General features: G+C 74.3%; 66 protein-coding genes and 1 riboswitch. Of the genes, 18 read left to right on the top strand and 48 right to left on the bottom strand.

Annotated elements, in window-relative coordinates:
- Positions 1-442, bottom strand: a 442-nt coding sequence (locus J7523_RS11750) for a tRNA-dihydrouridine synthase (RefSeq protein WP_291886543.1), incomplete at its 3' end; no start/stop codon positions are given.
- Between the two features lie 90 nt (positions 443-532).
- On the opposite strand from J7523_RS11750, the gene J7523_RS11745 reads away from it, so the two are divergent.
- Positions 533-1,195: a hypothetical protein gene (locus J7523_RS11745; RefSeq protein ID WP_291886542.1), complete on the top strand. Its 663-nt coding sequence runs from the start codon at positions 533-535 to the stop codon at positions 1,193-1,195.
- A 67-nt stretch (positions 1,196-1,262) separates the two neighbouring features.
- Here J7523_RS11745 and J7523_RS11740 read toward each other — a convergent pair whose 3' ends face one another.
- Positions 1,263-2,117, bottom strand: a complete 855-nt coding sequence (locus J7523_RS11740) for a nucleotidyltransferase domain-containing protein (RefSeq protein WP_291886540.1) — start codon at positions 2,115-2,117, stop codon at positions 1,263-1,265.
- A gap of 4 nt (positions 2,118-2,121) precedes the next feature.
- The gene (locus tag J7523_RS11735) at positions 2,122-3,507 is read right to left on the bottom strand and encodes a glycine--tRNA ligase (protein WP_291886538.1); all 1,386 of its coding nucleotides are present in this window, start codon (positions 3,505-3,507) and stop codon (positions 2,122-2,124) included.
- A 161-nt stretch (positions 3,508-3,668) separates the two neighbouring features.
- Between J7523_RS11735 and J7523_RS11730 the strand changes: the two genes are divergently transcribed.
- From J7523_RS11730 to J7523_RS11715, 4 genes are all read left to right on the top strand, one after another.
- Positions 3,669-4,616 (top strand): metal ABC transporter substrate-binding protein, encoded by a 948-nt coding sequence (locus J7523_RS11730; protein WP_291886535.1) that lies wholly within the window; start codon positions 3,669-3,671, stop codon positions 4,614-4,616.
- A gap of 8 nt (positions 4,617-4,624) precedes the next feature.
- Entirely contained in the window at positions 4,625-5,416 is a 792-nt protein-coding gene (locus tag J7523_RS11725) for an ATP-binding cassette domain-containing protein (RefSeq protein ID WP_291886553.1), read from the top strand.
- Positions 5,413-6,372: a metal ABC transporter permease gene (locus J7523_RS11720; RefSeq protein WP_291886534.1), complete on the top strand. Its 960-nt coding sequence runs from the start codon at positions 5,413-5,415 to the stop codon at positions 6,370-6,372. The genes J7523_RS11725 and J7523_RS11720 overlap by 4 nt, the downstream gene beginning before the upstream one ends.
- A gap of 85 nt (positions 6,373-6,457) precedes the next feature.
- Positions 6,458-7,024: a VTT domain-containing protein gene (locus J7523_RS11715; RefSeq protein ID WP_291886532.1), complete on the top strand. Its 567-nt coding sequence runs from the start codon at positions 6,458-6,460 to the stop codon at positions 7,022-7,024.
- A 79-nt stretch (positions 7,025-7,103) separates the two neighbouring features.
- Here J7523_RS11715 and J7523_RS11710 read toward each other — a convergent pair whose 3' ends face one another.
- The 3 genes from J7523_RS11710 to J7523_RS11700 are packed head-to-tail and all read right to left on the bottom strand — an operon-like array spanning position 7,104 to position 8,779.
- The gene (locus tag J7523_RS11710) at positions 7,104-7,478 is read right to left on the bottom strand and encodes a VOC family protein (protein ID WP_291886529.1); all 375 of its coding nucleotides are present in this window, start codon (positions 7,476-7,478) and stop codon (positions 7,104-7,106) included.
- 39 nt (positions 7,479-7,517) lie between these two features.
- Complete coding sequence (locus J7523_RS11705; protein ID WP_291886527.1) at positions 7,518-8,300, bottom strand: isoprenyl transferase; 783 nt, start codon at positions 8,298-8,300, stop codon at positions 7,518-7,520.
- 41 nt (positions 8,301-8,341) lie between these two features.
- Positions 8,342-8,779 (bottom strand): NUDIX hydrolase, encoded by a 438-nt coding sequence (locus J7523_RS11700; protein ID WP_291886525.1) that lies wholly within the window; start codon positions 8,777-8,779, stop codon positions 8,342-8,344.
- A 154-nt stretch (positions 8,780-8,933) separates the two neighbouring features.
- Here J7523_RS11700 and J7523_RS11695 point away from each other — a divergent pair, with 154 nt between their 5' ends.
- Positions 8,934-9,425, top strand: a complete 492-nt coding sequence (locus J7523_RS11695; protein ID WP_291886523.1) for an SRPBCC domain-containing protein — start codon at positions 8,934-8,936, stop codon at positions 9,423-9,425.
- 23 nt (positions 9,426-9,448) lie between these two features.
- Here J7523_RS11695 and recO read toward each other — a convergent pair whose 3' ends face one another.
- From recO to J7523_RS11610, 17 genes are all read right to left on the bottom strand, one after another.
- Complete coding sequence (gene recO / locus J7523_RS11690) at positions 9,449-10,180, bottom strand: DNA repair protein RecO (protein WP_291886521.1); 732 nt, start codon at positions 10,178-10,180, stop codon at positions 9,449-9,451.
- 233 nt (positions 10,181-10,413) lie between these two features.
- Positions 10,414-12,159, bottom strand: coding sequence for a 2-isopropylmalate synthase (gene leuA / locus J7523_RS11685; protein WP_291886519.1), 1,746 nt, complete (start codon positions 12,157-12,159; stop codon positions 10,414-10,416).
- A gap of 196 nt (positions 12,160-12,355) precedes the next feature.
- Positions 12,356-13,846: a PQQ-binding-like beta-propeller repeat protein gene (locus J7523_RS11680; RefSeq protein ID WP_291886517.1), complete on the bottom strand. Its 1,491-nt coding sequence runs from the start codon at positions 13,844-13,846 to the stop codon at positions 12,356-12,358.
- Positions 13,847-13,894: 48 nt separating this feature from the next.
- Positions 13,895-15,367 (bottom strand): PQQ-binding-like beta-propeller repeat protein, encoded by a 1,473-nt coding sequence (locus tag J7523_RS11675; protein ID WP_291886515.1) that lies wholly within the window; start codon positions 15,365-15,367, stop codon positions 13,895-13,897.
- 10 nt (positions 15,368-15,377) lie between these two features.
- A complete protein-coding gene (locus J7523_RS11670; RefSeq protein WP_291886513.1) occupies positions 15,378-16,586 on the bottom strand; it encodes an RDD family protein in 1,209 nt (402 codons plus the stop codon).
- A gap of 29 nt (positions 16,587-16,615) precedes the next feature.
- Positions 16,616-18,994: a transglutaminase domain-containing protein gene (locus J7523_RS11665; RefSeq protein ID WP_291886511.1), complete on the bottom strand. Its 2,379-nt coding sequence runs from the start codon at positions 18,992-18,994 to the stop codon at positions 16,616-16,618.
- Positions 18,991-20,139 carry a DUF58 domain-containing protein gene (locus J7523_RS11660; RefSeq protein ID WP_291886508.1) on the bottom strand — a complete coding sequence of 383 codons (1,149 nt, stop codon included), beginning with the start codon at positions 20,137-20,139 and terminating at the stop codon, positions 18,991-18,993. The genes J7523_RS11665 and J7523_RS11660 overlap by 4 nt, the downstream gene beginning before the upstream one ends.
- Before the next feature lie 2 nt (positions 20,140-20,141).
- Positions 20,142-21,101 carry a MoxR family ATPase gene (locus J7523_RS11655; protein ID WP_291886506.1) on the bottom strand — a complete coding sequence of 320 codons (960 nt, stop codon included), beginning with the start codon at positions 21,099-21,101 and terminating at the stop codon, positions 20,142-20,144.
- 39 nt (positions 21,102-21,140) lie between these two features.
- On the bottom strand, positions 21,141-27,185 hold the full coding sequence (locus J7523_RS11650) for a fibronectin type III domain-containing protein (RefSeq protein WP_291886503.1): 6,045 nt from the start codon (positions 27,183-27,185) through the stop codon (positions 21,141-21,143).
- Positions 27,182-28,777, bottom strand: coding sequence for a serine/threonine-protein kinase (locus J7523_RS11645; protein WP_291886500.1), 1,596 nt, complete (start codon positions 28,775-28,777; stop codon positions 27,182-27,184). Before J7523_RS11645 ends, J7523_RS11650 begins: the two co-directional genes overlap by 4 nt.
- Positions 28,774-30,273 carry an FHA domain-containing protein gene (locus J7523_RS11640; protein WP_291886497.1) on the bottom strand — a complete coding sequence of 500 codons (1,500 nt, stop codon included), beginning with the start codon at positions 30,271-30,273 and terminating at the stop codon, positions 28,774-28,776. The genes J7523_RS11645 and J7523_RS11640 overlap by 4 nt, the downstream gene beginning before the upstream one ends.
- Positions 30,270-31,226, bottom strand: a complete 957-nt coding sequence (locus tag J7523_RS11635; RefSeq protein WP_291886494.1) for a protein phosphatase 2C domain-containing protein — start codon at positions 31,224-31,226, stop codon at positions 30,270-30,272. The genes J7523_RS11640 and J7523_RS11635 overlap by 4 nt, the downstream gene beginning before the upstream one ends.
- A gap of 167 nt (positions 31,227-31,393) precedes the next feature.
- Complete coding sequence (locus tag J7523_RS11630; RefSeq protein ID WP_363266894.1) at positions 31,394-32,974, bottom strand: acyl-CoA thioester hydrolase/BAAT C-terminal domain-containing protein; 1,581 nt, start codon at positions 32,972-32,974, stop codon at positions 31,394-31,396.
- A 1-nt stretch (position 32,975) separates the two neighbouring features.
- Positions 32,976-33,890: a GTPase Era gene (era, locus tag J7523_RS11625; RefSeq protein ID WP_291886491.1), complete on the bottom strand. Its 915-nt coding sequence runs from the start codon at positions 33,888-33,890 to the stop codon at positions 32,976-32,978.
- Positions 33,887-35,188, bottom strand: coding sequence for a hemolysin family protein (locus J7523_RS11620; protein WP_291886487.1), 1,302 nt, complete (start codon positions 35,186-35,188; stop codon positions 33,887-33,889). Before J7523_RS11620 ends, era begins: the two co-directional genes overlap by 4 nt.
- Positions 35,185-35,637: an rRNA maturation RNase YbeY gene (gene ybeY, locus J7523_RS11615; protein ID WP_291886484.1), complete on the bottom strand. Its 453-nt coding sequence runs from the start codon at positions 35,635-35,637 to the stop codon at positions 35,185-35,187. The genes J7523_RS11620 and ybeY overlap by 4 nt, the downstream gene beginning before the upstream one ends.
- 4 nt (positions 35,638-35,641) lie before the next feature.
- Positions 35,642-36,640 (bottom strand): PhoH family protein, encoded by a 999-nt coding sequence (locus J7523_RS11610; RefSeq protein WP_291886481.1) that lies wholly within the window; start codon positions 36,638-36,640, stop codon positions 35,642-35,644.
- Between the two features lie 167 nt (positions 36,641-36,807).
- Between J7523_RS11610 and J7523_RS11605 the strand changes: the two genes are divergently transcribed.
- Positions 36,808-37,332 (top strand): Gmad2 immunoglobulin-like domain-containing protein, encoded by a 525-nt coding sequence (locus tag J7523_RS11605; protein WP_291886478.1) that lies wholly within the window; start codon positions 36,808-36,810, stop codon positions 37,330-37,332.
- A gap of 117 nt (positions 37,333-37,449) precedes the next feature.
- Positions 37,450-40,158, top strand: a complete 2,709-nt coding sequence (gene ppdK, locus J7523_RS11600; RefSeq protein WP_291886475.1) for a pyruvate, phosphate dikinase — start codon at positions 37,450-37,452, stop codon at positions 40,156-40,158.
- 5 nt (positions 40,159-40,163) lie between these two features.
- Here the strand turns inward: ppdK and J7523_RS11595 are convergent, their stop codons facing one another.
- The 3 genes from J7523_RS11595 to hrcA form a co-directional block, all read right to left on the bottom strand.
- Entirely contained in the window at positions 40,164-40,928 is a 765-nt protein-coding gene (locus J7523_RS11595; RefSeq protein ID WP_291886473.1) for a 16S rRNA (uracil(1498)-N(3))-methyltransferase, read from the bottom strand.
- A 2-nt stretch (positions 40,929-40,930) separates the two neighbouring features.
- A complete protein-coding gene (dnaJ, locus tag J7523_RS11590) occupies positions 40,931-42,058 on the bottom strand; it encodes a molecular chaperone DnaJ (RefSeq protein WP_291886470.1) in 1,128 nt (375 codons plus the stop codon).
- A 76-nt stretch (positions 42,059-42,134) separates the two neighbouring features.
- On the bottom strand, positions 42,135-43,160 hold the full coding sequence (gene hrcA / locus J7523_RS11585; RefSeq protein ID WP_291886467.1) for a heat-inducible transcriptional repressor HrcA: 1,026 nt from the start codon (positions 43,158-43,160) through the stop codon (positions 42,135-42,137).
- Positions 43,161-43,283: 123 nt separating this feature from the next.
- Here hrcA and J7523_RS11580 point away from each other — a divergent pair, with 123 nt between their 5' ends.
- Entirely contained in the window at positions 43,284-44,141 is an 858-nt protein-coding gene (locus J7523_RS11580) for a DUF3097 domain-containing protein (protein WP_291886464.1), read from the top strand.
- A gap of 49 nt (positions 44,142-44,190) precedes the next feature.
- Here the strand turns inward: J7523_RS11580 and J7523_RS11575 are convergent, their stop codons facing one another.
- Complete coding sequence (locus tag J7523_RS11575) at positions 44,191-45,300, bottom strand: hypothetical protein (RefSeq protein WP_291886462.1); 1,110 nt, start codon at positions 45,298-45,300, stop codon at positions 44,191-44,193.
- A 275-nt stretch (positions 45,301-45,575) separates the two neighbouring features.
- On the opposite strand from J7523_RS11575, the gene J7523_RS11570 reads away from it, so the two are divergent.
- Entirely contained in the window at positions 45,576-45,956 is a 381-nt protein-coding gene (locus tag J7523_RS11570) for a DUF4870 domain-containing protein (RefSeq protein WP_291886459.1), read from the top strand.
- 24 nt (positions 45,957-45,980) lie between these two features.
- Here J7523_RS11570 and hemW read toward each other — a convergent pair whose 3' ends face one another.
- Positions 45,981-47,219 (bottom strand): radical SAM family heme chaperone HemW, encoded by a 1,239-nt coding sequence (hemW, locus tag J7523_RS11565; RefSeq protein ID WP_291886456.1) that lies wholly within the window; start codon positions 47,217-47,219, stop codon positions 45,981-45,983.
- Positions 47,216-49,096: a translation elongation factor 4 gene (lepA, locus tag J7523_RS11560; RefSeq protein ID WP_291886453.1), complete on the bottom strand. Its 1,881-nt coding sequence runs from the start codon at positions 49,094-49,096 to the stop codon at positions 47,216-47,218. Before lepA ends, hemW begins: the two co-directional genes overlap by 4 nt.
- Before the next feature lie 107 nt (positions 49,097-49,203).
- Here lepA and J7523_RS11555 point away from each other — a divergent pair, with 107 nt between their 5' ends.
- Positions 49,204-49,914, top strand: a complete 711-nt coding sequence (locus J7523_RS11555; protein WP_291886450.1) for a maleylpyruvate isomerase family mycothiol-dependent enzyme — start codon at positions 49,204-49,206, stop codon at positions 49,912-49,914.
- Between the two features lie 9 nt (positions 49,915-49,923).
- On the opposite strand, the gene J7523_RS11550 is transcribed toward J7523_RS11555, so the two are convergent.
- Genes J7523_RS11550 through J7523_RS11540 form a run of 3 tightly spaced genes read right to left on the bottom strand, consistent with a single transcriptional unit; the run spans position 49,924 to position 53,319 of the window.
- The gene (locus J7523_RS11550; RefSeq protein ID WP_291886448.1) at positions 49,924-50,763 is read right to left on the bottom strand and encodes a transglutaminase family protein; all 840 of its coding nucleotides are present in this window, start codon (positions 50,761-50,763) and stop codon (positions 49,924-49,926) included.
- A 49-nt stretch (positions 50,764-50,812) separates the two neighbouring features.
- A complete protein-coding gene (locus J7523_RS11545; RefSeq protein WP_291886445.1) occupies positions 50,813-51,742 on the bottom strand; it encodes an alpha-E domain-containing protein in 930 nt (309 codons plus the stop codon).
- Positions 51,736-53,319 (bottom strand): circularly permuted type 2 ATP-grasp protein, encoded by a 1,584-nt coding sequence (locus tag J7523_RS11540; RefSeq protein WP_291886442.1) that lies wholly within the window; start codon positions 53,317-53,319, stop codon positions 51,736-51,738. Before J7523_RS11540 ends, J7523_RS11545 begins: the two co-directional genes overlap by 7 nt.
- Positions 53,320-53,399: 80 nt before the next feature.
- Here J7523_RS11540 and J7523_RS11535 point away from each other — a divergent pair, with 80 nt between their 5' ends.
- Positions 53,400-53,939: a type II toxin-antitoxin system PemK/MazF family toxin gene (locus J7523_RS11535; protein WP_363266887.1), complete on the top strand. Its 540-nt coding sequence runs from the start codon at positions 53,400-53,402 to the stop codon at positions 53,937-53,939.
- A gap of 161 nt (positions 53,940-54,100) precedes the next feature.
- The gene (rpsT, locus tag J7523_RS11530; protein ID WP_291886439.1) at positions 54,101-54,361 is read left to right on the top strand and encodes a 30S ribosomal protein S20; all 261 of its coding nucleotides are present in this window, start codon (positions 54,101-54,103) and stop codon (positions 54,359-54,361) included.
- Between the two features lie 118 nt (positions 54,362-54,479).
- On the opposite strand, the gene J7523_RS11525 is transcribed toward rpsT, so the two are convergent.
- Entirely contained in the window at positions 54,480-55,805 is a 1,326-nt protein-coding gene (locus J7523_RS11525) for a helix-turn-helix domain-containing protein (RefSeq protein WP_291886437.1), read from the bottom strand.
- A 156-nt stretch (positions 55,806-55,961) separates the two neighbouring features.
- Positions 55,962-56,102, bottom strand: coding sequence for a hypothetical protein (locus tag J7523_RS11520; RefSeq protein WP_291886435.1), 141 nt, complete (start codon positions 56,100-56,102; stop codon positions 55,962-55,964).
- Between the two features lie 212 nt (positions 56,103-56,314).
- Between J7523_RS11520 and J7523_RS11515 the strand changes: the two genes are divergently transcribed.
- On the top strand, positions 56,315-57,040 hold the full coding sequence (locus J7523_RS11515) for an EAL domain-containing protein (protein ID WP_291886433.1): 726 nt from the start codon (positions 56,315-56,317) through the stop codon (positions 57,038-57,040).
- Between the two features lie 95 nt (positions 57,041-57,135).
- Positions 57,136-57,759 (top strand): EAL domain-containing protein, encoded by a 624-nt coding sequence (locus J7523_RS11510; protein ID WP_291886430.1) that lies wholly within the window; start codon positions 57,136-57,138, stop codon positions 57,757-57,759.
- A gap of 136 nt (positions 57,760-57,895) precedes the next feature.
- Here the strand turns inward: J7523_RS11510 and holA are convergent, their stop codons facing one another.
- The 11 genes from holA to J7523_RS11455 all read right to left on the bottom strand — a co-directional run bounded on the left by holA (position 57,896) and on the right by J7523_RS11455 (position 74,327).
- Positions 57,896-58,915 (bottom strand): DNA polymerase III subunit delta, encoded by a 1,020-nt coding sequence (gene holA / locus J7523_RS11505; protein ID WP_291886428.1) that lies wholly within the window; start codon positions 58,913-58,915, stop codon positions 57,896-57,898.
- Between the two features lie 19 nt (positions 58,916-58,934).
- A complete protein-coding gene (locus tag J7523_RS11500; protein WP_291886425.1) occupies positions 58,935-60,359 on the bottom strand; it encodes a ComEC/Rec2 family competence protein in 1,425 nt (474 codons plus the stop codon).
- A gap of 452 nt (positions 60,360-60,811) precedes the next feature.
- Entirely contained in the window at positions 60,812-61,501 is a 690-nt protein-coding gene (locus tag J7523_RS11495) for a ComEA family DNA-binding protein (protein WP_291886422.1), read from the bottom strand.
- A gap of 773 nt (positions 61,502-62,274) precedes the next feature.
- Entirely contained in the window at positions 62,275-63,270 is a 996-nt protein-coding gene (locus tag J7523_RS11490) for a DegV family protein (protein WP_291886548.1), read from the bottom strand.
- The gene (leuS, locus tag J7523_RS11485; RefSeq protein ID WP_291886420.1) at positions 63,267-66,176 is read right to left on the bottom strand and encodes a leucine--tRNA ligase; all 2,910 of its coding nucleotides are present in this window, start codon (positions 66,174-66,176) and stop codon (positions 63,267-63,269) included. The genes J7523_RS11490 and leuS overlap by 4 nt, the downstream gene beginning before the upstream one ends.
- A gap of 82 nt (positions 66,177-66,258) precedes the next feature.
- A complete protein-coding gene (locus J7523_RS11480; protein ID WP_291886417.1) occupies positions 66,259-67,491 on the bottom strand; it encodes an MFS transporter in 1,233 nt (410 codons plus the stop codon).
- 76 nt (positions 67,492-67,567) lie between these two features.
- On the bottom strand, positions 67,568-68,260 hold the full coding sequence (locus J7523_RS11475; protein WP_291886414.1) for a metal-dependent transcriptional regulator: 693 nt from the start codon (positions 68,258-68,260) through the stop codon (positions 67,568-67,570).
- A gap of 50 nt (positions 68,261-68,310) precedes the next feature.
- Positions 68,311-69,906 (bottom strand): D-alanyl-D-alanine carboxypeptidase family protein, encoded by a 1,596-nt coding sequence (locus J7523_RS11470; protein ID WP_291886411.1) that lies wholly within the window; start codon positions 69,904-69,906, stop codon positions 68,311-68,313.
- Positions 69,907-69,979: 73 nt separating this feature from the next.
- The gene (locus tag J7523_RS11465; protein ID WP_291886409.1) at positions 69,980-71,644 is read right to left on the bottom strand and encodes a metallophosphoesterase; all 1,665 of its coding nucleotides are present in this window, start codon (positions 71,642-71,644) and stop codon (positions 69,980-69,982) included.
- 79 nt (positions 71,645-71,723) lie between these two features.
- Complete coding sequence (locus tag J7523_RS11460) at positions 71,724-72,500, bottom strand: LLM class F420-dependent oxidoreductase (protein WP_291886407.1); 777 nt, start codon at positions 72,498-72,500, stop codon at positions 71,724-71,726.
- A 108-nt stretch (positions 72,501-72,608) separates the two neighbouring features.
- Positions 72,609-74,327 (bottom strand): hypothetical protein, encoded by a 1,719-nt coding sequence (locus J7523_RS11455; RefSeq protein ID WP_291886405.1) that lies wholly within the window; start codon positions 74,325-74,327, stop codon positions 72,609-72,611.
- An 86-nt stretch (positions 74,328-74,413) separates the two neighbouring features.
- Positions 74,414-74,531, top strand: a riboswitch (TPP riboswitch).
- Between the two features lie 119 nt (positions 74,532-74,650).
- On the opposite strand from J7523_RS11455, the gene J7523_RS11450 reads away from it, so the two are divergent.
- Together J7523_RS11450 and J7523_RS11445 are read left to right on the top strand one after the other, a co-directional pair.
- On the top strand, positions 74,651-75,274 hold the full coding sequence (locus J7523_RS11450) for a YkoF family thiamine/hydroxymethylpyrimidine-binding protein (RefSeq protein ID WP_291886402.1): 624 nt from the start codon (positions 74,651-74,653) through the stop codon (positions 75,272-75,274).
- Positions 75,275-75,321: 47 nt separating this feature from the next.
- Entirely contained in the window at positions 75,322-76,848 is a 1,527-nt protein-coding gene (locus J7523_RS11445) for a CYTH and CHAD domain-containing protein (RefSeq protein WP_291886399.1), read from the top strand.
- A gap of 2 nt (positions 76,849-76,850) precedes the next feature.
- On the opposite strand, the gene J7523_RS11440 is transcribed toward J7523_RS11445, so the two are convergent.
- Genes J7523_RS11440 through J7523_RS11425 form a run of 3 tightly spaced genes read right to left on the bottom strand, consistent with a single transcriptional unit; the run spans position 76,851 to position 81,819 of the window.
- Positions 76,851-77,792, bottom strand: a complete 942-nt coding sequence (locus J7523_RS11440; protein WP_291886397.1) for a VOC family protein — start codon at positions 77,790-77,792, stop codon at positions 76,851-76,853.
- Between the two features lie 47 nt (positions 77,793-77,839).
- Positions 77,840-81,094 (bottom strand): FtsX-like permease family protein, encoded by a 3,255-nt coding sequence (locus J7523_RS11430; RefSeq protein WP_363266879.1) that lies wholly within the window; start codon positions 81,092-81,094, stop codon positions 77,840-77,842.
- Positions 81,091-81,819, bottom strand: a complete 729-nt coding sequence (locus J7523_RS11425) for an ABC transporter ATP-binding protein (protein ID WP_291886395.1) — start codon at positions 81,817-81,819, stop codon at positions 81,091-81,093. Before J7523_RS11425 ends, J7523_RS11430 begins: the two co-directional genes overlap by 4 nt.
- 191 nt (positions 81,820-82,010) lie before the next feature.
- Here J7523_RS11425 and J7523_RS11420 point away from each other — a divergent pair.
- Positions 82,011-83,248, top strand: a 1,238-nt coding sequence (locus tag J7523_RS11420; protein WP_291886392.1) for a DEAD/DEAH box helicase, incomplete at its 3' end; no start/stop codon positions are given.

Genomic DNA, 83,248 nt, shown 5'->3' with positions numbered 1-83,248 from the left:
GGACGATGGCCGCGAACAGGTCCCGCTTCCACGGGAGCACCGCGCCGCCGCCGCGGCGCGTCACCTTGGGCACGGGGCAGCCGAAGTTCAGGTCGACGTGGTCGGCGCGGTCCTCCTCGACCAGCAGCCGGACCGCCGCGCCGACCGTGGTCGGGTCGACGCCGTAGAGCTGCACCGAGCGCGGCACCTCGTCGGGCTCGAACGCGATGATCCGGAACGACTCGGGGCTGCGCTCGACGAGCGCGCGGCTCGTCAGCATCTCCGCGACGTACAGCCCGGCCCCCGACTCGCGGCACAGCCGCCGGAACGCCGCGTTCGTGACGCCGGCCATCGGTGCGAGCACGACGGGCGTGTCGACCGTGATCGGCCCGATGCGCAGCGGCGGGAGCGCCGGGCTCGCACCGGTCACGGGCGTGGCGGGGACGGGGGTGGACGCGGGCACCCGCCCATTGTCCCCCACGGCCCCGCCGCGGCCCACGCCCGCACCCCGCAGCGGTTGTGACGGCCCGTACGGCGCGGCTAACGTCCCGGCGTGACCGACCTGCCCCCGCCCCCGCCCGGCGCGACGCGCATCGACTTCCGCGGGGGTGCGACGCCGTTGCTGACCGTGAGCGTCGCGCTGGCCGCGCTGCTCGCGGTGGGCTGCGGCGTCATGCTCGCCGGCCCGCTGACGTCGGAGAACGACGACCCGACCACGATCGCCCTGGCGCGGGTCGTGCTGATCTGCGGCGTGCTGCTGTTCGGTGCGGTGGCCCTGGGCGGGGTCGTGACGCTACGGAACCTGCGGCGCCCGGCCGGCATGCTCGTCGACCACGACGGCCTGGACTGGTGGCAGGGGCACGACCGCGTACGGCTCGCGTCGTGGGACGAGGTCGGCGCGGTCGCGGTGTCCTACATGCGCAAGCCCGTCGCCCTGAGCGCGGGTGCCGCGATCGGCAACGCGCTGATCGGCGTGCAGGGCTGGTCGCTCGAGATCTGGACGCGCGAGGCGACGCTCGGCGGCCGGTCGCGGCGGCTCCTGCACGTGCCGGCCGATCCCGCCCCCGTCGACGGGCTCCCGCCCGTGCGCTACCGGCTGTTCCTCGCACCGTCGCCCGACGTCGCGCGGGCGACCGCCGAGGCCGTCGCCGCGGCCGCACCGCAGCGCTGGATCGGCACCGTCGAGCGGCCGTGGAACTCGGTTCCCGGCAGCTGACGACGCCGTGGGGCCTCCGCCCGCCGACCGGCGACGACACGCGGGTCCGCGCGCGGCGGCGCGCTCGTCAGCCGTCGGGCGCCCACCGCGCGAGCAGGTCGCGGAACCGGTCCGCGGCCTCGGCGCGGCGCGGCTCCTCGGGCGTGCCCCCCGCACCCCCGGCGAGCGCCGCCTCGGCGTCCGCGAACCGCGCCTCGACCCACGCGCGCAGCACGTCCGGCACGACGCCGTCGCCGAGCTCGCGCGTGACGGCCTTGGCCGCGACGAGGTCGTCGACGGCCGCGCGGACCTCGGCGGGCGGCGGCGCCTGGTCGAGCAGCTCGCCGAGGTTCATGGGTGGCGTGGGCGCGTCGTGCGCCGCGAGCCAGTGCAGGACGGCGGCGGGCCGGACCGCGTAGAACACCCGCTTGAGCGGCACGCGCGCGCCGTCGGCGGCGCCGCTGCGACGCCAGTGGTCCGTGCCGACGTGCAGGTGGTGACGCACCAGCCCGGCGCGGTCGCCGACCGCGTCGACGAGCGCCAGCAGCTCGTCGCGGAAGCCCGCCTCCCCGCCGTACACGAGCGGGGACCGCAGCCACTCGCCGACGGTGGCGTTGCCCTTGACCGCCAGCCGTACCGCCTTGAGCACGTCCCAGCCGCTGACGTCGAGGACCGCGTCGAGCGGCGTCTCGACCACGTCGCGCGGCGGCCACGGGTCCAGGTAGCGCGCGACCGGGCGGACGTACAGGAAGCGGCAGTCGTAGTCCGAGTCGGGCGACGGGAAGCCCCAGGCCCGGCTCCCGGACTCGACCGCCCAGGCGACGTGGACGCCCTCGGCCGCCGCGACTCCGGCCAGGCGCGCGTCGACCGCGGCCACGACCGCGGGGTCCAGGGACCCCGGCAGGTCGTGGCCGCGCGGCGCGACGCGCGGCGCGCCGGGCACGACGTCAGGCGCCGACGAGGCGCTGCGCGAGGTAGGCCGTGACCTGGTCGAGCGCGACCCGCTGCTGCGACATGTCGTCGCGGTGGCGGATCGTCACGGCCTGGTCCTCGAGCGTGTCGAAGTCGACCGTGATGCAGAACGGCGTGCCGATCTCGTCCTGCCGGCGGTACCGGCGGCCGATCGCGCCGGCGTCATCGAAGTCGACGTTCCAGCTGCGCCGCAGCTCGGCGGCGAGGTCGCGCGCCTTGGGGCTGAGCGCCTCGTTGCGCGACAGCGGCAGCACGGCGGCCTTGACCGGCGCGAGGCGCGGGTCGAGCTTGAGCACCGTGCGCTTGTCGACGCCGCCCTTGGTGTTGGGGGCCTCGTCCTCGTGGTACGACTCCACGAGGAACGCCATGAGCGAGCGGGTGAGGCCCGCGGCCGGCTCGATGACGTACGGCACGTAGCGCTCGTTCTTGGCCTGGTCGAAGAACGACAGGTCCTGGCCCGAGTGCTCGCTGTGCGTGCCGAGGTCGAAGTCGGTGCGGTTGGCGATGCCCTCGAGCTCGCCCCACTCGCTGCCGGTGAAGCCGAACCGGTACTCGATGTCGACCGTGCGCTTGGAGTAGTGCGAGAGCTTCTCGGCGGGGTGCTCGTAGTGGCGCAGGTTCTCGCGGTCGATGCCGAGGTCGACGTACCAGTCGGTGCGGGTGTCGATCCAGTACTGGTGCCACGTCTCGTCGGTGCCGGGCTCGACGAAGAACTCCATCTCCATCTGCTCGAACTCGCGCGTGCGGAAGATGAAGTTGCCGGGCGTGATCTCGTTGCGGAACGACTTGCCGATCTGGCCGATGCCGAACGGCGGGCGCATGCGCGCCGAGGTGTAGACGTTCTTGAAGTTCACGAAGATGCCCTGCGCGGTCTCGGGGCGCAGGTAGTACAGGCCCGACTCGTCCTCGATCGGGCCGAGGTACGTCTTGAGCATCATGTTGAAGTCGCGGGGCTCGGTCCACTGGCCGCGCGTGCCGCAGTTGGGGCAGGCGATCTCGGCGAGGCCGCCCTCGGGCGCACGGCCCTTCTTCTCCTCGAACTCCTCGATCATCTGGTCCTCGCGGAACCGCTTGTGACAGCTCAGGCACTCCGTCAGCGGGTCCGTGAAGACGCCGACGTGGCCCGAGGCGACCCACACCTGGCGGGGCAGGATGACGGACGAGTCCAGGCCGACGATGTCGTCGCGGCTGGTCACCATCGTGCGCCACCACTGGCGCTTGATGTTCTCCTTGAGCTCGACGCCGAGCGGGCCGTAGTCCCACGCCGACCGGGTACCTCCGTAGATCTCACCGCTCGGGAAGACGAAGCCCCGGCGCTTGGCCAGGGAGACGACGGAGTCCAGGCGGGACGGTGCAGCCACGAGCGATCACTCCAGAGTGGTGGCGCCCGCGGCTGGAGGTCGCGGGCTGGGGGGACCGTGGCCGGGTGCCACGGTCGGCGTCGTCGCACAGGCTACCGGGCGGCGCCGCGCCGCTGGTCAGCGTTTTGACAATGGTTCTCGTCTCGTTGAGAATCATTGTCATGTTCACCTCAGGTCGACGAGCGCTCCTGCGCCTCGCACCGCTCGCCGTCCTCCCCGTCGTCCTCACGGGCTGCGCACAGTCGGCCGGGTCCGACGACGACACCGTCCACGTGCTCGCGTCGTTCTACCCGCTGCAGATGATCGCCGAGCAGGTCGGCGGCGACCGCGTCACGGTCGACTCGCTCACGCCGCCCGGCGCCGAGCCGCACGACGTCGAGCTCTCCCCCGCCCAGGTCTCGCGGATCGACCGCGCCGACCTCGTCGTCTACCTGTCGGGCTTCCAGGCGGCGGTCGACGAGGCGATCGAGCAGACGTCGCCCGAGCGCGTGGTCGACGTGGCCGACGTCGAGGACCTGCTGACGCTCGAGCAGGAGGGCACGGAGAGCCACGCGGACGAGATCGACCACGCCGACGAGGACAGCCACGACCACGGGGCCCTCGACCCGCACTTCTGGCTCGACCCGAGCCGCATGCCCGCCGCGGTCGACGCCGTCACCGACGCGCTGAGCCAGGCGGACCCCGAGAACACCGACGAGTACCGGGCGAACGCCGACGCACTCAACGCCCGGTTCGACGACCTCGACCAGCGGTACACCGAGGGCCTGGCCTCGTGCGACACCCGCACGTTCGTCACCTCGCACGAGGCGTTCGGCTATCTCGCCCACCGGTACGACCTGCACCAGGTCGGCATCTCCGGGCTCGACCCCGACGCGGAGCCGTCGCCCAAGCGGCTCGCCGCGGTCGAGGACATCGTCCGCGAGGAAGGCGTGACGACGATCTTCTTCGAGCAGCTCGTCAGCCCCAAGGTCGCCCGGACGCTCGCGGCCGACCTGGGCATCGACGCCGCCGTCCTCGACCCGATCGAGGGCGTCACGGGCGACGCGGACTACTTCTCGATCGCCGACGACAACCTCGCCGCGCTGCGCGTGGCATTGTCCTGCTCGTGAGCACGGCCATGCCCCACGCCACCGCCGAAGCACCCGTCGTCCAGGCCCACGGCCTCGGGGTCGCGCTCGGCGGGCAGCACATCCTGTCCGGCGTCGACCTCAGCGTCGCGTCGGGCGAGGTCCTCGCGCTGCTCGGCGCGAACGGCTCCGGCAAGTCGACGCTCGTGCGCGCGCTGCTCGGCGTCGTCCCGACCACCACCGGCACCGTCCACCTGTTCGGCGCGCCGCTCGGCCCGTCGGCCCCCTGGTCCCGCATCGGGTACGTCCCGCAGCGCCTGCCCGCCGCGGCCGGCGTCCCGTCGACGGCCCTCGAGGTCGTCACGTCGGGCCTCCTGCACGGCCGCACGCTGCGCCTCCCGCACGGTGCCCGCCGCCGCGCGCTCGACGCGCTCGCCGAGGTCGACCTGTCCGACCGCGCGCACCAGCGCGTCCAGGACATGTCCGGCGGCCAGCAACAGCGCGTGCTCATCGCGCGCGCGCTCGTCCGCCGCCCCGACCTGCTCGTGCTCGACGAGCCGACGTCCGGCATCGACATCCCCACACAGGCGACGTTCGTCGACACGGTCGCCCGCCTGCGCGACGCCGGCACGACGATCGTCGTGATCCTGCACGAGCTCGGTCCGTTCGCCCCGCTCATCGACCGCGCGGTCGTGCTCCGGCACGGGCGCGTGGTGCACGACGGCGCACCGCCGCGGCCCCGCAGCGACCACGCGGACGACCACCACGACCACACGCACGCCCACCCGGACCCCGAGCCACCGCCGACCGGTCCGACGCTCTCCGTGGAGGTGGGGCCATGACGATGGACCAGGTCGTCGAGATGCTCACCTCGCCGCTCATGCAGCGGGCCCTCCTCGCCGCCGTGCTCGTCGGCGCCGCCGCCCCCGTGGTCGGCACGTTCCTCGTGCAGCGCCGCATGGCGCTCATGGGCGACGGCATCGGGCACGTCGCGCTCACCGGCGTCGCGCTCGGCTGGCTCGTCGGCTCGTGGGCGAACCTCGTGCCGCAGGACGCGCTCGCCGTGCCCGGCGCGGTCGTCGCGGCCGTCATCGGGTCGGTCGTCATCGAGCTCGTCCGCGAACGCGGCCGCACCAGCGGCGACCTCGCGCTCGCGCTCATGTTCTACGGCGGCATCGCGGGCGGTGTGCTGCTCATCAAGGTCGCGGGCGGCACCAACGCGAACCTCATCAGCTACCTGTTCGGCTCGATCTCGACCGTCTCGACGACCGACCTGTGGTGGACCGCCGCGCTCGCCGCCGTCGTGCTCGGTGTCGGTCTCGGACTGCGGACCGCGCTGTTCGCCGTGAGCCACGACGAGGAGTTCGCCCGGGCCAGCGGCCTGCCCGTCCGCGTGCTGTCGATGCTCGTCGCGACGATCGCCGCCCTCACCGTCACCATCGCGATGCGGGTCGTCGGCCTGCTGCTCGTGAGCGCGTTGATGATCGTGCCCGTCGCGATCGCCCAGCTCTACGCCCGCTCGTTCGGCCGGACCATGGCTGCCGCGAGCATCACGGGCGTCGTCGTGAGCGTCGTCGGGCTCGTGCTCACGTACTGGCAGGACATCCCGCCGGGCGCGACGATCGTCGTCCTCGCCGTGCTCGTCTACGCCGTCGCCGCGGCGCTGCGACCCGCGCTGAGACGGCCGCAACCCGTCCGCGACCCCCACCCCGACATGGTCGACGACGTGCTGCTGGCCGACGACGACGTCGACGAGATGTGCGTCGACGAGCCGGACCCCGCAGCGCCGAGCCGCTGACGCCCGGGCCACCCGCCCGGCGTTCCCCTGCCGGCGCGGCCGATCCGATTCGGCCCGGACGGGCCCTGCAGGGGAAGATCGGGACGTGACGGACGTCCGAGAGGCCTACGGGCTCGGTGGGGCACCCATCGGGATCGCGGTCATCGTGCTGTTCGCGATCGTGATGGCGCGCTCGCACGCCACGTACTGGGCCGGGCGCGCGGTCACGCGGGGCGCGCAGCAGGTCCACGGCGGCGACAGCGGGCCGGGCTGGTGGCGGTCCACGATCGAACGCCTCGAGCGCTGGACCAGCACCCGCGCGGCCCAGCGAGGGCTCGACCTCGTGCGCCGCTGGGGTGCCGTCGCCGTGACGCTCGCCTACCTCACGATCGGCCTGCAGACCGCGGTCTTCGCGTCGGCGGGCCTCGTCAAGATGCGCTACCTGCGGTTCTCGCTCGCGTCGATCCCCGGGGCGATCGTGTGGGCGATCGTGTGGGCGACCGTCGGGTTCGGGGCCTTCTGGGGTGCGCTCGCCTTGTTCGCGGCCTCTCCGTGGGCGCTGCTCGCCGTGGTCGTGGTGCTGCTCATGGTCGTCGTGTGGATCGTGCGGCACCGCCTGCTGCGCCACGCGGCCGACGTCGCCGACGACGAGCGGGCCGACGCGCTCGACTGAGCGTCGCCCACGCCACTGCCCTGCCGACCGGCAGCGCGCCGACCCTGCCACGCGCTCCCGGTCCGCACCTGGACCGGCGTCAGGAGCCGGCGGCGGTCTGCGGCTGGGACACGCAGAACTGGTTGCCGTCGGGGTCGGCGAGCACGGCCCACGAGAACGGGCCCTCGGTGTGCCGTGCGACGAACGTGGCCCCCGCCGCGACCAGCTCGTCGACAGCCGCGGCCGGGTCCGACGGGTGCAGGTCGAGGTGGACCCGGTTCTTGCCGGGGGTCGGGTCTGGCACCTTCTGGAAGCCGAGCCGCAGGCCCGCGCCGTCGGCCGGCTCGACCGCCACGAACCACCCCTCGGCCTCGTCGACCACGGTCCCGCCGGTCCTCGCGGCCCACCAGGCCGCCAACGCACGGGCGTCGAGCGTGTCGAACGTGACCATCTCCACCGTCATCGTCGTCGTCATGCCAGCGACCGTAGCGGCAGGGTCCGACATCGCCGCAGGTCAGGCGGAAGTGACACCCGGCCGGTCGACCGCCCCGCCGTACCGCCGGTCCCGCTGCGCGTAGATCTCGCACGCGCGCCACAGGTGCCGCCGGTCGACGTCGGGCCACGGCTCGTCGAGGAACACGAGCTCGGCGTACGCGGCCTGCCAGATCATGAAGTTCGACGTGCGCTGCTCACCCGACGACCGCAGGAACAGGTCGACGTCGGGCAGGTCGGGCTCGTCCAGGTACTTCGCGAACAGCTTCTCGTTGACGCGATCCGCCTTGACGCGGCCGGCGGCGACGTCCCGCGCGATCGCCTGCGCGGCGTCCGCGATCTCCGCCCGACCGCCGTAGTTCACGCACATGGTCAGGGTGCAGGTCGAGTTCCCCGCGGTCAGCCGCTCGGCCTCCTCGAGCTCGGCGATCACCGACCGCCACAGCCGCGGACGACGACCGGCCCATCGCACCCGCACGCCCCACGAGTTCATGATGTCGCGGCGGCGGCGCAGGACGTCCCGGTTGAAGCCCATGAGGAAGCGCACCTCCTCGGGCGAGCGCGACCAGTTCTCCGTCGAGAACGCGTACGCCGACACGTGCTGCACGCCGATCTCGATGGCCCCCGCGACGACGTCGAGCAGCGACGCCTCGCCCGCCCGATGGCCCTCGATCCGCGGCAGCCCGCGGGCGTTGGCCCACCGGCCGTTGCCGTCCATGACGATCGCGACGTGCTTCGGCACGAACTCGAGCGGGATCGCCGGTGGGCGCGCGCCGGACGGGTGCGGGAAGGGAGGCTGGGGCACGCGCCCATTCTGCCGGGTCCACGTGGGCGTCCAGGCGCTCGTCAGTCGACCGACGGCACCAGTCCGGCGAACCTGCGCGAGGCGTCCACGAGGTCGACACGGTGCAGCCCGTCGACCTCGGCGGACGTGAACCAGCGGGCGTCGTCGCTCGACCCGTCGACCTCCACGGTCAGCTCGCCGCCGACGACGTGCGCGCGGTACACGATCCGCAGCGCGTGCAGCGGCACGTCGGCGTACGGCTGCCGGTGCTCCGTCGGGATGACGATCGAGTCGACCCCCAGCAGCTCGTCGACGACCACGTCGTAGCCGGTCTCCTCACGGACCTCCCGGACGACCGCGTCGACCGGGTGCTCCCCCGGGTCGAGGCCACCGCCCGGCATCGACCAGGCGTTGCGCTGCGGCCCCTCGTTCCAGTGCGACAGCAGCAGCCGCCCCTCGTCGTCCAGCACCACGGCGTACGCGGCGACCCTCAGCTGCACGTCATCCCCTCCTGGTCGTCGTCCGCGGGCCGGCGGGCGCCCGGGACGAGGCATTCTGCCGCACGGTTCTCTGCAACCGCAGGGTTGCATCTCTGCGTCGGGCGCGCCTATCGTGAAATGCAACCGCACCGTTGCACACGAGGAGGAAGCCGACATGAGCACGAGCCTCACCCTGACCTTCACCACCGACCGGACACCCGAGGAGGCGTTCGCCGCGATCAACGACGTGCGCGCCTGGTGGTCCGGCCCGCCGGCCCCGACCCAGCCGCAGATCGAGGGCCGCACCGACCGCCTCGGCGAGGAGTTCACGTACCGCGTCACGGACCTGCACTGGACGAGGTTCCGGATCACCGAGCTCGTCGCGCCCCGCCGCGTCGCGTGGCTCACGCTCGACAGCGAGCTCACGTTCGTCCAGGACCGGCAGGAGTGGACCGGCACGACCGTGACGTTCGACGTCACGGAGCGCGACGGCCGCACGCAGGTCGTGTTCACGCACGTCGGGCTCGTGCCCGAGCACGAGTGCTACGACGTGTGCGACGACGCGTGGAGCTCGTACGTCCTGGGCAACCTGCGCACCCTCATCGACACCGGCTCGCCCGTCGCAGCCCCGGCCGGCCACCTCGCGGCGGCCGACGCCCTCCGCTGAACCTGCCGCCGATGGTCGGGCGGTCAGACCCGCTCGACCATCGGCAGCGACCGCAGCTGACGCTCCAGGTGGAACTGACAGAACGCAGCCACGAGCCCGTTCCCCTCGCCCCGGTGCCGCTCGGCGCTCGCGTCCGCGACCGCCCAGTCACCCGCCAGCAGCGCGGCCAGCAGGGCGAACGTCTCGGGCGCGGGTGCGGCGGACCCCGGAGGGCGGCACGCCCGGCACACGGCCCCGCCCGACGCCACGGCGAACGACGAGTGCGGGCCGGGCTCGCCGCAGCGGGCGCAGTCCGTGAAGCTCGGCGCCCACCCCGCGACCGCGAGGGCTCGCAGCAGGTACGAGTCGAGGACCAGACCCGGCGCGTGCTCGCGGCCGGCCAGCGCCCGCACGGCACCGACGAGCAGCCAGTACTGCTGCAGCGCCGGCTCGCGCTCCGCCTCGACGAGCCGCTCGGCCGTCTCGAGCATCACCGTGCCCGCCGTGTACAGCGTGTAGTCCTCGCACACCGGCCTGCCGTACGCGCCGATGGTCTCGGCCTGCGTGACGATGTCGAGGTTGCGGCCGGTGCTCAGCTGCAGGTCGACGTGCATGAACGGCTCGAGCCGGGACCCGAACCGGGACGACGTGCGGCGCACGCCCTTGCCCACCGCACGGACCTTGCCGTGCGTGCGGGTCAGCAGGGTGACGATCCGGTCGGCCTCGCCCAGCTTGTGGGTGCGCAGGACGATCGCCTCGTCGCGGTAGAGGCTCACCGGTTCATTGTCCCCTGCGCCGCCGACACCCTCCGCGGGACACGCTCGGCCCGGGGTGAGGGCGGCGTGCAGAACGGGTGCCGGCGGCGCGGGGCTCGCACGGTCGGGTCGGTCGCCGGGGTCGCCGACGGCCGGCCTGCCGCATCCGCCCGGCCGCGGTGGTGGGCAGCGGGACGGAAGTCAGGGCCGGCGTGCCGTGCGGGTCAGCGCACGGAAGGCACGCGTCGGCGGTCTCAGCGCTCGTGCCGGTTGACGGCCGAGATGATGGCCTTGAGCGAGGCCGTCGTGATGGACGGGTCGATGCCGACCCCCCACAGGATCTGGTCGCCGATCGCGCACTCCACGTACGCGGCAGCCGTGGCGTCGCCGCCCGACGAGAGGGCGTGCTCGGCGTAGTCGAGCACCGCGATGTCGACGCCGACGGACTTCACCGCGTCGACGAACGCCGCGACCGGGCCGTTGCCCGAGCCCTCGAGCGTGCGCGGCTCGCCGCGGTCGAGGAGGTCGACCGTGAGCGTGTCCGGCCCGTCCTCGACGCTGGTCGCACGGGTGGCGCGCAGCTTGAACCGCCCCCACGGGTCGAGCGGACCACCCGGCTCCACCGGCAGGTACTCGTCGTTGAAGATCCGCCACAGGTCGTCCGCGGTGACCTCCGAGCCATGCTCGTCGGTGTGCCGCTGCACCACCTGCGAGAACTCGATCTGGAGCCGACGCGGCAGGTCGAGGTCCTTCTCCGACTTCATCAGGTAGCTGATGCCACCCTTCCCGGACTGTGAGTTGACCCGGATGATCGCCTCGTACGAGCGACCCACGTCCTTCGGGTCGATCGGCAGGTACGGCACGGCCCACACCAGGTCGTCGACCGCCTTGTGCTGCCGGGCCGCGTTCGCCTCCATGGCGGTCAGGCCCTTCTTGATGGCGTCCTGGTGGGAGCCCGAGAAGGCCGTGAACACCAGGTCGCCGCCGTACGGGTGCCGCTCGTGCACGGGCAGCTGGTTGCAGCGCTCGACCGTCCGGCGGATGTGGTCGATGTCGGAGAAGTCCAGCTCAGGGTCGATGCCCTGGCTGAACAGGTTGAGGCCGAGCGTCACCAGGCAGACGTTGCCTGTGCGCTCACCGTTGCCGAACAGGCAGCCCTCGATGCGGTCCGCGCCGGCCAGGTAGCCCAGCTCGGCGGCCGCGACACCGGTGCCCCGGTCGTTGTGCGGGTGCAGCGACAGCACGACGTTCTCGCGGTGACGCAGGTTGCGGCTCATCCACTCGATCGAGTCGGCGTACACGTTCGGCGTCGCCATCTCGACCGTCGCCGGCAGGTTGATGATGACCTTCTTGTCCGACGTCGGGCCCAGCTCGTCGAGCACCGCGTTGCAGATCCGCAGCGCGAACTCGAGCTCCGTGCCCGTGTACGACTCCGGGGAGTACTCGTAGAACACGTCCGTGTCCGGGATGAGCTCCTCGTACTTCTTGCAGAACCGCGCCCCCGACACCGCGATGTCGACGATCCCGTCCTCGTCGGACCGGAACACGACCTCGCGCTGCAGCGTGGACGTCGAGTTGTACAGGTGGACGATCGCCTGCTTGGCGCCGGCGATCGCCTCGTACGTGCGCTCGATCAGGTGCTCACGGGCCTGCGTCAGCACCTGGATGACGACGTCGTCCGGGATCCGGTTCTCCTCGATGAGCATCCGGACGAAGTCGAAGTCCGTCTGCGACGCCGACGGGAAGCCGACCTCGATCTCCTTGAACCCCATCTGGACGAGCAGCTCGAACATCTCGAGCTTGCGGGCCGGGTTCATGGGCTCGATCAGCGCCTGGTTCCCGTCGCGCAGGTCGACCGCGCACCAGCGCGGGGCCTTCGTCATCTTCGCGTCGGGCCACCGGCGGTCCGGCAGGTCGACCCGGATCTGCTCGTGGAACGGGCGGTACTTGTGGATCGGCATCGTGGACGGCCGCTGGGGGCTCGTCTCGAGGTAGCTCATCGGGTTCTCGTCCTTCGTTGCGGTTTCGGCGGGCTCAGCCGGCGCACGGAACTCCGCGACGAGGATGCGGCCTAGAGGGCCTCGTCGCGGCAGCGAAGAAGGAGGGTGATCCGGAGCACGTCGTCACCATACCCCCGTGGACGCGCAGGTCTGCAAGCCGGTCCGCGCGGCAAGACACGCCGCGCACCGTCCGGCGTCAGCGGAGCGCGACGAGCCGGCCGTCACCCGTCGCGTACAGGTGGCCGCCGAGCTGCAGGACCCGGCTCGACCCGTCGGGCAACGGCGCCGTCCAGTCGATCCGCCCGGTCTCAAGGTCGAGCGCCACGAGCGTCGCCCCCTCTTCCGGCGTCGTCCGCTCGAGCAGCAGGTGCACGCCGTCCGTGAACGCCCGGCCGAGCCCCAGGCCGAACGTCCGGCGCCACATCTGCACGCCGGTGCGCTCGTCGATCCCGACGAGCGCGCCCGCGACCCGGAGCACGACGCGGTCGTCGACGACCGCGGCAATCTCCCGCGCAGGCGCGAACGCGCGCCACAAGGGTTCCTCGCGACCCGGCCGGTACGCACTCACCCGCCCCACGAGCGGGCCGCCCGCGAGGGCACCCGACGTGAAGACGAGCCCGGACAGGTGGTCGTCGACCTCGGGCTCGACGGGGACGCCCCGGGCCGTGAGCCACGGCTGCCCCTCACCCGTCGACAGCTCCGACATCACGTCGACCCCGACCGCCTCGAGCCGGTACCGCGTCCGCACGAGCGTCCCGTCCTCGAGCATGCGCGTCTCGTCGGTGCCCGCCGTGCGGTGCGCGGGCCGCACCTGCTCACCCGTCGCGGCGCGCAGCACCAGCGTGGACCCGCTCACGGTCGCGACGACGAGGCCGCCGCCCACCCGCAGCGTCACGTCACCCACGGCCGGCACCGTGATCGCGGCACCGTCGCGGCGCTCCCAGACGACCTCCGCGCTCATCGGGTCGATCCGGCGCACCGCGAACGCGCCCCACCAGTACGTCGCGACCACGACGTCGTCGCCCAGGGTGGTGGCCGCGACCACCCGGCCCTCGACGTGGTGCGACGCGAGCACGTCTCCGGTGCGTGCGTCCACCACGAGCAGCGCGGCGGGCGCCGGCGCGGGCGGCAGCTCACCCGGGGCGAGGTCGCGCTGGTCCGGAGGGGGGCCCTCACCCGCGAGGCACACCAGCCGGCCACCGAGCTCGTGGCACCGCACCTGCGTCGGTGACGGGTCGGCCGCGAGCGGGACCGTCCACCGCTGCGCCCCGGTGACGACGTCGACGCCGACGAGAGACCGGTGCTGCAGGTCCGGGCCGTCGACCACGACGACCGTGTCGCCGACGAGCAGCGGCGGCACCGTCTCGTCGAACGGCACCGACCAGCGGACGGCCGGCCCGGCGTCGAGCTCCTGCACCGCGCCGGGGAAGGCCGCGGCCGCCAGCACGTGCCGACGCTCCTGCGCCGTGACCATCGCGGGCGTGACCAGGCCGAACGCGACGACCAGACCGACGAGCGCGGCCAGCGTCAGCGCCGCGAGCAGCGGGCGGCGCAGCGCCCAGCCGCCGAGCCGGCGACCCTCGTCCTGCCAGCGCGACGGCGCCGGGCGCACGTCCGCGGCACCGTCGGCGTCGACCTCGTCCACGACGACGGACTGCATGGGGGCACCGAGGCTCGCGGGCCTCATGGGCCCACGGTAGACCGCATGCCCGACGACGCCGCCCCGGCCCGTGGCTCAGTGCAGGACGACGGTCTCCGTCGCGGTCTGGACGACGAGCCGACCGCCCACGCCGACGACCCGCTGGACGTGCGACGGCAGCGACACCGCCCAGAACCGGGTGCCGTCGTCCAGCCCGAGACCGACCAGCATCGGCGCACCCGCGTCGTCGATCGCCGGTCCCAGCACGAGGCTGCCGTCCGAGATCGGCAGCCACGGGACCTGCTGCCCCACGTCGAACGACCACTTCTGCTTACCGTCGCCCGCGTCGACGACGCCGTAGTGGGTGAGGCCGGACACGAGCAGCCGGTGCGCCACGACGGACTGCACGTCGAGCGCCTGCTCGACCGACCAGCGCGGCTCGCCGGTGCCGGCATCGATCGCGGACAGCGACTTGCCGTCGTCGAGCACCACGACGTCGTCGGTGCTCCCGTCGTCGACGAGCGCCCGCACGGGCAGGCCCGGCACGTCGTACAGGGTCTCGCCGTCGCGGTCGTACATGTGGCCACCCCCGACGGAGGCCCACGTCGCGAAGTGGTCGCCGACCGAGGCGACCTGCAGCCCGCGGAAACGGGGGCCCGTCAGCAGCACGTCGCCGTCCGCGCCGTCGAGCACCGCCGTCGACCCGTCGTCGACCACGACGACCGCGCCGTCCACCCGGACGCTCGCCGTCCCGCCCGAGCCGGCGACGGGCAGCAGGCTCGGACTCCGGTACCGCCACACTGCGTTGCCCGTGACCCCGTCGCGGCGCTCGACCATGACGCGGCCCTCGTCGACCCAGCCGACGACGAGGTCGTCGCCGACCCGGTCGGCACCCACCATGCTCTGCGGGACCTCCCAGGCGCCCAGCCGGGTGCCGTGCGACGCCGACAGCGCGACGACCCGTGTGCGCACCGGCGGCTCGCCGATCGCGGCGCGCGAGTACAGCACGCCCGGCCGGGTCACGAGGCACAGGATCGTCGGGCCGACGTCGCCGCCGTCCGACGGGCACCACGCCGCGCTGCTCTCGAACCCCGCCCGCTGCGGCGGTCCGAGCGTCGCCGACCACCGCGCCGCACCCGTGGCCGCGTCGTGCGACGTCGCGACCCAGCCCTCGAGGGTCTCGCTGACGAGCACGAGAGCGTCACCCGAGGCGACGACGCCGTCGGCGTCCGGGACGCCGGGAGCCCGCCACGCCACGGTCGGCGCACCGTCGAGCGGCCGGACCAGGCCCGGCACCGCACCGACACGCGCGACGTAGGCCCGGTCGCGGGCCGCGCTGACGAGCGCGGTGGCGGCCACGGCCAGGGCCAGGACTGCCGCGGCCACCCACCACCACCGGCGCCGACGCGTACGGACTGGCGACCGGGTGCCGTCGTCGGAACCGCCACGGTACGCGGCCCCGTGGTGGGGCCAGCCGTTGTCGTGCGGGTCGAGTGCCGGGGCGCCCTCGAGGTCGGGGTCGTCGACCTCGATCTGCTGCATCCTCGCAGCGGGACGCCTGCCCGTCATGGTGTCGAGCCTAGGACAAACCGGGCAGGCCAGGGGCCCTGACGAGCCGCAGCGAGCAGTCACCGAACGTCACGGTCGACCCCACGCGCAGCCGCACCTGCTGGTCCACCCCGCACACCACCTGGCCGCCGTCCGGCAGGGTCACCACCGTGCCGTTCGTCGAGCCGCGGTCGGCGATCCACACGCCGCCCGGCTCGACGCCGATCTGCAGGTGTGTCTTCGACACCGACCTGGCCGGGTCGACGACGCGGATCAGCTGCACGTCGACGTCGGCCGCAGGGTTGCGTCCCACCAGCGCCGTCCGGTCGATCGTGAGCAGACGGCCGTCGGACAGCTCGATCTCCGCGCTCGCCGGCGGGAGCGCACCGCTCGCGGGGCGGTCCGCGACGACGTCCCCGCGCGGTGCGGCACGGCGCGTCACCTCGACGTCGGGGTCGAGCCCGACGGGTTCGGCGAGCTGCCGGACGATCGGGACGGCGCGCGTGTCGAGGTCGGGCCCGCTGCGCTGCGGTGCGAGCGGGGCGAGCACGAGCGACGGCTGCGCGCCCTCGTCGAGCCACGCGTCGAGCTGCGCCGTGGCGGCTCCCGGCGTCGGGCCCGCCCACACCGGGACGGCGGCGGTGGTGACGCGGGGCTCGACGAGGTCGTTGCCGTCCGGCGGCCACGGCGCTGCCACCGGCACCGCGAGCGCCGCGGCACGCTCGGCGGCGACTCCTGCGCGCACGTCGAGCACCTCGTCGCGCGCGGCCAGGTCGAGCCAGCCACGGCGACGGCCGGTCCGGTCGAGCAGCGGCGACACGAGAACCAGCAGCAGGCCGACGCCGCACGCGAGCGACCCCGCGAGGAGCACCAGGCCGCGGCCCAGCACCCGCGACAGGCCGATCGGCAGGCGGGACTCGACGTCGAGCGTCCGGATGCCCGTGGCGAGCCGGCCGACCGTCCAGCCGCGACGTGCGAGGGTCACCCACTGGACCACGAGGACCGCGGCGACCAGGAGCGACCCGACGAGCAGCGCCGGGCCCGACGGAGCGACTAGCGCACCCGTGCCGGCGGCGGACGCGGCCCTCAGGTCGGCGACCCAGCTCAGCCACGCGCGCGCCACCACCCAGCCGCCGAGCAGCAGGACGACCGCCTGGTCGACGAGGTACGCGACGGCGCGGCGCCCGAGCGTGGCGAGGGCGGCGTCGTCGACGGACGGCGCGTGGAGGTGGTGCGGCACGGGTGCTCCGTCGGGTGGCGTGGTGGGGGTCATGACGTGCCTCGGCGGCCGCCCGGACCGCGCCCGCGGCGAGCGTCGCGGCGCTGACGGCGACGGTGCCGCAGCGACGCCGTCGAGACGCGGGAGCGCAGCCGCCGGCGCCAGCCGACCCCGCTGCGCATCGCCGAGACGGCGGCCTCGACCTGCGTCCAGTACGCCGCCGCGGTCCGGTCGTCGGGCGACCCCTGGCCGAACACGGCGTGGTCGGCCGAACGGGCCAGGTCCCGCACGGCGGTCCGCACGGTCGCCGCGTGGTCCGCGTCGCCGTCCGCGAACGAGGACGCGAGCGCGTGCGCGGACTCCAGACGGGTCGCGGTCGGCGGCGCCGGCCGTCGCAGGTCGCGCGCGGCGTCGAGGACCTCGTCCCAGCCGCCTGCGACCCGGACGACCGAGTCGGGCGCCCGCCGGCGCCGGCGGCGGCGCCGGGCCTTGAGCGCACCGACGACCACGAACGGCGCGGCGAGCAGCACGAGCGGGATCGAGACGACGCCCGCCACCTCGGCCACCCGGCGCCACAGCGGGTCACCGGTGCCCTGGTCGTCGTCGGTGTCGTTGTTCGGCTGCTCGGTGTCCTCGTCGGGCGGGTTCACGACGGCGGGCGGCGCCGGCGGCGGCTGCACGACCTGCGGATCCGGCTGCGTGGGCTTCTGCTCGACGTCCTCCTGCGGCGTCTGCGTGCGCGGCGGCGTCGGGTCGAACGGCACCCACCCCTCGCCGGCGAACGCGATCTCGACCCACGCCTGCACGTCCTTGCCGCGGACCTCGACCGGCCCCTCCTGCCCCGCAGACTCCGGGATGAAGCCCAGCACCACACGCGCGGGCAGGCCCATCTCGCGGGCGAGGAGCGCGAGCGCCGCGGCGTACTGCTCGCCGTCGCCAACCATGACGTCGCCGGCGAGCAACGACGTGATCCGGTCCGCGCCGTGCCCGGACAGCGAGGGGAAGTCGCCCGCCTCGACGTTGCCGTGGCTGAAGTACCCCTCCTCCGACAGCCACCGCGTCAGCGCGCGTGCGATTCCGACCGGGCTGCCGGCGTCCCGCGCGACGTCGGTCGCGGTCGTCTTGACGGCGTCGGGTGGGCCGACGACCGTCGGCTGGGGCACAGGCTCCGCCGGCGCACGGCCGATCTCCTCGTCGTCGGGCGTCCTCGGGACCACCACGTCGGCGGTGTAGCGCAGGCCCTTGTGCACGCCTCCGGTGAGGACCGCTCCCCCTGTCGCGTCGTTGTACCGGAGGCCGGCGGCCGCATCCGGGTCGTCGACCCTGATCGACCGGGCCTCGCCGACCGTCGGGAGCCACACGCCTCGCAGCCCCTCCACCGTGAACGACACGTGCGCCTCGTCGCCGCGCACCGACGGCTCGAGGTCCTCGCCGACCCGGCGGAACTCGCCCGACGCCTCGGCGCTCCCGTCACCGGCGACGTTCCACACGACACCGTCGTAGCGGTCCATCGTGGCGAGCCGGACGCGGCCCCCCGCGGGCAGGCCTTCGACCGTGAAGAGGGTCGTGTCCTCCTCCTGCTTCGTGAACTGGCGGAACGCCGCCAGCGGGCTCGGGTAGTCGCGGGGGTCGAACGGCGGCACGATCTCGTCGCGCACCACCAGACGCGGCGTGTCGCCCACGACGAACGGCGCACCCGCGACCGCGGCCGCGCCGGCGACCGTCAGCAGCAGGCCCGACGCGACGACCCGGCGGACGCGGAACGCCCCGGACCGGGCGGCCGCCCACGGCAGCAGGACGAGCGCGAGCACCGTCCCGGTGAGCACGGGCGGCACGGTCGGGTTCCGCGTACCGAGGACGATCACGACGACCATGACCACGACCGGCACGAGCGCCGCGGTCGTCGCCGCCGAGCGACGCTCGACGCGCAGGGTCAGCGCGAGCGCGGTCGCCGAGCCGACGAGCGCGAGCAGCAGGGCGGCGACGAGCAGCGAGCCCGTCGAGCCGACCGGGGGCTGGAGCGTCAGCACCTGCTTCCACGCGGCGGCGGGGCCGGTGACGAGCGCCGTCAGCGTCGCGCGCGTCGGGAGCACGCCGTCGAGCGTCGTGGGCGCGGCGAGCGGCCCGCCCGCCAGCGCGTAGACGGCGATCACGGCGGCGACCGTGGTGACCGCCGACCACCGCCAGGCCGCGGAGGCGACAGCGACAGCGGTCCCGAGCACCAGGCCGCCCGCCACCGCCGGGAGCGCCGACGTGCCGCCGTGCACGGCGAGCAGCGGGGTGAGGACGAGGGCCAGGCAGCCGACGAGGCACAGCACGTCGACGACCGACTGGGGGGTGGTGCGCGGGCGCGCGGTGCCGGCGCGCGACGCGGTCGCCGCGCGGGTCGCTGTCGCCTCGCGGGTGGCGGCGGTGGCCGTGGCGGTCACGCGACCACCCGGCGCATCAGCCGCGGCAGGTCGTCCAGGGTGCCGATCGTCGCGAGGCTCAGCGAGCCCTGCGTCCGGACCGCCACCTCGGCACCCCGCTCGCACCGCACCACGACGGTCCGCGTGCCCGTCGCGACGTGCCGTGCGCCGAGGCGCAGGTCGGACTCCGCCGGGACGGAGCCGGTCACGAGCATCGCGACCGACGCGTCGGGGGCCTCACGGGCCACCCGCCGACCGAGCAGCGCCGCACCCGCTCCGCTCGGTGCGACCGCGAGGCCCGAGCAGTCGTCGAGCAGGAGGGCGGGCGTCTGCACGCGCAGCGACCCCGGCCCGGCGAGGACGGCCAGGTCGCGCTCCTCCCGGATCGTCTGCACGCCCACCGACGCCAGCACCGACACGGCCAGCTCGAACTCGTCGTCGTCCGCGTAGTCCCGCGGGTCCGTGGCCAGCACGAGCGCCGTCTGCGTGCGGCGGGTGTCCTCGAACTGCTTCACCATGAGGCTGCCGCGACGGGCGGTCGTCCTCCAGTGGATGTACCGGCGGTCGTCGCCCGCCACGTAGTCCCGCAGCGCGTGGAACGACAGGTCGGAGTCCGACAGGTCGCGGGTCGACTGGCCCTCGAGGTCGCGCAGCAGGCCCGAGCTCGCGCCTGCGAGCGAGACGAGCAGCGGGTGCACGTACAGGTCGACGGGCTGCGTCCACACCACGCTGCGGCGGGCCAGCCCGAACGGGTCGCCACGGACCGAGCGGACGGGTCCCACCACGACCACGGCCCGCCGCGACGTCGGGATCGCGAACAGCTCGTCGTGCGTCGCGCCCGCGGCCAGCGCCGGCACACCGAGGTCGGCGACGGCCGCACCCACCGGCAGCTCGATGCGGGACGGCAGCGCGCGCCGGCGGCCGACGTTGCGCACCTCGACGCGACCGACGGCCCGCTCCCCGATCCGCACGCGCCGGTCCGCCATGTCGAGGCGCACCTCGTAGCGGCTGCGGCCCGTCGTGAGCAGGAGCGCCACGACCACCACCGCGGCCAGGGCAGCACCCAGCGCCGCGGCTTCCAGCCACCCGAAGCGACGGCCCAGCACGAGCGCGACCACGGCGACCGCGGCCACGCCCCAGCCGAGCGGGGAGATGCGCAGGCTCACGCTCAGACCGCCGCCCGCAGCACCGGCGGCGCGGTGTGCTCGAGGATCCGCTCGAGGACGTCGCCGGCCTTGACGCCCGCGAACTCCGCCTCGCTGTCGAGCACCAGACGGTGCGCGAGCACGGGCTGAGCCAGGTCCTTGACGTCGTCGGGGATCACGTAGTCGCGGCCCTGCGACGCGGCCCACACCTTGGCGCAGCGCACGAGCGCCAGACCGCCACGCACGCTCGCGCCGAGCGCGGTCTGCGGGTCGTCGCGCGTCGCCTCGGTGAGCCGTGCGACGTAGTCGAGCACCGTCGCGTCGACGTGCACCGTGAGCGCGATGTCGGCCATCGTGCCGACGGCCTGCGTGGTGATGCGCGGCTGCAGGTTCGTCGTGCGGTCCTTGGCGCCCGCGAGGATCTCGACCGCCGACGCGCGGTCCGGGTACCCGAGCGACGTCTTGATGAGGAACCGGTCGAGCTGCGCCTCCGGCAGCCGGTACGTGCCCGCCTGCTCGATGGGGTTCTGCGTCGCGATCACCATGAACGGACGGCCCACGGGGTGGGTCACGCCGTCGACCGTGACGTTGCCCTCCTCCATGACCTCGAGGAGCGCCGCCTGCGTCTTCGGCGACGCCCGGTTGATCTCGTCGGCCAGGACCACCGACGCGAAGATCGGCCCGGGGTGGAAGTCGAACCGGTGGGTGCTCTGGTCGTAGATCGTCACGCCCGTGACGTCCGAGGGCAGCAGGTCGGGCGTGAACTGGATCCGGTGCTGCGTGCCCTGCACGGTCGCGGCCAGCGCCTTCGCGAGCGACGTCTTGCCCGTCCCGGGAGCGTCCTCGAGCAGCAGGTGCCCCTCGGCGATCATCGCCGTGAGGGCGAGGCGGACGGTGCGCTCCTTGCCGAGCAGCGCCTGCCCGACGTTCGAGACGAGCGCGTCGAAGGTCTCCGCGAACCACGTGCTCTGCTCGGGGGTCATGACGGGGGTTCTCCTTGGTGCAGGGGGTGTGCGGGCTGGTCAGCTGACGGTGGCGCGGGCCTCGGCGGGAGGTCCGCTGCCGACGGAGTTGCGGGCGGTGACCCGGATGAGCACGTCACCGGCGTCGAGGTCCTCGACCGTGACCGGCGACGGCGTGCCGTTGGTGCGGCCGTCGGCGAGCGAGCGCCCGTCGACGGCCGAGACGACCTGCCAGTCGTACCGGCTGATCGAACGCCCGCCGTCGCTGTCGGGCGCGGTCCACGAGAACGTCACGGTGCCGGCCGGCGACCCCGCGGTGACGCTGATCGTCGGGGCGCCGGGGGCCGTCGGCTGGCCCGGCTGCGCGGACGCCGTGTCCGACCACTCGCTCCAGCCGATCGCGTTGCGCACGCGGAACCGCGCGTCGACCCGCGTGGACGACGTGTACGGCGAGTCGGGCCGCGTCGTCGTGACGGTCCCGTTGACGTCGTACTCGCGGGCCGTGATCGCCGAGCCGCCGTCGGCGCCGTCCGAGAACGCAAGGTTCACCTGGTCCACGCCGGCGCTCGAGGCGGACGCGACAGGCTTCTGCGGCGCGGTCCGGACCGCGATGGTGTTCGACGACGCCGGGTCGCTCGGCAGGTCGCGCGAGCTCACGGCCGTCACGGTGTACGGACCGGCGGTGCCCGCCGCGAGGCCCTCGATGCGCAGCGACCGGGCGGACCCGGGCACCTCGGTGCTGTACCCCGGACCCGTGACGACGTAGCGGGCGATCGTGATGCCCGCACCGCCGGTCTCCGCGGGCGCCTGCCACGTGAGGTCGACGCGCCCCTGGCCCCAGCCGGGCGCGTCGCCCGCGGGGACGGCGAGCGTGACGGCCTGGGGTGCGGTCGGCGCGCTCCAGCTCTCACCGGTCGTCGACCCGTACCCGGACCAGCCCGCCTTGTTCCTGGCGCGGACCGTGACCTGGTACTGGTGACCCCGCTGCGCCGGCGCGATCGCAAACGTCGTGACGTCGGCACCGAGCGCCACGGGCGCGCCGCCGTCGACGGACACCTCGTAACCTTGGATCGCGTCGCCGTTGTTCGCCGGCGGCGTCCACGCGACGTCGATGCGGGCGTCGCCGAACCAGCCGGTCGTGCTGCGGGTCGCGGTCACCGCCGGGGGGTCGGGCACCGCCGCGGGTGCCATGGGCTGCGAGAAGGGGCCCCACGAGCTCGGGTCGGGCGCCTTGTTGTGGGCACGTACCCGGACCGTGTACGCCGTGCCGTTGCGCAGGCCCGTGAACGTCGCGCGCGGCGACGCCACGGTCATCGAGCCCACCCCCGCGACAGGGAGCGGCGAGATCTCGACCGTGTAGCTGGTGACGGGCGACCCGGGCGACGTCGGCTGCGTCCACGTCGCGGTGATCGACTTGTCGCCGAACTCGAGCGTCGGTGCACCCGGCGCGTCCGGTACGGCGTCCGGGCGGGCCGGCGCGGACGGGCTGCTCGGGTCGGACAGGTCGACCGCGTTCTGCGCCGCGACGGTGAACGTGTACTCGACGTCGTTGGTGAGGTTGTCGATCGTGCACGTGGTGCTCGCGCACTGCCGGACGATGCCGCCCGGGCTCGCGACGACCTTGTACCCCGTGATCTCGGCGCCCCGGTTGTCGGGGGCGTCCCACTGGAGCACGACCGTCCGGTCCCGCACCTCGAGGACCCTCGGCGCGTTCGGCTGGGCCGGGCGCCCCCGGACCACGACGGTCATGCGCGCCTCGACCTCGCGGTCGGGGTCGCCCGTGACGTCGCGGACGCGCACCCGCGTGACCATGCGGCCGATGAACCCGACGGCCGGCCGGACGTTCACGGAGCCGCCGGACGTCGTCGCCGTGCCCGCCCCGGGCGTCTCCACGGTCGCGTTGATGACCGAGAGCGGCTCGGGGAACGGGTTCCAGGCGTGCGCGAGCACGTCGAACGTCGTCTCACGGCCTTCGACGCCCGTCTGCTCCTGGGCGTCGACGCGGGCCACCGCACGCGTGCTCGCGATGACGCGCAGCGCGACGGTCGCGTCGAGCGAGCCCGTGCGCCCGTAGCCGATCCGGAGCTTGAGCTCGTCGGTGCGGCCCTTCGGGGTGTGGACGTCCGCAGACACCTTGAGGACGCTCTTGTCGAGGTCGACCACGAAGCCGTCCGGGATCGCGGAGGCGACCTGGTACGTGTACCGGTCGTCGTTCGAGGTCTGGCCCTCGGGGCCGGTCGTGAACGAGCGCAGGTCCACCGAGATCGGCGCCTCGCCGGGAGCGACGTCGATCGTCGACGGCGTGAACGTGGGCGGGTGGTCGTCGACCGCGTACACCTCGATGGGCAGCGTGATGAACGACGAGTTCGCGCTCGTGTCGCCGGGCCCCGCGGCGTCGGTGACCTCGAGCGAGATCGACGCGGGACCCGCGTAGCCGGGCGCGGACGTGAACTGCAGCGTGTGGTCGTCCGCCACCAGGACCGTGCCGTCCGACTTCGTGGCCGTGACCCCGGCCGGGTCCTTGACCGATGCCTGCTTTCCGGGCGCGACCTTGACCTGCTCGTCGAGCGGGATGACGAGCTTCTCACCCGTGGCGACGCGCAGCTCGGGCGCGTTGCGCCGCACCGTCGGGGGGAAGAACCCGAGCGCCGGCACCGTGATGAACGCGTACGACGAGGCCGACGTCGCCTCCGGTGCGGTCGTGTTGGTCAGCAGGTAGGGCAGCGTCTGGGTGTGGTCGACGAGCGTGACGAGCACGTGGCCGTCGGGCGTGACCTGCGCGACGTCGGCGACCGCCTTCGGCACGGACACCTCGAGGTCGCTCAGCGGACCGCTGGGGTTCTGCGCGACGGCCAGCACGTCGACGGAGACGTCGGACCGTCCGATCGTGTCGGTCGCCGGGACCACGACGTCGCGCGCGATCGGTGGCAGCACCGGGGCGTCGTCCGTGACCGTGATCGTGAGGATGGCCGAGTCGCGACCGCCGCGGGCGTTCTGCGCGGTGTACGCGATCTGGATGACGGTCGGCTCGTCCGGCGCGTGCACGATGATCCGCCGGCTGTCGACCTTGGCGTCCGTGCCCTCCGGCATCTCGAGCTCCGACGCGAGCCCGAGCTCGGCACCGCTGGAGTCGACGTCGTTGGCCAGCACCCGGACCTCGATCGTCTGACCGGGCCGCACGGTGACCGCGTCGTCACGCGCGACCACGCTCGCCGCCCCCGTGGGCCGCTTGGCGATGCCGACGCGGATCGTCGCGACGGCGCGCTGACCTGCCCAGTCCTCGACCGCGTACGTGAACGTGTCGGTCCCGGACTCGCCCGGGAGCGACTCGTAGAGCAGGTAGTCGGCGCCGACTGTCGTGACGCGACCGTGCACGGGCGCCTGCGCGACGCCGAGCAGCGTGACCCCGTCGCCGTCGGGGTCGATCCCGACGAGGGGGACGTCGATGCGGACCGTGTCACCGGCGAACACGCGCCCCACGAGGTCGCGCGGCCGCGGCGGGGCCTTCGTCGCCGCGTCCGAGGCGTGCACGCGCACCGTGACCTGGGCGGCGGTCTGGTTGCCCGTCGCGTCCCGGACCGAGAACGTCGCGTGGGCGGTCAACGGGGAGTCCGGCGCCTGGTACCGCAGCACGTCGCCCGAGACGAAGAGCAGGCCCTCACCGGGACCGAGGGGCTCGGCGAGCTGGCGCTCGAGCGTGAGGTGGTCGCCGTCGGGGTCGTACGCCGAGTCCAGCACCGGGATGGTCACGACGCCCCCGGTGCGCACGCTCACCTCGACGTCCTTGACGACCGGGGGCTGCGACGTCGCGGCGGGCGGCACGGGGTGGACGACGATCTCGCCGACGGCCTCGGCGGCGCCGTTCGACACCACGTACCGCAGCGCGACCGGACCGTCGAGCGTGCGCTGGGCGCGGACCTGCACGAGGTGGTGGTCGAGGACGGCGACCTTCAGGCCCGCGGCGTCGCCGCCGTCGACCGAGAGCAGCACGAGCACCTTGCCCGCGGGGTCGCTGTCGTTGTCGAGGGGATCGACCGTCACCTCGCCGCCGGCGGGCAGGAGCGCCAGGTCGCGGACGGCGACGGGCGGCTCGGCCTGCTCGGGCCACTCGCGCACGTCGACGCGTGCCAGGCCCGTGGCCTGCTGGGGCGGCGCCGCGATGACGAACGGCACGTAGTAGGTGCCGGCGCGGGCCGCCTGGAACGTGAAGGTGCCCGCGGTGAGGTCCGCGTCGACCGTCGCGCCCACGACGTCGTCCACGCTCGCGAGCCGCGCGGGCTCGCGACCCGTGCTGCGGACGGCGCCGAGCGGGTTCACGGTGACCGGCTGGTTGACGTACGTCACGGCGTGCACGGGGTCGATCTGAGGCTTGAGCGAGCCGGTGGGACGCACCTGGACGTCGAGGGTGCCGTCGACGGTCTGCGTGCCGTCCGACACCTGCAGCGTCACGCGCGTGGTGCCGAGGTTCGTGCCGTCCGCCTTGAACGTCACGGCGCCGTCCTGGCGGAACTGCACCGAGCCCGCGGACGGGTCGGCCGTCGCGCCGACGAGCAGCAGGTCGTCGCCGTCGGGGTCGACGAAGTCGGCCAGCGCGTCGTGCTCGACCTGACCGCCCTGCTCGACCTCGACCGACCCGGTGCGGATCTGGACGGGAGCGCCCTGCTCTCCGTCACCGCGGACGGTGAGCCGCACGTGCGCGGTCGACGGCGGGCTCTGGCCACGCCCGTCGGTGATCGTGTAGGTGATGTCGACGGTGCCGGTGGCGCCCGACGCGACGACGACCTGCAGTGCGCGGCCGCCGTAGATCGACTCCAGGTGACCGAACTCCGCCGGCACCGGGTCGAACTGGGAGATCGCGAGGATGCCGCAGTCGGACGACGAGTCGTTGTCGATGACCGGCAGGATCGTGGTCCGGCCGGGCCGCACCCCGAAGTCGTCGTCCGCCGCGGTGGGCGGCGCCGACTGGTCGGTGCACTCGGTGACGAGCTCCTGGGTGGTGTCCGGGCTCTCGGACTCCTCGTCCGACTCCTCGGGCTCCTCCTCCGGGACGATGTCCTTCCAGTTGGGCACCCGCAGGTCCGTGTCCTGCAACGGCATCCAGAGGCGGCCACGCAGCGTGTCGTTGAGCACGACCATCTGCCGGTTGACGCGGAACTTCAGGACGTCGGACGACGACATGTCCTGGAGGTTCTCGACGCGCGGGTCCTTGCCGTCGCACAGCTCCGCGTAGGACCCCTGCGACGACGCCCACGCGCCGTGTGCGCACCGCCCCACGCGCACGGGGGCCGCCGGGGCGCCGTCGCCACCGGTCTCGTGCTCGACGACCTCGCCGCCCCCGAGGGGCACCTCGAGCAGCGCCGTCCGGCTCGCGACCAGCACGCTCGACGCCTCGGGGCCGGGCTGCTGCAGCGTGAGGCCCTCGCCGGTGAGCTCGACGGTGCCGTGCAGGGTGCGCAGCGTGCTGCCCGACAGGACGACGGGCTCGTCGCCGACGGCCGTCAGCTGGTCGACGTCCCCCGCGCCGACCGACCCGACCTCCTCGAGCTGCGGTTCGCCGGACGACACCTCGACCCGAGTGACGGCACCGTCCTTCGGCGCGACGCCGAACGCCGCACCGGAACGCGCGACCACGACGGCGCCGCCGTCGCCGAGCGCGAGGTCCGGCCGCTCCTGCGCCACGCTCAGGCCGCCGAAGCGCGCGAAGGGGCGGATCCACGCGTCGCCCGCGTCGTCGACGAGGGCCACGGTGCCGGCCGCCATCGACGGCACCATGCCCGGAGCGGCGACCGGCGTGGTCAGCTCGACGTTCGCCGGGTCCACGACCGAGACCGTGTCCTGCTCGGCGAGCAGCACGTCACCCTCGTCCTGCAGCACGTCGAACGCGGCACCGTCGGTCACGAGACCCGCGTTGAGCTCCTCGACCGGCACGTTGAACCGGCCGACCTTGAGCTGGCTCGTCGCGGTCAGCCAGACCGCGCCGTCGTTGAGGTCGAGGCGCGCGAGCGGGAAGCCCGGGTGCACGAGCGCCAGCACGGCGACGACCACGGGCACCGTCACCACGGCGGCGGTCTTCGTGGTCCGGGACCTCAGCGCCTGCCAGCTCACGGTGCGCACCCCTGGGCCGGGGTCGCCGACGCCTGCCGGTTGGCCCGGACGATCGACACCTCGATGCAGACCTCGCCCGACGCCGCCGGGACCGTCACGGTCGGCACGTCGACGATCTCCAGCGTGGGCTCGCCCGTGGCGCTCAGCACGCCCCACAGGTAGCGGTCGCCGTCCTGCGGCGCCGGGTTCTCCCACGTGAACACCACGGACCCGTCGGCCTGGCGGGTGCCCGCGAGCGAGTGCGGCGACGGGACCGGCGCGTCGGCGCCGTCGTCGTCCTGCGTGCCGTCCGTGAAGTCCTGCGTCGCGCCGGGCGGCGTCGAGGTCCCCGGGTCGTCGTCGGACGCGTTGAGCGCGATCGCGACGGCGGCGCCGGCCACGACGAGCGCGGAGACCGAGCCCACGACGAGGCGCGTGCGGCGAGCGCCGCGGGCACGCCGCGGGTCGCCGGGGTCGACGACGAGGGGCACGGCCTCGGGCGACGGGTTCGCCGTGCGTGTGTCGGTGACGGGGGCGACCGTGACGACCGGGCGCAGGCGGGTCGCGTCGTCGTCCCCCGGCGTCGTCGCGACCACGGGCGGCGCGACGCGCACGACGGGGGCAGGAGGCGGCGGCGTCGGGACGGTCGGCTGGACGGTCACGATCGAGCGCAGCCGCGTGGCGTCGTCACGTTCGGGCGCGTCCGGGGCGGTGATCGTCGCGGGTGGAGCGGTCTCGTCGAGGTCGTCGAGCAGGTCCAGCGGCGTCACCGGCAGGCGCAGGTCGGCCTCGATCTGCTGCAGCGCACGGCCGACGGCCGCGGCCGACGGGTGCCGGCGCGCGGGATGCTTCGACATCGCCCGCTCGAGGAGCGCCTGCAGGTCGTACGGCACGTCGTCGCGCCCCGTGGGCGGCAGCGGGCTGCGCTCGATGCGCGCGACCAGCTGCTGCGCCCCGTTCTGGCCGCCGGGGATCTCGAACGGGGTCCGGCCGGCGAGCAGCGAGTAGATCGTCGCCGCGAGCGAGTAGACGTCCGACCGCTCGTCACCCGTGGGGTGCTCGCCGAGCAGCTCGGGCGGCGACCACGGGATCGACATCCCGACGGTCGCGCCCACGCCTCCGGTCGTCGCCGCGATCCCGAAGTCGGTGAGCGCGGGCCAGCCGAAGTCGGTGGTGAGGACGTTCGCGGGCTTGATGTCGCGGTGCAGGATGCCCGCACGGTGCGCCGTCTCGATGGCCGCGGACAGCCGGATGCCGATGCGCAGCGACTCGGCGACCGAGATCCGCTCCTGGCGGTACCGCTCGGCCAGGCCGGGCCGCGAGCAGTACTCCATGACGAGGTACGGACGCCCGTCGGCCGCGATGTCGGCCTGATGGATCGTGACGATCGAGGGGTGGTGCGAGAGCCGGGCCATGAGGTTGGCCTCGGTCTGGAAACGGCTGCGCACGTCGTCGTCGAGGCTGCCCGCCAGGAGCACCTTGACCGCGACCTCCCGCCGCGGGAGCTCCTGCTCGTACAGGAAGACGTCCGCGAACCCCCCGAGTCCGAGCACGCGCACGTACTCGTACCCCGGGAGGCGGGGCGGCGTCGAGGCTTCGCGGCGTGCGGTCACGAACCCCGCTCCACGGTGAACGTCACGCCGTCGCCGAGGTCGACGACCTCGCCGGCGCCCACGACGCTCGCCTCGCCGGGGTGCAGCCGACGCGCGCCCTCGCCCGGGCGCGAGACGTGCACGCCGTTCGTCGAGTCCAGGTCGGTGACGAGCACGTGGTCACCCTCCGCGCGGACCTCGGCGTGCGTGCGGGAGATGTCCTGCTGCGGGCTGGGCACCGTGACGAGACGCGGCAGCTCGCGGTTCGTCACGCGGGCCACCTGCGGCGCACGACCGAGCAGCACGGCCCGGTCGAGGCTCACGACGAGGCCCGTGGACAGCACGATCCGCGCCGGCTCGACCGCTGCCGGCACGGCGAACGGGCCGGGGACCTCGTCCGACGCCCACGACGGGAGCTGGTCGCGGATCGCCGCGAGGTCGCTCGACAGGATCGTCAGGCCGTCGTGGTCGTCGGCGGAGGCCGCGCCCAGCGTCGGTTCCGCCGTGGGGGCGGCAGCGGTCGGTTCTGCGGCGCGCGGGACGTCGAGGGCGTCCGGGACGTCGATGACCCGGTGGGGTGCGGCGTGCCGCGGACCGGCGAGGAACGACTCCGCCGCCGCGACGACCTCCGCGAGGTCGGCCGCGCCCGGTCCGTCGTCGAGCAGCTCGTCGCCGGCAGCCGGGACGTCGTCGTCCCCGGTGGGGTCGGTCTCGCCGGACCAGCTGCTGACGGGCTCGGGCTCGTCGGCGACGTCGGGCTCCGGGTCCTGCACCGGCTCGGCGGGCTCGTCCGCGCGGAGGTCCTCGACCGGCGACTCCTCCTCGGCGGGCGCGGACGCGTCGACGAGAGCGACGCCCGCGGCTTCCTCGTCCTCGGGCACCGTCGGCCGGTCGGGCCCAGGCACGTCGAGCTCCGGTACGTCGAGCTGAGGCCCGTCGGGCACAGGCGCGTCGAGCACCGGCACGTCGAGCGCAGGCGCGTCGAGCACCGGCACGTCGATCACGGCGGGCGCGACGACCACCGCCGGCGCTGCGGGGACGGCCGGCAGTGCGGCGACGGGCGCGTCGTCCACGACGGGCGGCACCTCGACGTCCTCCAGCGCGACCCACACCTCGGCGGCCCGCACGACACCGTCCGTGACGGGCAGGGCGGAGCCGTCGGCCTCGACGCCGGAGACGCGCAGGCTGACCTCGGCGACGCCGTCGACGGTCCGCTCGCTCCACGTGCTGACCTCGCCCGCGTGCAGCACCTGGTCGGACTCGCCGGTCAGCACGACCTCGACGTCGCCCCGCAGCGCGACGTGCACGCGCCGGCCGGTCACGGCCACGAGCGCGAAGGACGGCAGGCCCGTCAGGCCGTCGCGTGCGAGCACGGCGAGCGCGCCGACGACACCGTCGCCGGCCGCGTCCCACAGCGCGCGGACCGCGTCGTCGTCGACCCCGGGCCCGACGAGCGCGACGAACCCGGGCCGGACGACGGCCGTGCGGTCGCCGGTGGTGTACTCGGGAACGGTCATGGCCGGGTCTCCTCGGGTGGTGTGCTCTCGTCGCGGGGCTCGTCGGGCGGCGTCGCCCGCTCGCCCCTCCGCAGCCGGTCGATGCCTCGGGCAGGGGTCGGGGTCGTCACGGGGAACACAGGTCCTCGGGGACGCGACGGCCGCGGCACGGTCGCGCCGTTGAGCATCTCGTCCCACTGGTGCGCGCCGAGCTCGGCGCCGGCGCGGGGCACGGTGATGTGCACGTCGTCGTGCGCGCCGGCCGACGTCGCGACGTCGACCACGACGACGCTGACGTTGTCGCGCGCGCCGCGGTCGAGCGCGAGGCCCACGAGGGCGGCCGCGGCGTCCTGCGCGTCCTCGTGCCCGGCCAGCGCGACCGCGATGTCGTCGTCCTGCACCTCGCGCGTGAGGCCGTCGGTGCAGATCAGGAGCCGGTCGTCGAGCCCCGCGGGCAGCAGCCAGTAGTCGGGCTCGGGCGCGTCACCCGTGCCGAGCGCGCGCGTGAGCACGTGCCGGTCGGGGTGCTGCGCGGCACCGGCCTCGTCGATCTCCCCGAGGTCGAGGAGCTCCTGCACGACCGAGTGGTCGACGCTCACCTGCTCGAGCGCGCCGTCCGACCAGCGGTACACGCGCGAGTCGCCGACGTTGAACACGAGCCAGTACGCACCGCCGTCGTGCTCGGTGACGGCCACGCCCGCGACGGTCGTGCCGCCCTGACGTCCCCCGGTGAACTCGCCGCGGATCCGCCCGGCCGTGCGCGTGAAGCACGCGTGCACGTCGTCGGCCGTCGCGGCGGGCTGCCCGGCCAGCTGCGCGAACTCCTCGACGGCGATCCGGCTCGCCAAGTCGCCCGCGTCGTGACCACCCATCCCGTCCGCGACGAGGAAGACAGGCGGGTAGGCGAGGAGCGCGTCCTCGTTGACCTCTCGCACGAGCCCGCGATCGGTCGCGGAGCCCCACGACGTGCGCACGCGACCCCCTCATCACTCACCACCGCGGACCCCGCCGTCGGGGCCCCGTGGAAAGCATCGGCGCACATCGTGCCCTACCTGAGCACCCAGGTCACACCCGCGCCCGTTTGGTGGGCACATGTCCGTCACGCGGGAGGTGCGAGCACCGTCGCGCGAGATACCCGAGGTCAGATGCCGAGCTGGAACACCCCCCAGTAGGCGAGCACGACGAGCAGGACCGTCGACCCGGCCGCGACCGCGCCGAACGCCAGCTTGCGGACGACGCCGCCGGCGGCGACGCGCTCGGCGACGTGGAGCTCGTGCACGCGCTGCATGAGGAGCACCGCGGCGACGACCGCCGCGACCCCGAGCACCCGCACGGCGACCCAGCCGCCCCGCACGATCCAGTCGTTCCGCTCGTAGTCGAGCGCGAGCCGCGCGATCGACACGAGGTACCAGGCGAGCCCGACGACAGTCGCGAGCGCACCCGCACCGAGCCCGGTCAGCCGCCACGGGACACCGGCGGCGAACCGGGGGCGCTGCTCGACCGGTCGCCGCCGCCCGGGGCCCACGAGCTCCGCGCCCCGGGCGAGCAGCACGAGCAGCGGGCCGAGGACCAGCAGCGCGACGGACCCGAGCACGGTGCCCACGACGATGTCGCCGTCGCCCAGCCAGCGCGGCTCCGGCACGGGCGCGGCGACGTACGTCTGCTCGGGTGTCGCTCCCGCGACGCGCGGGGCCGCGTTCGCGGTGGCCGGCAGCCCGAGCACCCACCCGGACAGGTCCCGCAGGAACGTCGCGGACACGACACCGTCGACGCGGATGCCGTGGTTCGCCCCCTCGTAGTAGCGGACCGTCACCTCGGTGTCGCCGTTGACCGCCGCGTCGCCGATGAGCTGCTCGGCACCCTGCAGCACCGGCATCGACGCGTCGCCCGTGCCGTAGACCATGAGGACAGGCTGCGTGAGCTGCCGCTGGTACGGCGTGACGTCGAAGTCGGCGTACTCGAACCCGCCGCCGGGCAGCGACATGCCGACGGCGCGCGGGATGGCCCGGAACACCTCCTGCGGCACGCCGGTGTTGCGCAGGTAGGAGTCGACCGCGAACGCGGCCTGCTCACGCGGCGGCACCACGGGCGACGACACGAGCACGACGAAGCCGATGCGCGGGTCGATCGTCGCCATGACCGGGGCGATCCAGCCGCCCTCGCTCTCGGCGTACACGCCGACCCGGTCGGGGTCGACGCCCTCGTGGCGGCGCAGCACGTCGACGGACGCGTCGTAGTCGTGCGCCATCTGCACGTAGTCGCGGTGCCGGGTCGTGTACGTGTCGAGCCGCTTGTTCGGCACCATCGCCACGACACCCGACTCGGCGAGGGCACGCGCCTGCGCGAGGAACGCGATCGTGTACTTGCCCGTGCCGGCGCCGTGCACGAACACGACCCCGGGGGCCGGCCCGTCCAGGCCGACGGGCTCGCTGATCTGCGCCTGGACCGTGGTGCCGTCGTCGAGCCGGACGTCGACGACCGACGTGCGCACGTCGTACTTCTTCAGCGCCGGCGCGTCGCCGATCGCGGTCGACGTCGAGGTCACGGGCAGCGGGTCCTCGAGCGGGACGGGGTCCCACTGCGGACCCATGACGGCGCCCAGCACCGCGAGCGCGACGACGCCGAGCGCGGTGCTCGCGACCAGGCGGTACGGGCCCGACGCGACGTGCGTGGCCCGTGCGAGCCTGCGCCGCACCCGGATGCTCCGCTCGCTGCGCAGCACGTCAGAACCCCAGCCGTCCGAGCTGCTTCGGATCGCGCTGCCAGTCCTTCGCGACCTTCACGTGCAGGTCGAGGTAGACGCGCGCGCCGAGCAGCGCCTCGATGCCGCGGCGGGCCTGGCTGCCGACGTCCCGCAGCCGGGAGCCGCCCTTGCCGATGATGATCGCCTTCTGGCTGTCGCGCTCCACGAACAGGTGCACCCGGACGTCGAGGAACGGGCGCCCGTCGCTCGACGGCTCGTCGCGCGGCACGATCTCGTCGACGACGACGGCCAGCGAGTGCGGCAGCTCGTCGTGCACGCCCTCGAGCGCGGCCTCCCGCACCAGCTCGGCGACCATGACGGCCTCCGGCTCGTCCGTGAGCTCGCCGTCGGGGTAGAGCGCCGGCCCCTCGGCCAGGTGGCCGACGAGCACGTCCTCGAGCACCTTCACCTGGTACCCGGAGGTCGCCGACACCGGCACGATGTCCGCCCACTCGCCCAGCTTCGAGACGGCCAGGAGATGCTCGGCGAGCCGTCCCTTGCCGACGAGGTCCGCCTTCGTGACGATCGCCACCACGGGCGTGCCCCGCCCGTCGCGCGCGAGCTCGGCGAGCTGGTCGGCGATGAACCGGTCGCCCGGGCCGACCTTCTGGTCGGCCGGCAGGCAGAACCCGACGACGTCGACCTCGGTGAGCGTGTCCTTGACGAGGTCGTTGAGCCGCTCGCCCAGCAGCGTGCGCGGGCGGTGCAGGCCGGGCGTGTCGACGAGCACGAGCTGCGCGTCGGGCCGGTGCACGATGCCGCGCACGGTGTGCCGCGTCGTCTGCGGGCGGCCGGACGTGATCGCGACCTTCTGCCCCACGAGGGCGTTCGTCAGCGTCGACTTGCCGGCGTTGGGCCGGCCGACGAAGCAGGCGAATCCTGAGCGGAAGGTCATCGTGCGGCTCCGTGGTTCTCGTTCGTGATGCGTGCCGGGTCGTCCTGCGCGGGCGGGTGCGGCTCGACCAGGTCGACCAGGACGGTCGCGAGCCTGCGGCGGCGCCCTTCCGCGCGGTCGGCGACGAGGTGCAGCCCGTGGATCTCGCCCTCCGACCCCGGCAGGGGAACCTTACCCAGCGCCTTGGCCAGCAGACCGCCGGCGGTGTCGACGTCCTCGTCGTCGACCTCGATCCCGAACAGCTCGCCCAGCTCGTCGCGACCGAACCGCGCGGGCACGCGGTACAGGCCGTCGGCGACCTGCTCGACCACGGGGGCGCTCGGGTCGTGCTCGTCGGTGAGCTCCCCGACGATCTCCTCGAGCGCGTCCTCGATGGTGACGAGCCCTGCGATCCCGCCGTACTCGTCGACCACGAGCGCGAGGTGCGACGCACCGGCCTGCAGCTCGCGCAGCAGGTCGTCGACGGGCTTCGACTCGGGCACGAACACCGCGGGCCGGGCGAGCGAGGAGGCGGGATCGTCGAGCCCGTCGTCGATGCCGCGGGTGAGGCGCTGCACGATGTCCTTGAGGTACAGCACGCCGCGCATGTCGTCGACGGACTCCCCGACCACCGGCACCCGGGAGAAGCCCGACCGCAGCAGCAGCGCGAGGGCCTTGCGCAGCGGCGTGTCCGCCGACGTCGTCACCATGTCGGTGCGCGGCACCATGACCTCGCGCGTGAGCGTGTCGCCGAGCTCGAGGACCGAGCGGAACATCTCGCGCTCCTCGTCCTCGATCGCCTCGGACTCGCTCACGCGCTGCACCATGTCGCGCAGCTCTTCCTCTTCCTCCTCGGCGGACCCGCCGGGGGTGCTCGCGGCCCGGCCCACGCGCCCCGCGACCGCGGTCGCCGCCGTGAGCGGACGGGACAGCAGCGTGAGCGTGCGCACCGGGTGCCGGCGGCCGAGGCTGCGCGGGCTGACCCGGACGAACACGAACGCGACGAGCCCGCAGAGGGCGACGGAGACGATCAGCACGACCCACCACTCCCACGACCCCGCCGCGACGGCGAGCACGATGCAGACGGTGGCCGTCATCTCGAGCAGCAGCCGCACGAACGACGCCGCGGCGGTGACCCGCACGGGGTGCTCGACGAGCGCCCGGACCCGGTTCGCGGCCGGGTGCCGCTCGGCCACGAGCTCGGTGACCGCGGCCCGCGAGACGCGGTTGACCGCGACCTCGCCGGCGGACAGCGCGGCCGCTCCCGCGATGCCGAGCACCGCGAGCAGGACCAGCAGCGCGACGGGCTCGTCGCTCATCGACCGGCCAGGAACGTCAGCAGCAGCCGTCGCTGCAGCGCGAACATCTCCTTCTCCTCGTCCGGCTCGACGTGGTCGTACCCGAGCAGGTGCAGGATGCCGTGGGTGGTGAGCAGCAGGAGCTCCTCGGCGGTCGAGTGCCCCGCCGTGCGGGCCTGCTGCGCGGCGACCTCGGGGCACAGCACGACGTCGCCGAGCAGGCCCGCGGGCGTCGGCTCGCCGTCACGGCCGGGCCGCAGCTCGTCCATCGGGAAGGACAGCACGTCCGTCGGGCCGGGCTCGTCCATCCACTTGACGTGCAGGTCCGTCATGACGTCCGTGCCGACCAGCAGGATCGACAGGTCGGTCTGCGGGTGCACGTGCATCTCGTCGAGCACGTAGCGCGCGAGCGCCGCGAACTCCGCCTCGTCGACGTCGAACCCCGACTCGTTGTTGACCTCGATGCTCACGGTGTCAGCTCCTGTCCCAGCGCGCGTACGCGTCGATGATGTCGCTGACCAGGCGGTGCCGGACCACGTCCGACGACGTCAGGCGGCAGAACTCGACGTCGTCGACACCGCTGAGGATCTGCTCCACGACGCGCAGGCCGGACGTGGTCCCCGACGGGAGGTCCACCTGCGTCACGTCGCCGGTCACGACGACCTTCGACCCGAAGCCCAGGCGCGTGAGGAACATCTTCATCTGCTCGACGGAGGTGTTCTGCGCCTCGTCGAGGATGATGAACGAGTCGTTGAGGGTGCGGCCGCGCATGTAGGCGAGCGGGGCGACCTCGATGGTGCCCGCCTCCATGAGCTTCGGGATCGACTCCGGGTCGACCATGTCGTGCAGCGCGTCGTACAACGGCCGCAGGTACGGGTCGATCTTCTCGGACAGCGAGCCGGGCAGGAACCCGAGCCGCTCCCCTGCCTCGACGGCCGGACGCGTCAGCACGATCCGGTTCACCCGCCGCTCCTGCAGCGCCTGCACGGCCTTCGCCATCGCGAGGTACGTCTTGCCGGTGCCGGCGGGCCCGATGCCGAACGTCACGGTGTGCCGGTCGATCGCGTCGACGTACTCCTTCTGCCCGGCAGTCTTCGGCCGGATCGTGCGGCCGCGCGACGACAGGATGTTGAACGTGAGGACGTCCGCGGGCCGCGTGGTCGACCCGGCGGCGAGCATCGCGACGGACCTGGTCACGACGTCGGGCGTCAGGGGCGTGCCGCCGGCGGCCATCTCGACGAGCTCGTCGACGAGGCGCGCGACGAGCGCGACGTCACCGACGGGTCCGGCGAGCGTGACCTCGTTGCCGCGGACGTGCACGTCGACCGTGGTGAAGCCTTCCTCGATGGCGCGGAGCACCTCGTCGCGCAGCCCGAGCAGCTCGACCATCGAGACGTCGGCGGGAACACTGATCCGGTGCTCGACGCGCGCGGGCGCACCGGTGTGCTGAGGGGCTGGTGTCGGCTGCGTCATGTGCTCGGCGTACGCCGTGCGCTCCTTCGGTCGAGCGGTGTGTGGTCCTGCCGCGTGGTGCCTGGGTCGACGTCGCCGACGCGTCCATGATGGACGGACGTCGCACGTCGACCACACCAGTCTACGAGCCGCCACCCCCGCGGTTCCGAGCGCATTGGAGGACGCCGATGGTCCGGCACCGTCCGACCACCATGACGCTGGTGCTCGCCGCCGCGACGGCGCTCGTGCTGACGAGCTGCGGCAACGGGCCGTCGACGCCCGACGACACCGCGTCCACCTCGCCGATGTCGGCACCGACGACGGCGGCGCCTTCGCCGGCACCGACCCCCACGGGAACCTCCACGGCCCTCGACACGTCCGGCGATGTCGCCCAGTCGGGCACGAGCACGCTCACCGCGCCGGTGTCGGGGTCGACCGTGCCTGGGCCGACCGTCACCGTCTCGGGCACGGCGACGGCGTTCGAGGGCACGTTGTCGTGGGACGTCCACCCGGCCGGGGACCTCACGTCCGCCGTGGTCTACCAGGGCTCGACGACGGCCGGGGCGAACGGCGAGGTCGGCCCGTTCTCGTTCACGGTCGACCTCCCCGCCGGGGCGTGGACGGTGCGTGTGTGGGAGCCCGACATGAAGGACGGCGCGACCGGGCCTGGCCCCTCGTCCCACCTGGTGAGCGCGACGTTCACGGTCGCCTGACCTGCCCCGCACCGGCGCGGGGCGGGCCGTTCGTCCCTGTGCGTCGCCCCGAGGGCAGGACGAGACTGCGGTGTGGAGGCCGTGCAGAGAGGCCCGGCCCCGCAGCGGAGGTGCGCCGTGGCCACGTACGTCTGGGACTTCACGCAGGGCGACAAGGACCGCAAGGACCTGCTCGGCGGCAAGGGAGCCAACCTCGCCGAGATGACCCGGCTCGGGCTGCCCGTCCCGCCGGGCTTCACCATCACGACGGAGGCGTGCCGCTACTTCATGCGCAGCGGCACGGTCCCGCCCGGCCTGGGCGTGGAGGTCACGACCGCGCTGCGCCGCGTCGAGGACATCCTCGGCCGGCGGTTCGGGGACACGACGGACCCCCTGCTCGTGTCCGTCAGGTCGGGAGCCAAGTTCTCGATGCCCGGCATGATGGAGACGGTGCTCGACGTCGGTCTCAACGACGAGACCGTGCACGGGCTCGCGGCGTTCAGCGGTGACGAACGGTTCGCGTGGGACTCCTACCGGCGGCTCGTGCAGATGTTCGGCCGGACGGTGCTCGACATCGACGGCGACCGGTTCTCCGACGCGCTCGACGCCGCCAAGAGCGCACGCGGCGTCGCGTCGGACGTCGACCTGGACGCCGCCGACCTGCGTGCGCTCGTCGGCACGTACAAGGAGATCGTGCGGGACGCCGTCGGCCGCGACTTCCCGCAGGACCCGCGCGAGCAGCTCGACCTCGCGATCGTCGCCGTGCTGCGCTCCTGGAACACCGAGCGGGCCCGTCTGTACCGCCGCAAGGAGCGGATCCCCGACGACCTCGGCACCGCCGTCAACGTCGTGCCCATGGTCTTCGGCAACCTGGGCCCGACGTCGGGCACGGGCGTCGCGTTCACGCGCGACCCGCTGACGGGTCAGCCCGGCGACTACGGCGACTACCTCGCGAACGCGCAGGGCGAGGACGTCGTCGCGGGCATCCGGAACACGTCCAGCCTCGCCGACCTCGGACGCACGGACCCCGCGGCGTACGCCGACCTGCGCCGTGCGATGCGGCAGCTGGAGACGCACTACCGCGACCTGTGCGACATCGAGTTCACGATCGAGCGCGGCCGGCTCTGGATGCTGCAGACGCGGGTCGGCAAGCGGACCGCCGCCGCGGCGTTCCGGATCGCCACCCAGCTCGTGGACGAGCACCTCATCACGCTCGACGAGGCACTCGCACGGGTGTCGGGCGAGCAGCTCACGCAGCTGTTGTTCCCGCAGTTCGACGCCACCGCCGAGCGGACGCTGCTCGCGCGCGGCATGGCGGCCTCACCGGGCGCGGCCGTCGGCGTCGCGGTGTTCGACTCCCGGACGGCGCAGGAGTGGGCGGCCGCCGGCAAGGACGTCGTGCTCGTGCGACGCGAGACGAACCCCGACGACCTGGGCGGCATGATCGCCGCGGTCGCCGTCCTCACGGCCCGGGGCGGCAAGACGTCCCATGCCGCCGTCGTCGCGCGCGGCATGGGCCGCACGTGCGTCGTGGGCGCGGAGGCGCTCGACATCGACGTCGTGACGCGCAGCTTCGGGGTCGACGGCCACGTGGTGCACGAGGGCGACACCGTCGCGGTCGACGGCTCGACCGGCGAGGTGTTCCTCGGCGACGTCGCGGTCGCGCCCTCCCCGGTGAGCCGGTACCTCGACGAAGGCCTGGACGCGGCGCTCGCGGCTGCGCCCGACGACGACACGCGCGACCTGGTCAAGGCCGTGGACCGCCTCCTGCGGCACGCGGACGCGACCCGCCGGCTGCACGTGCACGCGAACGCCGACACGGCGGACGACGCGGCGCGGGCCCGGCGCCTCGGCGCCCAGGGCGTCGGGCTGTGCCGGACCGAGCACATGTTCCTCGGGGAGCGGCGCGTGCTCGTCGAGCGCGTGGTCCTCGCGGAGGACGCCGACGAGCGGCAGCGGGCGCTCGACGCCCTGCTCCCCCTGCAGCGCGAGGATTTCGTCGGCCTGCTCACCGCCATGGACGGGCTCCCGACGACGATCCGGCTGCTCGACCCGCCGCTGCACGAGTTCCTGCCCGACCTCACGGAGCTGTCCGTGCGGGTCGCGCTCGCGGAGGCCCGTGGCGAGCCGTCGCCGCAGGACGAGCGCCTGCTCGCGGCCGTGCGGCGCATGCACGAGGCGAACCCGATGCTCGGCCTGCGCGGCGTGCGTCTCGGGCTCGTGGTCCCCGGGTTGTTCGCGCTGCAGATCCGGGCCGTGTGCGAGGCCGTCGCCCGGCGGCTCGCGGACGGCGGCGACCCGCGCGCCGAGATCATGGTCCCGCTCGTCGGCTCCGTGCAGGAGCTGCGCCTGGTGCGCGACGAGGCGGTCGCCATCATGGCCGAGGTCGGCGCCGCCGAGGGGGTCCGGCTCGACCTGCCCGTCGGCGTCATGATCGAGCTGCCGCGCGCCGCCCTGACCGCGGGCCGGATCGCCGAGCACGCCGCGTTCTTCTCGTTCGGCACGAACGACCTCACGCAGACGACGTGGGGGTTCTCGCGCGACGACGTCGAGGGCGCGTTCTTCGCGCAGTACACCGACAACGGCGTGCTCGTGGTGTCGCCGTTCGAGACGATCGACGAGCACGGCGTCGGCCGGCTCGTGCGGATCGCGGTCGAGGAGGGCCGCGCGACGCGGCCGGACCTGACGATCGGCGTGTGCGGCGAGCACGGGGGCGACCCGGAGTCGATCCGGTTCTTCCACGGCGTCGGCGTCGACTATGTGTCGTGCTCGCCGTTCCGGGTGCCGGTGGCCCGGCTGGAGGCCGGCCGGGCGGCCGTCGCGGAGGCGGGGGTCGAGACGCGCTGAGCCGGTCAGGACCAGCGGCCGAGCCGCTGCGCGAGGATCGCGAGCGCCACCGGACCGGCCGTGGACGTCCGCAGCACGTGCGGTCCGAGCCGCACCGCCTGCGCACCCGCGTCCGTCAGCCTCGCGAGCTCGGCGTCGCCGATCCCGCCCTCGGGACCGACCACCACGAGGCACTCGGTGCCGGCCGCCGAGGGGAGCGCCACGTCGGCGATCGGCGCGGCTGCCTCCTCGTGCATCACGAGCGCGACTCCCCCGGCGCCCACGACCGCGCGCACGCGTTCAGCGAGCGCGCGGGTGTCGAGCGCCGTGCCGACCTCGGGCACCCGCGCGCGGCGCGCCTGCTTCGCGGCCGCCTTCACGGTGCCGAGCCAGCGCGCGCGGCTCTTCGCAGCCCGGTCGCCGCGCCAGACGACGATCGACCTCTCGGCCTGCCAGGGCACGACGGCGTCCGCGCCGACCTCGGTCGCCGCCTCGATCGCCATCTCGTCCCGGTCGCCCTTCGCGAGCGCCTGCACGAGCACGAGCGCCACGTCGGGGGCGGGCTCGACGAGCACGTCCAGGACGTCGAGCACCACGCCGTCGGCGCCCACGGACGCCACCGTGCCGACGAGGCGCACGCCCCGGCCGTCGACCACGTCGACCCGCTCGCCCGGGCTGCGACGCTGCACCACGCCGGCGTGCCGCCCCTCGGCGCCGTCGAGCAGGTACGTGCCGCCCGCGACGACCGCGGCGAACGTGCCGGGTTCCGCGAGGAAGACCGGTGCGCTCACCCTCAGCGTCCGGCGAGCTTGTCGCGCAGCTTCGAGAACACCCCGGAGCTCGCGGTCGCGAGCCGCGACTCGGGTCGCTCCTCGCCCCGCAGCGACGCGAGCTTGCGCAGCAGCTCCGTCTGCTCGTCGTCGAGCGCGGTCGGCACCTGGACGTCGACGTGCACGTGCAGGTCGCCGCGGCCGGACGCGTGCAGGTGGCCGACGCCGAGCCCCTTGAGCGTGACGACCTGGGCGGGCTGCGTGCCGGGACGCAGGTCGACCTCGCGCTCACCGTCGAGGGTGTCCAGCGTGAGGAGCGTGCCGAGCGCGGCGGCCGTCATCGGCACCTCGATCGTGGCGTGCAGGTCGTCGCCGCGGCGCACGAACGTGTCGTGCTTGCGCTCGCGCACCTCGAGGTACACGTCACCCGCCGGGCCGCCCGCCGGGCCGACCTCGCCCTGCGCCGTGAGCTTGATGCGCGTGCCCGTGTCGACACCGGCCGGCACGTCGACGCTGAGCGTCCGGCGCGAGCGGACCCGGCCCTCGCCCGAGCACTCCGGGCACGGCTCGGGGATCACGGTGCCGAACCCGTGGCACGCGGCGCACGGCTGCGTCGTCATGACCTGGCCGAGGAACGAGCGGGCGACCCGCTGCACCGAGCCGCGCCCGTGGCACACCTCGCACGTGAGCGGCGCGGTCCCCGGACGGCAGCACGAGCCGCCGCACGTCGGGCAGAGCACGGCCGTGTCGACGGGCACCTCGCGGTGCGCCCCGAACGTCACCTCCGCGAGGTCCAGGTCGAGGCGGACGAGGGCGTCCTGCCCGCGGCGTGCCCGCGGGATCGGGCCGCGCTGCGCGGTCGCACCGGTCGCGGCGCCGAAGAACGTCTCGAAGATGTCCTGGAAGCCGAAGCCGCCGCCCATGCCGCCGCCGGGCGACGCCGGGTCGGCGCCCATGTCGTAGGCGCGCCGCTTCTCCGGGTTGCCGAGCACGTCGTACGCGCGCGACACGTCCTTGAAGCGGTCCTCCGAGGCGGCGTCCTCGCCCGCGACGTCCGGGTGGTGCTCCCGGGCGAGCTTGCGGTACGCCTTCTTGATCTGCTCGGGCGTGGCGTCGCGCGGGACCCCGAGGATCTCGTAGTAGTCGGTCACGTGAGGCTGTGCTCGCTTCCTGCGCTCAGGCGTGCGGTGAGGACGGGTGCGTCGGGGGGATGTCGGGCACGGGGAGCTACCCCGCGAGGATCCGGGTGAGGTACCGGGCGACCGCGCGGACCGCGGACATCGTGCCCGGGTAGTCCATGCGCAGCGGGCCGATCGAGCCGACCCGGGCGACGGACGTGCCGTTCTCGTCGCCGTAGCCGCTCGTGATGAAGCTCGTCTCGAGGAGGCCCTCGTGCTGCGTCTCGCGGCCGATGCGCACCGCGACGCTCGCGTTGTCCTCGGCCATCTCGGACAGCAGGCGCAGCAGCACGACCTGCTCCTCGAGCGCCTCGAGCACGGGCCCGATGCTGCCGGCGAAGTCGACGGCGCCGCCGCGCGCGAGGTGAGCGGTGCCGGCCAGGACCACGCGCTCCTCGCTCTCCTGCGCGAGCGTCTCCTCGACGACCCCGACCACGGCCTCGACGAGCGGCGCGTCCGCCGGACCGAACGCGTCCGCCAGCTCGGCGAGCGCGACGGGCAGCTCCGAGAGCCGACGGCCCGCGGCGCTCACGTTGAGCCGCGCACGCAGCTGGCCGACGACGACCTCGTCGAGGTCCGCGCCGAGCTCGAGCGTGCGCTGCTCGACGCGCCCGGTGTCGGTGATGAGCACGACCAGCAGGTGCCGCACACCGACGGGGACGAGCTCGACGTGGCGGAGCGCGGAACGTCGCAGCGACGGGTACTGCACGACGGCGACCTGCTGCGTGAGCTGTGCGATGAGACGCACGGCGCGGTCGACGACGTCGTCGAGGTCCTGCGCCTCCTCGAGGAACGCGCCGATCGCGCGCCGCTCCGGGACCGACATGGGCTTGACGGTCGTCAGGCGGTCCACGAACAGCCGGTAGCCCTTGTCGGTCGGCACGCGCCCGGCCGACGTGTGCGGCTGCGCGATGTACCCGGACTCCTCGAGCGCGGCCATGTCGTTGCGGATCGTCGCCGGCGAGACGCCGAGCGCGTGCCGTTCGACGAGCGCACGCGAGCCGACAGGCTCGCGGGTGGCGACGTAGTCCTCGACGATCGCCCGCAGCACGTCCAGCCGACGGTCCTCGCTCATCTCGCCTCCCTCACGCCGGGTCCTGCCCTCCGGGGTAGCACTCCCCCGGGACGAGTGCCAATCCTACGCCGGGCGCCGGGCGAGCCCGGAGCGGTCGGCCCCGCGTCCCTCTAGAGTGCCCGCGTGACTCAGGACCGCTACGGCTCGGACGTGCTCGGGGGCTCCGGCTCCTCCCACCACCGCCCTGCTCGCACCTCGCGCCCGCAGCCCGCGGAGACCGGGCTCGTGGTCGAGGAGGTCACGACCGGGTGGGTGGGCGCGGTCGTGCGCGTCGAGAAGTCGGGCGGCATGCACGTCGTCGTGCTCGAGGACCGACGCGGCCGCACCCGGACGTTCCCGCTCGGACCCGGGTTCTGGGTCGACGGCGAACCCGTCGCGCTCACGGCCCCCGTGCGTGCCACCGCACCGGCCCGGCCCACGCGGACCGCGTCCGGGTCCGTCGCGGTGCACGACGCGAAGGCCCGGGTCGCCCGCGGCAGCCGCATCTGGGTCGAGGGGCGCCACGACGCCGAGCTCGTCGAGAAGGTGTGGGGCGACGACCTGCGCCTCGAGGGCGTCGTCGTCGAGCTGCTCGACGGCGTCGACAACCTGCCCGACGCGATCCGTGAGTTCGCCCCCGGTCCGGGCCGGCGCGTCGGCGTGCTCGTCGACCACCTCGTCGCCGGGTCCAAGGAGAGCCGGATCGCCGCCGACGCCGTGCGCGCGGCGCCTGCCGGCTCCGTCCTGGTGCTCGGGCACCCCTACGTCGACGTGTGGCAGGCCGTCCGGCCCGAACGCGTCGGCCTCGCCGCGTGGCCGACGATCGAGCGCGGCACCGAGTGGAAGCACGGCATCCTGCGCGAGCTGGGCTGGCCCGCCGCGGACCAGGCCGACGTCGCGCACGCCTGGAAGCGGATCCTCGGCACCGTCCGCAGCTACGCCGACCTCGAGCCCAGCCTGCTGGGCCGCGTCGAGGAGCTCATCGACTTCGTCACCGCATGACGAGGCGGCCGCCGCGGGAACCCCGCGACGGCCGCCTCGGTCTGGCACGTCAGGGCGCGATCGGTTCGCCCAGCAGCCGCCGGTAGAAGTAGGCGCTCGCCAGGAGCACGACCGGGAGCGCGACGAACAGACCGACGAAGCACACCGCGAAGCCCGCGGCGATGATCAGGTACGAGACCAGCACGAACAGGACCGTGGCCGCGAGGTTCGCGCGGATCAGGTCGACGCTCGCCCGGATCGCGTCGGTCGGCTGGAGCTTCTTGTCGATCACGAAGAACAGCGTGAAGAACAGGAAGAAGTTCACCGCGACCGCGATGAGCCAGCCGATCAGCGGGATCCACGACACGAGCCCGACCACGAGGTTGATCGCGGCCAGCAGCAGCGCAGCGAGGACGACCGGGCCGAGGTCGGAGAAGTCGAAGAAGTCCCTCAGCGAGATCGGCCGCCCGTAGGTGACGCGCAGCGCCGCCCGGATGAACACGGCCTCCACGACGAACCCGAGCAGCGACCACAACGCCACGAGGACGATCCACCCGAGGTTGAAGCCCCCGTACCCGCGCCCGTTGTCGAACAGCGACGCGAACCCGCCGAAGATCAGCGACAGCAGGAAGCCGACGACACCGGCGCCGAGGATCCAGAGCAGGCCGGCCCCGATGAAGGTGCCGCCGTTCTGCGTGAACTTGTTCCAGCCGTACGACAGCGCCTCGCCCAGCGGGGTCGCGGCGCTCGGCGGCGGGTAGCCACCGGCCGGCGGCCCGTACTGGCCGGGAGGCGGCGGCGGGTACTGGCTGGTGCCCGGCCCCCCGTAGCCGGCGGCCGGGGGCGGCGGGTAGCCGCCTGCCGGAGGCGGTGGCGGGTAGCCGCCACCTGCGGGCGGCGGGTACGCGCCACCTGCGGGCGGGTACTGCGGGCCGCCTGCGGGCGGGTACTGCGGCCCACCTGCGGGCGGGTAGACGGGCGGCGCCTGCGCAGGAGGCGGCGGCGCGACCGGAGGCGTGGGCGGTGCGGGTGGCGGCGGGACGTCCGCGCCAGGAGGCACGGCGCCGGGGACCTCGGGCTCGTCCGGCACGGGGGGCCGGGGCGGCTCGGGCGGCGGCGGTGCGGCCGCCGCGTCGGGCTCGTCGTCGCGCGGCGGCGTGCCGCCGGGGTTCTCGGTCATGCGTCTCCTTCGAGGCCATGCCTGGTCGTGCCGGACGGGTCTGTGCTCGGAGGTCCCGACTGCCCCGCCCGGACGTTCCTGCGCACAACCGAACCGAAGCCGCGATGCCGTGTCAAGGAACCTCGCCGCCGGGGCATACCGGACACCGCCGCGGGGACCGGTGACGCAGGGCCGCAGGTCGCACGGTCGGAACGGGGCGCGGGCGCGACGAACCGTCGATAGGCTCCCAGGCCGCGGGCCACCGCGGCACGCGACGCACACCGAGGAGTCACCCGATGTCGAACGAGTACCCGCCGGTGCACCGCCCGTCCGAGGCGACCGACCAGCGCACGTGGGCGATGGTCGCCCACCTCGGCGGGATCCTCGCGTACTTCTGGGTCGGCTGGGTCGCGGCGCTCGTCGTCTGGCTGGTGTACCGCGAGCGCGGCGGGGTCGCCGCCGAGAACGGACGCGTCGCGCTGAACTTCCAGATCACCGTGCTGATCGGCCTGGTGGCCTGCAGGATCGTCCAGGCGCTGCCGGGCATCGGCATCATCGGCTGGATCGCGTTCATCGCGCTCTCCATCATCAGCCTCGTGCTGTCGATCCTCGCGGCGCTCGCCGTCCAGCGGGGCGGCTCGTACCGCTACCCGTTCTCGCTCGAGCTGGTGCGCTGACCCGCACGGGGCGGTGAGCCGGCGTCAGGCCGCGAGGGTCCGCACCACGGCGTCGGCGAGGAGCCGGCCGCGCCGGGTGAGGACGACGCGCCGACCGCCGTCGGCGGTGCGTCCCAGCGCGGCCGGGCCGTCGACGAGCCCGTCGGCGACGAGGCCGGCCACGGAGGTCCGTGCCGGTGCGGGCAGCTCGTCCAGCGGCATCCCCTCCGCGAGCCGCACACCGAGCATGAGCCGCTCGAGCGCAGCCGACTCGCCGTCCACGACCTCCCGCCCGGCGGCCGGGCTCAGCCCACGGGCGAGCCGGTCGGCGTACGCGCGCGGGTGCTTCACGTTCCACCACCGCACCCCGCCGACGTGGCTGTGCGCCCCGGGGCCGACGCCCCACCAGTCGTCCCCGCGCCAGTACGCGAGGTTGTGACGGCACTCGTCGGCCGGGGTCCGCGCCCAGTTGCTGACCTCGTACCAGTGCAGGCCGGCGGCGGCGAGCAGGTCGTCGGCGAGCTCGTACTTCGCGGCCTGGTCGTCCTGGTCGGGCAGCGTGAGCTCGCCGCGGCGCACCTGCACGGCCATCCGCGTGCCGGCCTCCACGACGAGTGCGTACGCGGAGACGTGGTCGACGCCCGTCGCGAGCGCGGTCTCGACCGACGTGCGCCAGTCGTCGAGCGACTCCCCCGGCGTGCCGTAGATGAGGTCCAGCGACACGGCGAGGCCGGCGTCGCGGGCCCAGCGCACGACGTCCGGGATGCGCCGCGGGTCGTGCGTGCGGTCGAGCGTCGCAAGCACGTGCGGGACGGCGGACTGCATGCCGAACGAGACGCGCGTGAAGCCGGCCTCCGCGAGCGCCGCGAGCGACTCGGGCGTCACCGAGTCGGGGTTGGCCTCCGTGGTCACCTCGACGCCGTCCGCGAGCCCCCACGCGTCGCGCACACCGCCGAGCATGCGGGCGAGGTCCGGCACCGGCAGCACGGTCGGCGTCCCGCCGCCGACGAACACCGTGCTGACGGGACGCGGCGGCAGGTCGGCGACCACGCCCGCGGCCAGCTCGATCTCCCGCAGCGCGGTGTCCGCGTACGCCGCCTGCGACGCGCCACCGCCGAGCTCGGTCGCGGTGTACGTGTTGAAGTCGCAGTACCCGCACCGGACCCTGCAGAACGGCACGTGCAGGTACACCCCGAACGCGCGCCCGGCGGCACCCACGGCGGCCGATGCCGGCAGCGCACCGTCGTCGGGTGCCACGTCCCCCTCGGGGAGCGCGGGGCTCACTTCTTCTTCGCGTCCTTGCCGCCGGCCGACCCCGCGGGCTCGCTCGAGAGCGCGGCGATGAAGGCCTCCTGCGGCACGTCGACCCGGCCGATCGTCTTCATGCGCTTCTTGCCCTCCTTCTGCTTCTCGAGGAGCTTGCGCTTGCGGGTGATGTCGCCGCCGTAGCACTTGGCGAGGACGTCCTTGCGGATCGCGCGGATGGTCTCGCGCGCGATGATCCGCGAGCCGATGGCGGCCTGGATCGGCACCTCGAACTGCTGGCGCGGGATGAGCTCCTTGAGCTTCGTCGCCATCATCACGCCGTAGGCGTACGCCTTGTCCTTGTGCACGATCGCGCTGAACGCGTCGACCGTCTCGCCCTGCAGCAGGATGTCGACCTTGACGAGGTCGGCGACCTGGTCGCCGATGGGCTCGTAGTCGAGGCTCGCGTAGCCGCGCGTCTTCGACTTCAGCTGGTCGAAGAAGTCGAACACGATCTCGGCGAGCGGCAGCGTGTAGCGCATCTCGACGCGGTCCTCGGACAGGTAGTCCATGCCCTGCAGGTCGCCGCGCTTGGTCTGGCAGAGCTCCATGATCGCGCCGATGAACTCGGACGGGGCCAGGATCGTCGCCTTGACGACGGGCTCGTGGACCGCGCCGATCTTGCCGCCGGGGAATTCGCTCGGGTTCGTGACGCGGACCGTCGTGCGGTCCTCGAGGTCGACGTCGTAGACGACGTTCGGGGCCGTCGAGATCAGCGCGAGGTCGAACTCGCGCTCGAGCCGCTCGCGGATGATCTCGAGGTGCAGCAGGCCGAGGAACCCGACGCGGAAGCCGAACCCGAGGGCGACCGAGGTCTCCGGCTCGTAGTTCAGGGCGGCGTCGTTGAGCTTCAGCTTGTCGAGGGCGTCGCGCAGGATCGGGTAGTCGGAGCCGTCGATCGGGTACAGGCCCGAGAACACCATCGGCTTGGGGTCGGAGTACCCGCCGAGCGGCTCGGCGGCCGGCTTCGCCGCGTTCGTGACGGTGTCGCCGACCTTCGACTGGCGCACGTCCTTCACGCCCGTGATGAGGTAGCCGACCTCGCCGACGCCCAGGCCCTTGGTCGGGACCGGCTCGGGGGAGATCACGCCGATCTCGAGCAGCTCGTGGGTGGCCTTCGTCGACATCATCGCGATGCGCTCGCGCGGGTTGAGGTTGCCGTCGACGACCCGGACGTACGTGACGACGCCGCGGTAGGTGTCGTACACGGAGTCGAAGATCATCGCCCGGGCCGGCGCGTCCGCGTCGCCGACGGGCGACGGCACGAGCTCGACGATCCGGTCGAGCAGCGCCTCGACGCCCTCGCCCGTCTTGCCGGACACCCGCAGGCAGTCCTCGGGCTCTCCGCCGATGAGCTTCGCGAGCTCCTCCGCGTACTTCTCGGGCTGCGCGGCCGGCAGGTCGATCTTGTTGAGCACCGGGATGATCGTCAGGTCGTTCTCGAGCGCCAGGTACAGGTTCGCGAGCGTCTGCGCCTCGATCCCCTGTGCGGCGTCGACGAGCAGCACGGCGCCCTCGCACGCGGCGAGCGACCGGGACACCTCGTACGTGAAGTCGACGTGCCCGGGCGTGTCAATCATGTTGAGCGCGTACGCGTTGCCGTCCACGCCCCACGGCATGCGCACGGCCTGCGACTTGATCGTGATGCCGCGCTCGCGCTCGATGTCCATCCGGTCGAGGTACTGGGCGCGCATGGCCCGCGCGTCGACGACGCCGGTGAGCTGGAGCATGCGGTCGGCCAGCGTCGACTTGCCGTGGTCGATGTGCGCGATGATGCAGAAGTTGCGCAGCAGCTCGGGCGCGGTGGCCGCAGGGCTGATGCGCGATGCGGCGGCGGCGCTCGGGATCGGGGACACGCGGAACTGCTCCCGGGTTCGTGGTGGGCGCACGTTGGCGCCGGATGGACGGTCGGCGACCGGTCCGCGCCTGTCGGCGTGCGGGCGGTCGACGTCACCATGGTCCCATGACGACGGACCTGGGCGACGCCCTCGACCACCTCACGATCCTCGGCGGCCTGCAGGACGAGTTCCTCGCGACGATCCCCGCGGTCGACCCGACGACGCCGGTGCCCTGGTGCGGGCGATGGCGGGTCCGGGACCTGGTCGTGCACCTGTCCCGCATCCACCACTGGGCCGCCGCCGAGGCCCGCCGCTCGCGCGAGACGCCGCTCGGCCGCGGACCGTTCGTGCTCGACGAGCTCTACGAGTCGTGCGCGGCGGAGCTGCGCGACACGCTCACCGCCCTCGGGCCCGACGCGCCGTCCCGGACGCTCCTGGGCACGGGGACCGCCGCCTTCTGGCGCCGCCGTCAGACGCACGAGACGCTCGTCCACCTGTGGGACCTGCGGACCGCCGGCGGCCTCGAGTTCGGCGCGCCGTCGTCCACCTGGGCGGACACCGTCGACGAGGTCGTCACCGTCATGCAGCCGCGGCAGGAGCGGATGGGCCGCATGGAGCCGCTCACCGCGCCGATCAGCCTCGTCGCCGAGGACGCCGGCCGCGGCTGGCTGCTCGGGGCGCGCACCGTCGCGGAGCCGTCCGTGACGGTCACGGGACCCGCGGAGGTGCTCGCGCTGCTCCTGTGGGGACGCGCGACGGCCACGGACCCGCGGCTGACGGTCGACGGCGACGCCGCGGCGCTCGACGACGCCCTGAGCCGCCGCCTCACCCCGTGACCGGCCCGGTCACGCCTCGCGCGTGATCCGGACCTGCACGTCGGCGTCCTGCGTCCCCGCACCCGCGTATATCCCGCGCAGCGGCGGCACGTCGTCGTACGACCGGCCCCGCGCGAGCACCACGTGGTGCTCGCCCGCGACGGTCCGGTTCGTCGGGTCGTACGCGAACCACTCCCCGACCCACCACTCGACCCACGCGTGCGACTCACCGAGGACGGTCGTGCCGACGTCCGCCCCCTGGTCCGGGTGGAGGTAACCCGACACGTACCGTGCGGGGATCCCGATGGCCCGCAGCGCCCCGGTGACGAGGTGCGCGATGTCCTGGCACACGCCCGCCCGCGCGGCCCAGGCCTCCGCGGCCGGGGTGTGCACCGTCGTCACGCCCGGGATGTACTCCAGGGCGTCGCGCAGCGCGGCACTCACCGCGAGCGCGGCCTCCGCCGGTTCCAGGTCCGCCGCGGCCGTCCGCGCGAGCTCGACGACCTCCTCGGGCGGCTCGGTCGTCGCCGTGTCGGCCAGGAACTCCGCGAGCCGGTCGCGCAGCTCCGGGCCGCGCAGCACGTCCCACCCGGCGGGCGACCGGACGGGCCCGCGGGGGGCGACCTCGACGACGTGCTCGGCAGTCACGACCATCGACTCGTGTGGCGTCAGCACCTCGAACGCCGTCACCGCCGTGCCCCAGTAGTCCCGGTACTCGTGCCACCACGTGTGCGGCTGCACGTCGATCCGCGACTCGACCACCGTCTGCCCGTGCTGGGACAGCGGCGTCATCCGCGCCTCGTTGTACGACGCGACGACGGCCCCGGCGTACCGGAACGTCGACGTGTGCACGACCCGCAACCTGGTCACAGCGTCTCCTCGTTCGCGAACCTGCGGGCGCGGGCGCCCTCCGGCGCGCTCACAGCGCCTCTCCCACCCAGTGCGTCGCCGACCCCGAGGGGAAGTACCGTCCGCGGATCGCGTCCGAGGCCGCGGAGCACGCGCGCTGCACCTGCTCCATCGCCTTCGGCAGGTCGTCGAGCACCTCGTCGAGCGGCCGGTACTCCAGGCTCGTGCGCACGAAGCCGATGTGCCGGCGCGCGTCGTCGACGGACGACCGGTCGGCCACCGGCTCCAGGAGCGACAGGCACGTCTCCGCCTGGTTGAGCGCGAAGACGATCGACCGCGGGAAGAGCCGGTCCAGGAGCAGGAACCCGGCGGCCCGCTGGTCGGACGCCGTCCCCCGGTAGGTCCGCAGGAACGCCTCGTGCGCGCCGCACGACCGCAGCAGCGTCGTCCAGCTCGGCCCCGCGGAGCCGGCGAGGGCCCGCGTGGTCAGCAGGCGGGCCGTCATGTCGGCCCGCTCGATGGAGCGGCCGAGCACCATGAACTGCCAGGTGTCGTCGCGCGACGTGGCCGAGTCCATGATCCCGGCGACGATCGCGGCGCGTTCGCGGACCCACGTGAAGTAGTCGTGCGGTCGGGCCGGGCGCATGTGCGACGGGAGCTGGTTCCAGGTGGTGTTGAGGCACTCCCACAGCTCGGTGGAGATGATCTCGCGGGCCCGGCGGGCGTTCTCGCGGGCTGACACGAGCGACCCGGCGATGGACGACGGCGCGAACCGGTCGTACGCGAGCATGTCGAGCACGTACTCGCGGCCGACCTCGAGGTGCGTCGGCGGCGCGGGCCGGTCCATGACGGACAGCAGCGACCGGCAGGCGAGGTCCTCCTCGGCCCACGGGTCCTCGAGCAGGATCTGCACGTGCACGTCGAGCAGGCGCGCCGTGTCGTCCGCCCGCTCCACGTACCGGCCGATCCAGAACAGCGACTCGGCGATGCGGCTCAGCACGGGCGGCCCCCGTCCTCGTGGGTGCGCCCTTGCTGCTGCTGCATGACCTGCGCGCGGACGTCGTTCGGGTTCGCGTCGATGGGCACCGCCGCGTCGACCGGGACGGGGTGCGGCAGGTCGGACGGCCGGGCCGCCCGCCTCGGGACGGCACCGCCGAGCACCCACGTGTCCTTGGACCCGCCGCCCTGCGACGAGTTCACGACGAGCTGGCCCTCGGGCAGCGCGACTCGCGTGAGGCCGCCGGGCAGCACCCAGACGTTCTCGCCGTCGTTGACCGCGAACGGCCGCAGGTCGGTGTGCCGGGGGCGCAGCCCGTCGTCGACGAGCGTCGGCACGGTCGACAGCTGGATCACCGGCTGCGCGATCCACCCGCGCGGGTCGTCGACGAGCCGGGTGCGCAGCGCGGCGAGCTCGGCACGCGACGCTGCCGGCCCGACGACGAGCCCCTTGCCGCCCGACCCGTCGACGGGCTTGACCACGAGCTCGTCGAGGCGGTCCAGCACCTCCTCGAGCGCACCCGGGTCCTCGAGGCGCCACGTGTCGACGTTCGGGAGGATCGGCTCCTCGCCGAGGTAGTACCGGACCAGGTCGGGCACGTACGTGTAGACGAGCTTGTCGTCGGCAACGCCGTTGCCGACCGCGTTCGCGATCGTGACCGTGCCGTTGCGCGCGCACGTCAGCAGGCCCGGGCTGCCGAGCAGCGAGTCGGACCGGAACGCGACGGGGTCGAGGTAGTCGTCGTCCACGCGCCGGTAGATCACGTCGACCCGGCGCCGCCCCTGCGTGGTCCGCATCCACACCCGCCCGCTCGCGCAGAACAGGTCGCGCCCCTCGACGAGCTCGACGCCCATCGACCGGGCCAGCAGCGAGTGCTCGAAGTACGCGGAGTTGAACACGCCGGGCGTGAGGACGACGACGGTCGGCTCGTCCACGCCGGCGGGCGCCGCGGCGGTGAGCGCCGCCAGCAGCCGCCGGGGGTAGTCCGCGACCGGGCGGATCCGCATCGACGCGAACACCTCGGGGAACGTCTGCGCCATGGCGCGGCGGTTCGACAGCACGTAGCTGACGCCGCTCGGCACCCTCACGTTGTCCTCGAGCACCCGCCAGTCGCCGTCGCCGTCGCGGACCAGGTCGATGCCGGACACGTGCACACGCACGCCGTTGGGCGGCTGGATCCCCCGGGCGGCCCGGTGGAAGTGCGTCGACGACACGATCACGGACCGCGGCACGACGCCGTCGGCGACCGCCCGCTGCGGCCCGTAGACGTCCGCGAGGAACGCCTCCAGGGCGCGCACCCGCTGGGCGACGCCGGGCGCCATCTGCTCCCACTCGCTGCCCGCGATGACGCGCGGCACGACGTCGAGCGGGAACGGCCGCTCCTCGCCCGCGAAGTCGAACGTCACGCCCTGGGCCATGTACGAGCGGGCGAGCGTGTCCGCCCGGCCCTGGAGCTCGCCGGCCGAGAGCTGCGCGAACGCCTCGTGGACGCGCTGGTAGGCGGGCCTCGGGTCGCCGCCCGGCCCGATCATCTCGTCCCAGGCCGGCCCCGCCGGGTAGTCGTCGAACAGGTCCGCCATGGCGTGACAGTAACCCTGGCGTGTCAACGGTGCGTTACGTCGGGACCCGGGCCGCACGACGTGCCGGTACCGTCGACGCCGTGGCCGTGACCAGCCGTGTGACCTCTGCCCTGCGACGCCTGGTCGGTGCCGTCCGATCGTCCCGCCGGACCGGCCCGACGACGCCCGCCACGCCGACGACACCGCGCGCGCTGCCCGACCACCACGGCCCCGTCCGCGTCGAGTACTCGCCGTCGCCCGACGGTGTCGCCGATCCCGGCGAGGTCGTGTGGACGTGGGTGCCGTACGAGGACGACCCGTCCCAGGGCAAGGACCGGCCGGTTCTCGTGGTGGGCCGCGACGGCGGGGTCCTGCTCGCACTCATGCTCACCAGCAAGGACCACACCCGGGACGCCGCCGACGAGGCGCGGTGGGGCCGGCGCTGGATGGACCTCGGACCCGGCGCGTGGGACCGGCAGGGCCGGCCGAGCGAGGTCCGGCTCGACCGGGTCCTGCGGGTCGACCCGCAGGCAGTGCGCCGCGAGGGCTCCGTGCTGGACCGCACGCTGTTCGACGAGGTCGCGCGGGCACTGTCGTTCGGGGATGACGGCCGGCGCCCACACGCACGCGGGTCTCGGTGAGGGCGCAGCGGCTGGTAGCATGGTGAATCGCGTGTCCGCCCGGGTCGGCGGGCACAAGCCCAGCTCCTCTCCGCGGGTGTCCCCACGCCCCAGTCCCGGAGCTGTGCGCGCCCTCTACGACCTGTCAGATCGCTTCGGCGAACGCACAAGAGAGTCCACACGTGGCCAACATCAAGTCCCAGATCAAGCGCATCAACACCAACGAGAAGGCGCGCCTGCGCAACAAGGCCGTCAAGTCGGAGCTCAAGACGCACGTCCGTCGCGTCCGCGAGTCCGTCTCCGCTGGTGACAAGGAGGCGGCCCAGGCCGCGCTCGTGACGGCGTCGAAGAAGCTCGACAAGGCCGTCTCGAAGGGTGTCATCCACTCCAACCAGGCCGCCAACAAGAAGTCGGCGCTGGCGAAGGCCGTCGCGGCCCTCTGAGTCGCTGCCCCTCCGGGGCACCTCGGTCGGCCCTCCGGCGGCACCACCCGCCCGAGACGACAACAGTGAAGGCGTCACCCCCCCTGCGGGGTGACGCCTTCACTGTTGTCCAGCCCGATCAGGTCAGCGACCAGGTCTCCCAGCTGCTGAGCGGGACCGACGGCCGGAAACCGGCCTCGCGCAGCGCCCTGTCGAACGCCTGCGCGGCGGCGGCCGTGTCGCCTTGACGGACGAACCGGTCGCCGAGATCACGCCACGCCGCCGCCGACTGGCGGGACGCGGACATCATGCCGAGCATGTCGGCAGCCCACTGGTACGCACGCGTCGCACCGTCGGCGTCACCCTGCGCGTGCCGCACGTCGCCGAGCGACAGCTGCGCGACCGCCGTCTCGAGACGCGGCGGCTCGCCGAGCCGCTCGAGCGCGGCGTTGACGAACGCGTCGGCCGCGTTGAGGTCGCCCAGCAGCAGGTGCGCACGCGAACGCTCGACGTCGAGCCGCGCGAGGTCGAGCTCGGAACCGAGCAGCGCCAGGTCGGGCGCCGCACGCTCGATCTGCTCGAGGGCCTCCCGAGGCTCGGCCGGCTCGGAGCGCAGCAGGAGCCACGCGTAGTTCAGACGCAGTCGCGGCAGGTCACGGTCGGGCTCTCCGCCCTCGGCCAGCAGAGCCAGCGCACGCTCGGTGTAGCGCTGTGCGAGCTCGTAGTCGCGACGCTGCTCTGCCACCAGGGCGGCGTTCCAGTAGACGCTCCCCCGACCCCGCGGGGTCCCCAGCGACTCCGCGAGCCGGATCAGCTCCGCGGCGCGGTGCGTGGCGTAGAGCAGGTCACCGCGCTCGACGTACGACCACAGGACCGTCGACGCGAGCCGCAGGTGCTCGTCCACCCCGGCGAGCTCCGCCTGCTCGAGCTCCGCGAGCACGCGCTCCCCGACCTCGACGCTGCGGTGCAGGTCGCCCGCGTCCATGTACGAGCCGACGAGGGCCGTCGCGAGACTGGCGGCCTCGAGGTGGTTGCCCCGCTCACGGGCGTCCGCGAGGAGCGGCTCGAGGATGGCGACGGCCTCCTCGAGCTCACCTACCGACTCGTGGGCGCGTGCCATCGCGGTGAGGGCGACGACGCGCAGCGCGGGCGTGATGACGTCCAGGTCGAGGCTCTGCAGCCGGCGCAGCGCCGCGGGCGCGTCGCCCTGCGACATGTCGAGCCGCGCGTAGTCGATCTCGAGCCGGGTCCGCGCCTCGTTCGGCCCGTCCTCGCCGTGACGGAGGTACTCGAGCGTCGTTCCGAGCCGACCGGCCAGCACGGCCAGCGCTGCGTCCGTGGGTTCGCGGTGCCCCGCCTCGATCAGGGAGATGTAGCTCGGGGAGAAGGCCGACCCCGCGAGGGCGGTCTGGGAGAGTCCTGCAGCGAGCCGGGCCTCGCGCACCCGGTCAGCAATGGTCGTCATGTCAAGTCATTGTATGTGTGACGCCGAATCTGTCCACCACCCACGCCCGCCCGGGTCGATCTCACAGCCGACGTCCAGGTCGCGGTCCGCGGACGGGTCGTTCCCGGGGGACGCCGGCTCCGTCGCCGCGCCCCGGGAACGACCCTGGTGCTCAGGTCACTCCGTGAGCTGACGGCAGCACCCGGAGGCGCCACCCGTCTGCGTGCTTGCGCCGTCCGCGAGGGCCGTTCCCCCGCCGAGGCCGAGGAAGATCAGGAACGCGAAGGCTACGGCGGTGTTCTTGAGAGGACGGGACATGGGCGAGGCTCCTGTCATGTGGGGCACGTAGAAGGTCAAGTACATGATGACGCCACCGGCTCCAGGTTGTCTCCGGATTCCGGGCGCCGTCACCCGTGGAGAGGACAGGGTGACACCTCTGCAGGGCTGTCGAGATCATCCTGCGCGAATCGAGCGAAATCCACCCGCGATCCGGCGGTTCACAACGCTGAAGTTGTGGTGTCATAGTTCCCATGACACCGGACGAGGCCGACGGGCGACTCGCACGACTGGCAGCAGCCGTCGAGGATGCGATCCCGAGCGCGCTCCGCCAGGAATGGGACCGGCACGTCGCCCACGAGCCCGTGCTCGTCGCGCGTCAGGGGATCTTCTCCTCCCACGGCCGCGCCTTCGCCTACCAGCTGTCCTTCCGGTCGCCGGACCTGCTGACGGTCTCCGCGGGCTCGTGGAGCGCCCACCAGCACGAACGCGCCACCGCCCACGTCCTCGGTGCCACCTTCGGACGAGCCGACCTCGAGCACGTCGCGCACGGACGGCTCCTGTTCGTGCGGTGCCCGCGCGCCTACCTCGTGGGCGAGCTGCCCGTCCCGCGCCGCCCCGACCGCCTCGTCATCGAGGTGACGGACATGAACGTCGACCCGGCCGTCCTCGCCGGCGTCCGGCGGCTGCGCGAGGAAGGTTTCCGCATCGCGGTCCCGTCGTTCGTGAACACCGCCGACCAGCGCCGCCTGCTCCCCCACGCCGACTTCGTGAAGATCGACGTGCGCGACCTGGACGTCGAGGGCCACCCGGTGGTGGACGTCGCACGCTCGTACGGCGCCCTGCTCGTGGCCGAGTACGTCGAGAACCCGGAGACCCTCCGTCACGCGCGGAGCCTCGGTTTCACCCTCTTCCAGGGCAACCTGCTGGAGCGTGCGGGCGTGCTCGACCGGGCCGGCGCCCGTCGCGTGAGCCTCTGACCTGCGGTCCGCTGCTCCGATGCCAGATCGTCGCGTCAGGCAACCAGTGAGCGGGAGTCGCGTCATGATCCGCGCACGGGTGCCTCTCATCTGATGTGACTGCACCACTTGCCGCGCCGCGGACACCCGCGCGGCTGCCGGTCGCCCGCCAGCCCATCTGGACGACGGGGAGCCAGCTGCACGGCTACGAGTACTTGTACCGCTCACGCCACGGGCGCCCCGCACAGGTCGACCTGTGGTCCGCGCCCGACCAGGACGTCGCGACAGCCTCGGTCCTGGAGACGCTCTACGACGCCGGCGAGCCGCCCGGCGAGACCCGGGCGTTCGTCAACGTCACCAGGTCGTTCATCGTCCGGGACCGTCCCTTGCCCGCGGTGCACGACAGGCTCGTGCTCGAGGTCGTCGAGTCGGTCGTCGTCGACGACGAGGTGCTCGACGGACTCGCCGCGCTGCGCTCGCTCGGACACCTCATCGCCATCGACGACTTCGAGGCGTCCGACGGGCAGGAGCGGATGCTTCCGTACGCCGACTACGTGAAGCTCGACTGCCGTGCCGTGGAGCAGCAGGGCACGCCGCTCGTGGACCTCGCCCGGAGCTGGGGTGGCCGCCTGGTCGCCGAGCGGGTGTCGAACCCCGACCGTCTTGCGGCCTGCAAGAGCCTCGGCTTCGACCTCTTCCAGGGTGACGTCCTCGGCCCGGCCGTCACCCTTCCGCTGTGACAGTCCTCGTGTGACGGGGTCCGCACCGGAGGCCGGATGATGACTGGAGCGCGCGGTTCACCCGATCGGGTGCGTGCGCCGTCCGCCGCGAGTCTGTGACTCACGGGCGTCGCCCCGTGACCGGCTCGATCCTCGCTCAGTGGCCGGCGGCCTGGGCGACGCGCAGCACCGCGCTCTCCACCGCGAACTGCGGGTCGCGCCCCTCCCCCTTGACCTCGGCATCCGCCTGCGCGACGGCCGCGAACGCGCTCGCCAGCCCCTCGGGCGTCCACCGGCGCAGGTCGGCGACCGCCCGGTCCGTCTGCCAGGGCGCCAGGCCCAGCTCACGGAGCGCACCGGCGCCACGACCTCGGACCGCCGCGACCTTGGCCATCGTGCGCAGCTTGAGCGCGAGCGCCGCGACGATCGGCACCGGATCGACACCCGTCGCGAGCGCGTGCCGCAGCAGCGCCACGGCCTGGCCGGACTGACCGGCCACCGCGGCATCGGCGACCCGGAAGCCGCTCGCCTCGATGCGGCCCCCGTAGTAGCGCTCGACGACGTCCGGCCCGATGAGGCCCGTCGTGTCCGCGACCAGCTGCGCGCACGCCGACGCGAGCTCACGCAGGTCGCTCCCGACGGCGTCCACGAGCGCCCTGACCGCCTGCGCGTCCGCGCGACGACCGGCGCGGCGCAGCTCCGCGGTCACGAACGCCGACTTGTCCGCGTCCGACTTCACGACATCGCACGTCACGACCGGGGCGCCGGAGGCGCGGATCGCGTCGAGCAGCTTCTTGCCACGCTGGCCGCCGCCGTGCCGCAGCACCAGCACCGTGTCGGCCGGGGGCGCGTCGAGGTACGCGAGCGCGTCGACGAGCAGCTCGTCACCTGCACGCTCGAGGCCGTCGACGACGACCACGCGATCCTCCGCGAACAAGGACGGGCTCGTCACGACGCCGAGCATGCCCGTCGTGTACTCGGCCGCGTCGAGCCGTGTGACCTCGACGGCCGCGTCCGCCGCACGCGCCAGGGACACCAGCCGGTCGACCGCGCGGTCGGCGAGCACACCCTCCGCCCCTGAGACCAGGACGACGGGGGCGAGCCCGACCTCCTCCCACGACAGGCCGGCGGGGCGGGCGGCGGCGCGGGACGGGGCTCGGCGGGCAGCGGGTGGCACGCGCCCAGCCTGCCAGACGTCACCGACAGCCTCCGTCCGGCGCGGCCGCTCCGACGTGACGCGCTGCCTCGGCGTCCGGCGCTGCCGCGGGCGGGCACGGGGCGGACGCACGTCGCACGGCCGCCCTGCGTGCCCGTGGGGGAAGGAGCAGACGTGCGACGCAGACGCCGCAGACGGCGAGGAGCGCGACGCCGAGCGGGCCGGACGCCCACGCCACCTGGGCGAGCGGCGCGCCGGCGGTGACGCGCGCCACGGCGCCGATCCACCAGCACGCCGCGCCAGCGCCTGTCGCGAGGAGGTGCGCGCCCGTCGGCCAGACGCCGTCGAGCAGCCCGGCCGCGAGGCCGAGGACGGTCGCTGGTCCGACCGCGGGCGCGACGAGGATGTTGGCGGGCACGGCGAGGGGCGCGACCGTCGGCGACACGAGCAGCAGCACGGGCGCGCAGACGAGCTGCGCCGCGACGGGCACCGCGAGCGCGGTCGCCAGCGGCCGGCCCGCTCGCGTCGACCAGCGTTCCGCGAGCGGGCCGCCGAGCAGGACCAGGCCGGCGGTCGCGAGGACCGACAGGACGAACCCGAGCTCCGACCCGAGCCACGGGTCGACGACGAGCAGCACGACGACGGTCGCCGCCAGCGCGGCCGGTGCCCGGGCCGGGCGGCCCACCACCAGGCCGAGCGCACCGACCGTCCCCATGAGTGCGGCACGCAGGACGCTCGGCGCAGGGTGGACCAGGACCACGAGCGCCACCGTGGACGCCACCACCGTGAGAGCGCGGACGCGGCGCGGCACCCCGATCCCCGTGCAGATCGCCAGGACGAGCCCCGCCACGAGGGCGAAGTGTGCACCGGACACGGCCATCACGTGCGTCAGGCCTGCGGTGCGCATCGCCGCGACGAGGTCGACGGGGACGCGCGTCGTGTCGCCGACGGTCACGCCGGGAAGCAGTGCGCCGGCGTCGCCCGGGAGGGTGCCGGCCAGGTCGACGACGTGCGCACGGACCCGGGCGGCCGCGGCGTGCCACGGCGCCGGTGGTGCGACGACGACCGGGTCCTGGGCCGTCGTCAGGAGGGCCACGTCGCGACCTCCCGAGGCGTCCGCGAGCCGCCCCGTCACCTCGACGCGCGCGCCGAACGGAGCGGCCGCCCACGACACGGGCCCGAGAACCGCGACCGGACCGGTCGCGGCGCCGCTGCGTCCGGCGCCCACGACCCGGGCGGCGGCGAGCGTCACGCAGGCCCGAGCTGCGGCGCCCGGCCACGCGGGCGGAAGGATCCGGGCGTCGCCGTCCACGACCCCGACCACCGTGCCGACCGCTCCGGCGTCCGCGAGCGACGGCAGCACGCCGGACAACCGTGCGTCGACCTGAGCCGCACCGGAGACGAGCACCGCCACGGCCGCGACGACGGCCAGCGCCACCGCTGCTCCGATGGAGGGCGGCGCCATCGACGGCACCCGTGCCGATGCGCGAGGTACGGGTGGTGCACCAAGAGCCGCCTCCGCGCGGTCGGCGACGCCCCGAGCGGAGGCCGCACGTCCGTGGGACCTCGGTACGGGGAGCTGCCGACGACGGGACGAGCGCCGTCTCACCGCGCGCCCGAACGCGATCACCGCCGTCGCGAGCAGCGCGCCCGCGACGACCCATGAGATGGGCGCGGGCAGCCGCGTGACGACGGCCGACGCGCACCACGCCGCGAGCCCGGCCGGCACGACCCGCAGGTCGACCGTCGTCACCGGCGTCGCGGACGTCGCGGGCGCCTGTCCGGCTGACGTGGGGCTCGTGACCCCTGGCGCATGAGGCGCGGGACGGCCGCCCGGCAGGGGCGGCCGAGCAGACACGGGGGGACGCGCGGGCGTGGGCGGTCGATCGGTGTCGGCGCGGCCTCTGCCGACGGCGCTCATACGCGGACCAGGGGGCGGAGGCGTTCGAGCAGCGTCGGGCCGATGCCGGCGACGTCGCCGAGCTCGTCGACGCTCGCGAACCGCCGTTCGTCTCGGTGCTCCACGATCCGCTGGGCGAGCACCGGACCGATCCCGGGGAGGGCGTCGAGGGCGACGGCGTCGGCGGTGTTGAGGTCGACCAGTCCTGAGCCGCCCGTCGACGGCGGCGGCAGCCCCGTCGACGTGCTCGCCTCTCCGGGTCGCGGGACGACGACCTGCTCGCCGTCGACGAGGACACGCGCAAGGTTGAGCGCCGCGAGGTCCGCGTCTGGCGTCGCGCCGCCCGCCGAGGCGAGCGCGTCGACCACGCGCGACCCGGCGGGCAGCCGGACGATGCCGGGCGCCCCGACCGCGCCGACGACGTGCACGACGACCTGGGGTGCCCCGGCGGCGGCGGACGCGTCCGCGCCTGACCCGCCCTCGGGATCCGCCGCGCCCGAGGAGGCGTCCGCGGTGCCCGCGCCGCCCGACGCGGCCGCGGCACCCACGGGACGCTCGCCCGCGGGACCCTTGGCCACTGGTCCGTCGGGCGCGGGAGTCGGCAGCGACACGGGCTCCCCCGGCGCGGTTGCCGTCGCCCGCAGTGCCACCGCTCCCGCGACCACGAGCAGCACCGCACCCGCCGCGCCCGCGAGTCGCCACGGCACCGCCCACCGCACCCGACGCCGGACCACGTGCGGCTCACGGTCGAGGGGGTGGCCGTGCGCCCGCGCGTACCCGGCCCGTGCCGCCTCGAGGGCACGTTCGGTCCGGACGCCGAACCGTGCGGTCGCCGGACCGGGACTGGTCTGCGGGTCGACGGAGGTCGCAGCCGCCCACGGTCGAACGTCGGGCTCCTGGCCAGACGGGGGATCAAGTGGCGTCGCATCCGCCCAGGGCGGCAGCTCGGGCTTCGAGTCAGCCCCGCGATCGACCGGCCCCGCGGCCGCCCAGGGCGGAAGGTCGGGGTTCCAGTCGGGCCCGGGATCGATCGGCACCGCATCCGCCCACGGCGGAGCGTCGGGCTTCCAGTCCGAGCCGGCATCGACCTGCGGCGCAGCGATCCTGGGCAGGTCGTCCGGCGACGGCGGCCCCGGCGGATCGTCGTGCGGACGCCACGACCCCACGTCGGGCGACGCATCGGGAACGGGCAAAGGCCCCGGTGCGTGCATCGGAGGGGCACTAACCGATGACGGCGTCCAACCTGGCCGCGGCGGTTCCGCGGCCCGGGACGGCGCCGTGAGGTCGCCGAGGCGTCGAAGAGTCGCGGACGCAGCGGTGTCGGGTCGAGGCACGACCGGACGCTAGGCGGCGACCACCCGGCCGCGACCGGACGGGACTGGCGGCCGACAACGACCGGCTCGCGCCGCGGGCTGTGGACGGCTCGCGCAGGAGCGGGCCGACGTCGGCGGGCAGTCCGACGGCCTGGGCGAGCGAGGCGTCAGGCGTCGGCGACGACGATCGCCAGCAGGCCCGGCCCGGCGTGCGCGGCGAGTACCGCGCTCGACTCGCACACCACGAGCTCGGACACCCGGTCCCCCGCCCAGGCGGCGACCTGCGAGGCGATCGACGTCCCGAGGTCGGGCTGCCCGAGGTGGTGCACCGCAATACGCACGGCGGGCCGCGTGGCGGCCTCGGCGACCGCGACACTCTCCAGGCGGTCGCGCGCGGCCCGGCGGGTGCGGACCTTCTCCTGCACGACCACGCTCCCGTCCCGCAGCGCGAGCAGCGGTCGCAGTCCGAGGACCGTCCCGATCGCCGCGGCGGGGGCGCTGAGCCGTCCACCTCGCCGCAGGTGGTCGACGGACTCGACGAGGAACCACACCCGGGTCGAGGCCGCGGTCGCGGCGGCGCGGGCCGCGACCGTCGCGGCGTCGGGCCCGGAGGGCTCGACGTGTCGTCGCGCGCGCCACCAGGACCGCGCCGCCGCGAGCGGGCCGGTCGGCGGCGTCGGCTGCGGTCCGTCGGCGCCGGCGGCGCACCGGGCGGCGTCGAGCACCGCGAACCCGAGGGCCATCCCGACGACGCGGGAGTCGACGACGTGCACCGGCACGGGCGACGTCGCGGCCGCGAGCCGGGCGGCCCGCACGGTGCCGGACAGCTCACCAGACAGGTGCACCGACACGATCTCGCGTGCACCGGCCGCGGCAGCCCGTGCGTACGCGGCGGCGAACGCGGCAGGCGGCGGCTGCGACGTCGTCACGCGGGCGTTGTGAGTGAGCGCGTCGAGGAGCTCCGCGGGCGACAGGTCGACGCCCTCGACGTGCCGCACGCCGTCGACGACCACGTCGAGCGGGACGACGCCGATGCCCCAGCGCTCGGCGGCACCGGGTGGGAGCGACGCCGTGGAGTCGGTGACGACGGCGACCGTCGGCCGTGCCCCCGGGCGTGCTCGCCCGGTGACCGCCGACGAGTCGCGGGTCGGGCCCGCGGTCAGGCCGGCACCACGTTGACGAGCTTGGGCGCCCGCACGATGACCGTGCGGACGTCACGCCCGTCGAGCGCCCGCTGCACGCCGGCGTCGGCCAGCGCGAGCGCGCGCAGGTCGTCGTCGGAGACGTCGGGGCTGACCTCGGCGCGTCCCCGCACCTTGCCCTGCACCTGCAGGACGCACGTGACGGTGTCCTCGACGAGGAACGCCGGGTCGGCGACGGGGTACGGCTCGTGCGCGAGCGAGCGCTCGTGGCCCAGCCGGGCCCACAGCTCCTCGGCGACGTGCGGGGCGATCGGCGCCGTCATGAGGATCAGCGGCTCGATCGCGGCGCGCGGCACCTCGCTCAGCGTCGTCAGGTGGTTGTTCAGCACGATGAGCTTGGCGATCGCGGTGTTGATCCGCATCGCCTCCATGTCGACCGTGACGTCGGCGATCGTGCGGTGCAGCACGCGCAGGGTCTCGGGCGACAGCGCGCCGTCGGTCACGGTGACCTCGCCCGTGCCCTCGTCCACGGCGTTGCGCCACAGCCGCTGCAGGAAGCGCTGCGACCCGACGACGGCGCGCGTCTCCCACGGGCGCGACAGGTCGAGCGGGCCCATCGACATCTCGTACACGCGCAGCGTGTCGGCGCCGTACTCGGCGTACATCTCGTCGGGCGTCACCATGTTCTTGAGGGACTTGCCCATCTTCCCGTACTCACGGTTGACGGCCTGGCCCTGCCAGGTGAAGCCCGTCGGCGACGCGTGGTCCTCGACGACCTCGTCGGCGGGCACGTACACGCCCCGCTCGTCGGTGTATGCGTACGCCTGGATGTAGCCCTGGTTGAAGAGCCGGTGGAACGGCTCGCCGCTCGCCACGTGACCGAGGTCGTGCAGCACCTTGTGCCAGAACCGCGCGTACAGCAGGTGCAGCACGGCGTGCTCGACGCCGCCGACGTACAGGTCGACGCCGCCGATCGAGCCGGGCGCCTGGTGGCCGTGGCCCGACCCCATCCAGTAGCGCTCGAGCGCGGGGTCGACGAGCACGGCGTCGTTCGTCGGGTCCAGGTAGCGCAGGTAGTACCAGCACGACCCGGCCCAGTTGGGCATCGTGTTGGTGTCGCGGCGGTACGTCTTCGGGCCGTCCCCGAGGTCGAGCGTGACGTTGACCCAGTCCTCGTTGCGGCCCAGCGGGGGCTCGGGGGTGGAGTGCGCGTCCTCCGGGTCGAACGTGCGCGGCGAGTAGTCGGGCACGTCGGGCAGGTTCACGGGCAGCGACTGCTCGGGGACCGCGATCGGCAGGTCGTTCTCGTCGTAGACGATCGGGAACGGCTCGCCCCAGTAGCGCTGCCGGCTGAACAGCCAGTCGCGCAGGCGGTACGTGATGGTGCCCTCGCCGACGCCGTGCGCCTCGAGCCACGCGATGATCGCGGCCTTGGCGTCCGCGACGGACAGCCCGTCGAGGCTGATCTGGTCGTTCGACGAGTTGATCGTCGCGCCGTCGCCCGTGCGCGCGCCGTCCGGCGTGCCCTCCGGGGCGTCGACCGTGTAGACCACCGGCAGCTCGAAGGCCTGCGCGAACGCGTAGTCGCGCTCGTCACCGCCGGGAACGGCCATGATCGCGCCCGTGCCGTAGCCCATGAGGACGTAGTCGGCGGTGAACACCGGCAGCAGCTCGCCGTCGACCGGGTTCGTGGCCAGGTGACCGGTGAACACGCCCGTCTTGCGGCCGGCGTCGGCCTGGCGCTCGACGGCCGTCTTGGCGGCGGACTCACGGCGGTACGCGGCGACCGCGTCGGCGGGCGTGCGGTGACCGCCCGTCCAGGCGCCGTGCGTGCCGTCGGGCCAGGCGGGCGGGACCTCGTCGAGCAGCGGGTGCTCGGGGGCGACGACCATGAACGTGGCACCGAACAGCGTGTCCGGGCGAGTGGTGAACACCTCGACCTCGGCGCCGCCCTGCACCGCGAACCGGACGCGCGCGCCCGACGAGCGGCCGATCCAGTTGCGCTGCATCGCCTTGACCTTGTCGGGCCAGTCGATGTGCTCGAGGTCGTCGACCAGGCGGTCGGCGTAGGCCGTGATGCGCATGTTCCACTGGCGCAGGTTGCGCTGGAACACCGGGAAGTTGCCGCGCTCGGAGCGGCCCTCGGACGTGACCTCCTCGTTCGCGAGGACCGTCCCGAGGCCGGGGCACCAGTTGACGGGCGTCTCGGAGACGTAGGCGAGGCGCTGCGCGTCGATCACGCGGCGGCGCGCGACCTCGTCGAGCTCCGCCCACGTCCCCTCGGGGAGCGTCCGCTCCCCCGACTCGTACGCGGCGACCAGGTCCGCGATGGGCCGCGCGCGACCACGACCGCCGTCGGGCCGCTCGGCGTCCTCGTCGTACCAGGAGTCGAAGATCTGCAGGAAGATCCACTGCGTCCAGCGGACGTAGCCCGGGTCGATCGTCGCGAACGAGCGGCGCGGGTCGTGCGCCAGGCCAAGGCGACGCAGCTGGCGCTGCATGATCTCGATGTTGGCCTCGGTCGTGGTGCGCGGGTGCTGACCCGTCTGCACCGCGTACTGCTCGGCGGGCAGTCCGAACGCGTCGAAGCCGAGCGCGTGCAGGACGTTGTCGCCCTGCATGCGGCGGAAGCGCGCGACGACGTCGGTCGCGATGTACCCGAGCGGGTGGCCGATGTGCAGGCCCGCGCCCGACGGGTACGGGAACATGTCCATGACGAAGTACGACGGCTGCGCGGGGTCGGCGTTGCGACCGTCACCGTCCGTGAGGTCGCCGACGGGGTTCGCGGCGAAGAACGTGCCGCGCTCCTGCCACTGGTCCTGCCAGCGGAGCTCGATGTCGCGCGCGAGGTCCGCGGTGTAGCGGAACGGCACGTCGTCCGTGGACGACGTGGAGCTGGCGGGGGCGGGGACGTGCTGCGCGGTCACCCGGCGAGTTTACCGGCCGGACCGGGGCGGACGGCCACGTCGATCCGTCCCCGGACGGCGTCCGGATCGTCCCTCGCCGACGTCAGCCGACCGGCACGGCCTCGGCGGTGCTGTCCGCACGGACGTCGTCGGACGGGGCGGCACCGCGGACGGGCGCCGGACCGCGTCCGACGGTGAGCACGACGAGCAGCCCCGCCGCCGTGAGCGCGGCGCCGACCCACGCGGGTGCCAGGTAGCCCGCACCGGCTGCGATGACGACGCCACCCAGGAACGCGCCGGCCGCGTTGCCGAGGTTGAGCGCCGAGTGGCACAGCGCAGCACCGAGCGACGGCGCCGCCGGGGACACGTCCATGAGCCGCGTCTGCAGCGACAGGCCGAGGACCTGCGACGTGACACCCAGCAGCACGAGCGACACGACCGCCGGGACCACGTACGGTCCGACGAGCGCGATGGCGACGAGCACGACGATGGTCGTCACCATGCCGCCGATCACGGTGCCGAGGACCGAACGATCGGCGAACCGGCCGCCGACGAGCGTGCCGACCGTCATGCCGACGCCGTACAGCGCGAGCAGGACCGGAACGGCGCCGACGGACAGCCCCGTCACCTCGGTGAGCAGCGGTTTGACGTACGAGTAGACGGCGAACATGCCGCCGAACCCGATCGCCCCGGCGCCGAACGCGACCCACAGCGGCCCGTTGCGCAGGGCGCCGAGCTCGGTGCGGACGGTGGCGCCCGGCAGGGGCGCGAGCGACGGCGTCCACGCCCAGAGCGCCACGAGCGTGACGAGCCCGAGCGCGCCGACGCCGACGAACGACCAGCGCCAGCCGATCGCGTGCCCGACGACCGCGGTGAGCGGGACCCCGACCGCGCACGCGACGGTGAGGCCCGCCATCATCGACGCGACCGCTCGGCCGCGTCGTTCGGCACCGACCACGGCGGTCCCCATGACGGCGCCGACCCCGAAGAACGCGCCGTGCGGCAGGCCGGCCACGAAGCGTGCGGCGACGAGCCAGCCGGCCGACGCGGCGAACGCCGACAGCACGTTGCCGACGACGAACGCGACCATGAGCAACAGCAGGAGACGCCGGCGGTCCAGCCGCGCGCCGATCGCGGCGAGCGTGGGCGCACCGACGACGACGCCGAGCGCGTACGCGGTGATCGCGTTGCCGGCGGTCGGGATCGAGACGCCGAGGTCGGTCGCGATCTCGGGCAGCAGGCCCATGGTCGCGAACTCGGTGGTGCCGATGCAGAAGCCGCCGAGCGCGAGCGCCACGAGGGCCGCTCGGGCGCGGGCTGGGGTGAGGAGGACCACGGCGACAACTCCGGACGAATCGATTCGATCACGCGGCGGAGAACGTCGTCGTCAACTCCGGTGGGATGCCTTCAGACTACGCGACGCCTGCTGCCACGAGCCAGATGGCGCGCGCCGCGACCTCACCGAGCTCGACCGTGCCGTCCGTCTCGCCGACCCGCACGGACACGACCCCCGTGACCGCCCGGCGCTCCACGACCGTGACCGGGGCGTCGAGCACGAGCCCGACCGACTCGACGTAGCGCAGCAGCTCCGGGTCGGCGTCCGAGATCCGCGCGACGGCCCACCGGCCCGGGTCGGCGTCCCACAGGACCAGCGCCTGGGGCACGTCGAGCGACCCGTCCGGACCGGGGATCGGGTCGCCGTGCGGGTCCCGCCGGGGGTGGCCCAGCTGCGCGTCGATCCGGTCGACGAACAGGTCTGACACCGCGTGCTCGAGCACCTCGGCCTCGTCGTGCACCTCGTCCCAGCCGTAGCCGAGCACCTCGACGAGGAACGTCTCGACGAGCCGGTGCCGGCGCACCATCGCGAGCGCGTGCCGTTCGCCGTCCGCGGTGAGCTGCACGGCGCCGTACGGCTCGTGGGTCACGAGGCCGCTGTCGGCGAGCCGCCGGACCGTCTCGGAGACCGTGGACGCCCCGACCCCGAGCCGCGTGGCGAGCAGCTTGGTCGTGACCGGCACGTCCGACCACTCCTGCGCCGACCAGATGACCTTGAGGTAGTCCTGCGTCACGGGCGTCAGGACGGGGGTGGTCGGCGGCTCGCTCACGGCGACCAGCGTAGGGGCGGGTTCACGGGCCGGTGTTCACCGCGCGTCCGTCACCAGCCGTCGACGCTCCAGTGCCACGCCTCGCTCGGCAGGTTGCGCAACCCCGCCTCGGGCGCGTGCGCCCGGAGCCACTCGAACGCCACGGACCCCGGCCGCACGACCGAGCCGTCCACGGTGAAGTCGAGCGCGAGACCCCGCTCGTGCCGCGACGTCCCCGGCGGCGCGGTCGGCGGCGAGCACACGACGCTCGCGCCGTCGGCGGTCGTCGAGCAGTTCGCGGCCCGCAGCGCGACCTGCTGCTCGCCGCTGCGCCATCCCCAGGCGTGCAGGTCGACACCGTCGGCGCGCGCCTGCTCGATGAGCGTGTCGACCGCGTCGGCGAGGCACGGGTGCACCCGGACGCCGGTCGCCGTGACGACCGTCTGCTCGAGCGGGACGGGCGCGTCGACGGCGGCGCAGTCGGTCGCCGCGAGCGCGGGGGCGGTGAGCTCGACGGGCACGACGACCCGCCACAGCTCCTGGCCCGTGCCGGCGAGCAGCGCCATCGAGCCGTCCTCCAGGTGCAGGCCGACGCCGGGTCCCGCGGCCTCGGTGCCGGTCGCCCACAGCGGTGTGCCGGCGGCGTCGAGCAGGACGGCGTTGCCGTCGGACTGGACGACGAGCCGCGCCCCGTCCCCCGGCGGCGACGCGAGCGGCGCGGTCCAGAGCAGGTGCCCGTCGTACCCGAGCGTGAGCCCGTCCGCCGTCAGCCGCAGGCGGAGATGACCGTCGGGCGAGCCGAGGTCCTGGCCGACGCCGAGCGCCGAGCCGTCCACGAGGGTCGCGGGACCGATCGCGGTGCCGCTGCGCCACAGCGGTGCGCCCGCCGCGTCGAACAGCACGAGGTCGCCGTCGTCCTGCAGCACGAGCGACGCGCCCTCGTGCCCGGCGGTCCGCGTCCGCCACGCGCGGTGCCCGTCCGGGGCCGCCACCACGAGGTTGCCGTCCGTGCCGAGCGTGAGGACCGAACCCGGCTCGTGCGTGCCGGCGGACCAGCGCGACGTGCCGTCGGGGCCGAGCAGCGTGACGTCGCCGTCGTCGAGCACCTGCAGGGTCTGCCTGCCGTCGGGCGACGAGAGCGTCTGCCCAGGACCGAGCGAGCCGCCCGCGGCCAGGATCGACGGCCGCACGGTCGTCCCGGAGTCCCAGGCCACGGTGTCCGCCGCGTCCCGGACCACGAGGTCGCCGTCGTCCTGGAGCACCAGGCGGGCGCCCGGCCGGCCGGTCGTGTCCGTGCGCCACGCCACCGACCCGTCGGGAGAGACGAGCACGACGTCGCCGTCGGGGCCGACGGACAGGACCGCACCCGCGGCGGTCGTGCCGCTGGTCCAGCGCAGGCTGCCGTCGGCGCCGAACAGCGCGAGCGACCCGTCCGCCTGGAGCACGAGCGCCTCCGACCCGTCGGACGAGACGAGGGCCTGGCCCGCGGTGAGCTGCTCACCGGGCCGGAGCGTGTCCTCGCCTGTCGCCGCGTGCGCGGGCCCCGCGAGCGTGACGACCAGCCCGGCGACCGCGAGCGGGACCAGCGCGAGCGGCCGCGCGCGACCCCCGCGGCGCCCCCGCCTCCCACCCCGTCGTGCCCTGACCACGTGCTCCCCCGTGCGCATCGGCGCGCTCTGCGAGGGGCCGCGTCCGGCGCGGGCACGGTCCCTCGCGCGCTCTCACCCTAGGTGACGTGCGTCACACTGGTGAAGGGCTGACGCCGCTGGTCGGCAGTCGTGGCCCTGACGGGAAGACGTCCGGCCACTGCAGCCGCGGACTGACCGAGACGCTCGTGTCGGGCCGCACCTGCACGATCTGGTAGTCGAGGAACCGGCGCTCCTGCGGGTCCCACCGCAGCACAGTCATCTCGGCGACGCCGTGCAGCGGGCCGATCGTCGGCTCCCCCAGCGTCGCACCCGCGGTGCTCGCGCTGATGTACCGGACGCCGCCGCCCACCACGAGCGGACCGATCCGCTGGTGCAGGTGACCGGACATCTGGGCCGGGACGCACCCGCTGTCGAGCGCCGCCTGCCCGACCGACGGCGTGTGGATGAGCAGCAGGTCGACGCCGTCCTCGTCGTCGCACGCGACGTCCGCGAGCCGCTTGCCCTCGTCGCTCGCCGACTCGCGGCCCGCGGACGACGTGCCGCTGCCGACGCGCGTCTCGTTCGGGTCGCTGTCTCCCAGGATCCGCAGCCCGTCGACCTCGACGACCTTGCCGCCGAGCACCGTCGCCCCCGCCTTCGCGTACGTCGCGCTCGTCTCGCTCGAGTCGTGGTTGCCCGGTGACGTCACGAGCTCGACGCTCTTCGGGATCGACCGCGCGAACGTCGTCACGCAGTACTGCTCGACGGTCGTGCCGTTCATCGTCGTGTCGCCCGCGTCGAGCACGAGGTCCGCGCCGACGCGCCGCACGGTGTCACGCACGAGCGGGGCCATGCCGACGTTGCAGTGCAGGTCGGAGACCAGGACGAGCACGACCGGCTCGACAGGCTCGGGGGTCGGCGTGCCGGTGGGGCTCGGCGACTCCGTGGGGCGGAGGTCGGCCAGCTCCTGGTCGAGGTCGTCGCGCGCGTCCCACGCCTCGTCCAGCGAGCGCTTCGCGGTCGCGTAGAACTGCTCGTTCGCGCGGTACGCGGCGACGACCTGGCCGCCGTACGTGTCGATCACGCCACCGAGCCGGCCCGTCACCCGGGCGCCCTCGAGCGGGGTGTCGTCGAACACCGCCGAGGCCGGCTGCGCCTCCGACGGGCGGTCGCGCTCACCCACGCTCGACGTGAGGACGGTCGCCCCCACGACGACCACGAGCCCGCCGGCCGTGATCGCCCGGCGGTGCGGCGCGATGACCGCGACGAGCTCCCGGCGTCTAGCCGCCCCGAGCGCCAGCCGACCCAGCCACCAGGCGGCGACGAGCACCGCGAGCGCGCCGACCGTCCGGCCCGCGACGTCCACGACGAGCTCGCGCGCGACGTTCTGCACCGTGGCCTGCGGCGCCGAGAACAGCTGGAGGTACCCCTGCAGGTCGCCGTTGAGCGCCTGCAGCGTGGTCGGCCGGTCGAGCTGCGTGAACGACTCGGGGATCTCCTGCACGGTCACCCGCACCCCGAGGGTGAGGGGCAGCGGCGAGTCGATCTCGAGCGTGCCGAGCGGACCGAGGTCGAGCGTGACCGTCGAGTCGGTCGTCACGTCGTAGCGAGCCTGGTGCGGACCGAGGTTGCCCTCGACGGACGCCGTCGTGACGCCGAACACCAGCGCGGCGAGCACCCCGACGACGACGACCACGACCCGCGGCCACCGGGGCGCGCGGAGCGTGCCGACGGGCTCGTCGCCGGGACCCGGCTCGGGGCTCGTCGTTCCGTCCATGGCCGTCGAGCCTAAGCGCGGGCGCGGGCCACTTTCTCGACGAGAGCCCCGCGGAGCGGGCGAACCGGTGGGCGAAACGTCAGGCGCGGGCGTCCCGCCAGTCCACCCAGCGCCGCAGCAGCGACATGTCGTAGTCGGGCCCGCTGAGCCCCACGGTGAACAGCGTGACGCCGGCGTCGAGCAGGTCGTCCGCCACGGCCTCGGGCGGCGCCTGGACGGCGGTGGAGCGCTCGACGAGCGACGCCGTGTCGCGTCCGACGGCCACGCCGTGCTCGTCGAGGATCGCGCTCTTGCGGCGCACCGTCTCCGCGTCGCCGAACGCGTGCCACGCGTCGGCGTGCTCCGCCACGACCCGCAGCGTCTTGCGCTCGCCGCCGCCCCCGACGAGCACCGGGATGTCGCGCGTCGGCACCGGGTTGGACGCCGCCCAGCGCGCCTTGATCCGCGGCAGCGCGGCGGCGAGGTCGGCGATCCGGGTGCCGGGCGTGCCGAACTCGTAGCCGAACTGGTCGTAGTCCTTCTCGAACCAGCCCGCACCGATGCCCAGGATCAGGCGGCCGCCGCTGATGTGGTCGACCGTGCGGGCCATGTCCGCGAGCAGCTCGGGGTTCCGGTACGAGTTGCACGTCACGAGCGCGCCGATCTCGACGCGGCTCGTCTGCTCCGCCCACGCGCCGAGCATCGTCCAGCACTCGAAGTGCTTGCCGTCGGGGTCGCCGCTGAGCGGGAAGAAGTGGTCCCAGTTGAAGACGACGTCGACGCCGAGGTCCTCGGCCCGGCGGACGGCATCACGGATCTGCGCGTAGTCGGCGTGCTGCGGCTGGAGCTGGACACCGATGCGGACGGGAGGAGTCATGCGGCCGAGCCTAGGCGCGTGCGCAGGTCACTGCTCCGCCGTCCTACCGTTGCGTCACTGCTCCGCCGTCCTGCCGTCTCGTCACTGCTCCGCCGTGCGTCCGTCGCGTCACTGATACGTCACGAGGTCCGGCACCGGCTGGACGGCGTACGTCTGCGCCGGGTCGAGCATCGGCTGGTCCTCGTCGTAGAAGTTCTTCCAGCCCCAGTGCACGGGCGGCGCCCCGGCCCGCAGCGTCGCCCACGTCCCGGCCTTCGCCGGCTGCGTGCCCTGGCCGTCGACGTGGATGAGCACCGCGAGCTCGTCGTGCGACGTGTCGAGCCGCTCGCGCCCGGCGACCATGCGCAGCGAGAACTGGTGCACCACGAACATCTTCTGCGGGAGGCCACGCTGCCGGGTCAGGTCGGCGAGCCAGGCCGCGACCGCGTTGATCTCGTCGACGCCCACCGACCCGATCTGCCGCAGGTGCACCTGGTCCGGAGCGAGCCGCCACTCGGGGTCGAGCGCGAGCCCGACGTACGGCAGGGCGAGGAGGTCCTGGTACCGCTGCGCCTGCGTGAGGAAGTCGGTGCGGCCGGGCTGCAGGTCGAGCACGACGGCGAACCCGGCGGCGCCGGCGGCCTCGACCAGGGGACGCAGCGTCTCGACCGGGATCGCGCGCGAGTAGCTGCCGTCCGCCTCGGGTCCGGCCGACGCGACGGTCGCGATGATCTCGACGGCGGGGACCACGGTGTCGCCCGTGAGCGGCCGGAACGCGTCGGCGTGCGCCTGCGCCCGGGCGATCGTCGCGGGCACGTCCTGCTCCCCCAGCACGCCGAGCGCGGGCGTGCCAGGGGCGCCGTACAGCGCGACGTACTTCTTGCCGGGCAGCCCTGGGACCTGCGGGAACACGAGCTGCCCGCCGCCGGGTGCGAGGAGACCGGACGACGCGGCCGCGACCCGGGACGCCAGCAGCGCAGGGTCGCCGAACGCGGCGCCGACGGCGACGACGTGCGCCGGGTGGTTGGCGGCGAGCGCCTGGACGCCCGCCGTGGTGGCGCGCGGGTCGCCGCCGGGGACGTCGACGACCGGGAGGCCGGCGGCGGCGATGGTCGCGAGCGCGGCGGCCGGGGCGGCGCCGACGCCCGTGAGCGCGACCGTCCCGGTGAGGGGCTCCGGACGGGCCGTGCGCGGCAGGTCGGCGGGGGTCGACGACGGGGACGGGGACACGCGAGCGGTGGGCGCCGAGGGCGTGGGCGTCGAGGGTGCGAGCGTCACTGGGGCGGCGAGCTGGCCACCCGTGGGCGCCGCGCTCGGCGCCTCGGACGAAGTCCCCGCGGCGGCGGTGGCATCCGCGCGGACGAGCGTCACGTCCGACGGGACCGCGAGGTCGGTGGCGCCGTGGGCGAGCACCCAGCGGGTGCCGAGGCGGTCGAGCTCGCCGAGCAGCGCGTCCGCCGGCACCGCGGGACCGGTGAGCAGCAGGGGGGCACCGACCGTCGTCGCCGTCGTGGCGGCGGCGGCCTGCGCGGCGGGGTCCTCCGCGGGGGCGAGCACCACGACGGGAGCCTGCGCGAACAGCGTCTGCGACGCCTCCAGGGCCGCAGTCTCGGCCGTCGCGGCGGGGAGCACGACGGCGGCGGGCGCGGGCGTCGTGAGCGTCGCGGTGAGCGCCGGCGTGGCGGTCGGGGTCGCGGACGGGGTGCGGGGCGACGAGGTCGCGGCCGTCGGCCGCTCGTCGGGAGTGCACCCCACGAGCACGAGGAGCGCCGCCACGACCACGGCCACGGGCCCCCGCGCTCGTCGGGTGCCCGAGGGCACGCGGGGGGTGGCGGGTGTCGTCGGCATCCCCGCCACTGTAGGTGCGTCGGCGGGCGACCACGGACCGGGACTCCCCTTCCGGTGGGCCGCGCCGGCGGGCTACGGTCGGGTCGACACAGCCCCCGGGGAGCGCAGGAGCGCTGAGAGTGCGGCCGGACGCCACGTCCCACCCGCAGACCCGTGGAACCTGACCTGGTTCGCACCAGCGTAGGGAGCAGGGCACGTCGCCGGCCGTGCGCCGGTGGTCATGGTCGTCGGGCGGCGCGCCGTCCGGGAACCAGGGTCACGGCGGCACAGCCGGTGGCTCGTGCTGCTGCCCGGGGGTCCGACCCGCGACACCGGGAGCACCCATGAGCACCGTCACCAGCACCTCGCGCAGCGCCCCGACACCCACCGACCTCGGGGTCGGTGCCCGCCTCTCGCTCCACCCGTCCGGCGGCGTCGCCACGGTGCTCGCCGACGCGTACGCCGCGGCGGACGCGTCAGGGGTCGAGGTCACGGCCGACGACGTGTCGACGCTCGTCCGCGGGTCGGAGGCGGACGTGCTGAGGTTCGTGCAGCAGGTCGTCGCCACGGGGGCACGGCTCGCCGGGCACGCCGTCGCGCACGTGCACCTGTCCCGCGGCTGCCCGGGCGAGGTCGCGTGCGAGCTGCCCGACGACGCCGTCCTGGCGTGGGCGGACGCGCCCGAGCTGCCCGCGACCGGCCTGCGCGCCACCGCGCAGTGGGCCCTGTACCCGCTCGACGACGGTCGACCGGGGCACCCGGGCGACCACATGCGGGCCATCGAGCAGGCCGTCGCGGTCGCGCGCACGCGGGCGACGGTGTCGCCGGAGCGGTTCGTCACGCGCCTCGACGGCGACCTGGCGGACGTCCTCGGTGCGGTGGCCGCCGGGTGGCTCGCGGCCGGCCGGCACGTCCGGCACGTCGTCGCGCACGCGACGGTGTCGGTGGGGTCGGCGCCCGAAGGCTGAGCGCGGGCCGGGAGGCGCACATCCCACGCCCCTGGCAGCCTCGGAGGGTGGGCACCCACCGCGAGGTCGAGGCGGCCTTCGAGGTGCCCGACGACGCCACGCTTCCCGACCTGAGCGGCGCCGGCGGGCTCGCCCGGTCGGACCGCCCGGACCCCGACGACCTCGTCGCGCAGTACTTCGACACGGCGTCGCTCGACCTGCTGCGCGCCGGGGTGACCCTGCGACGGCGCATCGGCGGCAGCGACGAGGGCTGGCACCTCAAGGTCCCCGGCGACGGCACGGCCGACGAGGCCCGGACACGGACCGAGCACCGCCTGCCGCTGGGCGACCCGACCGCGCCAGACGCGCTGCTCGACCTGGTGCGCGCGCGGGTGCGGAACCGCCCGGTCGACGTCGTCGCGGAGCTGCGGACCCGGCGGGTGCCGCACCGGTGGTCGGACGCCACGGGCCGGGCGGTCGTCGAGATCACGGACGACCACGTGCACGCCGTGGTCCACGACGGCGACGAGCGGACCACGGTCACGTGGCGGGAGTGGGAGGCCGAGCTCGTCGACGACGCGGACGACGACGCCGCGCTCGCCGCCGTCACGGCCCGCCTCGGCGCGGTGCCCGGCGCGACGCCCCGGGTGGCGTCCAAGCTCGAGCGCGCGCTGGGCGACCGGGTGCCCGACCGGCGGTCGGTCGAGCCGCGCGACGGCTCGGCGGGCGAGGTCGTGCGCGCGTACGTCGCGCGGCACCTGGAGCGGCTGCTCGACGCGCACGCGGGTGCCCGCGGCGGCGACGACGCCGCGGTGCACGACGCCCGCGTGTCGGCCCGGCGGCTGCGCACGGTCCTCGCGGTGTACCGGCCCGTGCTCGACCGCACGGTCACCGATCCTCTGCGCGACGAGCTCGCGGACGTCGGGCACGCCCTCGGCGCCGCGCGGGACCCGCACGTCGAGCTGCGCGGGCTCCTGCGTCGGGTCGAGGCGGAGCCCGCCGAGCTGGTGCTCGGGCCGGTCGTCGCCCGGCTTCGCGAGGACCGGTCGCAGGCGCGGCGCGCCGGGGTCGAGCGGCTCGCGGCCGTGCTCGGCTCGGACGCCTGGTGGCGGCTGCTCGACGCGCTCGACGCCGTCGCCGACGGCACCCCGACGGGTCCGGACGCCGCACGGCCCTCCGACGAGGTGGTGCCCGCGCGGGTGCGCCGTGCGTGGCGCCGCCTGGACCGTCGCGCGCAGGATCTCGCCGCCGCCGAGCCTGCGGCGGCGGACGAGGCGCGCCACGAGGTCCGCAAGGCCGCCCGGCGTGCCCGGTATGCCGCCGAGGCGGCCGTCCCCGTGGTCGGGAAGCCCGCACGACGCAGCGCCCGACGGGCGCGCGCGGTGCAGGACGTGCTCGGCACCCAGCACGACACGGTCGTGCGTCGGGCGACGCTGCGCCGGGTCGGCGTGCAGGCGCACCTCGACGGCGAGAACGCGTTCACGTTCGGCCGGCTGCACGCCCTGGAGCAGGCGGCCGGGGACGCAGCGGCGCGGGACGCAGAGGCGCTGATCGAACGCGCCCGGGACCCGTCGCACCGCGGCTGGATGGGGTGAGGTCAGGCCACCGCGACACGCACCACGTTGCGCCACGGGTCCTCGAACAGCACCGTCACGCCGTCGTCCGCCACGGGCGCCCCCGCGAACCGCACCCGGTCGGTGAGCGCGCCGAGGTCGTCGGCCGTCGGCACGGTGATCCGCACCTCGCCGAGCCCGAGGGACGACGCGCGCGGACCGGCGCCGGCGCTGTTCCACGTGTTCATCGCGAGGTGGTGGTGGTACCCGCCGGCCGACACGAACAGGGCGCTGTGCCACTCGGAGGTCACGTCGAACCCGAGGGCGTCGACGTAGAAGCGGCGGGCCGAGTCCACGTCGCCGACCTGCAGGTGCACGTGCCCGACGACGGCGTCCCCGGCGCCCGGCTGCTCCACGAGCTCGTCGGTGAGGTGCTCGCGCAGGAACGCGTTCGGGTCGAGACGCAGCGAGTCCATGACGACCCGGCCGTCCGCATCGTGCTGCCACAGGCTGCGGCTGCGGTCCCAGTACAGCTCGACCCCGTTGCCCTCGGGGTCGGTGAGGTAGAACGCGAGCGAGACGAGGTGGTCGGCGGAGCCGACGAACGAGCCGGGCTCGCGCTGCGCGACCGACGCGAGCGTCGCGGCCAGGCCGCCCTGGTCGTCGAACAGCAGGGCGGTGTGGAACAGGCCCGCCGAGCCGCGGACCGCGGGCGGCAGGTCCGGCGTGTGCTGCAGGACGATCAGCGGCGTGCTCCCCCGGCCGAGCGTCACGGTGCCGGCCTGTCGCGTGCCGCCGAAGCGCTCGCCCGGGTCGTCGACCACGTCGAGCGCGAGGCCGTCGCGGTAGAACCGCAGCTGGCGGTCGAGGTCGCCGACGAGCAGCGTCACGGCATCCATCCCGGTGCCGGCGGCGATCGAGTCGTGCGGCGCCGGGGCGTGCAGGGGCACGGCTCGGCCGGATCCGGGTGTCGGTGCTGTCGTCATGTCTCTCACAATAGTTGAGAGTTCAACTTTGTTCCCCGGGGAGCGCGTCACACGACCGGCGGCACGTCCCCCGTGCGGTGGTTGTGGCCGAGCCCGGTGAGGAACCGCGGGCCGGTCGCGACCAGCTCGCTCGCGAACGTGCTCGCCCACGTCCCGTACGGCGCGTGCGCCAGCCCGTCGTTGGCGAACCTCGCGTCCGTCGTCACCTCGGTGACGCAGAAGTCCGGGATCAGCAGGTCCGTCACCGGCCCGCCGCGCTCCACCTCCGCGACCACCAGGGGCGCGTTGCCGCCGGCGAAGACGTCGATGACCCACCCGTCCGTGCCGAGCCACACCGAGTGCCGCAGCTTCGCGACGCGCGCGTCGGCGCGGCGGATCAGCTCGACCGCGACCGCCGGGTCGAGCTCGCGCTCGGCCTCGTACCGGGTCCCCTCGACCATCGGGCCCTTGACGGTGATCGCGCAGAAGTCGACGGCGCGCACGTGCTTCTCGAGCAGCGCGAGCTCGTCGTCCGCCGGGTCGATCGGTCCGGCCACGGCCGAGGCCTGCGCGCGGACCCGGACCGCGAACCCGTCCTGCGCGAGAAGGTACGACTGGACGATGAGCGCCGGGGCGCTCTCGAGCAGCTCGGTCGGCGGGCGCTCGACCCAGAACCGCCGCTCGAACTCGAAGTCGCCGTAGCCGGTGTCGCTCATCGCGCAATGCTCCCCGTGCGGTGCATGCCCGGAGCCTACCGACGTGGGTGCCTCATTCCGCGGACACCGCGAGAGCACCGGCAGGCGCGCCGCGCGGATCGCCGGCCAGACCGCCGCCAGGACGCCCACGACGACCGCGAGCGCGAGCATCACGAGCAGGCTCCCCCACGGCACCGCGAGCGTCCGCAGGCCCTTGTCGGCGAACACCGTCGGCAGCGTCGACGCGAGCGCGACCCCGACCACCAGCCCGACGGCGGTGCCGAACACCGCGGTGAGCACCGACTCGACCGTGATGGTGGCGCCGAGCTGCACGCGCCCGAGCCCGACGGCGCGCAGCAGCCCGATCTCCCGCGTGCGCTCGATGACGGACAGCGCGAGCGTGTTGACGATGCCGAGCACCGCGATGACGACGGACAGGCCCAGCAGCGCGTAGAGGATGACGAGCACCCGGTCGACCTGCTCGGCGAGGTCGGACACGAACTGCTCGGGGTCCATGACCGTGATGACGACGTACGGCTGGACGGTCGTGGTGAGCGCGTGGCGCAGCCCCTCGAGGTCGGTCCCCCGCACGGCCGTCACGAACACGGTCGTGACCTGCTGCTGGTCGGCGGGCACGAGCGCGTCGAGCAAGGCCTGCGGCGCGACGAGAGGGACGCCGAACGCGGGCGAGTCGATGACGGCGCCGATCCGTGCGGTGCGCGGCTCGCCGGTGCCCGTGAGCGTGAGCGCGTCGCCGACGTGCCAGCCCTCGTCGCGTGCCGTGGTGCGCTGCACGGCGACGTCCCCGCGAGCGAGCGCGTCGCGGAACGACCCCTGGACCTCGGTGGTCCGGACGCTGCGCCCGATGGCCGCCGGGTCCACGCCGGTGACCGTGAACGAGTCGCCGTCGCCCTGCTCGACGCGCACGGCGGCGGTCGCGAACGCGTCGGCCGCGCGCACGTCCGGCAGCGCCCGCACGTCGGCGACGGCCTGCGCCGGGACGGTGCCGGCGGGTGCGACCCGTAGGATGAAGTCGGTGCTCGCCTCGCGGGTGACGATCGCGCGCGTCGACGCCTGGGCCGTGGCCGCGATGACCGCCGACGCGCCCACCAGCGCCATGCCGATCATCAGGGCACCCGCGGTGTTCGCGGTGCGGCGAGGGTTGCGGACGACGTTGCCGCGCGCGAGCCGCCCGACCGGGCGCACCGCGACGAGTGGCGTCCCGATCACCGTGAGGACGGTGCGCGCAACGACGGGCGCGACGCCGAGCACGCCGAGGACGACCGCGCAGGCGCCGAGGCCGAGCCAGCGGTCCGCTCCGTCCGCCTCCGGCGCGACCATCGCCCGAGCGATCGCCGCCGCCCCCGCGACGAGCAGCGCGGCGCCCACGAGCGCGCGGCGCACGAGCGACCTCTCGGGCAGCGTCACCTCGTCGCGCAACGCGTCGACGGGCGGGACGAGCGCGGCCCGCCGGGCGGGGATCGCGGCGGCCGCGACGCTCACGCACGTGCCGAGCAGCACGGAGACGACGACCGTAAAGGCGTCGATCGGGACCTGCCCGGCGAGGTCCATGCCGAACGACGCGAGCACCTGCCGCAGCAGGACCACGAGACCGAGCCCGCCCGCGACGCCGAGCACCGCGCCCACCACGCCGACGAGCGCGGCCTGCAGCACGATCGACCCGAACACCTGCAGCGGTGACGCGCCGACGGCTCGCAGCAGCGCGAGCTCACGGGTGCGCTGCCGTACCCACATCGCGAACGTGTTCGCGATGATGAACGCCCCGACGAACAACGACACCCCGGCGAACACCAGCAGGAACGTCGTGACGAACCCGAGCACCTCCTCGACGCTCTCGGTCGCCTCGGCCCGCATCTGGTCGCCCGTGATCGCGACGGCGGGCGCACCGGGCGTGGAGTCGGCGCGCAGCACGGGCGCGAGCCGGTCGACGAGCTGCTGCTCGGTGACGCCCGGGTCGGCGTTGACCGCGATCGACACCGCGGTCCCGTCGGGCGCGAACGCGGCCTCCGCCGTCGCGCGGTCGACGAACACGACGGTCGCACCAGCGAGCGCCGCCCCGATCTCGGCCTCGCCGACCACCCGCACCGGCCGCAGCTCGCCCCCGACGACGAGCGTCGTGTCGTCGCCGAGGGACAGGCCCGACGCGGCGAGCGACGTCGACTCGACCACGACCTCGTCCGGCCCGCGCGGCGCGTGGCCCGCGACGAGGTGCACGGCCCGGTCACGCCGGTCGAACCCGAACGCGAAGCTCGGCGCCTGCGTGCTCTGCACCGCCGTCCCGTCGGCCCCCACGAGCACCACGGGCCCTTGCAGGTCCGGCAACGCGGCCGCGACACCGTCGACCTTCTCGATGTCGTCCACCAGCGAGAGCGGGACGCGGTTGTGCGTGCCGGCGCCCGGGCCTGCGGCACCGCCCGCCTCGTCGGCCCCGCGCACGTAGGCGTCGCCGAGCGTCGTGGTCGCGATGATGTCCGCGAACGTCGACCCGAGCATCGTCCGCAGCGCGAACGTGCCCGCCACGAACGCGACGCCGAGCGCCACGGCCAGCACGGAGAGGCAGAACCGGACGAGGTGCGCCTGGATGGCGCGGACCGCGACGCGGTTCACCGTCCGGCCGCCCCGAGCTGCTCCAGCACGGTCGCGGGCGTCGGGTCGCGCAGCTCGCCGATGAGCCGCCCGTCGGCGAGGAACAGCACGCGGTGCGCGTAGCCGGCCGACGTGGGGTCGTGCGTCACCATGACGACGGACTGGCCGAGCTCGTCGACGCTGCGCCGCAGGAACCCGAGGACCTCGGCCGACGACGCCGAGTCGAGGTTGCCCGTCGGCTCGTCTGCGAACACCACCGCCGGCCGACCGATGAGGGCGCGCGCGCACGCGACCCGCTGCTGCTGCCCGCCCGACAGCTCGCTCGGCTTGTGGTCCAGCCGGTCCGCCAGGCCGAGGGTGCGGACGACGAGGTCGAGGTGCGACCGGTCGACGGGACGGCGCGCGATGTCGAGCGGGAGCGTGATGTTCTCGAGCGCGGTGAGCGTCGGCACCAGGTTGTACGACTGGAAGACGAACCCGACGCGGGTCCGGCGCAGCTGCGTGAGCCGCCGCTCGGACCATCTGGACACCTCGGCACCGTCCACCACGACCGACCCGGACGTCGGCCGGTCGAGACCGGCGAGGCAGTGCATGAACGTCGACTTGCCCGAGCCGGACGGCCCCATGACGGCCGTGAGCTCCCCGCGGACGAGGTCGACGTCGATCCCGTCGAGCGCGCGCACGGCCGTCGGGCCCTCGCCGTAGACCTTCACCAGCTCGTTCGCCGACGCGATCACGTCACTCATCCGGCCCCCCAGACGGTGTGAGCTTCCTTGGGTCGATCGTGCCCTTTCCCGGCCGCTCCTGCCGAGTGTGCGAGGATGGGGGCACACCTGGGCGGCGCGAACCCGCGCGCCCCGCGTCGTGGAGATCCCCCAGCACTCGTTGGTTGCTCTGGCGGCGGACCCCGACCCACCCTCCCCGAGAGGCTTCACCTGTGACTTCCTTCGCCGACCTCGGCGTGCCCGCTCCCCTCGTCTCGACCCTCACGGACCAGGGCATCACCGCACCGTTCCCCATCCAGACCGCCACGCTGCCCGACTCGCTGGCCGGACGCGACGTGCTCGGCCGCGGCCGCACGGGCTCCGGCAAGACGATCGCGTTCGCCCTGCCGCTCGTCGCGCGCCTCGCCGCCGACCGCAAGCCCAAGGTCGCCCGTCGGCCCCGTGCCCTCGTGCTCGCGCCGACACGCGAGCTCGCCTCGCAGATCGACGCGACCGTCGCCCCGCTCGCCAAGGCGACGGGCCTCAACACGACCGTCATCTTCGGCGGCGTCTCGCAGGGCAAGCAGGTCTCCGCCCTGAACGGTGGCATCGACATCGTCATCGCCTGTCCCGGCCGGCTCGAGGACCTGCTCGGCCAGAAGGCGCTCACGCTCGACGGCATCGAGGTCACGGTCCTCGACGAGGCCGACCACATGGCCGACCTCGGCTTCCTGCCCGGCGTCAAGCGGATCATGGACAAGACCCCGCGCGACGGTCAGCGCCTGCTGTTCTCCGCGACCCTGGACAACGGCGTGGACCTGCTCGTCAAGCGGTACCTCACGTCGCCCGTCGAGCACTCCGTCGACAGCGCGCAGTCGCCGGTCGCCGCGATGACGCACCACCTGTTCGAGGTGCGCGACGTCGAGACGAAGAAGGCGATCGTCCACCACCTCGCCTCCGGCACCGGACGCCGCGTCCTGTTCATGCGGACCAAGCACCAGGCCAAGAAGCTCGCCAAGCAGCTCACCGTCGAGGGCATCCCCGCGGTCGACCTGCACGGCAACCTCGGCCAGGGCGCGCGCGAGCGCAACCTCGAGGCGTTCTCGTCGGGCGCCGTGAAGGTGCTCGTCGCGACCGACATCGCCGCCCGCGGCATCCACGTGGACGACGTCGAGCTCGTCGTGCACGTCGACCCGCCCGCCGAGCACAAGGCGTACCTGCACCGCTCCGGCCGCACCGCGCGAGCCGGTTCGGGCGGCGACGTCGTGACGCTCGTGCTGCCCGAGCAGCGCGGCGACGTCCGGGCACTCACCCGGGCGGCCAAGATCACGGCCCAGCCGCAGCCTGTGGCGCCGGGCGACGCGGTGCTGACCCGCCTCGTGCCCGACGTCGCGCCGCACGTCCCGTACGTCCCCGCGCCCGCCCAGGCGCCGGCCGGCCGGTCGTCAGGCGGTGGCGGCCGCGGTCGCTC

The organism is Cellulomonas sp. (assembly GCF_017744555.1).
GTDB lineage: Bacteria > Actinomycetota > Actinomycetes > Actinomycetales > Cellulomonadaceae > Cellulomonas.
Note: the sequence above shows the minus strand (reverse complement) of the source record. Positions and strands in the feature narration are given on the sequence as shown.

Excerpts from the sequence above, each read along its gene's own strand:
- J7523_RS11515 (WP_291886433.1), top strand. The coding sequence starts at position 56,315 with ATGACACCGGACGAGGCCGACGGGCGACTCGCACGACTGGCAGCAGCC.
- J7523_RS11440 (WP_291886397.1), bottom strand. The coding sequence starts at position 77,792 with ATGACGACAGCACCGACACCCGGATCCGGCCGAGCCGTGCCCCTGCAC.
- J7523_RS11640 (WP_291886497.1), bottom strand. The coding sequence starts at position 30,273 with ATGACCGTTCCCGAGTACACCACCGGCGACCGCACGGCCGTCGTCCGG.
- J7523_RS11470 (WP_291886411.1), bottom strand. The coding sequence starts at position 69,906 with ATGCGCACGGGGGAGCACGTGGTCAGGGCACGACGGGGTGGGAGGCGG.
- J7523_RS11465 (WP_291886409.1), bottom strand. The coding sequence starts at position 71,644 with ATGGACGGAACGACGAGCCCCGAGCCGGGTCCCGGCGACGAGCCCGTC.
- J7523_RS11695 (WP_291886523.1), top strand. The coding sequence starts at position 8,934 with ATGAGCACGAGCCTCACCCTGACCTTCACCACCGACCGGACACCCGAG.
- J7523_RS11525 (WP_291886437.1), bottom strand. The coding sequence starts at position 55,805 with ATGACGACCATTGCTGACCGGGTGCGCGAGGCCCGGCTCGCTGCAGGA.
- J7523_RS11455 (WP_291886405.1), bottom strand. The coding sequence starts at position 74,327 with ATGCCGACGACACCCGCCACCCCCCGCGTGCCCTCGGGCACCCGACGA.
- hrcA (WP_291886467.1), bottom strand. The coding sequence starts at position 43,160 with ATGAGCGAGGACCGTCGGCTGGACGTGCTGCGGGCGATCGTCGAGGAC.
- J7523_RS11710 (WP_291886529.1), bottom strand. The coding sequence starts at position 7,478 with ATGACGACGACGATGACGGTGGAGATGGTCACGTTCGACACGCTCGAC.
- J7523_RS11620 (WP_291886487.1), bottom strand. The coding sequence starts at position 35,188 with ATGAGCGACGAGCCCGTCGCGCTGCTGGTCCTGCTCGCGGTGCTCGGC.
- J7523_RS11655 (WP_291886506.1), bottom strand. The coding sequence starts at position 21,101 with ATGACCCCCGAGCAGAGCACGTGGTTCGCGGAGACCTTCGACGCGCTC.
- J7523_RS11460 (WP_291886407.1), bottom strand. The coding sequence starts at position 72,500 with ATGACTCCTCCCGTCCGCATCGGTGTCCAGCTCCAGCCGCAGCACGCC.
- leuA (WP_291886519.1), bottom strand. The coding sequence starts at position 12,159 with ATGAGCTACCTCGAGACGAGCCCCCAGCGGCCGTCCACGATGCCGATC.
- J7523_RS11730 (WP_291886535.1), top strand. The coding sequence starts at position 3,669 with ATGTTCACCTCAGGTCGACGAGCGCTCCTGCGCCTCGCACCGCTCGCC.
- J7523_RS11450 (WP_291886402.1), top strand. The coding sequence starts at position 74,651 with ATGAGCACCGTCACCAGCACCTCGCGCAGCGCCCCGACACCCACCGAC.
- J7523_RS11520 (WP_291886435.1), bottom strand. The coding sequence starts at position 56,102 with ATGTCCCGTCCTCTCAAGAACACCGCCGTAGCCTTCGCGTTCCTGATC.
- J7523_RS11575 (WP_291886462.1), bottom strand. The coding sequence starts at position 45,300 with ATGACCGAGAACCCCGGCGGCACGCCGCCGCGCGACGACGAGCCCGAC.
- J7523_RS11680 (WP_291886517.1), bottom strand. The coding sequence starts at position 13,846 with ATGAGGCCCGCGAGCCTCGGTGCCCCCATGCAGTCCGTCGTCGTGGAC.
- J7523_RS11610 (WP_291886481.1), bottom strand. The coding sequence starts at position 36,640 with ATGACGCAGCCGACACCAGCCCCTCAGCACACCGGTGCGCCCGCGCGC.
- J7523_RS11570 (WP_291886459.1), top strand. The coding sequence starts at position 45,576 with ATGTCGAACGAGTACCCGCCGGTGCACCGCCCGTCCGAGGCGACCGAC.
- J7523_RS11720 (WP_291886534.1), top strand. The coding sequence starts at position 5,413 with ATGACGATGGACCAGGTCGTCGAGATGCTCACCTCGCCGCTCATGCAG.
- J7523_RS11675 (WP_291886515.1), bottom strand. The coding sequence starts at position 15,367 with ATGACGGGCAGGCGTCCCGCTGCGAGGATGCAGCAGATCGAGGTCGAC.
- J7523_RS11605 (WP_291886478.1), top strand. The coding sequence starts at position 36,808 with ATGGTCCGGCACCGTCCGACCACCATGACGCTGGTGCTCGCCGCCGCG.
- J7523_RS11725 (WP_291886553.1), top strand. The coding sequence starts at position 4,625 with ATGCCCCACGCCACCGCCGAAGCACCCGTCGTCCAGGCCCACGGCCTC.
- J7523_RS11555 (WP_291886450.1), top strand. The coding sequence starts at position 49,204 with ATGACGACGGACCTGGGCGACGCCCTCGACCACCTCACGATCCTCGGC.
- J7523_RS11425 (WP_291886395.1), bottom strand. The coding sequence starts at position 81,819 with ATGAGTGACGTGATCGCGTCGGCGAACGAGCTGGTGAAGGTCTACGGC.
- J7523_RS11500 (WP_291886425.1), bottom strand. The coding sequence starts at position 60,359 with ATGGCGCCGCCCTCCATCGGAGCAGCGGTGGCGCTGGCCGTCGTCGCG.
- J7523_RS11540 (WP_291886442.1), bottom strand. The coding sequence starts at position 53,319 with ATGGCGGACCTGTTCGACGACTACCCGGCGGGGCCGGCCTGGGACGAG.
- era (WP_291886491.1), bottom strand. The coding sequence starts at position 33,890 with ATGACCTTCCGCTCAGGATTCGCCTGCTTCGTCGGCCGGCCCAACGCC.